This window comes from Frigidibacter sp. ROC022, from assembly GCF_024723735.1.
GTDB lineage: Bacteria > Pseudomonadota > Alphaproteobacteria > Rhodobacterales > Rhodobacteraceae > SLM-1.
On the sequence record NZ_JANQDU010000003.1, the window covers coordinates 444383 to 554531 of the forward strand.

Below are 110149 nucleotides of genomic sequence, written 5' to 3' on the forward strand. Positions count from 1 at the left end.
GACCGCCGATGACGTGGTGTTCGGCAATTTCATTCCCGGCTCGGGTCTGCAACCGGCGGCGGATCAGGCGGCGGATCACGGGCTGGATGCGGTCGATGTGACGGTGCGGTCGCGGTTCCACCCGATCCTTCTGGCGGCGATCCTGTCGGACCGCCAGCTCTGGGTCGTGCAGCACGCGGTGGCGACAAGGCGCGACACCGCGGCCTTCACCCTGCGCAACAGCCTGTTGCGTTTCGACAGCAGCGACTCGGTTCTCGACGCGATTCTCGCTGATGAACTCCAGATGAACGCGAGCCTGCTCAGCTACGAGGGGCTGGCGACGACCTATGTGTCGGCCAGAGAACTGGCCGGCCTGGTCAATTTCGAAACCGGGATCGAGGTCCTGACCTTCTCGGAGCTTCTGGATGCGCAGCTGAGCTATCATCAGCTGCTTGGCGGGCTGGCGCATTTCGGTTTCCTTCCGTTGGGCGCTGTCGGCACAACCCCCTTCGGCACGATGCGGCTGGGCGATATCCTGTCGATCTCGCCGCAGGTGACATCTCTCTATGTCGAGCGCAGCCTGCCCGACCTGCGGGTCTCGGTCTTTGATCTGCTTCTGGCGGCGGCCAACCTGTCGGGCAAGAACACCCATCACCTGCTGAATGTCGGCGCCGGGTTGAACGCTGCGCCGCTGGCGGACCCGGCGCTGGAACTGGATCTGATCGATCCGGGGGTGACGGTCTTTGGCCTGGTCAACGGGACCGATCCGCTGATTGCCGAAGTCGCCCAGATCCGGCTGGACGCTTCGGCGTCATTGGCCGGACTGGCCGAGATCGAGCTCGAGTTCCAGACCGCCGCGGCGACGGCCGAGCTTCTGTCGCTGAATTGCGATGCCTCCAGCCCCGAGGATATCCTGGCCCGGTTCCGGGTCGAGATCGACCCGGCGACGCTCTATCTGCACACGGCACTGCTGTCGGCGGTCGGCGGCGAGACGCATGCGCAACACGCGACGATCCCGATAGCCGGCAGCGAGCAGTTCATCGATCTGCGGCTTGATCAGGTCGGGGTGCCGGTCCCGATCGACAACCAGATCACGCTGTCCGCCGTGGCCACCGCGCTGTCGCAGCTTCTGACCGACACCAAGACCGATGTCGAGGCGCAGCGCAGCGGCCTGGGCGGGTTGCTGAGCCCGCTGCTTGCCGTTTTGCTGGGGCAATTGAATTCGCTGGTCTCGACCCTGGGCAGCACCATTGCCGATTTCCCGCTGATTGACGGCGCCGCGCAGGCCCTTCTGGACCTGCTCGGCCTGCGCGTCGCCCCCGCCGACCTGATCTTCCACGGCTACGGCTGCAGTTCGGCGCTGGTGCAGTAGGGGCGGCGAAGGCCGGAATTGCGACCCCCGCCGTGTTCCGCGATCCTGCGTCATGGGGCCACGTTCTCCGGGGTGTTGGCCTCTGCATCGAACGGGTCTGTCGCACAATACGGAACGAGTTTCGCGCCTTGGTTGTGCGTGCCGGTGGGGCCGTGGCTTTTTGCAAATATTGTTGCAGATTGGCCTTTTCATGGCATGGGTTTTGGATACTGTTGTCTCCACAAGGAAAATCCTGGGGGTGGGATCGGGTTCCGTTTGCCGGGCCCGGTGGTTGCGGTCCGATGTCCGCTTGCCCCCGAAATCGTTCGAGAGCGGATGATTGCCGCTGCCAATGTCTTCAACAGGAGGGACCATGACCTTTTTCGCTAACCTGACACGGGCCGGGACCATCGCCCTGTCGGTCTGGGCGGTAGCGCCCATGCTGACGCAGGCGGTGCAGGCCGAGACACCCCAAGACACGCTGGTGGTCGGCAAATCCGCGGATGCGGACAACCTCGACCCGGCGGTCACGATGACCAACAACAGCTGGACGATCACCTATCCGGCCTACGAGCGGCTGGTCCAGTTCAAGGTCGAGGACGGTCGCGGGCTGACCGAGGTCGAGCCCAGCCTGGCCGCCTCCTGGACGACCAGCGAGGACGGGCTGACCTGGACCTTCAAGCTGGCTCCGGGCCACATGTTCGATGACGGCACCCCGGTGGATGCGGCGGCGGTGAAAGCCAGTTTCGATCGGCTTCTGGCGGTCGGCAAGGGCCCGTCCGAGACGATCGGGCCGGTCGCCGAAATCCAGGCACCCGACGCCGAAACCGTCGTCTTCACCCTCAAGGAGCCTTTCGGGCCCTTCCTCTCGGCGCTGGCCACCAACGGCGCGAGCATCGTCAACCCGAGCTTCGCCGAGCACGAGAAGGACGGCGATCTGGGGCAGGCCTATCTTGCCGAACATACGCTCGGCAGCGGACCCTACCGGCTGGAAAGCTGGGAGAAGGATCAGCAGTTCGTCTTGGTTCCCAACCCGCATTACTCGGGGCCGAAGCCGGCGCTGTCGAAGATCGTCGTGAAGGTGATCAAGGAAGCCACGGCCCGGCGTCTGCAGCTTGAGAACGGCGACATCGACATCGTCGAGGAACTGCCGATCGACCAGCTCGACACGCTCAAGGGCACGGAAGGCGTGACCGTCGTCGACGAGCCGAGCTTCTATGTCACCTATCTCTATCTCAACAACACGCATCCGCCGCTCGACAACCCGAAGGTGCGCCAGGCGCTGTCCTATGCGGTGGACTACCAGGGGATCATCGACGGCATCCTTCTGGGCCGTGGCATCCAGATGCAGGGGCCGGTCCCGGTCGGCATGTGGGCCCATGACGACAATGCAAAGCAGTACAACTACGATCCCGACAAGGCGCGGGCGATGCTGGAAGAGGCCGGGGTCAAGGATCTGTCGCTGACCTTCGTCTATGCCAAGTCCGACCCGAACTGGGATTCCATCGGGCTGGTGCTGCAGCAGTATCTGGCGGATATCGGTGTCGAACTGGTCCTGCGCGAGCACGCCTATCCGACGATGCGCGAGAAGCTGAACACCGGCGATTTCGACATCGCGCCCGGCAACTGGACGCCGGACTATGGCGATCCGTCGATGTTCATGAACTACTGGTTCGACTCGCGGCTGCATGGGCTGGCGGGCAACCGGGCCTTCTACACCAACCCCGCCGTCGACGAGATGATCCGCACCTCGGTCAACCTCACCGACCAGAGCAAGCGGGAAGCGCTCTATCTCGACGCGCAGAAGCTGATCATGGAAGATGCGCCCTATATCCTTCTGTTCCAGAAGAACTACACATTCGCGATGCGCGATAACGTGAAGGGCTTCGTCTACAACCCGATGCTGCTGCAGATGTTCAATTTCGAAAGCATGTCGAAGTAACGAGCAGCCACCATGGACGGTGAAACCCGGCGGGCCGTAGCGCCCGCCGGGACTCGCTTTGCCCTCTCCCGAACCGGATTACCGAATGTCTCTGGCCAATATCATCCGACGCAGGTTGCTGCTGCTGATCCTTGTCGTTTTCGGGGTGACGCTGGTCACCTTCGCCATATCGCACATGATCCCGGGCGATCCGGCGCGGATGATGGCCGGCGAACGCGCGTCGGACGAGATCGTCGAGAAGATGCGCGAGAACCTCGGACTGAACAAACCGGTCGCGGTGCAATATGCGATCTATGTCGGCCAGATCGCGCGGGGCGATTTCGGGACCTCGATCCGGACCCAGCGGCCGGTCATCTCGGACATCAAGAAATTCTTCCCGGCGACGATCGAACTGGCGCTGGCCGCCATGCTGTTCGCGATCATCGTCGGCGTGCCCCTGGGGGTCATATCGGCGGTGTCGAAGGATCGGCTGATCGACCACCTCAGCCGAAGCATCTCGGTGGTCGGCATCTCCACCCCGGCGTTCTGGCTGGGGCTGCTGATGATCCTGGTCTTCTACGGCCAACTCGGCATCCTGCCCGGATCCGGGCGCATCGACGGGGTGATCGGGCCGCCCACGACCATTACCGGTTTCTACACCATTGATGCGGCGCTGACCGGCAACTGGCCCGCATTCAAGAGCGCGGTTCAGCATCTGATCCTGCCCGGCCTGACCCTGGGGTTCCTGCATCTGGGCGTCGTGACCCGGCAGATCCGCTCGGCCATGCTCGAGGTCATGAGCGAGGACTACGTCCGGACCGCGCGCGCCAGCGGCCTGTCCCGCCGCCAGATCATCTATGGACATGCCCTGCGCAACGCGCTGATACCGTCGATCACCATGATCGGGCTGGCCTTCGGCGATCTTCTCTACGGCGCGGTGCTGACCGAGACGGTCTTTGCCTGGCCCGGAATGGGGGCCTATGTGGTGCAGTCGATCTCGTCGCTGGATTTTCCGGCGATCATGGCTTTCACGGTGGTCGCCTCGACCGCCTATGTGCTGATCAATCTCTTTGTCGACCTGATCTACATGGTCCTCGATCCGCAGATCAGGGAAGTGGGCTGAGCATGGCACCAGACGCAAATCCGCATCAGGCAACCGTGGCCGACGGCACGCCCGACCCCGAGACCGAAGCGGCCGGCGGCGGGCTGGTCGACTGGGCCTATGTCCTTCACCAGCTGCGCAGCAGTCCGCTGACGATCGTCGGCCTGTCGCTGATCACCCTGGTGCTGTTCACCATGGCCGCCGCACCCTGGATCGCCCCCTACGATCCCAATAGGATCGACCTGACCAGCAGGCTCGCCCCGCCCAGCCTGAAACACTGGATGGGCACCGACCAGATCGGTCGCGACCTGTTTTCGCGGATCATCTGGGGGTCTCGGGTCAGTGTGAGCATCGGCTTCGCCATCGTCGGAATCTCGATGCTGATCGGCACCGTGACCGGCGCGTTCTCGGGCCTGGTCGGCGGGCGGACCGACAGCATCATCATGCGCTTCATGGACGTGCTTCTGTCGTTTCCGTCCTTCGTCATGGCTATGGCGCTGGCCGCCGCGCTCGGCCCTGACCTGATCAACGCCATGCTGGCCATCGCGGTGGTGCGTATTCCCTTCTACGTGAGGCTGGCGCGAGGCCAGGCGCTGTCGCTGCGCGAGCGGCCCTATGTCAAGGCGGCCGTCACCTTCGGCGCGACGAGAATGCAGATCGTCCGGCGCCATGTCGTGCCCAATGCCATGGCGCCGATCATCGTTCAGAGCACGCTGGACATCGGCAGCGCGATCCTGACCGCGGCGGCGCTCAGCTTCATCGGCCTCGGGGCGCAACCGCCGACGGCGGAATGGGGCGCCATGGTTTCGGCAGGGCGCGACTACCTGCTGGACCAGTGGTGGTACGCGACCTTCCCCGGTCTGGCGATCCTTCTGACGGCGGTCGGTTTCAACCTTCTGGGCGACGGGCTGCGCGATATTCTCGATCCGAAGCTGAGGGCGCGGTGAACATGGAGCAAAACCCGTCTCCGGTGGTCGATATCGACCATCTCAGTCTCAACTTCCAGACCTACCGCGGCGCCGTGCAGGCGCTTGACGACGTGTCGCTGCAAGTCCGGCCCGGCGAGATCGTCGGCCTTGTCGGCGAGTCGGGCTGCGGCAAGTCGGTGCTGGCGATGTCGACGATCCGTCTGTTGCCGCCGCAGGGGGTCGAGGTTCCCTCGGGCCGGATATCGGTGCTTGGCCGCGATATCCTGGCCTCCAGCGAGGCGGAGATGGGCGACTTCCGCGGCCATCAGGCTTCGATGGTCTTTCAGGAACCGATGAACGCGCTGAACCCGACGATCCGCGTCGGGCGGCAGATCGTCCAGGTGATCCGCCGCCACGAATCCGTCAGCCAGGAGCAGGCGACGGCCCGCGCGGTCGAGCTGCTGCGCGAAATGCAGGTGTCCGACGCCGAGCGCATCATGCGGAACTACCCGTTCGAGCTCAGCGGCGGGATGCGGCAGCGGGTGCTGCTTGCCATGGCGTTCTCGTGCAACCCGCGGGTGCTGATTGCCGACGAGCCGACGACGGCGCTGGATGTCACCGTGCAGGCGCAGGTGCTTGCGCTGCTGCGGACCAGGGCCAGCGAGCGGGGCGTCTCGGTCCTGTTCATCACCCATGACCTGGCGGTCGTCGCGCAGCTCTGTGACCGGGTCTATGTCATGTATGCGGGCAAGATGGTCGAGGAGGGCTCGACCCGCGACGTTCTGAAGGCGCCGCGCCACCCCTATACGCGGGCGCTCCTGCGCTCTCTGCCCGAGTTCGCCGAGCCGTTGCACCCGCTGGCCTCGATCCCGGGAACCGTGCCCAACCTGATTGCGCCGCCGGGGGGCTGCCGCTTTCGTCCGCGCTGCGCACATGCCTTTGACAAATGCCTGAAACAACCGCCGCTGGAGCCGGGCCCCGACCACCCGGAGCACAAGGTCGCCTGCTGGCTGCCCGAGGGCACAGCCGATGCGGCGCAGGCCGATACGGCAGAGCCGGAGACCCGGCGCCAGACGGGCGAGACGCTGATGCGGCTGGACCAGGTGTCGGTGCGCTTCGATGTCGGCACCAACTGGCTGGGCAAGCCGCGCGGGCAGGTCCATGCGATGACCGATGTCACACTCGACATCCGGCGCGGCGAGACCATCGGCATCGTCGGGGAATCCGGCTGCGGCAAGAGCACGCTGGCCCAGGTCGCGATGGCGCTGCGCAAGCCCAGTTCCGGCAAGGTCCAGTTCGACGGCCAGGACTTGAGCGCGGTCGAGGCCTCGGCAGAGCGCCAGCTGCGTCAGCGCTTCCAGATCGTGTTTCAGGATCCGCAATCCTCGCTCGATCCCAGGATGCCGGTCTGGTCGCTGATCAGCGAACCGTTGGCGGTGCGCGAGCGGCATCCCAGGTCATGGCTGAAGGCCCGGGCCGGAGAACTGGCCGAAACGGTCGGAATCCGCGCCGATCAGCTCGACCGCTACGCCCATGAATTCTCGGGCGGGCAACGCCAGCGGATCGCGATCGCCCGCGCCCTTGCCCTGTCGCCGGATCTGCTGGTGCTGGACGAACCGACCTCGGCGCTCGACGTCTCGGTGCAGGCCCAGATCCTCAACCTTCTGATGGAGTTGCAGCGCAATCTGGGGCTGACCTATTTGTTCGTCTCACACAATGTCTCGGTCATCCGGCACATCGCGGACCGTGTCGCGGTCATGTATCTGGGCGAAATCGTCGAGCTCGGGACCGCGGCCGAGGTTCTGGACGACCCGGTGCATTACTACACCCGAAGCCTGATCGCCTCGGTCCCCCGGCTGGACGGCGACGCCCGGACCGGGGCCGCCGCCGGGTTCACCGAATTGCCGAGCAACCTTAGCCTGCCCAAGGGCTGCTTCTTTGCCGACCGCTGCCCGGCGCGAACCGGGGGCTGCGAGAAACGGCAGGTCCTGGCGCCGGCCGGGGCGGGCGCCGACCGCCTGGTCCGCTGCCATCTTGCACAGGGCTAGGCGCGCCGGAACGTCGCGTCGAACACTCCGGCCGTTGGAGGCCGAGGTGCGGCGAAGGCCGGCCCGGTCAGGCGCCGTCCTTCAGCAGCCTGGCCAACCGGGCGGCGATGTCGTCGGGTGCCGCTCGGGTCCAGCTCGCGTTGATCTTCAGCGTGACCTTGCCCGAAACCGCCGGGGTCAGTTTCAGGCCGCTGGCCCGGGTCTGCTCCCGCGCGGCCCGGGCCGTGGTCGCGGCCCGTCCTGCCGCCACCCTGAGCGCGTTGGAGTCGTCCGGCAGCCGGCCCGCCTCGATCCCCAACCCGCCAAGCGCCGCCGCCACCGCCTCGCCGGCCGCGCGGGCCGCTAGCCATTCGGCGTCTTGGCGGGGCAGGGCGTCGAGCGCCAGAAGCGCCGCGGGCCACATCTGATACAGCCCGCCCCCGAACCGGCGACGGTCGTGAAAGAGCCCGTCCAGCGCCTCGGCCGGCCCGGCCAGCACCGCGCCGAACGGGGCGGTAAGGTACTTGTAAAGCGAGACATAGACGAAGTCGTAGGGGGCGCCGATCTCGGCCGGGCTGCGGCCGGACCATGCGGATTCGATGAAGATGCGCGCGGCGTCGAGGAACAGCGGAATGCCCTCGGCCCTGGCCAGCGCTTCGACTTCGCCACGCGCTTCGGCGTCGAACATCCGGTTCGCCAGCCTGCGGTTCGGGGTCTCGATGCAAATGCCGCCGAGACGGGACCGGACCCGTGCCGATGCGGTGCGGGCGATCTCGTCCCGGACCTGATCGGCGGTGAAGCTGGCGCCCTCCGACAGCAACGGCACCATCGTCACCCCGGCCTGGGTGATGTTGTCGCCGGCGTCGTTGAACAGATGGCTGTCGCGATGCACTACCACCCGCGCTCCGGTGCCCGGCGCCATCAGCCGCATGGCCAGCATGTTTGCCAGCGTGCCGGTCGGGAACATCACTGCGCGCTCCTTGCCCAGCAACTCGGCAATGCGGGTTTCCAGCTCGGTCACCGGGCCGCCGTCGCCGTAGTAGTCGGCCTCGACATCGCCGGCCGCGGTCAGCCGCGCCAGCGCCGCGCCCATTTCCTGCGGCGAGAGGCCGACACCGTCATCGGCCATGTTGATCATCGGGGCGCTCATCCTGCCGACCTTTCCAAGGCTTCGGGGAAATGGGCGCGGAGGCCGGTAACGATATCGTCCACCAGAGCCGCCACGATCGCCGCGCCTTTCTCCTTCGTTGCCAAGGTAGCATCGCCGCGAATGCCGGTGGCGGTATAGTCGCGGCCGCTCTCCGGATCGCCCGAAAAGACCCCGGGGATGTAGAACTTGCTTGTCGGCTGATCCAGCGCATGGCCGTAGTCGGTCACCAGCCTGTCGGTCCGGACCCGCTTCTCGTCGAGTTCCAGGATCACCGAGGTTTCCCATTCATCGCCATGACCGCCCAGCTTCTGGCCCAATAGGGCCTCGACCTCGCGGGCCATGAAGCGGATATGCGCGACCGCGACCCGCACCCCGGTCCGTTCGAAGAACTCGCGCACGACGTTGGTCACCGTCGCTTCGGTCGAATAGCCGGTGTTGTAGAGCACCATGTTCCGGACCCCCTGGCGGTGAAATCCGGTCAGGATGTCGTCGAGCAGCCGGCCGAAGGTCTCGGGCGACAGGTGCTGGCTGCCGGGATAGTCGCGAAACGCCGGATAGTAGCCGAACTGGACCACCGGCGCGGCGACCACGGGGACTTCCTTCAGCACCCGGTCGGTGACCAGCCGGGCCAGCAGATAGTCGGTGCAGAGCGGCAGGGCGTGGCCATGTTCCTTGGACGCCGCGCCGATCGGGATCATCACCACCGGCTCGCGGTCGAACCAGGTCTTGGCCTCGGGCCAGGTCAGGTCTTCCAGCCATACACCTTGCATCATCTGTCCTTTCGTCGGTCGGGATCGGTCTCCGCGCCCATCGGGCCGGGGTTATGGCAGGCCGCATGATGTCCGGCGGCGCGTTCTGCCAGGTCGGGGCGGCGTTCGCGGCATTGCGGCTGCATGCGCGGGCAGCGCTGGTGAAAGGCGCATCCGGGCGGCGGGTGAATCGGGTTCGGGATTTCGCCGCCGGGCACCTCGATCCGGCCGCGTCCGGCGCCGGGCTCGGGGATCGCGGCCAGAAGGGCCTGCGTATAGGGATGCTGCGGTGACTCGAACAACTGCTCGGCGGTCCCGATCTCGACGATGCGGCCGAGATAGAGCACCGCGATCCGGTGGCAGAGAAACCGCACCACGCCGAGGTTGTGGGAGATGAAGACCAGCGCCACGCCGGTCTCGGCCTGGATCCGGCGCAGCAGGGTCAGGATCTGCGCCTGCACCGAAACATCGAGCGCCGAGACCGCCTCGTCGCAGACAATCAGGCGGGGCTTGGCGGCCAGGGCCCGGGCGATGCCGATCCGCTGACGTTGACCGCCCGAGAAGGCATGTGGAAACCGGGCCCCGTGTTCGGGCGACAGGCCGACGGTCTCCAGCACCTCGGCGACGCGGTCGTTGATCTGACGGCGCGGCATGCCCTGGTTGACCAGCGCCTCGGCGACGATGTCGCGGACCCGCATCCTGGGATCGAGCGAGGAATAGGGGTCCTGGAAGACCATCTGCATCTCGCTCCGCAACCGCCGCAGGTCCCGGCCCTCGACCCCGGTGATGTCCCGGCCGTCGAAGGACACCTGGCCTTCGCTGGCTGTCAGAAGGCGCAGCATGATCCGGCCCAGCGTGCTCTTGCCCGAGCCGCTCTCGCCGACGATTCCCAGGGTTTCACCCGGCGCGACCGACAGCGACACGTCGGCAACCGCCGTCAGATGCGCGGTCGGGCGGCCCAGCATGTCGGAGCCTGCGGCGAAGCGCTTGGTGACGCCATCGAGCGACAGGAGCGCGGTCATGCCGGTTCTCCGGTCAGGCGACCGATCTGGTCCGGGCGGATGCAGCGGGAGAGATGCGCCGGGCCGATCGCGGCCAGCGCCGGCGGGGCGCTGCGGCAGGCCTCGATCGCCAGCGGGCAGCGCGGGGCAAAGCGGCAGCCCCGGGGCAGGCGATTGGGCGGCGGGGCCGAGCCCGCAATCACCGGCAGGTCGGCCTGTGCAGCACGCGCGTTCGGGATCGCCCGCATCAGCAGGCTGGCATAGGGATGGCCGGGGTTGGAGAACAGCCGGTCCACCGGTGCCGTCTCGACGACCTCGCCGGCATACATCACCGCCACCCGGTCGGCATAGCGCGAGACCACTCCCATGTCATGGGTGATCAGCAGGACGGCCATCCCGGTCTCGTCCCGCAGGTCGAGGATCAGGTTCAGGATCTGCGCCTGGATGGTGACATCCAGGGCCGTCGTCGGCTCGTCCGCGATGAGCAGCTTCGGATTGCAGGCAAGCGCCATGGCGATCATGATCCGCTGCTTCATGCCGCCCGACATCTGGTGCGGATAGTCGCGGGCCCTGGATTCGGCGGCCGGAATGCCCACCCGGTCCATCAGCGCCACCGAGCGGCGTCGCGCCTCTTCGGCCGGGATGCCATGTTCGGTCATCGCCTCGGCGATCTGGTTGCCGACCCGGCGCACCGGGTTGAGGCTGGTTCCCGGCTCCTGAAAGATCATCGCCATCTCGGGGCCGCGCAGCGCCCGGAGGGCCTGCGGATCGAGACCGGTCAACTCGCGCCCGGCCAGTCGGACCGAGCCGCGGTCGATCCGCCCCGACGGCCCCAGCAGGCCCATCGAGGCCAGCGAGGTCACCGACTTGCCCGAGCCGCTTTCACCGACCACGCCCAGGATTTCCCCCGGCGCCACCGACAGCGACACGTCGCGCAGCACCTCGGTCCAGCCGCGGGCGCCGCGGAACGAGACATGCAGCCCCTCGATCTCCAGCACCGCGCTCATCGCCGCGCCCTCGGGTCCAGGACATCGCGCAGCCCGTCGCCCAGCAGGTTGAAGCCGATCATCGTGATCCCGAGCGCCAGGCTGGCCGAGAGCGCCAGATGCGGATCGCTGCGCAGATGCGGCAGCCCGTCGCGGATCATTCCGCCCCAGGTCGGTCGCGGCTCCTGCACCCCGATGCCGAGGAAGGACAGCGTCGCCTCGGCCATGATGATCAGCCCGACCCCGAGCGAGGCACGGATCATCAGGGGGGCCGCGATGTTCGGCAGCAGGTGGCGCAGCATGATCCGCCAGGTCGGTGTCGCGCAGGCCAGGGCCGCCTCGACATAGGTCTCGGTCTTCACCTGAAGCACCAGCGAGCGCGCCAGCCGGGCGATGCCGGGCCACCAGACCAGCGACAGGGCGACGATCACGGTGGCGGTGCCGGGCCCCATGACGGCGGCGACGAGGATCGCCACGATCACCTCGGGAAAGGCAAAGATCACGTCGACGGTCCGCATGATCAGCCCGTCGCGCCAGCCGCGATACCAGCCGGCGATCATGCCGGCGGCGACGCCGATGGTCATGGTCATCGCCAGCACCGTCAGGGCGACCAGCATCGAGACCCGGGCGCCGCTCACCAGCCGGCTCAGCACGTCGCGGCCCAGCTCGTCGGTGCCCAGAAGATGCGCGCCGCCGGGCGGGCGCCAGTTGTCGAGGATATTGACCTCGGTCGGGTCGTAGGGTGCCAGCCAGGGCGCGAAGATGGCCACGATCAGCACCGCGCCGACGATGGTTCCGCCGATCATCGTGTTGCGGCTGCGCAGCAGGCGCAGTGCCAGGTCGGACCCTTCCGGCGGGATGTCCTCGACGCTGCTCATGCCGTGTCGCCCGCCAGCCGGATGCGCGGGTCGACGACGCCGTAGAGCAGGTCCACCGCCAGATTGACCAGGGTGAAGATCGCGGTGAAGAGCAGCACGATGGACATGGTCACCGGATAATCCCGCGCCAGGACCGAGTCGATCGCGATCCGGCCCAGCCCGGGGATGTTGAAGATCGTCTCGACCACGAAGGCCCCGGACAGCAGCCCGCCGAAGATGATCCCGATCGAGGTGAGCAGCGGCACCAGGGTGTTGCCCAGGGCATGGCGCCAGATCACCAGCCGCTCGCGCACGCCCTTGGCCCGGGCGGTGCGGATGAAGTCACGCTCCAGTACCTCCAGCATGTAGGTCCGGGTCAGCCGCGCGACCACCGCCATCGGCGGGATCACCAGCACCAGGATCGGCAGCACGAGCTGATCGGGCCGCCCCCAGCCGGCCACCGGCAGCAGCGCCAGCTTGACCGCGAAGAGCCAGACCAGCAGCGAGGCCAGCGCGAAACCCGGGATCGAAATCCCGGTGACCAGGAACAGGATCACCCCGGTATCGGTCCAGCTTCCGGCCCGGGTCGCGGCCAGGATGCCCAGTCCGACGCCCAGCGGCACCGCCAGTGCCAGCGCGATCAGCGCCAGCACCGGGGTGATCCGCAGGCCACCCGAGATGACATCGAAGACGGTGCTGCCGACATAGCGGTAGGACAGGCCGAAACTGCCATCCGCGATGCCGCCCAGATAGGTCAGCAACTGCGTCCACCAGGGTTGGTCCAGCCCGTAGTCCGCCCGCAGCCGCGCCGCCAGTTCGGCATTGCCCGACTGGTCGCCCAGCATCATCATCACCGGGTCGCCGGGCACCAGCCGGACCGCGAAGAACGTGACCAGAACCGCCACCGCCCAGACCAGGCCCAGAGCCGCAAGGCGTCGAAGCGAATAGTTCAGCATTGTGGGTGGCGGTGCAGGGTCATTCGGCCTTGGTCACGCCTTCGAAGGGCAACATGCGGAACGGGGTCAGCCGGATGCCCTCGACTCCGGGCTTCACCAGCAGGACCTGCAGCCGCAGTGGCTTCGGGCACATGCCCCAGTCGTCCAGCAAGAGCTTCTCGGCCGCGTGGTAGATCTCGTAACGCGCCTCGGAATCGGCGGTCTGTTTCGCCTGTTCGATCAGCGCGTCGTAATCCGGATTGCTGTAGCCCTTGTTGTAGGGGCTCTTGGAGTACCAGAGGTCGAGCAGGAAATTCAGCCCGTCCGGGTAATCCGCGCTCCAGCCCCAGGGGAAGAAGGCGATCTGCTGCGAGTTCATCCCCTTCAGCATGGCGCCGCGTTCCAGAACCTCCAGTTCGACCGGGAAGCCGACCGCCTGCCATTTCGAGACCATGTAGAGGTCTTCGGTCTTGTTGTTCGCGGTGTCGTTCAGCTTCAGCGGCGGCAGGCCCGCGCCCTCGGGATAGCCGGCTTCGGCCAGCAGCGCCTTGGCCCGCTCGGGGTCGTACTTGATCTCGGCCACGTCGGGGCTGTAGCCCGCGACGCCGGGGGTGATGGCGCCGTAATGCGCCTCGCCCGCGCCTTCGTAGAGCCCCTCGATCATCTCGTCCTGGTTGTAGCTGATGCAGACCGCCTCGCGCACCTTCACATCCTGGAAGGGGGCGTAGTGATCGGGGTTCATGGCCACATAGCGGACCTGCGCGGTGGGCGAGGTCATGATCTGGTCCTTCAGCCCGGCGTCCGAGAAGATTTGCCGGTTCAGGCTGGAATCGGCGCGCAGCACGTCCAGTTCGCCGGTCTCGTACATCGACAGCGCGGTGCTCATCTCGGGGACGATCATGAAATGCACCCCGTCCAGCTCGGGGGCGCCGCGCCAATAGTCCTCATGCGCCACCAGATGCACTTCCTGACCGCGGCTCCACTCGTCCAGCTTGAACGGGCCGGTGCCGGCCGAAACCGTCGTCAGCCAGTCCGGCCCGGCCTCGGCAGCGACTTCCGAATCGAAGATGTAGAGCGGGTAGAGCGGGAACAGCACGTCCGGCGCATCAAAGCTGATCTCGACCGTGTAGTCGTCGATGATCCTGACCCCGGACAATTCGGTCGTGCTGCCGTCCTTCACCTTGTCGGCGCCGGCCACCAGCTCGGCATAGCCGGCATTCAGGCCGCCCTTGTTTTCGGGGATCAGCAGCTGTTCCAGCGTGGCCTTCACATCCTTCGCGGTGAACTCGCGCCCGGAGTGGAACTTGACCCCTTTGCGCAGGTGAAAGCGGAACCCCATGTTGTCGGCCAGCGGTTCCCAGCTTTCGGCCAGGGCGGGGATGACATTGCCTTCGGCGTCGATGGCCGTGAAGCTCTCGTAAATCTGGGTCAGGACATCGCCGGCGACCAGTTCGGAATAGGTGATCGGGTCGAGCATGGCCGGATCGGCCGGCAGGTTGGTCGTCAGTTCGGCGGCCAGCACCGGGCTGGCAAGCATCAGGCCGGCAATCAGGCCAAGGGTCGTGCTGCTAGGACGCATCTGTCTCTCCTGTCGGTTATGTTCCGCGGTCTTGCGCCGGCGGACTTCGGTCGATGAATATCGGTCTGGCGTCGGGTCATGCCGGCACCGAGAATGATTCCTCGCAAAGTCTAGGCGGCTTGTCGGCGCACGACAATATGCATATGCATTTGTAATCCGCCCAAGTTTTGGGCGCCGGATCGGGGCAGGAGCATGGGCAAGGAAAAAGGCCACAGATGACGGGCGAACGCGCCACCGCAGTTCACACGAGGATCCTGCAGGACTTCGAGGTGAGGATCCTCTCGGGGCAATGGCACAGCGGCTACCGGATCCCGACCGAGCACGAGATCGCCGCGAGCTACGGCTGTTCGCGTCCCACCGTGGCCAAGGCGCTGATGCTGCTGGAGCAGAAAGGCATGATCGAGCGCCGCAAACGCGCGGGCACCTTCGTCAAGCGACCTCCGGCGCAGTCGATCATCCTGCAGATTCTCGATCCGGCCTCGGACATCGAGGCCCGCGGCCAGCGGCACACATTCGAACTCACGGCACGGGAACAGCGCCCGGCCGGACCTGGGGACCGGCGCCAGCTGCACCTGAAGCGCGGGCCCGTGCTGGAGGTCACCACCCTGCACCGCGCCGACGGGGTGCCCTATTGCCTGGACCGGCGGCTGTTCAACCTGTCACTGCTGCCCGAGGCGGCAGAGGTCGATTTCGAGAAGGTCGAGGCGGCTGGCTGGCTGATCGACCGGCTGCCCTGGCGCCGCGGCGACAACCTGATCCGGGCGATGGAGGCGGATGCGCGGCTGGCGCAGGCGCTGGACGTTCCGACCGGGGCGGCGCTGCTGGTGATCGAACGCATGGTCCATGTCGGCGAAGGGCAGGTGGCGCACGGGCTGGCCTGGTATCCGGCGGCGCAGGTGGAGCTGAAGTCGCACTACCGGACCGGCCTGCCGGGCCCCTCGGGTGCGCCGTCCGGCGGGGGCTGAGGTCCGGCCACCTGTGCTGAGGCGGGGAACGCCTGGCCATCGGGAGGGGAGTGCCGACACGGACCGGCAGCGCCTCCATCCATGCCCTCCAGTGTCTTGTCGGGCGGTGAACGATCTGCCGGGCGGCCCGGCCTGCCGCTTCGATCAACTTCGGAACCGTGCCGGAAGAGCTCTGGCCAATGCCCGGCCGCAGGTTCGAAAGGGGGCGCAATGGGTGGCATGTCTCGGTGCCGGCAGCCCATTCGACCCGTCGAGGGTCGGACGGCGGGCATGCCTTTGGCACAGGCGCGGCACCGGCAAATCATGGGGTAAGATGGTGGGCGACCCTGGAATCGAACCAGGCGTGGGTCTCCCCGGCGGAGTTACAGTCCGCTGCCGCACCTTGCAGCTCGTCGCCCTTGGCCGGGGCGGACCCGGCGCGAGCCGGGGAATAACGAAGGGTTCGGGGCGGGTCAATGGGGAACGGTACGAAGACTTCCGGCGATGCGCGACTTGTCCGGGGTGGGCGCCTCCGGCGGGAGTATTTGTTCCCCGAAGATGCGACCGGGCCGCGGGGCGGGCAGGGCCGGGCTTTTCGCGGCGGACGGCAGCGGGTAGAGGAGGGGCGAACAGCGGGGCGTCAGCATGCAGAAACCGAAATGGGTGATCCAGAAGGAACGCGCCGAACGGGCCGAGTCCCGGGCCACGGTCTGGCTCTTCGGCCTGCATGCGGTGCGCGATGCGCTGCTGAATCCACGGCGCGAGAAGCTGCGCCTGATCGTCACCAAGAACGCGCTCGACAAGCTGGGCGAGGCGGTCGCGGCCTCGGGGCTGGACCCGGAACTGGCCGACCCGCGCAAGTTCCCGGCGCCGCTGGACGAAGGTTCGGTTCACCAGGGCGCGGCGCTGGAGGTGCGGCAGCTCAACTGGGGGCCGCTGGACGAGATCGCGGTCAATGCGCAGCTGCTGGTGCTGCTCGACCGGGTCACCGATCCGCATAACGTCGGCGCGGTGCTGCGCTCGGCCGAGGTGTTCGGTGCCGGGGCGGTGATCGCGCCGCTGCGCCATTCCGCCCCCGAGACCGGCGCCCTGGCCAAGACCGCCAGCGGTGCGCTGGAGCGGCAGCCCTATCTCCGGGTCGGCAACCTGGCCGAGGCGATGACCCGGTTGCAACGCATGGGCTATGTGCTGATCGGGCTGGACGGCACCGCCGAGACCGAGCTGGGCGCGGCGCTGGACGGCCTGTCCGACCGGCCGGTCGGGCTGGTGCTGGGCGCCGAGGGGCCGGGGATGCGGGAAAAGACCCTGGCCACCTGCGACCGGCTGGCGCGGATCGGGGCGGCGGGGGGCTTCGGCTCGCTGAACGTCTCGAACGCGGCGGCGGTGGCGCTCTACGCGGCGGCGCGGCGGTAGCGCGGCGTCTCGGCGCTTCACATCCTGGGGAGCGGGGCTATCGGCAGCGCCGCTGCCGGTGCATTGTGCCATCGGGTCGCGGGATATCCGCCTGATGGGAGTGCGAGATGCAGCGCCGAACCTTTCTAGCCGCCGCACTGGCCTGGCCGGCGGGCCGGGCGCTGGCAAAGGCGCCGGCCCTGTTTTCGACCGGCGGCCTGGCGATCCATGGCTATGACCCGGTGGCCTATTTCACCGACTCGCGGCCGGTGCAGGGCGATCCGAAGATCGCGCTGAAATGGGGCGGGGCGATGTGGCTGTTCGCCAGCGTCGGGAACCGCAGCGCCTTTGAGACCGATGCCCGCGCCTATGCCCCGCAATACGGCGGCTACTGCGCCTACGCGATGGCCCAGGGCGCAGTGGCGACGACGGTTCCCGAGGCCTGGACGGTGCATGAGGGCCGGTTGTTCCTCAATTTCTCCACCGGGGTGCGCCGGATCTGGCGGCAGGACATTTCCGGCAATATCCGCAAGGCCGACGGCTTCTGGCCCGAAGCGCTGAACGGCTGAGCAGAATGACGCGAAGTTCACATGTCCTTTACATTCCCTTTTTAATTCTGATTCACCACCTACGTAAGTAGACAGGCGCAGGTCTGGAACATCTGCGCTTCCCTTCACTGTCCCTCGTTCCGCAACTGGCGCCCGGCGAACCGGGCGCCTTTTCTTTTGGAATGGCCGCGGCGTTCCGGTGCTTGCTCCCTTCCGCACAACCTGTAGCCTGAGCGTAACCGTCACCGGAGCTTCCGCCATGCGCAGCCTGCCGATCCTTGCCTCAATCCTTGCCGCCGCCCTGGCCTTGCCCCTGGCGGCAGCCGACACGATCGTGTCGCACGGCATTTCGCCCTTCGGCGATCTCAAATACGGCCCCGGGTTCGACCATTTCGATTATGCCGATCCCGCGGCGCCCAAGGGCGGCACGATGAGCTTTCGCGGCACCGCCGCCGCCGGGACCTTCGACAGCCTCAGGGCCTTTGTGCTGGCCGGCACCCCGGCGCAGGGGCTGGGGCGGGTCTATGACACGCTGCTTGTGCCTTCGGCGGACGAGTCCGGGGCGCTCTACGGCCTGCTGGCGGAAAGCCTGGAATATCCCGAGGACCGCTCCTGGGTGATCTTCACGCTGCGGCCCGAAGCGCGGTTCAACGACGGCGTTCCGGTGACGCCCGAGGATGTGGTCTGGAGCTTCGAGACCCTGCGCGACAAGGGCCATCCCTATTACGGCATCGCCTTCTCCGGGGTCGAGAAGGCCGAGGTGCTGGATGGCAGCCGGGTGAAATTCACCTTCAAGGCCGGGGCCCGGACCCGCGACCTGCCGGGCGAGATCGGCCAGATGGAAGTGCTGCCGAAGCATTTCTACGAGGGCAAGGATATCGCGGCCTCGTCGATGGAACTGCCGTTGGGCTCGGGGCCCTATGTCGTGGACCGGGTCGATCCGGGGCGCCAGATCCGCTATTGCCGGGCGCCGGATTACTGGGGGGCCGACCTGCCGGTGAACCGGGGCCGGAACAACTTCGACTGCTATGTCTATGAATATTTTGCCGATACCACGGCCGCCTTCGAGGCGCTGAAGACCGGCACCTATCTGTTCCACGAGGAATATTCCTCGGCGCTCTGGGCCACGGCCTATGATTTTCCGGCGCTGGCCAAGGGCTGGGTGAAGCGCGAGGAAATCCCCGATGGCCGGCCTTCCGGCACCCAGGGTTTCTGGTTCAACCTGCGGCGCGAGAAGTTCCAGGACATCCGGGTCCGCGAAGCCATGGCGCTGATGTTCAATTTCGAATGGTCGAACGAGACGCTGTTTCACGGGCTCTACAAGCGCACCGACAGTTTCTGGGAAAACGCCGCCGCGCTCGAGGCGACGGGCCTGCCCGAGGGCGTCGAACTGGCGGTGCTGGAGAAATTCCGCGACCAGCTGCCGCCGGAAATCTTCACCGAACCGGCCTATGTGCCCCCGGTCTGGAGCACCCGGCAGGTGGACCGCGAGGCGGCACGGCGCGCGTCCGACCTGCTGACCGCCGCGGGCTGGGTGGTCGGTGCCGACGGGCTGCGGCGCAACGCGGCGGGAGAGACGCTGACCGTCTCGTTCCTCGACGACAACCCGGCGTTCCAGCGCATCGTCGATCCCTACATCCAGAACCTGCGCCAGATAGGAATCGACGCGCGGCTGGAGATGGTCGATGCGGCGCAGATGCAGGAGCGGCAGCAGAATTTCGACTATGACATCACCTCGGCGCGGATTCCGATGTCGCTGAGCCCCTCGGTCGAACTGCGGACCATACTGGGCAGCCAGGGGGCCGCCGCGCCGGGCACGCTGAACGTGGCCGGGATCGCCGATCCGGTGATCGATGCGCTGATCGAGCAGGTGATCGGGGCCGAAACCCGCGAGGAGATGCAGGCCAATGTCCGGGCCATCGACCGAATCCTGCGGGCCCGGCATGTCTGGGTGCCGAACTGGACCCGCGACAGCTACTGGGTCGCCTATTGGGACATTTTCGGCCGCCCCGCCATCCAGCCGCCCTACAAGCGCAACGAGGATTTCTGGTGGGTCGATCCGGTCAAGCTGAAGGCCCTGCAGGACATCGGAGCATTGCGATGAGCGGCTATTCCGACGATCTGCTGCGCCAGGTGCTGCAGCGGACCAGGGTCGTGGCCATCGTCGGGGTCTCGATGAACCCGGTGCGGCCGAGCTATTTCGTCGCCCGCTATCTGGGGCTGAAGGGCATTCGGGTGATCCCGGTCAATCCGGGCCATGCCGGAGAGATGCTGTTCGGCGAGGTCATCCGACCCGATCTGGCCTCGATCCCCGACGCGGAGAAAGTGGACTTTCTCGACATTTTTCGCCGATCCGAGGCCGTTCCGGGCATCGTTGATGACGCTTTGCGACATTTGCCGAATCTCAAGACCATCTGGATGCAGCTGGGGGTCGAACATGCCGAAGCCGCCGCCAAGGCCGAGTCGCGGGGTATCACGGTGATCCAGAACCGCTGTCCCAAGATCGAATATCAGCGGTTGTTCGGCGAGCTGCGCAAGGCCGGGTTCAACACCGGGGTGATCTCGTCGCGGCTCTGATCCGGGCAGGGGGCTAGAACCAGGCCGAGAGGACGTTCAGCGGGAACCGGTTGCTGTTGTAGAGGACCGAGGCCAGAACGAAGACCAACACCCCGCCACCCATGCGCCGAAGCCCGGGACGCCAGACATTCCACCAGCGTGGCGGCTGGTAACCGGCCTTGCGGCGCGTCCGCTGCGGCACCACGAAGGCGGTCTGCGTGTCGCGGACGAAGCGGGCGCCGCCAATTGCGAACAGCACCGTGGCGATGGCGAAGAGGGCCTGCGCGATCCCGGTCTCGATGGCGCGCCGGGGCGAGTCGCGCAGCGCCAGTGGAATCAGTTCCTCGAACAGCATCGAGAACAGAACCGACAGGCCCAGCAGGCTCAGCGATATCCGGATGAACCAGCGCCGCCAGCCATCGCGCATCCCGATCAGCCAGAGGACCAGCCCCATCACTCCGGCAATGCCGACCACCGAGGTGGTCGCGGTCCACCAGACGCTGTCCAGATAGGCGTTGATTGCTTCGAGCAGCGGCTTTCCTCCGGTCCCCGTGCCAGACTGTCGGATTTGCCGCCGCGGAACAAGGTGGAGAGACGCCCGGAAAGCAGAAAGGCCGCCCGGGGGCGGCCTCTGTCTGGTCAACCGTGGGGTCCGGTTGGTTTTGGAGCGGGCGATGAGATTCGAACTCACGACCCTAACCTTGGCAAGGTTATGCTCTACCCCTGAGCTACGCCCGCATCCGAGAGTGAGCGGTGAAATAATGAACCCTGCCGCCGCCCGCAAGAGGAAAATTGCAGGCCGGGGCGAGAAAGCTGCATTCCCGCGATGTCAGTCCGGTTTTCGGCCGATCTTGTCGTGCTTTTTCTGGCGCCAGAGGTTCAGCGCCTCGACCCCGCCGGCGAACACCATGGCGGCATAGATGAAGCCGCGCTCGATATGGTTGTGCAGCCCGTCCGCCACCAGCGCCATGCCGACCATCACCAGGAAGGCCAGGGCCAGCATCTTGGTTGACGGATGATCGGCCACGAAGCGGGCAATCGGTTCGGCCGCAACCATCATCACCGCGATGGCGACCATCACCGCCGCGATCATCACCGCGACCTCGTCGGCGATGCCGACGGCGGTGATCACCGAATCGAGCGAGAACACCAGGTCCAGCAGCATGATCTGCACGATCACCGCGCTCAGGGTGGCCTTGGCCTTGGCCGAGCCGGGGTCATGGCTGGCGCCCTCGACCTCGGCGAAAATCTCGGTCGTGGCCTTCCACAGCAGGAACAGCCCGCCGCCCAGCAGGATCAGGTCGCGCCAGGACAGGCCCAGGCCGAACAGCGTGAACAGCGGCTGCGACAGGGTGACGATCCAGGTGATCGAGAACAGGAGCAGCACCCGCAGCACCAGGGCGCCGGTCAGCCCGATCATCCGTGCCCTTCGGCGTTTTTCCGGCGGCAGGCGATCGGCCGCGATCGAGATGAAGATGACGTTGTCGACGCCAAGCACGATTTCCAGAACCGTGAGGGTCAGGAAGCTTGCCCAGATGGCGGGATCGGTCAGCAGGTCCAGCATGTGCCCCTCGGGTATGGTTCGGGCGCATATAGGTATGCGGGCGCCGCTTTGCTATGCCATGTCGTAGCCCGACAGCGCCGAGCCGGTCGCCAGAACATCCTCGGAATGGACGATGACCTGCCCCGGCCCCAGCAGCACCACGCCATAGGCGCCGGGCTCGTCCACCGAGAGGGTGGAATCGTCGCTGACCAGCTCGAGCGGCCCCTGATGGCAGGTGCCCTTCAGCACCGTGAAGGGCAGACCGCGCATGGTGCCCGAGACGGTGCGATGCAGATGGCCGAGGATCAGATGCGCCGGGGCGTCATGCGCCAGCAGCCGATCGACCAGCGCGGCGCCGTCCTCGAGCAGGATCGAATCCATCGCCGGCAGGCCGGTCGGCATCGGCGGATGATGGGCGCAGACCAGGACCTGGCGGTCCCGCGCCCCGGCCAGGGCCGAGTCGAGCCAGGCCAGCCGCTCCGGCCCCAGCCGGCCCAGGTGGGTCCAGCCGAAGGGCGGACCGATCAAGGTGTCGAGCGTGATCAGCCAGGTCTCGCCGATGTCCCGCACGTCCTGCACATGGCCTTCGGGCGTTGCCGGCGCCTCGGGGAACACCGTGCGGAAGGCGTCGCGGTTGTCGTGATTGCCCAGCATCGGGATCACCGGCAGCGGGCAATCCGCGAGAACCGCGCGCAGGCGCTGATATTCGGCCGGTTCCCCGGCATGGGTCAGGTCGCCGCAGAGCACCAGCGCCTCGGCATCGCCGTGTCGGGCCAGCGCATGGGCCAGCGCCTCGGCCAGACGTGCGCCGGGGTCGAGACCGATGATCCGCTGTCCCTCTGCGCGGATGTGCAGATCGGTCATCACCAGCAGTTTGCGCATCGGTCCCTCCGGGCTATGCGCACAGGCAATCCGCGAATTGCAGAAGTTGCAATGCCTCCGGCGAGGATAATCGCCAGGCGCAGGGCTGGGGCCTGTTCCGGCCGTCGCCACCACCCGTCGCCGGTGGACTCTGACCCGGCCTCGGCCCTATCTTCGGAAACCGCCTGACCCCGAGTCTGTCCATGTCGCTTCCACCCGGCTTCCTTGACGAATTGCGCAACCGCACCTCGCTGGCCCGTGTGGTCGGGCGCAAGGTATCCTGGGACATGCGCAAGTCGAACCAGGGCAAGGGCGACTTCTGGGCGCCCTGTCCGTTCCACCAGGAAAAGAGCGCCAGCTTCCACGTCGATGACAAGAAGGGCTTCTATTACTGCTTCGGCTGCCAGGCGAAGGGGGATGCGATTTCCTTCGTCCGAGAGACCGAGAATGCCAGTTTCATAGAAGCGATCGAGATTCTGGCGCGCGAGGCGGGGATGACCGTGCCCGCCGCCGATCCCCGGGCGCAGGAGACCGCCGACCGGCGGACCCGGATGGCCGAGGTGATGGAACTGGCGGTGCAGCACTACCGGCTGCAACTGAAGACCGCCGCGGCGGCGCAGGCGCGCGACTACCTGGCCGGGCGGGGCCTGGGCGAGGCGGCGCAGGAGCGGTTCGAGATCGGCTTTGCCCATGACAGCCGCCAGGGCCTGACCGCGGCGCTGAAGGCCAAGGGCGTGGCGCCGGAACTGATCCTCGCCTGCGGGCTGGCGGCAGAACCCGAAGGCGGCGGTGCGCCCTATGACCGGATGCGGGGAAGGATCATCTATCCGATCCGCGACGCGCGGGGCCGATGCATCGGTTTCGGCGGCCGGTCGATGGACCCGAATGCGCGGGCAAAATACCTGAACTCGCCGGAAACCGAGCTCTTCGACAAGGGCCGCAGCCTCTACAACCTCGCCCCGGCGCGGGCGGCCGCCGGCAAGGGCAAGCCGTTGATCGTGGCCGAGGGCTACATGGACGTGATCGCGCTGGTCATGGCCGGGTTCGAGGCGGCGGTGGCGCCGCTGGGCACTGCCGTGACCGAAGAGCAGCTGCGGCTGATGTGGCGGATCTCGGACGAGCCGGTGATCGCTCTGGATGGCGACGCGGCGGGGATGCGGGCGGCGCTGCGCGTCATCGACCGGGCGCTGCCGCTGCTCGAGGCCGGCAAGGGGCTGCGCTTTGCCATCCTGCCGCAGGGCCAGGACCCCGACGATCTGATCCGCGCCGGCGGGCCGGCGGCGATGCAGGCGGTGCTGGACGCGGCGCAGCCGATGGTGGCGTTGCTCTGGCAGCGCGAGACCGAGGGCCGGAATTTCGACAGTCCCGAGCGCAAGGCGGCGCTGGACCGCGACCTGCGCGAGGCGCTGAAGAAGATTGCCGATCCGTCGATCCGGCGGCACTACGGCGACGAGATCAACCGCTTGCGCCAGGCCCTGTTCCGCCCCGCGCCGCCGCCGGGCCGCAGCTTTCCGAAACCCGCGTCGGTCGGGGGCAAGGGCGGCCGCTGGCGGCCCAACCATGTCGAGCCGGTGCTGGCCTCGACCCGGATGTCGACGCTGGCGGCGCTGCCGGAAGGTGCCGAGGACCGGCTGCGCGAGGCTCTGGTCCTGGCGGCGCTGCTGCGGCACCCCGACCAGATCGCCGAGTTCGAGGACCGGCTCGCGCGGCTCGACATGATGGACCCGGATCACGAGGCGCTGCGCGTGGCGCTTCTGCGGCATGCGCATCGGGCGGAGGGGCTGCGCGAGGCGGTCACCGGGGAGCTTGGCGCCGAGCCCCTTGAACGGCTGTTCGCCGACCGCCATATCCGCATTGCTCCGGTGCTGCGGCCAGATGCGGATCAGGAATTGGTGCGCAATTGTCTGGCCGAAGAACTGGCAAAACTGGCCGCCCGCCGCGCCATGATCCGTGAACTTGGAGATGCCGTGCAGGATATTGACGCGCTGCCCGATGAGGGGCTGACCTGGCGCCTGACCCAGGCGGCCGAGGCCCGCAACAGGGCATTGCGGGCCGAGGCCGAGGACCGGACCGTCTACGACACCGGGGAAAACGGGGCCCCGGTGAGCCGCGACGAGAAGGCCGCATTCGAGCTGCTTCTGAAGCAGATCGCGGGCACCAGGGAACGCCCGCCCGAGGATTGACTTCGGGGGTTTCAGACGCAGGTAAGTAGGGCCGGGTTAACTGAGTGCGAATCACTGATTCGCGTAGTATGATTCGGAGAAGAGTGATTCGGTGCGTGATTCGCCAAGGCGGTGCGCCCCGGGCCGACGCCGACCGAAGACTGCCTGCGACCGAGACCAGACCGACCGAACCGACGCCGACCGAAACGACACGCGACCCCGCCCCAGACCGACCCCGCCAAGGAGTGCCGCATGGCCAAGGACATCGACGAGCAGAAGCCGGACGAAAACGACGCCGAGCCGATGCTGGACATGAGCCAGACCCAGGTCAAGAAGATGATCGCCGACGCCCGCGAGCGTGGCTACATCACCTACGACCAGCTCAATCAGGTTCTTCCGCCCGAACAGGTCTCGTCCGAGCAGATCGAGGACGTGATGTCGATGCTGTCGGAGATGGGCATCAACGTGATCGAGGATGACGAGGCCGAGGAAGAGGAAAAGCCCTCGACCGAAGTCGTCGAAGCCTCGACCTCGCGCGAGGTCGCGGTGGCCACCACGACCACCGAGACGCTGGACCGGACCGACGATCCGGTGCGGATGTATCTGCGCGAGATGGGCAGCGTCGAACTGCTCAGCCGCGAGGGCGAGATCGCCATCGCCAAGCGGATCGAGGCCGGCCGCAACACGATGATCCTCGGGCTCTGCGAAAGCCCGCTGACCTTCCAGGCGATCACGATCTGGCGCGACGAGCTTCTGTCGGAAGACATCCTGCTGCGTGACGTGATCGACCTCGAGACCACTTTCGGCCGGAGCATGGATGGCGACGAGATCGAGGAATCGCCCGTCGGCTCCACCCCGGACTCTCCGGCGGGAAGCCCGCCCGCGGCCAAACCTGCGCCCAAGCCCGAGGCCAAGGCCGAGACCGGCGAGGACAAGCGCGAGCTGGATGCCGACGGCAATCCGCTGGGCAATGACGATGACGACGATGACGACGAACAGGCCAACATGTCGCTGGCCGCGATGGAAGCGGCGCTGAAGCCGCAGGTTCTGGAAACCCTGGCCCGCATCGCCGCCGACTATTCCAGCCTCGCCGAGATGCAGGACAACCGGATGTCCGCGACGCTGAACGAGGATGGCAGCTTCACCAAGGTGGACGAGGCCGCCTATCAGAAGCTGCGCTCGGAAATCGTTCTGCTGGTCAATGAACTGCACCTGCACAACAACCGGATCGAGGCGCTGATCGACCAGCTCTACGGGATCAACCGCAAGATCATGTCGATCGACTCGGGCATGGTGAAACTGGCCGACCAGGCCAGGATCAACCGCCGCGAATTCATCGAGGAATACCGGGGCTACGAGCTGGACCCGACCTGGATGGAGCGGATGGCCCAGAAATCGGGCCGTGGCTGGAAGGCACTGATGGAGCGTTCGGCCGACAAGGTCGAGCAACTGCGCGCCGAAATGGCCCAGGTCGGGCAATATGTCGGCGTTGACATCCAGGAGTTCCGCCGGATCGTCAACCAGGTCCAGAAGGGCGAGAAGGAGGCCCGGCAGGCCAAGAAGGAAATGGTCGAGGCCAACCTGCGGCTGGTGATCTCGATCGCCAAGAAATACACCAACCGCGGGCTGCAATTCCTTGATCTCATTCAGGAAGGCAATATCGGCCTGATGAAGGCGGTGGACAAGTTCGAGTATCGCCGCGGCTACAAGTTCTCGACCTACGCGACCTGGTGGATCCGTCAGGCGATCACCCGCTCGATCGCCGACCAGGCCCGCACGATCCGGATTCCGGTGCACATGATCGAGACCATCAACAAGCTGGTCCGCACCGGCCGTCAGATGCTGCACGAGATCGGCCGCGAGCCGACGCCGGAAGAACTGGCCGAAAAGCTGCAGATGCCGCTGGAGAAGGTTCGCAAGGTGATGAAGATCGCCAAGGAGCCGATCTCGCTGGAGACCCCGATCGGCGACGAGGAGGACAGCCAGCTTGGCGATTTCATCGAGGACAAGAACGCGATCCTGCCGCTCGACAGCGCCATTCAGGAGAACCTGAAGGAAACCACGACCCGGGTGCTGGCCAGCCTGACCCCGCGCGAGGAGCGGGTCCTGCGGATGCGCTTCGGCATCGGCATGAACACCGACCACACGCTGGAAGAGGTCGGCCAGCAGTTCTCGGTCACGCGGGAACGGATCCGGCAGATCGAGGCCAAGGCCCTGCGCAAGCTGAAGCACCCGAGCCGGAGCCGGAAGCTGCGGAGCTTCCTGGATCAATAGAAGGGCAGTGAAGTCATTCACTCTCGATTGGAATTGCGCACTTGCCGTTGAGGCTGGTGAGGAGCAAGGGGCGTTCGTCAGGCGATTGGTGGAACTTCATAGGCGCGGCTTGGCAGACGTCGCTATTACGACTGTGTCTGCTTCTGAATCGCTGAAGGGCTCAAAGAAATTTCCCGCGAGCGCCGCTCAGTTTCGCAAGCGGATTACCAACCTAGGATGGGATGATTTGCGCCTATTGCTTGGCCCGGCTGTAGTTGGCCTAACCTATTTGAATATGTGCAAAAATGTTGGCGAAACCTTTGATAGTGAGCGCCAAGCAATATGGCAGGCACTTGCCCCGTCTGTCGATCGTAGGCTTCCGGATGGCATTGAAGATCAAGAGCTATGGTCTCCCAAGCTCAGGAAATGGCGGAATGTCTGGTGTGATACTCATACACTCTGGACGCATATCGACAGCGGTCGCGACGTATTCGTGACAACGAACACCAAAGATTTTCATGCGAACCATGAGAAGTTGAAACTACTTGGTTTGCGAGACGTCGCGACACCTGAAGTCGCAGTTGATCTGGTTTAAGGGTATGGTCTTGGGCAACGCGCAGTAGAGTGCGTGATTGCGTACGGGGGCTTCGACTACTCCGCCTTCTCCCGCAACCACTCCGCCAAATCCCCGTCCTCCATCACCCCCCCCGCGCGCAGCGGATGATGATCTGGCCGACCTCTTCGGTGTCCCAGGGTATCGAAATCCCGTTCAGGTCCAGACAGACATCCATCACCCGGAAGGCTGTCCGCTTGTGGGCGTCGTTGAAGCAATGCCCGCGCGCAATCGCCACCGCATAGGCCGCCGCCAGGTCGAAGGCATCCTCGACCATGCCATAGGCGATGCGGTTGTCGATATGGGCGAGGATAACAGCCAGCGACTTGTACCTTGCCCGGCCCGCCAACTCGCCGGGGTTCAGGACCGCGTCGTGGATCACCTCCACAAAATCGGGCGTCAGCAGACGCAGGGTCATTTGTCTTTCAGGTAGTCCAGCACCGGCTGGGCCGCATCCCGGGTCCGCTCCAGGCTCTCCTTCACCTCGTCCAGCGTCGGCGCCCGATGCTCGACCTGATTCACGGCCTCGTTCGGCACCAGGTAGCCCACCACCGCCGAATTCTTCAGGATCGCCACCGGCTTGCCGCCGGAGCGGGCCAGAACCTTGTGCGGTACGCGCAACTCGGTGATCGTGGCGATATGGGGGGGCAGCAGGCGTGCCATGGAGTCTCTCCGGTAATGCGTAACAAAATACGCATTCGGATATACATTCGTGCAAGCTCTCCTTCGTGCCCTTTTCATCGGGTTCGGAATCGTCGATCTTCCGACAGGCAAACAGGAGACCGTTCATGTCCATTCTCTCGCGCCTGTTCGGTGGCGGCAGCGCCCGGAAATCCGCGCCGGACCCCGAAACCTACAACGGGTTCACCATCACGCCGACGCCGGTTCGCGAGGGCAGCCGGTTTCGCCTCTCGGCCCGGATCGAGGCGCAGGTCGGCGAAGAGACCCGCACCCATACCTTGATTCGCGCCGATATGCTGGACAGCGAGGAGGCGGCGGTCGAGGCCAGCCTGCGCAAGGCGCGCCAGGTGATCGACGAGCAGGGCCAGGCGCTGTTCGACTGACACCGCCCGCGACCCGGCTTGACGCGCGGCGGCCAATCCCCCACACCCGGCCGATGAGCCAGAAATCCATCTCGCCCCTGACCCGCGCCCGCGCCGTCGAGACGATCCGCCTTCTCGCGCAGGCGGTGCAGGCGGGCGAAACCGCCGTCACCTATTCCGATTTCGCCACCCGGCTCGGCCTGTCGCGGGTCAATCCGCAGGGGCTGGCCAGCTATCTGAAGGAGGCGGCGGCGATCTGCGAGCGCCACGGCCTGCCGAACATCGCCACGCTTGTGGCCACCAAGGCCAGCATAGATGCCGGCGCGCCGATGCCTTCCGAGGGCAAGTTGACCGACAGTTTCTATGAAGCGACCGGTCTCACTGCGCAGACGGTGCCCGCCGAACAGGCCCGGGCCCGGGCATTCGACTGGGCGGCGGCGGATCTCTCCGGGCTCGAGGCCGAGCGCGACCGGGGCGCGGGTCCCGACACTGCGGCGGCTGGCGACGGGGGCTGAAACCTGCGCCCCGCGGACCCTTTCGACAGTTTGATTGGCAATCGGCTCTGCCGCCCCCTAGATTCAGGTCAAGCCGAAGGAGTATCCACCGATGTCATTCCCCCGCACCGCCGCCCGCTTGCTTGCGCCGCTCTGCCTGAGCCTGGCCGCCGCCCTGCCTGCCGCCGCCTTCACCGCCGAGAATGGTCTTGTCGTTTCGAGCAACGGCGGGGTGATCTCGGTTCCCTTTCGCGGCAAGTCCGGCGCCACGGATTTCTGGTGCGCCGCCGGGGATTATGTGATCCGCGGTCTCCACATGGCGCCGACCACGCGGGTCTGGCGGCTCAGCGAGCCGCCGCGCGGCAGCGGCGAGGGCATCGATTTCGCGCTGTCGCCCGACGGGGCCGCATCCTCGACCGGACTGGCCAAGCTGGGCGGCGACCCGGCCAGCCTGACCGCCGCCCATGCCCAGTCGTTCTGCAAGCGCGGGCGGATCCTCTGGGACTGGGACTGAGCGTTCAGGCCAGATAGCGCCCGAACCATTCCAGCGTCCGGTCCCAGGCCAGTTCCGCCGCCGCCTCGTCATAGCGCGGGGTGGAATCGTTGTGGAAGCCGTGATTCACGCCGGGATAGACATGACCTTCATAGGTCACGCCCGCCGCCTTCAGCGCGGCTTCCCAGGCCGGCCAGCCCGCGGTGATCCGCTCGTCCAGCTCGGCATAGTGCAGCAGCAGCGCCGCCTTGATCTTCGACGCCTCCGCCGCATCCGGCTGGCGCCCGTAGAATGGCACCGCGCAGGCCAGTTCGGGATAGGCCACGGCCGCGGCATTGCAGACCCCGCCGCCATAGCAGAAGCCGACGATCCCGGTCTTCCCGTTGCCCTCGGGATGCGCCATCAGGAACTCGACCGCCGCGAAGAAGTCGTTCATCAGCCTGGTGCCGTCCACCGTGCGCTGCAGCTCCCGCCCCTTGTCGTCATTGCCCGGATAGCCGCCGACGCTCGACAGCCCGTCCGGCGCCAGCGCGATGTAGCCCGCCTTGGCGACGCGGCGCGCGACATCTTCGATATAGGGGTTCAGGCCCCGGTTCTCGTGCACCACCACAACCGTTCCCGGCCTGGCGGCCGTTTCGGCGGGACGGACCAGATAGCCACGCACCTCGCCATGGCCGTTCGGTGACGGGTAGGTGATGTATTCGGCATTGATCGAGGGATCGGTGAAACTGACCTGCTCGGCGAGAGCGTAGTTCGGCGACATCATCGACAGGATCGCCGCCGCGGTCAGCCCGCCGACCGCGAACTTGCCGGCCCGGTCGAGAAACTCGCGCTTGGTGATCCGGCCATGGGCGTAATAGTCGTAGAGTTCGAGCAGTTCCTGGTCGAAGTCCTTCGCAGTCATACGTGTCATGGCAGCCTCCCTGGGGTGTCGTAGGGTAAGGCTAACCCGGGCGGAGCGATCCGCGACATGACATTCTTGTGTCCGCGCGGATCGGCGGGCACTCTGCCGCCGATGCACGGAACCCTGATGATCCCCACCCAAGGCCCCGGCCTGCACGAATTCACCGACCGCGTCGCCGACTGGCTGGCGGGGCAGGGCGACGGGCTGCTGACCGCCATGGTCCGCCATACCTCCTGCTCGCTGCTGATCCAGGAGAATGCCGATCCGGATGTGCAGGGCGATCTTCTGGCCTGGCTGGAGCGGATCGCGCCGCCGGCCGACGCGCCGTCGATGCGCTGGATCCGGCATCGCTCGGAAGGGCCCGACGACATGCCGGCCCATCTCAAGGCCGCGGTGCTGCCGGTCAGCCTTTCGGTCCCGGTCCAGGCCGGGCGGATGCGGCTGGGGACATGGCAGGGGCTGTATCTGGTCGAGCATCGCGCCCGCCCGCATCGCCGCGAGGTGGCGCTGCACTTCCGCCCCGATTGAGCCTCGCGCGGGGCGCGGCTGTGACTCGGATGACACCAAAATGGCCCAACATCTTGGGCGCGCGGTGCCCCCTACCCAAATCCTAGCGGCGGCCCTATAGTCGCAGTAGATATCATGCCTTCAGGCACGAGGGAGAGGTTATGCGCTGCCCGTTTTGCGGAAACGTCGATACGCAGGTCAAGGATTCCCGCCCCGCCGAGGATCATGTCTCGATCCGCAGGCGGCGGTTCTGCCCGGCATGCGGCGGTCGTTTCACCACCTATGAACGGGTGCAGCTGCGCGACCTCGTGGTGATCAAGTCGAACGGCCGGCGCGAGGATTTCGATCGCGACAAGCTGGAACGTTCGGTGCGGATCGCCCTTCAGAAACGGCCGGTCGATCCGGAACGGATCGACCAGATGATCTCCGGCATCGTCCGGCGGCTCGAAAGCATGGGCGAGACCGACATTCCCTCGAAGACCATCGGCGAGATCGTGATGGAAAGCCTGGCCCGGATCGACACCGTGGCCTATGTCCGCTTCGCCTCGGTCTATCGCAACTTCCAGGCCGCCGATGACTTCGACAAGTTCATCGACGAGCTGCGCCCGGGCGGCTCGCTGGACGAGTGACCGGGGCCGCAGACGCCCGCCACATGGCCCATGCCCTGACGCTGGGGCGGCGGGGGCTGGGAAACTGCTGGCCCAATCCCGCGGTCGGCTGCGTCATCACCCGCGACGGGCGCATCGTCGGCCGCGGCTGGACCCAGCCCGGCGGCCGGCCGCATGCCGAGGTGGTGGCCCTGGCCCAGGCCGGAGAGGCGGCGCGCGGCGCCACCGCCCATGTCACGCTCGAACCCTGTTCGCATACCGGAAAGACCGGCCCCTGCGCCCTGGCCCTGGCCGAAGCCGGGGTGGCCCGCGTGGTCATCGCCACCGCCGATCCGGACACCAGGGTGAACGGGCAGGGCCTGGCGCTGCTGCGCCGCGCCGGGGTTGCGGTCACCAACGGGGTGCTCGAAGCCGAGGCGTTGGAGGCCAACCGGGGGTTCTTCCTGCGGATCACCGAGAACCGGCCGCTGCTGACGCTGAAACTGGCCACCAGTTTCGACGGGCGGATCGCCACGGCCTCTGGCGAAAGCCGCTGGATCACCGGGCCCGAGGCGCGCCATGCGGTGCACGGGCTGCGGCATTGCCATGACGCGGTGCTGGTCGGCGGCGGCACGGCGCGGGCCGATGACCCCGGTCTGAACGTGCGCGGCTATGGAGCGGTGCGTCAGCCGGTGCGGGTGGTCCTGTCACGCGGGCTCAATCTCGACGAGACCGGCAAGCTGTCCCGCACGGCCGGCGAGCAGCCGCTCTGGCTGATCCACGGCCCGCATGCCGACCCCGACCGTATCGCCCGCTGGACCGATCGCGGCGCCCGCTGCCTGGCCTCGGGGCTCGGCCCCGACGGCCAGCTCGATCCGCGCGCGGCGCTGGAAACCCTGGCCGGGGAGGGGCTCACCCGGGTCTTCTGCGAGGGCGGCGGCAGCCTCGCCGCCAGCCTGCTCGGTGCCGGTCTGGTCGATGAACTGGTCGGCTTCACCGCCGGCCTGGCCCTGGGCGCCGAGGCGGTGCCCGCCATTGCCGCGATGCGCTTCGAACATCTGGCCGATGCGCCACGCTTCCGGCTGGTCGAGTCGCGGCGCTGCGGGCCCGACGTTCTGCACCGCTGGCGCCCGCTCTGACCCCGAGAGTCCGGCCGCTCGGCTTTACCTTGGAAATATCCCGGGGGTGAGGCCGCAGGCCGAGGGGGCAGCGCCCCCTTGCATCTCCTGTCTCCCGGGGCGCGCCACAGCCATCCTCACCGCCAGAGCCAGGCGTATCCGGCCAGCCAGCCCTGAAGTCTGGCCAGCAGCCGCAGCCCGGGCCCGCCGCGCGTCAGGTCGGGGTCGGCCAGCCGCTCGGCCGCGACCTCGGGCGGGCAGGGCTGGCCGGTGACCGGGTCGTGGTAGCGCGGATAGTCGATCAGCACCGCATGGATCAGCCCCTGCAGCACCGGCCGGGCCCGGCGGCGCGCCGTGGCGGGCAGCAGCCCCGTGGTCAGATCGGTGGTCAGCCCCCATCCGGCATAGAAGGGCATCCCGAGACAGGTCACCGGCCTGGCGCGGATCAGTGCCTCGAACCCCAGCAGCGAGGTCATGGTCCAGACCTCGTCCGCCGCCTCGATCAGGGCCAGTGGATCGGCGTGGTCCAGCACCAGATCGGCGAATTGCAGCGCCTCCTCGGGGCGGAGCTTGCCGGGCCGCAGCCCGGCCTCGACATCGGGATGCGGCTTGTAGAGGATCACCGCCTCGGGATGCGCCGCGCGGGCCGCCTGCAACAGGCCGATATTGCTGCGCACCGTGCCGCCGCCGTGCAGGACCGAGGCGTCATCCTCGACCTGGCCCGGCACCAGCAGGCGGTGGCCTTCGGGCAGTGCCGGCAGGTCCGTTGTCGCGAGGTTGTATTTCGACACCCGTGCCGCAATCAGCCGGCGCCGCAGCGCATCGGCCCGGGCCAGAGCCACATGCGGCAGATCCACCGAGGCGGCGATCAGCCGTTCCAGCCGGCTTTCGCGGGCCGGGTCGTAGTAGATGCCGAGATCGTCCAGCACCAGGCTGAGCGGCGGCACCAGATCGGCGCCCAGCCCGCGCGAGCGCAGGAAGCCGTCCTCGACCCGGATCGCTCCCTCGGGCGCCTGATCGGCCTTGCCGGCCCAGACCAGCGCCTTCCGATCGGGAACCGGCGCGGGTGTCCGCGGAAAGACCATCGGCACCTCGCGACCCAGCATCTTCTGCAGCGGCGCCCGTTTCCAGGCCCGCATGCCATAGGCGGCATAGCCCTGATGATCCTCGCGCCAGCCGCGGGCCAGTGCTTCCAACGTGTCCACCGCGGTCTCGAAACTGCACAGCCGGTCGCGGTAGGGGTCGTACCAGGTCGGGTAGAGCAGCATCGCCCCGGCAAAGAGCTGCGCCCGGGTCAGCTTGCGTTCGCGCCGCGGCACAGGGTTCTCGTCCTGGGTCAGGCCCCAGCCGGAATAGAAGGGCTGGCCGAAGACCCTCGGCTTGTGGCCGGCCAGGATCGCCTCGAACCCCAGCTGCGACGAGACGGTATAGACCGCCAGGGCACCCTCCATCAGCGCCCAGGGGCTGACCGGATCGGTCAGCAGGCTGATATGGCCGCCGGCATCCTCGGGGCCGAAATGTCCGGGGCGCTGCCCGGCCGCGGTCTCGGGATGGGTCTTGATGACGATCTGGGCACCGGGATGCTCTTCCTGCGCGAAGACCAGCATCTCGTGAAAGGTGCCGGCATCGGCGGCGCCGCGGCTGATCGAGGCATCACCGCGGGTCTGGTCGATCACCAGCACATAGGGCGCCTCGGGCAGGGCGGCCGAGGTGTCGAAGGCGTTGTATTTCGACAGCTGCGCGGTCTTGAGGCGGAGGATGCCGTCCCGGGCCCGACCCAGCAGCGCGGCGTCGTCCAGCGGTGTCTTGACCAGCAGGGTCTCCAGGTCCGAGGGGCGGGAGGAATCGAAATGGACGCCGCTCCGGTCCAGCACCAGGCCCAGAGGCGGCTCGCCGCCGTCACGGCCGGGCCGGATCGAGCGCAGGAAGGCGTCCTCGACCCGCAGCACCGGCGCTTCGGTCCAGCCGGCCACCGTCTCGCCTCGCGGTGCGGTCGGCGAGTGACCCCAGACCCCGACCCAGTCGCCCTCCTTCGGTGCGCCCAGGCGGATGTCCCAGCCCGCGAGTTCCAGGATGCGCCGCACCCGTTTCTGGGTCAGGAAGCCGCCGTTGTAGACGTAAAGACGCCGGGGAGTTTCCTCCCCGGCGCCGGATCGCCCCCGATCAGGGGGCGACATCAGTTCCCCGCAAGCGTGTTGACGGTATTCGCGGTGCTCAGGGTGCCGGTCAGGGCGTTCAGCACCTTGGACCACTGCACGAAGGGCGCTTCGGTCACATAGACGGTGTCGCCGTCGCGGATCACGAAATCGCGGGCCATGAACACGCCATTCGGTTTGGTCAGGTCGAGCACATAGATCATCCGCTGGTCGCCGATCAGGTCGTCGCGGCCCAGTACCGCACGGGCGATTTCCTGCGGCTCGTTGCGGAACACGAAGACCCCGGTCGGATCGGCGGTGCCCGATTGCAGCCCGCCGACCTGGGCGATCGCCTCGATGGCGCTCAGCGTCTGGGTCGTGAACGGCACCCGGTTCTGTGCGCCGGTGGCGCCGAGGGCGGTGAAGGCGCGGGTGTCTTCTTCGACCAGAATCCGGTCGCCGCTGCGCAGGGCGATGTCGAAACGGGGATTGTTGTAGAGATCCTTGTACCAGATCTTGCCGACCTTGTTGCCGCGAATCACCGAGACCTGGGCGATTTCCGGCGGGATCGTCACGCCGCCGGCCCGGGCGATCATCGCGCTCAGGGTCCGGGTCGGGCGTTCGATGGCAAAGACGCCCTGGCCGCCGACCGCGCCGGTGATCGACACGGTGGCGCCGTCTCCGGCAACCCGCCGCACCTGCACCTGCGGGTCCGGGGTCTGGGCATCCAGCTTCTCGGTGATGATCCGCCGCACCGTCTCGGGCGAGTTGCCGGCGGCATGGATGCGGCCGGCATAGGGCACGAAGATGTTGCCCGAGCCATCCACCTGGATTTCCTCGAGCACGGTCGCATTGGCGCCCTGCGGGGCCAGAAGCCCGTCATCGACGTTTTCCCAGACCGTCAGCGACAGCGTGTCGCCGGGGCTGATCGTGTCCGAGCCGAGCTCACCGGCGCCGGTGAAGTCCGAGGAGAAGCCGAGCGCCGGGATCACCGCCGTGGCGCGCGTCACACGGTCGTCCACCGCGACGACGAAACTGTCGCCCTTGCGCTGCACCGAGCCTGCAAAGATTTCGCGCTTGTTGGGGCCGGATCGCGGCAGGCCACAGGCCGCCAGGGACGCGACAAGGACCAAAAGGGCAGCATAGCGCGCCCTCCGAGAGGTCAAACTTTTCACTGCTCGGTCTCCTCGACCTGTTATTCTGCCTCAAGTTTTTTCCAGAAACCTACCGAAACAATGGAGCTTTTGCCAGTCCGGCCGTTGTCGGGCCATGGTGGCGGTTCGGCGGTGTTGCGGTGATGACGCGGTGTCAGGGCGTGATTCCAGGGCTCTGGACCTGGTGATTTGCGACCCCGGGGGCCGATGCGGTGGGCAGTGGCGCAGGCCCCACGACATCGGCAAAGGGGCCGCTCTGCGTTCCCCGCTGCCGGTCGCGGGCGGCCCGGCGGGTGCGCTTCGGCGGCATCCTGCCTGCCCCGTCATGCATCGCGCCGCAGCGTCGCACCGCAAACCGCTTCAATTATTGACGAATTCATGACAGAGTGCGTCCACGCGAGAGCGACGAATCGCTCCGCATGGACAAGTTATGAAAACCGAAGGAACGATCTGGGCCGAGTGGCCCACACTGCTTTTGCTGGCCTGCTGTTATGTGCTCTGGATGCTGGGCACGACCTGGCTAGCGGCGCTCTGGCTTCCATTGGGGATGGTCGTGACCATCGCCGCGACGGCGCTGCACTCGTCGCTGAGCCACGAGATGATCCATGGCCACCCGTTCAAGCGGGCAGGGTGGAACGAGGCGTTGGTGTTTCCGGCGCTGACCCTGGTGATCCCCTATCGCCGGTTCCGCGATACCCATCTGGAGCATCACCTCGACGCCAATCTGACCGACCCCTATGACGACCCCGAGTCGAACTACCTGGACCCCGGCGTCTGGGAACGGACCCCGCCAGCCCTGCGCGCCCTGCTGCGGTTCAACAACCGACTGCTGGGACGGCTGCTGGTCGGGCCGCTGGTCGGCACCGTGGCCTTCATCCTTTCGGATATCCGCAAGCATCGCGCCGGAGACCCGCGGGTGGTTCAGGGCTGGCTCTGGCATATCCCGGCGCTGTTGATCGTGCTGCTGTGGCTGGGGTTCGTGGCGCAGATGCCGGTCTGGGCCTATCTCTTGTCGGCCTACGCGGCGCTGTCGGTGCTGAAGATCCGCACCTTCCTCGAGCATCAGGCGCATGAGCGGGTGCGTGGCCGCACGGTGATCATCGAGGATCGCGGGCCGCTGGCGCTGATCTTTCTGAACAACAACCTGCATGTGGTGCATCACATGCATCCCAGGGTCGCCTGGTTCCGGCTGCCGGGGCTCTATTTCTCGAATCGCGACCGTTATCTGGCCCGCAACAACGGCTACATGTACCGCAGCTACGGCGAGGTTTTCCGCCGTTATCTGCTGCAACCGAAGGATCCGGTGCCGCATCCGCTCTGGCGTCGCCGCTGAGGGTATGAAATAGCGGCGCCGTCATGGCGTTGTGGATTCCCATTTCCCTGGCGGCGGCGCTGGTGCAGACCCTGCGCTTCCTGCTGCAACGGCGGCTCAAGGCTCTGGGGCTTTCGACCGGCGGCGCCACCTTTTCCCGCTTTGTCTTCGCCGCGCCGCTGGCCTGGGCGCTGGTCCTGCTGATGATCGCTCAGGGCCGCGACTGGCCGGTGCCGGGGCCGGCCTTCTGGACCTGGGCGGTGATCGGCGGATTGGGCCAGATCCTCGGCACCTATTGCACCGTGTCGCTGTTCTCGATGCGCAATTTCGCGGTCGGCATCGCCTTCACCAAGACCGAGACGGTGCAGGTGGCGCTGTTCTCGGCCCTGTTCCTGGGCGAGGCGGTCTCGGCCGGCGGTTTCCTGGCGATCCTGATCGGTGTCGTCGGGGTGGTGCTGCTGTCCTGGCCGAGAGGGGCGAAGGTCCGCGGCGTGATCTGGAACCGGACCCTGGCCCTGGGGCTGGTCGCGGGGGCCAGTTTCGCGCTGGCGGCGATCGGCTATCGCGGTGCGGCGCTGACCCTCGGGGCGGATGACTATTTCTTCCGGGCCGCCTTCACCCTGGCCTGCGTCACCACGACCCAGACCGCGATCATGCTGGTGGTCCTGCGCCTGGCCGAGCCCGGGACCCTGGGCAAGGTTGCCCGCTCCTGGCGGGCGACAGCGCTGGTCGGCCTGACCGGGATGCTGGGCAGCCTGGGCTGGTTCACCGCCTTCACGCTGCAGAATGCCGCCTATGTCCGGGCCTTCGGCCAGGTGGAACTGGTCTTCGGCCTGGCGGCGGGTGTGCTGTTCCTGGGCGAGAAGGTGACCCGGCGCGAGCTGGCGGGCATGGCCTTTCTGGGGATCTCGCTGCTGGCGATCGTGCTGGCCAGCTAGCGATTTCGCCCCGGGCTGCGCCCGGGCCGACCGCCGGGCGGGGCGCTGCCCCTCCCGGACCCTCCCCGGAGTATTTTCGAGGCAAAGAGATGCGGGTCAGAGCGCCCGGCCGCCGAGACGCAGGAACAGGCTTTCCTCGTCGTCGTTGCGGAAGAAGGGCACCGTCTTGGGCGGGGCCAAGGAGGGCAGGGCGGCCGCGACCTCGGCCAGCACCACCTCGGTGATGAAGGGCAGGTTGAAGCGGCGGGCCTCGGATAACGGCACCCATTGCAGGGCCGAGAGCTCGTCGGACGCGCGCGAGAAATCATCCGGGTCGCCGGCCAGCTGCGCCGCGTCGGTCAGGAAGAACCGGGCGTCGAAGCGGCGCGACCGGCCCGGCGGGGTGATGGCGCGGAAGACGAAGCGCAGGCTTTCGGCCGAGGGGCGCAGGCCGAGGCGGGCGAAGTCGCGCCAGTCGGGGGGCGGATCGGGCCAGTGGCCGGGCCGGCCGAGCGCCAGGCCGGCCTCTTCCCACAATTCGCGGATCGCCGCCGCGGCCAGGGCGTCGGCCAGCCCTGCGGGCGCCCTGTCGGTCAGGGCGGCGGCGCAGGTCGCGGGCAGCGGGGCGCTCAGGGGCACCTCGGCATCGCCCGGATCGACGGCGCCGCCGGGAAAGACGAACTTGTCGGGCATGAAGGCCGCCGCCTTGCCGCGCTGGCCCATCAGGACGCTGGGCGCCGGGCCCGCCGGGTCGCGGATCGCGATGATCGTCGCGGCATTGCGGACCGGCACCGGATCGGCGGCGGGCGAAGTCTCGGAACGGACGGGCAAGCGGATCCTCCGGCGTCAGGCCGGGGAACCGCCGAATCCATGCATGCGCTTGGCCCATTGCACGGCGACGATCAGCCCCTTCAACCTTGGCAGAAGGTAAAGCGAAAGTCCGACGCAGCCAATGAGGAACAGCGAGGCCAGCACCAGCGGATCGGGCCGGAACTTGATGAAGGCGATCAGCAGCGCCGGCGACATGATATGGCCGACGATCAGGATCGTCAGATAGGCCGGGCCGTCATCGGCGCGGTGATGGTGCAGATCCTCGCCGCAGGCCGGGCAGGAACTCCGCACCGACAGATACCCCTTGAGCATCGGTCCGGCCCCGCATTTCGGGCAGCGGCGGGCCCAGCCGCGCAGCAGCGCCGGGCGAAGGGGACGATTTGTGGAGTCAGATTGCATCGGAAAGGGTCCAGCTAAAGGTCAAAGGCAAAGATGGGGCCGGGGCCCCGGGATGTCACCGTGCCAGAATGTCGCAAAATCATGAAGCCCTGACGAAACCGTGATGATCGGGAAATGACTTCCGGCGACGGAATCCGGGATCCGGCGCGTTTTCACCTCAGATCGCGCAGAGAACTGCGGATTTTGGGTAAACGAAACTGGAGAGCAATGACATGACGAAAACGAAACTCGTATCCGCACTGGCGGTCTTTGCCGTTCTGGGAACCGCCTTGGCCTCGACGGCACAGGAAGCCGGTCCGAAGGGCCCGGGCATGGGCGGCCGCGACGGTGGCCCGATGGCCGGCATGGTCTGGGAGCAGCTCGACGCGAATGCCGATGGTGTGGTGACCTCCGATGAGCTCGCCGCGGCCGCCAAGGCCCGCTTCGATGCGGCCGACACCGATGGTGACGGGTTCATCTCGCAGGACGAGATGGTCGCCGCCGCCGAGGCCCGTGAAGCCGAGCGCCGCGCCGCGCGTCGCGCCGAGATGGCGCAGCGGATGTTCGATCGCCAGGACGACAATGCCGATGGCAAGCTCTCCGCGGACGAGATGCGGGTGGCGCGGGCCGGTGAAGGCTTCCTGAAGCGCTTTGATGCCGATGGCGACGGTTCGGTCAGCAAGGCCGAATACGATGACGGCCTCGCCAAGATGGCCGGCAAGATGGGCAAGCGCGGCAGCAAGGGCGGACATGGCGGCAAGGGCGGACATGGTGAGCGCCGCGGCGGCTGACGCCGGGCTCTGGCCGGCGACGGAGTTACTGTCCCGCAAGGACGGTCGCCGTCGGCCAGGGTTCGCAACCGAAACGGGGCGGGGCATTTGCGCCCCGCCCCGCAACCGGGTAGCAGCCTCGGATATGAGCGTACCGGATTCTGCCGAGATTGCCGCCGAGGCGGAAGCCAGCGACGAAGTGTTGCTGGTGGCCTTCGGCAATGGCGATGTCTCGGCGGCCCGATTGCTGACGGCCCGACTGGCGCCGAAGGTGCTGCGCTATGCGACGCGGCTCCTGGGCGGTGACCGGGCCGAGGCCGAGGATGTGACCCAGGAAGCGATGCTGCGGCTGTGGAAACTGGCGCCGGACTGGCGCCAGGGCGAGGCCAAGGTGACAAGCTGGCTTTATCGCGTGACGGCCAATCTCTGCACCGACCGGCTTCGCAAGCGGCGCTGGCAGGGGCCGGGGCTGGACCAGATCGCCGAGCCCGAGGACGATGCCGTTTCGGCGGCGGAAATGATGGATGACCGGGCCCGTGTCGAGGCGCTGGACCAGGCCCTCGCCGCCTTGCCCGAACGGCAGAGGCAGGCCGTGGTCTTGCGCCACATCGAGGGATTTGCCAATCCCGAGATCGCGGCGATCATGGACATCGGTGTCGAGGCGGTCGAAAGTCTGACGGCGCGGGGAAAACGTGCGCTGGCCCGGGCTCTGGCCGGACGGCGCGAGGAGTTGGGTTATGGCTACTGAACAACGGAATGGTGTGACCGACGACCAGCTTGACGCGTTCTTCCGTGTCGGGCGGGAGGATGGTGCCGCATTGCCCGAAGGGCTGTTCGCCCGGATCATGGCGGATGCCGAGGCCGAGGCAACCCGGCCCGGATCGGTGGCGCTGGCCTCTGCCGCTCCGGCAGCAGAGACGGCGCCACGCGTCGGTCTTCTGGCCGGTCTGCTCGCGGCGATCGGCGGCTGGCCCGCGATGGCCGGGATGGCGAGCGCCGCGATGGCCGGGCTCTGGCTCGGCTTTGCCAGCCCGAGCACGCTGGACGGGGTGATCGGCTTCGGTTCGGAATACACGGTTGGTGATTTCATGCCTTCGCTTGATCTGGCCGAGGACGGCTGAAGATGACCCAGACGCAACAAGATACAGCGGCCCGGACCCCGCCGGCCGGTCGCGGCCTCCGGATCGCGCTGGCGGTGTCGCTGGCGCTGAACCTGCTGGTGGTCGGGCTGGTTGCCGGTGCCTGGCTGGGCCGCGACCGCGACCGGCGCCCCGATACCGCGATGGCGGACATCGGCCTTGGTCCCTTCATCCAGGCCCTGCCCGGCGATGAGCGGCGGGCCTTCGGCAAGGCGCTGATCGAGCGCGCGGGCAATCTGCGGCAGAACCGCGAGGAGCTGCGCCAGCAGTTCGACGTGTTGCTGGACGCGCTGCGTGCCGAACCCTTCGAGATCGACGCGGTTCGGAAGGCGATCGACGCCCAGAAGGCGCGGCTGGACGAGCGGCTGAAGATCGGTGAAGAGCTGTTGTACGAGCGGCTCGAGACGATGAGCCCCGAAGAGCGCGCCGGATTCGCCGATGCCCTGGCGCGCGGCCTGAAACGCAAGCCGCGGTTCCGCCCGGACCCGCCACCGCAGCCCAAGGGCTGAGCCGGCGCTCAGGCCGCCGGCCGACCCACGGTCACCGTGTTCCGACCACCCGCCTTGGCGACGTAGAGTGCCCGGTCGGCCCGGTCATAGGCGGCCCCGACGGTTTCTTCCGTGCCGCTGCACAGGCAGAGCCCGACCGACAGTGTCACATAGACCCGGACCCCGGATTGCAGCGTCACCGGCCTGGCCTCGATGATCCGGCGCAGCCGCTCTGCGGCCTTCCTCGCGGGGGCGAGGGCGCAATCGGGCAGGGCAACGAGGAATTCCTCTCCGCCGATCCGGCCCAGCAGGTCGCCGTCGCGCATGTTTCGGGTCAACCGCCGCGCCACTTCGCACAGCACGATATCGCCACCGGCATGGCCATGCGTGTCGTTGATCCGCTTGAACCGGTCGATGTCCAGGATCATCAGCCCGTAGGGACGATTCCGCAGCTTTGCATCGCGGGCCATCGCGGCCAGCCGGGCAAAGGTGGCGCGTCGGTTCAGCAGGCCGGTGAGCCCGTCGGTGGCGGCCAGCCGCAGGCCCTCGGCCAGGGTGCGCCGCCGCCGTTCTCCGGCGCGCTTCTGCCGCAGCCGGGCGCGCAGCCGCAGCACCAGCTCATCGGCGTCGAAACCGCCCGAGAGCACGTCCCCCGCGCCGAGGTCCAGCGCCATGATGTCGAATTCCGGTTCCTGCCCGCCGCCGACCACCAGCACCGGGGAAGACCGGGTGTCCTGCCGGACCCGGAGCTCGGCAATCAGCCGCAGATCGGTCAACCGGGCCTGTTCCGCCCCGATCACGAAGATGTCCGGCTTCGGCTCCTGCCGCAGCCGGTCGAACAGGGTCTCTGGCCGGTAGATGGCGATCCGGTCGCGAATACGGCCGTCCAGCGCGGCTTTCCAGCGCAGCGCGGCGGTGCGATCCGTGTTGACGATCCCGATCAGCCCCGGCGGCTGCGGGCGCAGGGCGACATGCGCCTCGATCGCCAGGGATTCGACATCCACCGGCAGCTCGCGCGGCAGGTCGCGCAGCAGCGAACGGACGCGCGCCAGCAGGGCGGCGTCATCCAGCGGCCGGGCCAGGTAATCCGCCGCCCCGGCCGCCAGAAACTTCAGCCGCGCTTTCTGGCTGGGTCTGGAGCCGACGACGATGATCGGCAGATCGGCGCGGGCCGGATCGCCTGCAAGGCTGCGGCAGAACCGCCTGGCCCCGCCGGGTCCGTCGATCCGGTCCGAAAGGATCAGCAGTCGCGTCTTGCCCTCGGCCAGCGCGATCCGCGCCGCGGCCGGACCCGGGGCCAGCGCAACCTCGTAGCAGGCCGCGGTCAGCTTGGTCTTCAGGTTGATCCTGTCGGTCGCATCGTTGTCGACGATGAGCAATCGATCCGGCATAAGGCTCCAGGGGGTAAGCATGTGAATGTGTGACTATTCCCCGCGAGAGGTTAACAAAGCGTTTAGCTTGGTTAGGGAGTTCTGAAGATGCGGCGGGAAGATGCCGAAGTGGTCGCGCTTCAGGTCCTGGCATGGCTGGCCGGAAACGACGAATTGTGGCCGGTGTTCCTGGGCTCGACCGGTGCGACGGGCGATCTGCGGACGGCGGCGCAGGATCCCACGTTCCTGGCGGCCCTGCTGGACTTTCTGACCCAGGACGACGCCTGGGTCATGGCGTTCTGCGATGCCGAAGGGCTGAGTTACGAGACCCCGATGGCCGCACGTCAGGCGCTGCCGGGCGGCGGCATGGTTCACTGGACCTGAACCGGGCCGAGGATAAGGCTTCCTTCAACTGTCCTAAGAAGAGGTGAAATTCCGCCTCGCGACTCGCCCGTTCCGGGCGGGACGGTCCTAGAGACCCTGCATCGCGTCGCCGCCGCGTGCTTTGGCCAGCAGCCGTTCCAGCTCGCGATGTTCGTCGGGGGTCAGCCGGGCCGCCATCACCCGGTTGTTGGCGATCGCCAGCGGCGTGCCCTCGTCCAGCCGCTGCCGGCCCTTTGCGGTCAGCCCGACCCGGGTGGTGCGCCGATCCGCGGTGCCGTTCTGCCGCGACACCAGCCCCGCGGCCTCCATCTGCCGCAGCGCGCGCGAGGTTGCGGTCCGGTCGATGCCGACGAATTCGGCGATGTCCGAGGGCTGGGTCAGCGCCTCGTTTCCGACCGCCAGCAGGATGCACCAGCTGATCCGGGTCAGGCCGAGCTTCTTCAGCCCCTCGTCCAGGCGCCGCTCCTGAATCCGGCTGGTGACGGAAAGCTGGTAGCCCAGGGATTGATGCAGGCGATAGGGCGGCAGTCTGTTCATGCGCCGATCCTGTAAGGCGCGCCGGGGGCTGTCAACTCTGCTCGACCTGTGCCAAACAGCAAAAAAACATCGAAGATGCGGCGGGTTAGCGGCCGGTTCGATGGGATACCGGGAGGCGGAGGATGACATTGCACGGGCTGCTGTTCGACAAGGACGGGACCTTGTTCGATTTTGAGGCGACCTGGGGCGCCTGGACCGCCAAGCTTCTGGCCGATCTGTTCCCCGGCCCGGTGGGCGCCGAGGTTGCCGAGGTGCTGGGCTTCGATCCCGGGACGCTGCGCTTTGCCGCGCACAGCCCGGTGATCGCCGAGACGTCCGAGCAGGTGGCCAGCCTGATCCTGCCGTTCCTGCCGGGCTGGGAGAAACCGGCCCTGATCCGGCACATGAAGACCGAGGCGGCCGGAACGGCGCTGGTGGCGCCGGTGGACCTGCAACCGCTGATCGCCGATTTCAGGGCTCGCGGGCTGGTGCTGGGGCTGGCGACCAACGACGACGAAAGCTCGGCCCGGGCGCATCTCGAGACCGCCGGGATCGCCGGGAGTTTCGGCTTCGTCGCTGGCTATGACAGCGGCTGGGGCGGCAAACCTGCGCCGGGGCAGGTGCAGGCCTTTCTCGACTGGTCGGGGCTGGCGCCGGGCAGCGTGGCGATGGTCGGGGACAGCCTGCACGACCTGCACGCCGGGCGCGCCGCCGGTTGTCGCACGGTGGGCGTGCTGACCGGCCCGGCCACCGCCGAGGCGCTGGCGGGGGAGGCCGACGTGGTGCTGCCCGACATCGGCCATCTGCCGGGCTGGCTCGACAGCATCGCCGCCGAGGGTTGAGGCTCAGGCCGCGGTGCCCGCCGGGGCGCGGTGCTGCTCGGCCTCGCTGCGCCATTGCGTTTCGGGCAGGCGGGTATAGATGCCTGCGTCGCGCGTCATCATCCGGTAGCCGATGAACTCGCGCCGCAGGGTGGCGGTGTCGGGATGGACCTCGGCCAGACGGGCGTTCAATTCCTTCTCCGGCAGCACCTCGCCATCGGCGAAATTCCGGGCGATCTGGGCCAGGACCACCCGCCGCTTGCGCCGCGAGGCGGGCAGTTCTGTCAGTTTGCCATCGCGCAGATAGGTCGCCAGGACCTTTTCTTCCCAGGCGGCTTCGGCGCTTTCGGGCGCGCTGTCCGCTGCGGCGACGCTGGCGAAGAGGTCGCGGCTGAGCCGGCGCAGCGCTTCTGCATCCAGCGCATAGAGATGCCTTGTCCCGTCCTGCGTCATGCTCACCAGTCCGGCGGACTTGAGCCGCGCCAGATGGTGCGAGACGGTCGGCTCCTTCAACGCCAGCGCCGCCGCCAGCGCCTCGACCGAGGTCGGAGCCTGGGCCAGCAGGCCCAGCAGCCGCAGGCGGCTTTCGTCGGCCAGCACCTTCAGCAGTGCCAGCAACTCGGCAAGTCGGCTGTCATCGGTCATGAAGAACTCCTTCGGCAGCAATCTAATTAGACGTGTATCGAAATTAAATGTGGCCGGCAAGCCCCACCCGATCGGCGACGGGGCCGCCGGATGAGCCCACAGGTCGGAAAGCGACCATTCACGTCGCCTTCCGTCAGGCGAGCGGCCCGTCGTCACACCATTGTCGGGGGACGACAGCCCAAGGAGAGCCGCATATGATCGAGGACCAACCGCGCCGCAGACGCCATGGCGGACGCTCTGGCAATGCCCGCCGGTCCAGCAGCTTCCAACTCGACCAGATGCCCTGGCGCATCCCGGTCAATACAGACCGCCCGACCGAACCGCTGGATGAAGAGGGCGTGGCGCGGATCCACGATGCCGCGATGCGCATCCTCGAAGAGATCGGTGTCGAGTTCTACCACGACGAAGCGCTCGCTCTGTTCAAGAAGGCCGGCTGCACCGTCGAGGGCACCAATGTCCGGATGGGCCGCGACTGGGTGATGGAGATGGTCGGCAAGGCGCCGCCAAGCTTTACCCTCACCCCGCGCAATCCCGACCGCGCCGTGACCATCGGCGGCAAGCACATGGTCTTCGTCAATGTCTCCTCGCCGCCGAACTATTTCGACCTCGAAACCGGCAAGACCCCGGGCACCCGCGAGCAATGCGCCAACCTGTTGAAACTGACGCAGTATTTCAATTGCATCCATATCGCCGGCGGCTATCCGGTCGAGCCGGTGGACGTGCATGCCTCGGTCCGGCATCTCGACGTGCTGTTCGACAAGCTGACCCTGACCGACAAGGTCTGCCACGCCTATTCGCTGGGCAAGGAGCGGGTCGAGGACGTGTTCGAGATGGTCCGGATCGCCGGCGGCCTCAGCCATGAGGAATTCGAGGCGACGCCGCGGATGTACACCAACATCAACTCGACCTCGCCGCTCAAGCATGACACGCCGATGATCGACGGCTACCTGCGCTGCGTGCGGCGCGGGCAGGCGGCGGTGGTGACGCCCTTCACCCTGGCCGGGGCGATGGCGCCGGTGACGATGGCGGGGGCGGTGGCGCAGTCGATCGCGGAGGGGCTCTGCATCATCGCGCTGGCCCAATATGTCCGCCCCGGCGCCCCCTGCGGCTTCGGCACCTTCACCTCGAATGTGGACATGAAGTCCGGCGCTCCGGCCTTTGGCACGCCGGAATACATGCGCGCCACCCAGATGACCGGGCAGCTGGCGCGGTTCTACGGGCTGCCGCTGCGCTCGTCGGGGTCCTGTGCCGCCAATGTGCCGGACGGGCAGGCGATGTGGGAAACCTCGAACTCGCTCTGGGCGGCGGTGCAATCGGGGACCAACATGGTCTATCACGCCGCCGGCTGGCTGGAAGGCGGGCTGATCGCCAGCCCGGAGAAATTCATCATGGACTGCGAGGTGCTACAGCAGATCGAGCGCTACTTCGAGCCGGCAACCTATGCCTCGACCCCCGAGGACCTGGCGGTGGACGCGATCCGCGAGGTCGGCCCGGCGGGGCATTTCTTTGGCACCAGGCATACCGAGGAACGCTACGAGAAGGCCTTCTATCAGCCCTTCCTGTCGGATTGGCGCAACTATGAAGGCTGGCGGCTCTCGGGCGCGGTCTGGACCGCCGAGCGGGCGCACAAGATGTTCAAGGACATCATCGGCAGCTTCCAGCCGCCTCCGATGGACCCGGGAATCCGGGAAGAGCTGGAGGCCTTCGTTGCCCGCCGCAAGGCCGAGGGCGGCGCCCCGACGGATTTCTAGCCGCGGGTCGCGCGGGGCCGTCATCGCCCGCCGAATTTGCTGTCGCGCCGTCACGGGCGTGGTAATCTGCACCCGGGCCGGCGGGCCGGGCGTCCTGTGACGCCGGGCCGATCCGCTGCGCGGGCCCGGTCCGGCCATGGTTGCCGGACCTTCCTGCGGACAGGACGTTCATCATGGCTGATCGCCAGCAACGCGGTAACAAGGAAGCCAAGAAACCGAAGAAGGAAAAGGCCAAGCCGCCGGCAAGCGGCTCGGCTCCGACCGACGGGTTGAGCATTTCGAAGATGCAGGGCAAGGGCAAGAAATAGCCTCGACCCGACACATGGGCCGGAGCGGTCGCGCTCGGCCCGTGTGTCAAACCGATTTCCCCGACTCCATATCCTCTGTCGCGCCCCGATCCGTCCGGTCGGTGCCGCGCCGTTTCGCCTGACCGAAGACCCCCTGTTCGCGGCGCCATTCCCTCTCCGGCCCCGCATCCCGCTGTGGATTCCTGCCGCGATCCCAGCTATGCCCTCGGCCGAAGTCCAGGGGCAGGAGGCCACTATGGCGGTCGGCATATTCGATTCGGGTCTTGGCGGGCTGACGGTTCTCGAGGCCGTGGAAAAGCGGTTGCCGGAGGTGCCCTTCGTCTATTTCGGCGACAACGCCCATACGCCCTACGGGGTGCGCACCGCCGACGACATCTACGAGCTGACCACCCGGGGCGTGCAGCGGCTCTTCGATGCCGGTTGCGATCTGGTGATCCTGGCCTGCAACACCGCCAGCGCCGCGGCCCTGCGCCGAATGCAGGAACGCTGGGTGCCGGAGGACAAGCGGGTGCTGGGCGTCTTTGTCCCGCTGATCGAGGCGTTGACCGAACGGCAATGGGGCGACAATTCCCCGCCGCGCGAGGTGGCGGTGAAGCATGTCGCGCTGTTTGCCACCCCGGCCACGGTGCGCAGCCGCGCCTTCCAGCGCGAGCTGGCCTTCCGTGCCATCGGCGTCGATGTCGAGGCACAGGCCTGCGGCGGCGTGGTGGATGCGATCGAGGAAGGCGACATGATCCTGGCCGATGCGCTGGTGCGCAGCCATGTCGAGGCGCTGATGCGCAAGATGCCGGAACCCGACGCGGCGGTGCTGGGCTGCACCCATTACCCGATCATGGCCCAGAGCTTTCAGGAGGCCCTGGGGCCGGATGTGCGGGTCTTCAGCCAGGCCAGCCTGGTGGCCGACAGTCTGGCCGACTATCTGTCGCGCCGCCCGGCCATGGTCGGCCCGGGGCAGGAGCGGGCCTACCTGACCACCGGCGATCCCGACCGGGTCGGCCGTCAGGCGACCCGGTTCCTGCGGCGAAAGGTCGAGTTCCGCGCAGCGTGATTTGTGATAGGCAGGCCGCGGCCCTAAATTGGGCAGAGGAGGCCGCATGACCCAGACCGAGATCAATCCCGCACCAAAGCCCCGCCTGCCGGGAAGCCGCGGGATGCTGGGCCTGAAGAAGCGCCGTCGGGTGCAGATCATCCTGCTGGCCGTGGTCGCGCTGGCCCTGTCCACGGCGCTGATCGGCTATGCCATGCGCGACGGGATCAACTTCTTCCGCTCGCCGACCCAGGTGCTGGAAGCCCCGCCCGGCCCGGCAGAGGTGTTCCGGATCGGCGGTCTGGTCGAGGAGGGCTCGCTGGTGCGCGGCGAGGGCACCGAGGTGAGCTTCCGGGTCACCGACATGAATGCCTCGGTCCCGGTGCGCTATTCCGGCGTGCTGCCGGACCTGTTCGGCGAAGGCGAAGGCGTGGTGGCGATGGGCCGCTATGACGGCAGCAGCTTCATCGCGACCGAAATCCTCGCCAAGCATGACGAAAGCTACATGCCCAAGGAAGTGGTGGATGCGCTGAAGGATCAGGGCGTCTATGTTGAGCCCGAGAAGTAGCAAGGGGCAGGGGATCGGTGCAGGGTGCGTGAGATCTCGCATCCTGCGGTCCCTGTAGGGTGCATGTTCGCAGGCACCACCTTCCCCGTCTTTCCCCCGTCTTCCGCCGCAGCGCACGTTCCCTTGCCGGCCTGTTAACCACACCGGCGCAGTCTGGACCCCGTTTCAGGACGAATGGAGGTCCGGATGCTCTCGGTGGAGCGGATTGCCGATCAGATCATCGCCCGCGAAGGCGGCTATGTGGATGACCCCGACGACCCCGGCGGGGCGACGAAATACGGCGTCACCATCGGGACGCTGCAACGGCTCGGCCGCGACCTGGACGGCGACGGGCGGGTCACCCTTGCCGATCTGCGGCGGCTGGGCCGGGCCGATGCCCGGGAGATATTCCTGCGAGACTACTACCGCCGCCCCGGCATTGACCGGTTGCCCGAGGTGCTGCGGCCGCCGGTCTTCGACATGTATGTCAACGCCGGCGCCAATGCGGTGAAGATCCTGCAGGCATTGCTGAACGACATGGGCCAACGGCTGGCGGTGGACGGGCTGATCGGGCCGCAGACCATCGCCGCGGCCGATCTGGCCTATCGCATCGCGCCCGGGCATCTGGCCGATGCCTACGGCATCGCCCGGCGGAACTGGTACTACGCGCTGGCCGATGCCCGCCCGGCGTCGCGCAAATACGTCCGGCGCCGCGACGGCGGCAAGGGCGGCTGGATCCGCCGCGCCGAGGCGTTCATCAGCCCGCGTTACCGGCTCAGCGAGGCGGAACATGCAAGGAGGGTCGCGGCATGGGGCTGATCCGGGACCTGTTCGCGCTGCTCTTCGGCTCGGGGCGCAATCTGGTGGCGGAAACCGCCGAGGTCTTCCGGCCCAATGCCGAGGCCCAGGCGGGCCGTGACGCGGCGCAGGCGCAGGCGGCGCTGGCCCAGTTCGGGGCCGAGTTCCTGGCGCCGCCGCGCCCCGGCCGCTTCGACCGGATGATGGACGCCCTGAACCGGCTGCCCAGGCCGATGCTGGCACTGGGCACCGTCGGCCTCTTCGTCAGCGCCATGACCAACCCGGTCTGGTTCGCCAGCCGGATGCAGGGCATCGCCCTGGTGCCCGAGCCGCTCTGGTGGCTGATGGGGGCCATCGTCAGCTTCTATTTCGGTGCGCGCCATCAGGCCAAGGGGCAGGAGTTCCAGCGCTCGATCGCCGAGACCCTCAGCCGGACCCGCGAGGTCGGCGCCAATCTGGCGGCGCTGTCGGCCTTGCAGGCGGGGTTCGGACTGCCGCCGGGCAGCCTGGGCGACCCCGAGGCCGATCCTGCCGCCGCTGCCGCCGAACGCGCGGTACGGGCCGGGGGCACCAATGCGGCGCTGGACGACTGGCGCCAAGGCCTGGCGGGGGGCGTGGATGCCCGATAGCCTGTGGCTGCCGCTGCTCACCGAACACGGGCCCTGGGCGCTGATGGTCTTCTACCTTCTCTGGCGCGATCAGCAGAAAGAGGCGGCCACCCGCGAGGTGCTGAACCGGAACTCGGTCGTTCTGGCCGAGATCACCACACTTCTGCGCGAGCGTCTGCCGCGTGGCGCCGGTTGAGGAGGCCGTGATGCGCAAGAGATTTAAGACCGTCTGGATGGGTCGCCGGTTGCGGCAGGCCTTTGCCCGCAACGCCCGGATGGTGGCCGAACTGGACCGGCTGCTGCGGCACCGGGGCCTGCCCGGGCCCTGACCCCAACGGCGCTGCGACCATTTGTGTAGCGCCCCGGAACCACCGGGCCTTTCGCCGTGGCGGGCGGCAGCGTAGACTGCCGCCATGATAGCTGAATACGGACATTTCGCGCTGGTGCTGGCCTTTGCCGTGGCGCTGGTTCAGACCGTGGTGCCGATGATCGGGGCGCAGAAGCGCTGGACCGGCTGGATGGCGGTGGCGGAACCGGCGGCGCTGATCCAGTTCGTCGCCGTCGTGGTGTCCTTCGGCGCGTTGATGCATGCCTTCGTGACCTCGGATTTCTCGGTCGCTCTGGTCGCCAACAATTCGAATTCGCTGAAGCCGATGCTCTACAAGGTCACCGGCGTCTGGGGCAATCACGAGGGGTCGATGCTGCTCTGGGTGCTGATCCTGACCCTGTTCGGCGCCGCCGCGGCGCTGTTCGGCGGCAATCTTCCGGCGCCGCTGCGGGCGCGGGTGCTGGCGGTGCAGGGCTCGATCTCGGTGGCCTTCCTGGCCTTCCTGCTGCTGACCTCGAACCCGTTCCTGCGGCTGGCCAACCCGCCGCTTGACGGTGCCGACCTGAACCCGCTGCTGCAGGATCCGGGCCTCGCCTTTCACCCGCCGTTTCTCTACCTCGGCTATGTCGGTCTCAGCATGGCCTTCAGTTTCGCCATCGCGGCGCTGATCGAGGGCCGGATCGACGCCGCCTGGGGCCGCTGGGTCCGGCCCTGGACCCTGGCCGCCTGGATGTTCCTGACCGTCGGCATCGCGCTTGGCTCCTGGTGGGCTTATTACGAGCTTGGCTGGGGCGGGTTCTGGTTCTGGGACCCGGTCGAGAACGCCAGCTTCATGCCCTGGCTGATCGCCGGTGCGCTGCTGCATTCGGCCATCGTGGTGGAAAAGCGCGAATCGCTGAAGGCCTGGACGGTGCTGCTGGCGATCATCGCCTTCGGTTTCTCGCTGACCGGCACCTTCATCGTCCGTTCGGGCGTCATCACCAGCGTGCATGCCTTTGCCAATGACCCCGAGCGCGGGGTCTTCATCCTGGCGATCCTGGCCTTCTTCCTGGGCGGCGGGCTGCTGCTTTTCGCGGCGCGGGCCGGGGCGATGGAGGCCAAGGGCGTCTTTGCCCTGGTCAGCCGCGAGTCGGCACTGGTGCTGAACAACATCCTGCTGGTCGTCTCGGCCTTCGTGGTGTTCACCGGCACGCTCTGGCCGCTGTTCGCGGAGTTCGCCTGGGGCCGGAAACTCTCGGTCGGCGCGCCGTTCTTCGAGGCTGCCTTCACACCCTTCTTCGTCGTTCTCGCATTGGTTCTGCCGGTCGGCGCCCTGCTGCCGTGGAAGCGTGGCCGGCTGGGCCGGGCGTTGTGGCAGCTGCGCGGGGTTCTGGCGCTGGCGCTGGCGGCGGCCCTGGCGGCCTGGGTCTGGGGCACCGGACGTTCGGCCCTGGCGCCGGTCGGGGCCGGGCTGGGCGTCTGGCTGATCGGCGGGGCGCTGCGCGATCTCTGGCTGCGCTGCGGGACCGGGGGGCTGTCGCGGCTGACCCGGCTGCCGCGTGCCGATTTCGGCCGGGCGCTGGCGCATGGCGGGCTCGGCATCACCATCTTCGGTGTTGCCGCGATCACCGCTTGGTCGGTCGAGGATATCCGCGTCGTGCAGGAGGGAGAGAGCTTCACCCTGGGCGGCTATGAGCTGACGCTGGTCGATGTGAGCCAGGGGCAGGGGCCGAACTACGTGACGACCAAGGCCGATGTGCTGGTCAGCCGGGACGGGACCGAAATCGCGCATCTCTATCCCGAGAAGCGGGTCTATCCGGTGGCCGGGATGCCGACCACCGAGGCCGCGATCCGGAGCCGTCCCTTTGGCGATCTCTATGTCGTCATCGGCGATGCGCAGGCCGATGGCGGCTGGGCGGTGCGGACCCATATCAAGCCCTTCGCGATGTGGATCTGGGGCGGCGCGATCCTGATGGCCCTGGGCGGGCTGGTCTCGCTTCTGGATCGCCGCTACCGGGTGGCCGCCGGGGCGCGCAAGCCGGTTCCCGGCGGGGTGCCCGCCGAATGAGGCGGCTTGTCCTGATCCTGGCGCTGCTCTGGCCCCTGGCCGCCGCGGCGGTGACGCCGGACGAAATGCTGCCCGATCCGGCGCAGGAGGCGCGGGCGCGCGAGATTTCCCGCCTGCTCCGCTGCCCGGTCTGCCAGGGCGAGACCATCGACGATTCCGGCGCCGATATCGCCGCCGACCTGCGGGTGCTGGTGCGCGAGCGGATTCTGGCCGGCGACAGCAATGAAGAGGTGATCAAGTATATCGTCGATCGCTATGGCGAATATGTGCTGTTCCTGCCGCCGGCCAGGGGCGTGAACCTGGTGCTCTGGATCGCCGGCCCGGTGATGCTGTTGCTGGCGCTGATGCTGGCCTGGATGGCCGCCCGGCGTCGCAGGGCCAGCGCCACGCCCTCGGAGCTGAATGCCGAGGAACAGGCCCGGCTGGAGCAGATTCTGAAGAACTGACGGGCCGTTTCGCTTTCCTTCCCGGGCGCCGTGCCTATCGTGGCGACACCAGAAGGGGACGACAATGCAGTATCAGACCATCCAGACCAGCCTGGCCGACGGCGTGGCCACGATCACCCTGAACCGGCCCGAGGTGATGAACGCGCTCAACACCCAGATGCGGGCCGAGCTGCTCCATGCCGTCAGGGAACTCGGCGCGGCTGCGCGGGTGCTGGTGCTGACCGGCGCGGGCCGGGCCTTCTGCTCGGGGCAGGACCTGGGAGACCGGGTGACCGCCGCGGACATCGACATGGAACGGACGCTGCGCGACGAATACGAGCCGCTGATCCGGGCGATTACCGATTGTCCCGTGCCGACGATCTCGGCGGTGAACGGTGCCGCGGCGGGGGCGGGGGCCAATCTGGCGCTGGCGGCCGATGTGGTGATCGCCGCCGAAAGCGCGGTCTTCCTTCAGGCCTTCACCCGGATCGGCCTGATCCCCGACGCCGGCGGCACCTATTGGCTGCCGCGGCAGGTCGGCTTTGCCCGCGCAATGGGCGCGGCCCTGTTTGCCGAGCCGGTTTCGGCGCGCGACGCGCAGGCCTGGGGGATGATCTGGGAAGCCGTGCCGGATGCTTCGTTCGAGGCCCATGTCGCCGCGCGGGCCGGCAAGCTGGCCAAGGGGCCGACACTGGCCTACCGCCATCTGAAGGAAACCCTGCGGGCCAGCCTTGGCAACGATCTGGAAACCCAGCTGACGGTCGAGGCCCATGCCCAGGGCGCCTGCGGCCGCAGCCGCGACTTCAAGGAGGGCGTTCTGGCCTTTCTGGAAAAGCGCCCGGCGAAATACGAAGGGCGCTGATCCGGGCCGGCCTATCTCGGGCTGCGCACCCCGTAGCCGACGCTTCCTGAATCGGATTCGTAGTGATACTCGACCCCGCCATCGTCGCGGCTGACCACATCGGTCACCGTCGCGTTGAAATAGTCGTTGGGTCGGCAGTTCACCGAATAGTCGGACTCGCAGATCTGCGACGAGAACCGGCTGCCGTCGAACTCGATGAAGCCCAGCGTGCCGCAGAGATAGCCCCCGACCTCGAAATTGCTGCCGCCGACGCCGTAGAAGGAATACCAGTTCCAGACCGCTTCGGCCGGCCGCTCGCCCCTGTCGTAGGCCGCGCAGGGATGCGTCGCCACCTTGTCCGATGTGCCCGGCTCGAACCCGGTGCCTTCGCCGGCGATGACGTCGGGGTCATCCAGCCCGCCGCCACCCGAGCCGCCATTCCCGCCCGCGGCTCCGGCATTCCCGCCCGCCGGCACCGGGCCGCGGGTGCTGCGCGGCGGTGGCGGGGGCGGCGAGACCAGATTTGCCCCGCAGACCGGCAGCCCGGCATATTGCCCGATGGTGAAGTCGTAGTTCCGGAAATTCGTGTCGATGTGGTAGTCCATCGCGTCGAAGAACAGGTCGTAATACTCGAAGTCCTGGGTCCGGTTCCGCACCAGCGCATAGGCGTTGTCGCATTTCATGCACTCGTGCTGCCAGTCGTGATTGTTGTCGAAGAAATCGTCGATGTAGAGCATCGCATGGCTCATCACCCCGACGATCCTGAAGCAGTCGTTCCAGTTGCTGATGCAATCCTCTCCGGCGTCATCCATCGCGGAGAGCTCGGTCCGAACGTCGAAGAGCATCTTGTCGGCCCAGTCCAGCCGGTCCGGTATCTCGCATCCCGGAGCCGAGACCTGGGCGGTAACGCTGTGGCTCACAAGGCAGAAGCTCAGGGCGAGGGCGGCGGGGCGCAGCTTGGGCATGGCGTCTCTTCCGGCAACGGGGATGACCGCCCCCCATGTGCCGTCCGGCGATGCCCGGACCGTCAGACGCGATCGTTGATTGACGCAGCGTAACCCGTAAGCCCGCCCCTGCCAAGAAAATCGCGCTGGCCGATCCGCGCAACGCAAAAGGCCCGGAGCGATGCTCCGGGCCCTTGTGTTCGTCAGGCTGTCGCGGCTCAGCGCCGTTCGACATCCACGTAATCGCGCCGTCCCGGGCCGGTGTAGAGCTGCCGCGGCCGGCCGATCTTCATCTGCGGGTCCGAGATCATCTCCTGCCACTGGCTGATCCAGCCCACGGTCCGCGCCACGGCGAAGATCGGGGTGAACATCGAGGTCGGGAAGCCCATCGCCTCCAGGATGATGCCGGAATAGAAATCGACGTTCGGATAGAGCTTCTTCGAGATGAAATACTCGTCTTCCAGCGCGATCCGTTCCAGTTCCTTGGCGACCTGCAGCGTCGGGTTGTTGTGGATGCCCAGAAGCTCCAGCACCTCGTCCGCCGATTGCTTCATCACCTTGGCGCGGGGGTCGAAGTTCTTGTAGACCCGGTGGCCGAAGCCCATCAGACGCTTGCCCGAGGTCTTGTCCTTGGTCTGTTCGATATAGTCCGGGATATTCTCGACCGTGCCGATCTCGCGCAGCATTTCCAGCGCCGCCTGGTTGGCGCCGCCATGCGCGGGCCCCCAGAGACAGGCGATCCCCGCCGCGATGCAGGCAAAGGGGTTGGCGCCCGAGGACGAAGCCAGCCGCACCGTCGAGGTCGAGGCATTCTGCTCATGGTCGGCATGCAGCATGAAGATCCGGTCCATGGCGCGTTCCAGCACCGGATTGACGACGTAATCCTCGGCCGGCACGGCAAAGCACATGCGCAGGAAATTGGCGGCATAGCTCAGCGAATTGGCCGGATAGACGAAGGGCTGGCCGATCGAATACTTGTAGGCCATGGCGGCGATGGTCGGCATCTTGGCGATCAGCCGGAAGCTGGCGATCTCGCGCTGGCGCGGGTCCGAGATGTCGGTCGAGTCATGGTAGAAGGCGCTCATCGCGCCGACGACGCCGACCATGGTGGCCATCGGATGCGCATCCCGCCGGAAGCCCCGGAAGAACATGTGCATCTGCTCGTGGATCATCGTGTGCCGGGTCACGGTGGTCTCGAAATGCTCGAGCTGCGCCGCGTCGGGCAGATCGCCGTAGAGCAGCAGATAGCACATTTCGAGGAAATGCGATTTCTCGGCCAGCTGGTCGATCGGATAGCCGCGGTGCCACAGCTCTCCGGCATCGCCGTCGATATAGGTGATCGCCGAGTCGCAGGCGGCGGTCGAAGTGAAACCCGGGTCGTAGGTAAAGACATTGCCCTGGCTGTAGAGCTTGCGGATGTCGATCACATCCGGGCCTTCGCTGCCTGACAGGATGGGCAGCTCGACCTGCTTGTTGTCAAAGGTCAATGTCGCGCTCTTGTCCGTCATTCCTGTCTCCTTCACCATCAACCGGATCGGTCAGCCCGCCGAGTCTTGCAGCCGGGCGAGTGTTTCGTCGCGGCCTAGAACCAGCATCATGTCGAAAACGCTCGGGGTCGCGGTGCGACCGGCCAATGCGGCCCGTAACGGGCCCGCAAGGACGGCGAATTTGAGGCCCCTGGCGTCGTTGAAGCGGGCAATTTCCGCCTCAAGCGTGTCTCGCATCCAGCTAGCAGTTTGCAGGTGCGGCGTCAATTCGGCCAGCAGCGCGCGGGCCTCGTCGGTCAGAAGTGCGGCCGCCTTCTCGTCCGGCTGCACCGGCCGCTCGACCAGACAAAACCGCGCTTTCTCAATGAGGTCGATATAGGTCTTCGCCCGATCCTTCAGGCAGTACATGGCCCGGCCCAGCCGCTCGACCTGGCCGTCGTCCAGCGGGTCGCGGCCGGTCGCGGCCAGGAATTCCTGCACCTGCGCAACCAGCGCGGCATCCTCTGTGGCGGCGATATGCTTGCCCGACAGGTTGTCGAGCTTCTTCGGGTCGAGCCGCGCCGGCGCCCGGTTGATTCCGCTCAGGTCGAACCAGTCGCGGGCCTGCGCATCGGTAAAGAATTCGTCATCGCCATGGCTCCAGCCCAGCCGCACCAGGTAGTTGCGCAGCGCGGCGGCGGGATAGCCCATCGCCTGCCAGTCCTCGACCCCCAGGGCGCCGTGCCGTTTCGACAGTTTCTTGCCGTCCGGCCCGTGGATCAGCGGGATATGGGCCCAGACCGGCACCTGCCAGCCCATGGCATCGTAGACCAGCATCTGGCGGGCGGCGTTGTTCAGGTGGTCATCGCCGCGGATCACATGGGTCACGCCCATGTCATGGTCATCGACCACCACGGCGAGCATGTAGGTCGGGCTTCCGTCCGAGCGCAACACGATCATGTCGTCGAGTTCCGAGTTCCGGATCGTCACCTCGCCCTGCACCTGATCGCGGATCACCGTCACGCCGTCCTGCGGCGCCTTGATCCGGATCGCATAGGGCGCGTCGGGATGGGTTGCCGGATCGGCATCGCGCCAGGGCGAACGGAACAGGGTCGAGCGGCCCTCGGCCCGTGCCGCCGCGCGGAAGGCCTCGATCTCGTCCTGCGTGGCAAAGCACTTGTAGGCAGAGCCACGGGCCAGCATCTCGCGCGCCACGGCGGCATGCCGCTCGCGCATCGCCCATTGGCTGACCGGCTCGCCATCCCAGTCGAGTCCCAGCCAGCGCATCCCGCGGACGATCGCCTCGGCGGCTTCCGGGGTCGAGCGGACCCGGTCGGTATCCTCGATCCGGAGCAGGAACCGGCCGTTCCGGCCGCGCGCGTAGAGCCAGTTGAACAGCGCCGTGCGGGCGGTGCCGATATGCATGAATCCGGTGGGCGACGGCGCGATCCGTGTCACCACCGGGGCGTCGGGCGGGGTCTGGGAAGCTTGGGACACGGGCGGCATTAACCTTTCAGTAACCTTGGCAGGCGCAGGTTGTGGCCCGGGTCTAGTCAATGATGTGAGGGGTGACAAGGGTGCGGGCCGCCGGCTGGCTTCGGGCGGGGATCGAGGCGCAGAGGGGCATGCTCCTGCCCTGGGTGCCGGTCTGGCTCGGTGCCGGGATCGGATGGTATTTCCATTTGATGTCAGAGCCTTCCGCGGCAGAGTTGATCCTTGCCGCAGGGGCGGCCTGCCTGCTGGCCCTGGGGGGGGCGCACGGGCGCCGTGGCCCGGGGATACTGCTCCTGGCTCCGGCCCTGGCCTGTGCCGGGCTGGCCCTGGCCGGGGCCCGGGCGCATGGCGTCGCCGCCCCGGTGCTGGGCTTTCGCTATTACGGCCCGATCGAGGGACGGGTGATCGCCATCGACCGCTCGGCCTCGCAGGCGCTGCGCCTGACGCTGGACCGGGTGGTGCTGGCGCGGATGGCGCCCGGGCGTACCCCCGAACGGGTCCGGGTCAGCCTGCACGGCCCGCAGGGCTACGTCACGCCGGTTCCGGGCATGCTGGTGATCGTCACCGGCCATCTGTCTCCGCCGGAAGGGCCGGTCGCGCCACGGGCCTATGATTTCCGACGTCAGGCCTGGTTCGACCGGCTGGGCGCCGTGGGCTATACCCGCACCCCGCTGCTGATGCTCGCCCCGCCCGAGCCGGGGCCCGATCTCTGGTTCGGGCGGCTCCGGATGCGGCTCTCGGCGCAGATCCGGGCCGGGCTGCCGGGCCAGGCCGGGGCCTTTGCGGCGGCGATCATGACCGGGGACCGTTCGGCGCTGAACCGGCAGACCTCCGAGACCCTGCGGGGCGCCAACCTGTCGCATCTGCTGGCGATTTCGGGGCTGCATATGGTGCTGCTCTGCGGCACGGTCTTTGCCGCCCTGCGCTTCGGGCTGGCGCTGATCCCGGCCCTGGCGCTGCGCTGGCCGCTGCGCAAGCTGGCGGCGGCCGTCGCGCTGGCGGCGGGGCTGTTCTATGACCTGCTCTCGGGCCGCGCGATCCCGGCCGAGCGGGCCTGGGTCATGGTCGCGGTGATGTTCGGCGCGGTGCTGGTGGACCGGCGGGCGATCTCGCTGCGCTCGGTCGCCCTGGCGGCGCTGGTGGTGCTGGTGACGCGGCCCGAAAGCCTGACCGAGCCGGGGTTCCAGATGTCCTTCGCCGCCACCGTGGCGCTGGTCGCGGCCTTCGCCGGGCTGCGGGCCTGGCGCGGCTGGCGCCCGCCGCGCTGGAGCCGGCCCGCCGTCACCGTGCTGATCGCCTCGGCCGTCGCCGGGTTGGCCACGGCGCCTTTCGCGGCGGCGCATTTCAACCGGATCGCCGATTACGGCCTGTTGGCGAACCTGCTTTCGGTGCCGCCGATGGGGGCGGCGGTGATGCCGTTGGCGGTGCTCTGGGCGGTGCTGGCGCCGCTTGGCCTGGGCGGGCCGGTGCTCTGGCTGATGGGCTGGCCGGTGCGCTGGATCCTCGGGGTCGCGGCCTGGGTCGCCGGGCTGGAGGGGGCGGTGACCCCGGTTCCGGCGCCGCCCGGGGCGGTGCTGCCACTGATCGCCGCCGGCGGGCTGATCCTGGCCTTGTGGCAGGGCCGCGGGCGGCTGGCCGGTCTGGCGCCGCTGGCCCTGGGGCTGCTGCTCTGGACCCAGGTCGAGCGACCGGCGCTGCTGGTCGCGGGCGAGGGCGCGCTGCTGGGGCTGATGACCGAGGAGGGGCGGGCGCTGTCGAAAGCCCGCGGCCAGGGGTTCGCGGCGAAGAGCTGGCTGGAAGACGATGGCGACCGGGCGACGCAGGACGCTGCGGCGCGGCGGCCGGGGATGCGGCGCCTCGATGGCGAGGTCGCGCTGCAGGTCGCCGGGCTGCGGCTGCGCCAGTTCTCGGGACGCGGCGGGGCCGAACGCGCCGCCGCCGCCTGCGGCAGCGCCGATATCCTGATGCTCACCGGCCCGGCCCCCGAAAGACCCGCCTGCCTGATCTGGGACCGCGCCCTGATGCGCGCCACCGGACCGCTGGCGATCTGGGTCACGCCGGACGGGCCGCGGATCGAGACCGTCGCCGGGACCGCCGGGCGGCGGCTCTGGACCCCGCCGGCGAACCGGCTGCCCAGGCTCCTGATGCCGGCCGGGATGGCGGCCCGGGCCCGGGTGCCGACCGGGGAGAGGATGCCCTGACCTCGCGCCTGCGGCAGGCCGGGGCCTCCGGCGGGGATATTTGAAAGATGAAGCCGGCGGGGTGCGCGAGACAGGCGCGGCCGGTTGCCCGATGGCGGCCGGCGCGCCGTGCCTAGTAGCTGCGGATCAGCCCGACCAGGCGACCCTGCACCTTGACCTGATCGTCACGGTAGACCCGTGTCTCATAGGCCGGGTTGGCGGCCTCCAGCGCGATCATCCCCTGGCGGCGGCGGAACCGCTTCAGCGTCGCTTCCTGATCCTCGACCAGCGCCACCACGATATCGCCGTTGTCGGCGGTCTGGGTCTCGCGGATCACCACGATATCGCCGTCGTTGATCCCGGCCTCGATCATCGAATCGCCCCGGACCTCCAGCGCGTAGTGCTGGCCCTGGCCCGAGAGCATCGAGCCGGGCACCGCGACATGATGCGAGACCTCGCTGATCGCCTCGATCGGCACCCCGGCGGCGATCCGGCCCAAGACCGGCAGTTCCATCGCCGCCGCAGCCTCGACCGCCATGGCGCCGCGCGGCGGGCCCGCGGCGGGGCGGTCGCCCTCGATCACCTTGGGCGAGAAGCCGGATTGCGCCGCCGTCGCCGAGAACCCGGGCCGCAGCATCGCGTCGGGCAGCTTGACGATCTCGATCGCCCGGGCCCGATGCGCCAGCCGCCGGATGAAGCCACGCTCTTCCAGGGCGGTGATCAGCCGGTGAATGCCGGATTTCGAGCGCAGGTCGAGCGCATCCTTCATCTCGTCGAAGGAGGGCGGAACCCCGTCGCGATCCATGCGTTTCTGGATGAAATCCAGCAGTTCCAGTTGCTTGCGGGTCAGCATGCGGGGCCTCCGACAGGGCGTGTTCGGGCTATGTTCTACACCCGTTCCCGTTGTGTGTCAACGGCGTCGGTCGGCTCAGAAATCGATGTACTCGACCAGATCGCCCGCGGCGGCGGCGGGGGCATTCGGGGGCCGGACGATCAGCGCCTCGGCCCGGGACAGGATCGACAGCAGCGAACTGTCCTGGCGGTCGAAGGCGGCGATTCCGTCGCCGTCGCGGCGGGCCCGCATGTAGTGCTCGCGCGGGCCGTTGGCGGCCAGCGATGCGGTCAGCCTGGCCTTGCGGCGCGGCACCGGCCGGGCCGGCAGACCCTGCATCACGGCCAGCAGAGGCTGCACGAAGATCACCCCGCAAACCATTGCCGAAACGGGATTTCCCGGAAGACCGACCAGGACCGATCCGGACATCCGCCCGGCCATCAGCGGTTTGCCGGGGCGCATCGCGACCTTGTAGAAGGCGGTCTCCATGCCCAGGCTCTGGGCCACCGGGCCGACCAGGTCGTAATCGCCGACCGATGCGCCGCCGATGGTGATGACCAGATCGGCGCCGCGGGCCAGCTCGAAGGCCTTGGCGAGCGCGGCTTCGGTATCGCGGGCGATCGGCAGCAGCCGCACCTGCGCCCCGGCCCGCTGGAACAGCGCCGCCAGCCCGTAGCTGTTGGAAGCGATGATCTGGCCGGGGCCGGGCGTTTCGCCGGGCTGCACCAGTTCGTCTCCGGTGGCGATCAGGGCCACCTCGGGGCGGCGCCGGACCGGCAACACGGGGTGGTTCATCGCGGCCAGCAGCGCCACGTCGGCGGGGCTGAGACGGCGCGGCGCGTCGAGCGTGTCGCCGGTCGAGAAATCGGCACCGGCCGGGCGGATGTTGCTGTCATCTCCGATGCTGTCGCCGAGGGTGATCTCGTCTGAAGTTCGGCTCGTATCTTCCTGGATTACAACGAAATCTGAATCCTGCGGCACCGGTGCGCCGGTGAAGATGCGGACCGCTTCGCCGGGGTTCAGCCGGCCGCTCCAGACCGCGCCGGCCGCAGCCTCTCCGACCACCTTGAACCTGGCACCGGGCGCCACCTCGGCGCGGCGCAGGGCGTAGCCGTCCATGGCCGAGGCGGCGAAGGGCGGCTGGTCGCGGCGTGCGGCGAGCGGCCGGGCCAGCACCCGCCCGGCGGCCTGCAGCAGTGGCACCTCTTCCACCCCGGTCGGTTCGGCCAGTGCGAACAGCTTGTCGAGAGCTTCGGAAACCGTGATCATTTCGCTTCGTAACGTCCTGATTTTCCGCCGTCTTTCAGGATCAGGCCGATCTCTCCGATGACCATGCCCTTTTCGACCGCCTTCAGCATGTCATAGACCGTCAGGCAGGCCACCGAGACCGCGGTCAGCGCCTCCATCTCGACCCCGGTCTGGCCCGAGGTCTTGACCGTCGCCTCGACGGTGACGCCATCTTCGTCGGTGCCGAGGTCCAGCGCCACCTTGGTGATCGGCAGCGGGTGGCAGAGCGGGATCAGCTCGGAGGTGCGTTTCGCCGCCATGATCCCGGCCAGCCGCGCCACGGCCAGAACATCGCCCTTTTTCGCGCTTCCTTGTTTCACGATTTCAAGGGTTTCCGGCGACATCTTCACGTGGCCGCGGGCCACGGCCAGCCGGTCGGTGACCGGCTTGCCGGAGACATCGACCATATGCGCCTGACCGTCGCCGTCGAAATGGGTGAGCCCGCTCATGCCGGCACCGGGGCGGCGAGCAGGGCGCGGGTCGCGGCGGCGACATCGGCCTGCCGCATCAGGCTTTCACCGATCAGGAAGCGGCGGGCGCCGACCCGGGCCATCCGGGCCAGATCGGCGGGGGTGGAAAGACCGCTTTCCGCGACAAGGCTGCGATCCGGTGGCAGATGCGGCGCCAGCGTCTCGGTGGTGGCGAGGTCGGTGGTGAAGCTGTGCAGGTCGCGGTTGTTGATCCCGATCAGCGGCGAGGCCAGGCGCAGGGCGCGGTCGAGCTCGGCGCGGTCATGCACCTCGATCAGCGCATCCATCTGCCAGTCGCGGGCCGCGGCCTCGAGTTCGGCGGCCTGGGCATCCGAGACCGAGGCCATGATGATCAGGATTGCATCGGCGTGCAGCGCCCGCGATTCGACGACCTGCCAGGGGTCGTAGAGGAAATCCTTGCGGATCGCCGGCAGGGCACAGGCGTTGCGGGCGGCGGCGAGAAAGGCATCGTCGCCCTGGAATGACGGCGCGTCGGTCAGCACCGAGAGGCAGGTTGCGCCGCCGGCGGCATAGGCGGCGGCCAGCGCCGGCGGGTCGAAATCGGGGCGGATCAGACCCTTCGATGGCGAGGCTTTCTTGATCTCGGCGATCAGCCCGTAGCCCTTGGCGGCGGCATCGTCCAGCGCCCGGGCAAAGCCCCGGACCGGCGGCGCGGCGCGGGCTTCGGCCTCGATCGCGGCCAGCGGCCGGGCGGCCTTGCGGGTGGCGATCTCCTCGAGCTTGTAGGCTTTGATCTTGTCGAGAATGGTTGGCATCGGCTCGGTCCCAGGCATCTGCGTCCTGTCTAGCCCCGGTGGCCGGGGATGGGAAGGGAATCGGGGCCGAGGCCCGGACAATGCATTGGCCAGGGGGGAAGCCGTCCTGGTGGAGGGGTGGCGCGTGAAATCGCGCGCCCTGCGTGGGCCGCTCCGCAGGGCGCCGGTCAGGCCGACCAGTCGATCGGCGCCTCGCCCCGGGCCTCCAGCCAGGCGTTGACCCGCGAGAAGGGGCGCGAACCGAAGAAGGGATCGGGCCCGGCACGGGCGCCCAGCGGCGAGGGGTGCGAGGAGGTGATCCGCAGATGTTCGTGGCCGCTGATCGCCGCGCCGGTCTTCTGGGCCTTGCGTCCCCACAGCAGGAAGGCCCGGGGGTGCGCCGAGAGGCTTTGCAGGATGTCCCGGGTGAGCGCCTGCCAGCCCAGTCGCCTGTGCCCGTCGGCGGCGCCTTCCGGCACGGTCAGGACGGTGTTCAGCAGCAGCACGCCCTGCGCCGCCCAGCCGCGCAGGTCGCCGTCATCGCGGACGATCCCGAGATCGTCCCGCAACTCGCGAAAGATGTTCTTCAGCGACTTCGGCAGCGGGGTTCCGGGCGCGACGGAGAAGGCGAAGCCATGCGCATGGCCGGGGGTCGGGTAGGGGTCCTGTCCCAGCAGGACCACCCGGACCGACCCGGGCGGGGTGGCTTCGAGCGCCGCGAAGACCTGTGCGGCAGGCGGCAGGACCGGGCGGGGATCGGCGGCGAGCCCGGCCTCGACCTGTGCCAGCCCGTCCCGGAAGAACGGCAGTTCGGCCCAGGCGCCCAGGCGGGAGAGGTCGAACATGCGCGGTCAGTCGGCGGCGGCCGAGGTGATCCGTGCCAGCGCCGCGACCTTTTCGCCGGCCCGGCCCGAATCGATCGCGGCGATTGCCTGCTCGACACCGGCCTTCAGGTCCGGCGCCACCCCGGCCACCACCAGCGCGGCGGCGGCATTCAGCAGCACCGCATCGCGATAGGCGCCCGGCGCGCCGCCCATCAGGGCGCGGAAGGCGGCGGCATTGTCCTCGGGCGTGCCGCCGACGATGGTCTCGAAGGGATGCACCGGCAGGCCGGCCTCTTCGGGATGCAGTTCGCGGTCGGTGACGGCGCCGTTCTTCAGTTCCGACAGATAGGTGACGCCGGTGATCGAGATCTCGTCGGTGCCATCGCCGCCATGCACCAGCCAGGCGGATTCGGAGCCGAGCGCCAGCAGGGTTTCCGCCATCGGCCGGATCACGGCGCGCGAGAAGGCGCCGGTCAGCTGACGCCGGACCCCGGCCGGGTTGGTCAGCGGACCGAGGACATTGAACAGGGTGCGGGTGCCCAGCTCGACCCGGGTCGGGCCGACATGGGCCATCGCCGGATGATGCATCGGCGCCATCATGAAGCCGATCCCGGCCTCGGCCAGCGCCCGCTCGACCACATCGGGGCCGACCATGACATTGATGCCCAGCTGGGTCTGCACGTCGGCGGTGCCGCTCTTGGACGACAGGTTGCGGTTGCCGTGCTTTGCCACCACCACCCCGGCGCCGGCCACGACGAAGGCGGCGGCGGTCGAGATGTTCAGCGTGTGCTTGCCGTCGCCCCCGGTGCCGACAATGTCCATCGCCCCCTCGGGGGCATGCACGGCCCGGCACTTGGCGCGCATGACGCGGGCGGCGGCGGCGATTTCGGTCACGGTCTCGCCACGGGTCCGCAGCGCCATCAGGAAGCCGCCGATCTGGCTGGGCGTCGCCTCGCCCGACATCAGCGCATCAAAGGCGCGGGTGGCTTCGGCATCGGTCAGCGGCCGGTCGGCGGCGGCGCCGATCAGGGGTTTGAGGGACTCGCTCATGCCGGGACCGGCACGCGGTCGAGGAAATTGCGCAGCAGGTGATGTCCATGCTCCGAGGCGATGCTTTCCGGGTGGAATTGAACGCCTTCGATCGGCAGCGTCCGGTGGGCCAGACCCATGATCGTTCCGTCCTCCAGTTCGGCGGTGATTTCCAGGCAGTCGGGCAGCGACTCGCGCTCGACCACCAGCGAGTGGTAGCGGGTGGCGTGGAACGGCGAGGGCAGCCCGGCAAAGACGCCCTTGCCGCCGTGGGTGATGGTTCCGGCCTTGCCGTGGACGATTTCATGGCAGCGCACCACCTTGCCGCCGAAGGCCTGACCGATGGCCTGATGGCCCAGGCAGACGCCCAGCATCGGGGTTCCGGTCTCGGCCGCCGCCAGTACCAGCGGCAGGCAGATGCCTGCCTGATCCGGGGTGCACGGTCCGGGTGACAGGACGATCCCGGCGGGCTTCAGCGCCATCGCCGCCTGCACGTCCAGCGCGTCGTTGCGCCTGACCACCACATCGGCGCCGAGTTCGCCAAGGTAGTGAACCAGGTTGAAAGTGAAGCTGTCATAGTTATCGATCAGCAGAAGCACGCCCGTCTCCGTTCTTATGGGGTGAAGAGCGCCCCGTGTCGGGCTATACATGCGGGAAGCGCCACCCGGGGGTCAAGCCCGGGCAAGACGCGCAATGATGAGGGAAAGGGCATTCGGGCCATGGGACGCGAGATCATCAAGGGCGTGGCCTGGGGGATTATCGTCATCGGATTGATGATCACCGTGGTTTCGCTGATCGCGCCGCAGCCGCTGACACAGGATGATGTCGCCGCGCTGACCGGCGCCCCGGTGACATCTGACGAAACGCCGCAGGACGCCGCGCCGCCGGTGGCCGCAGCCCCTCCGGCCGGGCCCGAACCCGACTCTCCGGTCCTGCCCGAAGCCGCGCCCGAGCCGCCGGCCGCCGCGATCGCGGAAGCTGACGCGCCTGTGCCGGATCAGCCGGAGGCGGAGCAGCCCGTGGCTCCGGTCGCGCCCGTGACACCGGGCCCGCAGGCCGAAGACGATCCGGCCGAGGCCCCCGCCGCCGAGACGCCGGCCGGGCAAACCCCGGCACCCGAGGCACCTTCGCCCGTGGTGGCGCCGGAACCGCCGGCCGGCGAGTCCCCCGATGCCGCCGAGAGGCCCGAGGGGCCTGCGACCGAAATCGCGGCGCTGGAGCCCCCGGTCGCGGAAACACCCGCTCCGGTGGTCCCGGCGCCCGAAACTCCGGCGCCGAAGGCGGTGGTTCCCGGGATGGCGGGCCGGGAGAGCCCGGAGGCCGAAACCTCTGCCGAAGCCCCGGCGGCCGATCTGCCCGCCGCGGAAGCGCCTGCCCCGGAGATGCCGGCTGCCGATCCGCCTGCGGCCGAAGAACCGGCTGCCGAAGCACCCGCGACCGAAGAACCGGTTGCCGAGGCACCCGCCGATGAGGCCCCTGTGCCCGAAGTTGCCGATGCGGCCGAAGCCCCGGGCGCGCCGGGACCGACGGTGGCCGATCAGGTCGAACTGCCGCCAGGGGCCGAGGCGCCGGGCGATGCGGTGGCCGATCTGCCGGGGGGCGATCCGGCCGCGGGGCCGCGCGACCGGCCGGTCAAGCCCTATGCCGCCACGACAAGGGACCCCGAGCTTGCCGATGCCACGCCGGCGGGCCGGCCCGCGATCGGTGCGGGTATGCCCGAGGGGCCGGATCTGGCCGCGGCGCCCGAGGTTGCGGCTCTGCCCGGTGCCATGCCGCCCGTCGCGCCGCCGGTGATGCCGCAGGCCCAGGTTCCCGCGCTCCCGCAGACCGCCGAAGCCGAGATCGACCCGATGCCCGCCGAAGCACCGCCCGCCGCGCCGCCCGCGGCTCAGCCGGTGGCCGAGGCGCCCGACCTGGCCGCGCCCGATCCGGGGACCGGCGCACCGGCGATGCCCGGCGGCGACCTGGCCGCCCTGGCGCCCGGTGCCGCACCGCCGGCCCCCGCCGCCCCGGCGCCGGATCGCGTGGCCAGTGCCGACTCGGCCCCCGACCCCCTGCCGCAGCCGCCTGCCGATGCGCCGGTGATCGCCTCGGAGCCCGTCGATCCGCCCGTCGCGCCGGCCGAGGTCGCCGATGCCGGGCCGCAGCCGGGCGCCGAAACGGCGCCGCCGCAGGCCGGAACCGCCCCGAAAGCCGACACCCCGGCCATGGCGCCGGAACCGGCGCCCGAGACCGCCGAACCGCCTGCCGCTCCGCCGCCGCCGGGCGTCTCGCCCGAACCCGGCCCGGCCCCGCAGCCGCTGCTGCCGCCCGGGACGGCGCCGGTCGGGAATGACAGCCCGCCCGAGCCGGGCGCGGCCCCGGCCGTGGTGGCGACCCCGGGCATCGATCCCGCCCCGGTGGCGCCGGAACCGGCGCTGGTCGAACCGCGGGAGCCGACCCCGGTCCTGCCGCTGCAGAGCGAAGGCGCCGGGCCGGTGACGCCGGGCAGCCGGATGCCGGGCAAGCGGGTGGGCCGTCTGCCGACCCTCGGCGAGACCCCGGCCGAGCCGGCGCCGGAACCGGATGCGGCCGCTGTCGTGGCAGAGGACGCGGGGCAGGGCCCGGCGCTCGACCGCTTTGCGCGGCCCTTCGACGGCACCGATTCCCGGCCCCGGCTGGCGGTGGTGCTGATCGACGATGGCGCCTCTCCGATGGATCCCGCGACGCTGCAGGCGCTGCCCTTCCCGGTGTCGATCGCCATTGACGCGACCCGCGCCGATGCGGCCGATCTGATGCGCGCCTATCGTGCCGCGGGGCAGGAAGTGCTGGCCATGGCGCCGCTGCCTGCCGGGGCCGAACCGACGGATGTGGCGGTGGCGATCGACGGCTACCTGACCGCGCTGCCCGAGACCGTCGCGGTGATCGAGGCGGTGCCGGGCGGGCTGCAGCCGGGCCGTCCGCAGATCGAGCAGCTCGTCGCCAGCCTGGGCCGGTCCGGCCACGGTCTGGTCAGCTATCAATCCGGGCTGAACTCGGCCAGCAAGATCGCCGCCAGAGAGGGGCTGCCCGCCGCCGAGGTCTATCGGGTGATCGACGACAAGAGCCAGTCCGAGGCCGCGATCCGGCGCCTTGCCGATCAGGCGGCGTTCCGGGCCGGGCAGACGGGGGGCGTGGTGCTTGTCGGGCATCTGCGGCCCGAGACCCTTGCGGCCCTTGCGGCGTGGAGCACCTCGCCGCGTGCCGCAACGATCGTCCTGACGCCGGTATCGGTGGTGCTGAAAGGGGAGTAGCCAGGCCAGACGGGCCGCCGAACGGCAGCCCGTCGCATGGCGTGCGGATCAGTCGTCGCGCCGATGGCCCGGCGCCGTGCGGCCGGGCCCGGCTGCGGTCAGTTCTTCTTCATCGGGCAGGTCGAAATGCCCATCAGCGAATAGAGCGGGCAGGTCCCGAGCAGCCCGGTCAGCAGCGGCACCACGCCGATCAGCAGCAGCCAGCTCATCGACCAGGCCGGGCCGAAGAAATAGAGACCCAGCATCACCAGCCCCACCAGAACCCGCAGGATCCGGTCGGTGCTTCCTTCATTGATCTTGAACATCTCGCACTCCTCATGATGGCCGATCCCCGAGGGACGGCACTTGATGAGGGTAATCTACCCCATCCGGTCCGCCGCCGACGGTGACTAGGTCACCAAGGCGGCAAGAAGGCCGGGGCTAGGAGTCGCGCCCGCGCGACTCGAACCTTGGCAGCATGGCCGAGAAATCCCGGCCGCTGCCGTCCTCGTCCTCGACGAAGCGGCGGTAGAGTTCGCGCGCCTGGGTGCCCAGTGGCGTGTCGGCATCGGCAGCCTCGGCCGCCATCTGTGCCAGGGTCAGGTCCTTCAGCATCAGGTCGGCGGCGAAACCGGGCTTGTAGCCGTTGTCGGCGGGTGAATGCGGGCCGATCCCCGGCGCCGGGCAATAGGCATTCATCGACCAGGACGAGCCCGAGGAGGTCGAGACCACGTCGAACATCTTGTCACGGGCCAGGCCAAGCTTGTCGGCCAGGGCAAAGGCTTCGCAGGTGGCGATCATCGTCACCCCCAGGATCATGTTGTTGCAGATCTTCGCCGCCTGTCCGGCTCCCGCCTCGCCGCAATGCACGGCCTTGCGGCCCATCACATCGAACAGCGGCGCGACCCGGGCGAAATCCCTGTCCGAGCCGCCGACCATGAAGGTCAGCGTCCCCGCTGCGGCGCCGCCCGTGCCGCCCGAGACCGGCGCGTCGAGCCAGCCGAGCCCGGCCTCGGCAGCCTGCGCCGCCACCGCCCGCGCCGAATCCACATCGACGGTCGAGCAATCGCAGAGCACCGCGCCCGGCTCCATGGCCGGGATCACCTGCGCCGCGACCTTCCGCAGGATCTCGCCATTGGGCAGCATGCAGATCACCACCTCGGCACCTTTCGCCGCCTCTGCCGCCGAGCCCGCGGCCGAGACATCCTCGGGGCAGGGCGCCAGCGTGTCATAGCCCATCACCTGATGCCCGGCCTCGGCCAGGTTGGCCGCCATCGGCGCGCCCATGTTGCCCAGGCCGATAAATCCGATCTTCATCTCATGTCCTCCCGAATGCCGCTCACAATTCCAGTTCCTGTTTCCCCAGGGGCGCCAGCATCGCCGCCACCTCGGCCTCGGTCACGCCGCCCGGCGCGTGCTGCCAGCGTGGATTGCGGTCGCGGTCGATGATCTGGGCGCGGATGCCTTCGGGGAAGTCCGGCCCCTCGGCGGCGCGATAGGTAAAGCGATACTCCTGCTTCAGCGCAAAGCCGATGTCGTCCGCATCCCTTGCGTTGCGGATCATCTGCAAGGCCGAGGCCAGCGACAGCGGCGCGGCGCGGGCGATGGCCTTGAGCGCCGAAGCCGGCAGCTCGCCATCCCATTTGCCCAGCCCTTCGACGATCTCGGGGACCGTCGCGGCAGAGAAGACCAGGTCGATCAGGTCCTGGCTCAGCGCCATGGAGGACAGCGGCGGAGGCACCGCGGCGCGGTCGATCTCGCCCGGGTCGCCGGTCTCTTCCAGCCGGGCAATCAGCGCCGGCCAGGCGCTTTCGTCCAGCAGGTAATCGGCGAAGCCGGCGTGGATCGCGTCGCCGGCGCCCATCCGCGCCCCGGTCAGGCCCAGGTATTCGCCGAGCCGCCCCGGCGCCCGGGCCAGCAGCAGGCTGCCGCCGACATCGGGGACCAGCCCGATGCCGCATTCCGGCATCGCGATCCGGCTGCTTTCGCCCACGATCCGGTGCGAGCCGTGGCAGCCGATCCCGACCCCGCCGCCCATGGTGAAGCCCTGCAGGAAGGCGGCGACGGGTTTCGGATAGTGAAAGAGGTAGTGGTTCAGCCGGTATTCGTCGGCCCAGAACCGGCGCGGCTCTTCCGGGCGCCCGTCGCGCATCGCGTGGTAGATGCCCTCGATATCGCCGCCGGAACAGAAGGCCCGCTCGCCCTCGGCGTCGAACACCAGCATCGCGACCGAGTCATCCCCGGCCCAGTCGCGCACCGCCGCGTCGATCTGCCGCGTCATCTCGTGGGTCAGCGCGTTCAGCGCCTCGGGCCGGGTCAGGGTGATCCGGCCGACCGCGCCGCGCCGTGCAATCCGGACTCCGCTCATGTGTCCGCCAACAGATGCCGGGCGACGATCACCCGCATGATCTCGTTCGTCCCTTCCAGTATCTGATGCACCCGCAGGTCGCGCACCAGCTTCTCGATCCCGTAATCGGCCAGATAGCCATAGCCGCCGTGCAGCTGCAGGCATTGATCGACCACCCGGCTGCCGGCCTCGGTGACGAATTTCTTCGCCATCGCGCAATGCTTGGAGGCATCGGGCGCCTGCTGGTCCAGCTTCCACGCCGCCTGGTAGAGAAACACCCGCGCCGCCTGCAGCTCGATCTCCATGTCGGCCAGCCGGAATTGCAGCGCCTGGAATTCGTCGAGCCGCTGCCCGAAGGCCTTGCGTTCGGCCATATAGGCCAGCGTCGCCTCCAGCGCCCCCTGCGCCGCGCCCAGCGAACAGGCGGCGATGTTCAGCCGCCCGCCGTCGAGCCCGGCCATGGCATAGCTGAAGCCGCGCCCTTCCTCGCCCAGAAGATCGCCCGCCGGAACAATGCAGCCGTCCATCTGCACCGCCCGGGTCGGCTGTGCCCGCCAGCCCATCTTGTCTTCCAGCCCGCCGAAACTCAGCCCTTCGGTGCCATCGGCCAGCAGGAAGGCCGAGATGCCCCTGGGGCCGGCGCCGCCCGAGCGGGCCATCACCAGATAGGCGTCGGAATAGCCGCCGCCGGATATGAACGCCTTGCTGCCGCTCAGCGCCCAGCCGTCACCGGTCCGCTCGGCCCGCGTGGTCAGCGCCGCCGCGTCCGACCCCGATCCCGGCTCGGTCAGGCAGTAGGACAGCACCTTGGCCATCGGGACTGCCTCGGGCAGCCAGCGGGCCTTCAACTCGTCGCTGCCATAGCGGTCGATCATCGCCGCGCACATGTTGTGGATCGAGAGGAAGGCCGCCACCGCCGGGCAGGCATGCGAGAGCGACTCGAAGACCAGCACCGCATCCATGCGCGACAGGCCCGCACCGCCCGAATCTTCCGAGACGTAGAGCCCGCCAAAGCCGAGGGCGCCGACCTCGGGCCAGAAGTCCTTGGGTATCTCGCCCTTCTGTTCCCAGTCGCGGGCATGCGGCGCGATCCGTTCGGCGCCGAAATCCCGCGCCATGTCGCGGATCGCCTCCTGCTCTGCCGATAGCGCGAAATCCATCCTGGCCTCCCCGTGCCGGCCTACATCCGAAGCCGAGTGTAGAGCTTCACCGGCTGGCGGCAAGCGTCCAGCGGGTCGCAGGGCCGGGCGAAGCGCCGAGCGGGGCGCACTATTTCAGATGTTTCCCGGCTTCCTTGCGGGCAAAGCCCTTCATGCCGGCACCGTGGCGGTCGAGAAAGGCCCGGACCCGGTCGGGCGCATGTTTGGACAGGTCGCGCAGCCACCAGGCCACGGCCTTCTGGATGAACCAGTTGCGGTCCGCGACCAGCCCGGCGGCCCAGCCGAGAATACGCTCGCGGGCGTCCAGTTCGGCGGGCTTGGGATTGGGCAGCTTGGCCCAGGGCAGGGTCATCACCAATGCCGCCCGCCGCGACCAGAGGTGATCGCGGGCCAGCCAGGTCTCGACCTCGTCAAGCCGCGTCGGATCGGCCAGCAGCCGCCGCCCGCCGGCGCTTGCGGTGTGGTCGGCGATCGCCCAGCTGTCGAACTCGGCCACCCAATCGGCAATCTGCCGCCAGACCTCGATATCCGGCGTCATCCTGGCCTGGGTCAGCAGCTTCGCCGCTCCGACCCGGGCCTCGAACACATTGGTGCTCCAGAGCCCCCGGGCCAGGGCCACCCGGTCCGGCACCGTCATCTCGCGCCGCCAGCCCTGGGTCAGCGCGTTGAGATCGGGCATCGCGATCCCCAGATAGGGGCGGGCAACCTTGTGATAGGCCTCCATTCCGCGGGCCCGTTCGGTGTCGCCCAGGGCGGCCATCTGGTCGAGCGCCTCTTCCGGGGTCAGGACCAGTCCGGCCACGGTCATTCCACCGTGACCGATTTGGCTAGGTTGCGCGGCTGATCGACATCCGTGCCCTTGGCGACGGCGGCGTGATAGGCCAGCAACTGCGCCGGGATCGCATAGAGGATCGGCGCCAGGAAGGCGGGGACATCGGGCATGACGATGGTCTGCCAGACGCCCTCGCCGGCGATCTCCGCGCCTTCGGCATCGGTGATCAGCAGCAGCTTGCCGCCGCGGGCCATCACCTCCTGCATGTTCGAGACGGTCTTTTCGAACAAGGCGTCGCGCGGTGCCAGAACCACCACCGGCGTCACCTTGTCGACCAGGGCAATGGGACCGTGCTTCAGCTCTCCGGATGCATAACCTTCGGCGTGGATGTAGCTGATTTCCTTGAGTTTCAACGCGCCTTCCAGGGCCAGAGGATAGATCGCGCCACGGCCCAGGAACAGCACGTCGCGGGCCTCGGACAATTGCCGCGCCACGGCCCGGATCGTCGGCTGCGCGTCCAGCGCCAGGTTGATCAGCCCGGGCAGCGCCCGCAGGTCGGACAGCCGGTCGGCCAGGGTCGGGGCGTCGAGCCGGCCGAGGTCACGGCCCGCCTTGAGCGCCAGCAGCACCAATACGGTCAGCTGACAGGTGAAGGCCTTGGTCGAGGCGACCCCGATCTCGGCCCCGGCATGGATCGGCAGCACCAGGTCGCTTTCGCGCCCGATCGAGCTTTCCGGGACATTCACCACGGCGGCGATCTTCGCGGCCTTTCCGGTCATGTAGCGCAGGGCGGCCAGGGTGTCGGCGGTTTCACCCGACTGGCTGACGAAAATCGCCAGGGTGCGCGGGGTGACAGGTGGCTCGCGATAGCGGAACTCGCTGGCCACATCGACCTCGACCGGCAGGCCGGCGATCTGTTCGAACCAGTATTTCGCCGTCAGGCAGGCGTAGTAGGCGGTTCCGCAGGCGACCATGGTGATCCGGTCAAAGTCCTGAAAGTTCAATCCGGTATCAGGCAAAGTTACAGCAGTCCCGGCAGCATCCAGATAGGCCGTCATCGCCTGGCCGATGACCACCGGCTGCTCCATGATCTCCTTGGCCATGAAATGCTTGTGCCCGGCCTTCTCGACCCGGGCAGTGTCGATCTGGATGGTCCGCACGGCCCGATTGGCCAGTTGCCCCTGAGCGTCGTGAATCTCGACCGAGTTGCGGGTCAGCACCGCCCGGTCGCCGTCTTCCAGATAGGTGATCTTGTCGGTCATCGGCGCCAGCGCGATGGCGTCGGAGCCCACGAAGACCTCGCCCTCGCCATGGCCGATGGCCAGCGGCGCCCCCTTGCGGGCGGCGATCAGAAGGTCGTCCTCGCCCGCGAAGAGGAAGCAGAGCGCAAAGGCGCCGGTCAGTCGGGCGATGGTCTGTTCGGCGGCATCGCGCGGGGCAAGACCTTGATCCATAAAGCTTTGGCAGAGCAGGGCGACGGTCTCGGTGTCGGTCTCGGTCTGCGTCGCATAGCCCCTGGACGCCAGATCGGCGCGCAGTTCGCGGAAGTTCTCGACGATCCCGTTATGCACCAGAGCGACCGGCCCGGCGCGATGCGGATGGGCATTGGATTCGGTCGGGGCGCCGTGGGTGGCCCAGCGGGTGTGGCCGATCCCGGCCCGGCCCTGCAACGGCTCGTGCACCAGAAGGTCCGAGAGGTTGACCAGCTTGCCCACCGCCCGACGCCGGTCCAGCGCGCCGGCATCGTCCAGCGTCGCGATCCCGGCGCTGTCATAGCCGCGATATTCCAGCCGCTTCAGCGCCTCGACCAGCAGCGGCGCAGCCTCGTGATTTCCGAGAACCCCAACAATTCCGCACATTTACCTAACCCTCTTCACGTGCCTTTCGGGCCGCCTTCAGACGATCCATCAGCCTGCGCGCCAGCCCAGGCTTGGCCTCCTGGCGGGCCCGGCCGATCGCCATGTCGCCCGGCGCGATGTCCTGCGTCACCACGGTGCCGGTGGCGGTCATCGCCTCGTCGCCCATGGTCACCGGCGCCACGAACATGGTGTTCGAGCCGACAAAGGCCCGGGCGCCGATCGTGGTGCGATGCTTGAAGACCCCGTCGTAGTTGCAGGTGATCGTCCCGGCGCCGATGTTCGTCGCCTCGCCGACGGCCGCGTCGCCGATGTAGCTGAGATGATTGACCTTGGCGCCGGTGCCGAGCGTGGCGTTCTTGATCTCGACGAAATTGCCGACATGGGCCTTGTCCCCGACCTCGGCCCCCGGCCGCAGGCGGGCATAGGGGCCGATCACCGCCCCGGCGCCGACATGGGCGTTTTCCAGATGCGAAAAACTGCGGATATGGGCGCCGGATTCGACCGTAACCGCGGGACCGAAGACCACGAAGGGGTCGATCACCGCGTCGCGGCCGATCACCGTATCCCGGGCGAAATGCACTGTCTCGGGGGAAATCAGCGTCACCCCGTTCTCGATCGCCGCGGCCCTGGCACGGGCCTGGAACAGCCCTTCGGCGCGGGCCAGTTCGGCGCGGGTGTTGATCCCCAGAACCTCGGCCTCGTCGCAGGCGACGGCGGTGCAGGCCAGACCCCGGGCATTGGCGATCCCGACGATGTCGGTGAGATAGTATTCCCCGGCCGCGTTCTGGTTGCCGACCTCGGAGAGCAGGTCGAACATGACCGATGCCTTGGCCATCTTCATGCCGGAATTACAGAAGGTTACAAGGCGTTCTTCATCCGTTGCATCCTTCCATTCGACGATCCGTTCCAGCCGCTCTCCATCCATCATCAACCGCCCGTAACGGGCCGAGTCCGGCGCCTCGAAGCCCAGCACCACCACATCGCTCTGGGTCCGGGCCGCGACCATCCGGTCGAGCGTTTCGGGCGTCACGAAGGGGGTGTCGGCATAGAGCACCACGACATCGCCCTCGAACCCGGCCAGCGCGGCGCGGGCCTGCAGGACGGCATGGCCGGTGCCCAGCTGCTCGTCCTGGCGGACCAGCACGATGTCGGGGTCGATCCGGAGCGCGGCATCCTCGACCGCTTCGGCGCCATGGCCGGTGACGAGCACGGTGTGTTCGGGCTGCAGCGCCTGGCCGGCGGCCAGCGCATGGACGAACAGCGGCACGCCGCCGAGCGGGTGCAGGACCTTGGGCAGATCCGAATTCATCCGGCTGCCTTGGCCTGCGGCAAGAACGATGAGGGCGAGGGACATGGCTGCTCTTTTGCTTTTCTTCTGGTTTCGTGCGTTCTATCGGCTTCGGACGGGGCCGCCTAGCCGGGGCGGGATCAAGAAAGCTTACGTCAGATTACAGGCCGGCAACCTACAGGGGCAGGATGGGTTACACCATATGACGCTACGAAAGACGGTGATATTCGATCTCGACGGCACGCTGGTCGATACGTCGCGCGACCTGATCGCCGGGGCCAATGCCTGTTTCGAGGCCCTCGGTCTGGGGGCGGTCCTGGATGCCGAGGCCGATGCGGCCACGGCGCTGCGCGGCGGCCGGGCGATGCTGCGCGAAGGGCTGGGCCGGGCCGATCTGGACTGGGACGAGTCGACGGTGGACCGGGAGTTCCCGAACTTCATTCGCCACTACGAAGCGGTGATCGACGCCACCTCGCGGCCTTTCGACGGGGCGGAAGCGGCGGTTCGGAGGCTGCGCCACGCGGGCTATGCGACCGGCATCTGCACCAACAAGCCCGAGCGGCTGTCGGAGCTGCTGCTGACCCGGCTGGGCCTGCGGGATCTGTTCGACAGCCATATCGGCGCCGATACGCTGCCGGTCAGAAAGCCCGATCCCGAACCCCTGCGGCAGGCGGTGCTGCGGGCCGGGGGCGATCCGGGGCGGGCGGTGATCATCGGCGACACCGATACCGACCGCAACACGGCGGCGGCGGCGGGGATTGCGGCGGTGCTGGTGACCTTCGGGCCGCTGGGCGAGTCGGTGGCCGAGCTGCGGCCCGAGGCGCTGCTGCACCGTTTCGAGGATCTGGGGGCTGTCGTGGCCGGGCTGATCGGGTGAGTTGACGGCGCCGACACGCCGCCGCAGCATAGGGCAGGAGAACCGCGATGCAGGACCGTTTCACCGGCAATTTCACCCAGCAGGAACCGATCCCCGAGGCGGCGATCGAGGCCGCGGTGGCGGTGCTGCGCTCGGGCCGGCTGCATCGCTACAACCTGGTGCCGGGCGAGGCCGGCGAGGTCGCGCTTCTGGAGCAGGAGTTCGCCGCGAAGCTGGGTGCGAAATACTGCCTGGCGGTGGCCTCGGGCGGCTATGCCCTGGGCGCGGCGCTGCGGGCCTGCGGGGTCGGGCCGGGCGACCGGGTGCTGACCAATGCCTTCACCCTGGCGCCGGTGCCGGGCGCCATCGCGGCGCTCGGGGCCGAGCCGGTGCTGGTCGGGGTGACGCCGGGGCTGGTGATCGACCTGGATGACCTGGCGCGGAAGATCGACGCCTCGGGCGCGCGTTGCCTGCTGCTGAGCCACATGCGCGGGCATCTGGCCGACATGCGGGCGCTGATGGCGCTCTGCGATGCCGCGGGGGTGACGGTGATCGAGGATTGCGCCCACACGATGGGGGCCAGCTGGGACGGGGTTCCCTCGGGCCGGTTCGGACGCTTCGGCTGTTTCTCGACCCAGACCTACAAGCATCTGAACTCGGGCGAGGGCGGGTTGCTGATCTCGGACGATGCCGAGGCCTTCGCCCGGGCGGTGATCCTGTCGGGAAGCTACATGCTCTATGGCAGCCATCTGGCGGCACCGGGGCCCGAGGTCTTCGAGCGGGTGAAATACACCACACCGAATGTCTCGGGCCGGATGGACCATCTGCGGGCCGCGATCCTGCGCCCTCAGCTGGCCGACCTGCAGCGCCAGTGCGACCGCTGGAACGAGCGTTACAGGGTTGTCGAGGAGGTCCTGCGCGGCACGCCGGGGCTGACCGTGATCGAGCGGCCGCCGGCCGAGGCCTTTGTCGGCTCGTCGATCCAGGCCCTGCTGCCGGGATGGCGTGCCGAGGATGTGCAGGCGGTGCTGGCGCGCTGCGCGGCGCGGGGGGTCGAGCTGAAATGGTTCGGCGCCCCGGAACCGGCGGGCTTCACCTCGACCTATGCCAGCTGGCGCTATGCCGAGTTTCCGCCGATGCCCGAAAGCGATGCGGTGCTGGCCGGGCTGATCGACATGCGGCTGCCGTTGACCTTCAGCCTGGAGGACTGCGCCCAGATCGGGGCCATCATCCGCGCCGAGGTCTCGGCGGTGTACCAGAGGCAGGCGGCCGAGTGAGGCCGCGCCGACCGTCCGGCCCGGCCCTGACCGATGCGAAATCCCGCGCGGAGGGGCTGGTCTTTTTCCGCCGTTTCGGGTCCTCTTGACGGCCATATGCGCGCCGGTTGAAAAGGGGGCACAAAGCCCCCGGATCCGTCGCGCGAACGTCCGGGGCAGGTGGCGGAAGCCATCGCTTATCAACACGACAGGGAGCACGAAATGACTATCCGATCCATTTTCTTCGCCGGTTGCGCGGTTGCGGCATTGTCCGCGGGCGCTGCCAGCGCCGACGGCACGCTCGTCTATTGCTCGGAAGGCTCGCCGGAAGGGTTCGACCCCGGCCTGTTCACCGCCGGCACCACCTTCGACGCCTCGTCGCAGCCGGTCTATGACCAGCTGGCGATGTTCAAGACCGGCACCACCGAGACGGTGCCCGGGCTTGCCGAAAGCTGGGAGGCAAGCGACGACGGGCTGGAATACACCTTCCACCTGCGCCCGGGGGTCAAGTTCCATTCCAGCGACATCTTCACGCCGACGCGCGACTTCAACGCCGACGACGTGGTCTTCACCTTCGAGCGTCAGCTGAAGGCCGACAATCCCTATCACTCGCTGAACGGAGCGACCTGGGAATATTTCGAATCGATGTCGATGCCCGACCTGATCAAGTCGATCGACAAGATCGACGACATGACTGTGAAGTTCGTGCTGAACCGGCCCGACGCCGCCTTCGTCGCCGATCTGGCGATGGATTTCGCCTCGATCGTGTCCAAGGAATACGCCGACGCGATGCTGGCCGCCGGCACGCCCGAGATGCTCAACCAGGCGCCGATCGGCACCGGCCCGTTCAAGTTCGTGGCCTATCAGAAGGACGCGGTGATCCGTTACACCAAGAACCAGGATTACTGGCAGGAAGGGCTGCCGAAGCTCGACAACCTGATCTTCGCGATCACCACCGACGCCTCGGTCCGCTATCAGAAGCTGAAGGCGAACGAATGCCAGGTGATGCCCTATCCGAACCCGGCCGATGTCGAGGCGATGAAGGCCGATCCCGACATCAACCTGCTTCAGCAGGAAGGGCTGAACGTCGGCTACATGGCCTATAACACCACCGTCGCGCCCTTCGACAATCCGAAGGTCCGCAAGGCGCTGAACATGGCGATGGACAAGCAGGCGATCATCGACGTGGTGTTCCAGGGGTCGGGCCAGGTCGCCAAGAACCTGATCCCGCCGACGATGTGGTCCTACAACGACGCTGTCGTGGATGACCCCTATGATCCGGAAGCCGCCAAGAAGATGCTGGAGGAAGCCGGGGTCAGCGATCTGTCGATGAAGATCTGGGCGATGCCGGTGCAGCGGCCCTACAACCCGAACGCCCGCCGCATGGCCGAGCTGATCCAGGAAGATTTCGCCAAGATCGGCGTCAATGTCGAGATCGTCTCCTACGAATGGGGCGAATACCTGTCGCGCTCGCGCGAGTTGGATCGCGACGGCGCGGTGCTGCTGGGCTGGACCGGCGACAACGGCGACCCGGACAACTTCCTGGCGGTGCTGGCCGGTTGTGACGCGGTCGGCAACTCGAACCGGGCGCAGTGGTGCTACCAGCCCTTCGAGGACCTGATCCAGAAGGCCAAGCTGGAAACCGACCAGGCCGAGCGGACCAAGCTCTATGAAGAGGCCCAGGTCATCATGAAGGAGCAGGCGCCCTTTGCCACGATCGCGCATTCGGTGGTCTACATGCCGGTCCGCAAGGAGGTTCAGGGCTACAAGGTGCACCCGCTGGGCGGGCATATCTTCACCGAAGTCAGCCTGTCCGAGTGACGATGCCGGCGGGGCCTTCGGGCCCCGCCAAACTTTCCGGAGTCCGCAATGGATCGCTATACCGAATACCGCGAGGTCGCGCGGCAACTTGGGCTGGACGCGGTCGCCCTGGTTCCGGGGCCGAATTTCGCGCGGATGCTGGGCAAGAATTTCCACGTCAACGAACGGCCGCTGGTGGTCGTGGTTCCGGTCGAGGGGCCGCCTGCCGCGGTGGTGCCCAATCTGGAGCTGCGCTCCTGGGACCTCGTGAACTTCGATGGCGAGACCTTCGACTGGATGGACCAGACCGGCTATTCCGGCGCTTTCGAGGCGCTGGCCCGCCACATGACGCTGCGCCGGATCGGCGTCGAGGGGCAGGTGATGCGGGTCTTCATCCATCACGCCCTTGCTGCCGCCTGGCCCGGGATCGAGATCATCGACGCGGAACGCGAGATTTCGCTGCTGCGCGCCCGCAAGACCGAGGCAGAGATCGCGGCGATGTCGGAAGCGATCCGGATTTCCGAAGCCGCGCTGGCCGAGGTCTTCGAGAAGGTCCGGGTCGGCCTGACGGAAAAGGAGGTCGAGCGGATGCTGGTCCAGGCGCTCTACGCCAACGGGGCGGAAGAGCAGGCCTTCGGACCGATCGTCGCGGCCGGAGAGAATTCGGCCCGGCCGCATGCCTCGGCCCGCGACGATTACGCGATCCGGCCCGGCGACGCGCTGCTGTTCGACTTCGGCGCCCAATGGGGCGGGTTCTGCGCCGACATCACCCGGACGGTCTTTGTCGGCCATGCCTCGGACGAGGCGCGCGAGGTCTATGCCACGGTGCTGGCCGCCAATGAGAAGGGCATCGAACTGGCCCGGCCGGGCGCCACCGCGCATGAGATCGACGATGCGGTGATCGGGGTTCTGGAAGCGTCGCCCTTTGCCGACCGGATTCGCACCAAGACCGGCCACGGGCTGGGCCGGGCGGTGCACGAGACCCCCTATATCATGCGCGGCAACCATCAGGTTCTGGAGCCGGGCATGGTCTTTACGGACGAGCCGGGGCTGTACCACATCGGCAGTTTCGGGGTCCGGATCGAGGATGACGTGCTGATCACCGAGACCGGCTGCCGGGTGCTGACCGCGTTTCCCAAGACGCTGACCGTCCTCTGATGCTGCGCCTGATCCTCTTCCGGCTGGCGACCTTCATCCCGACCTTCTTCGGGGTGACGCTGGTGACCTTCGCCTTCATCCGGGTGCTGCCGGGCGATCCGATCGTCGTCATGGCGGGCGAGCGCGGGCTGTCGGCCGAACGCTATGCCGAGCTGATGCACCAGTTCGGTTTCGACCAGTCGCTGCCGGTGCAGTACTGGGATTACCTCTGGGGCGTTCTGCATGGTGATCTCGGGCTGAGCCTGGTGACCCGCAAGCCGGTCTCGACCGAGTTCTTCGCGCTGTTCCCGGCGACGCTGGAACTGTCGATCTGCGCGATGATCTTTGCCGTGCTGATGGGGATCCCGGCCGGCGTGATCGCCGCCGTCTACCGGGGCCGGCTGTTCGACCGGGCGCTGATGTCCTCGGCGCTGGTGGGCTATTCGATGCCGATCTTCTGGTGGGCGCTGCTGCTGATCATCGTCTTCTCGGGCAATCTGAACTGGACGCCGGTCTCGGGCCGGATCGACCTGCTGTACTACTTCCCCGCCGTCACCGGCTTCATGCTGATCGACTCGCTGCTCTCGGGGCAGTCCGGTGCCTTCGGCTCGGCCGTGCAGCATCTGATCCTGCCGACCATCGTGCTGGGCACGATCCCGCTGGCGGTGATCGCCCGGCAGACCCGCTCGTCGATGCTCGAGGTGCTGTCGGAGGATTACATCCGCACCGCCCGCGCCAAGGGCCTGTCGCCCTGGCGGATCAACGGCGTGCATGCGCTGCGCAACGGGATGATCCCGGTGGTGACGGTGATCGGCCTGTCGGTCGGCACCCTGCTGGGCGGGGCGATCCTGACCGAGACGATCTTCTCCTGGCCGGGCATCGGCAAGTGGATGGTCGATTCGATCTTCCGCCGCGATTACCCGGTGGTGCAGGGCGGGCTGCTGATGATCGCCCTGATGGTCATGGTGGTGAACCTGGTGGTCGATCTTCTCTATGGTTTCATCAACCCCAAGATCCGGAAGCGCTGATGACCGATACCGCTGCTCCCGTCCGTCCCTCTCCGCTGGCCGAGTTCTGGCGCTATTTCAGCGAGAACCGGGGCGCCGTCATCGGCTTCTGGGTCGTGGTGACGCTGCTGGCCATCGCGGTGCTGGCGCCGCTGATCGCGCCCTATGACCCGGCATTGCAGATGCGCGACAAGACCCTGCTGCCGCCGGGCTGGGTCAGCGGCGGAGACTGGTCGCATCTGCTGGGCACCGATCCGCTGGGCCGCGACATCCTTTCGCGGCTGATCCACGGGGCGCGGTTCTCGTTCTTCATCGGTTTCATCGTGGTCGGGATCGCGGCCAGCGGCGGCATCCTGATCGGGCTGATCGCCGGTTTCGCGCCGCGCTGGCTCGATACGGTGATCATGCGGATCATGGATATCATCCTGGCCTTCCCCTCGCTGCTGCTGGCGCTGGTGCTGGTGGCGATCCTGGGGCCGTCGCTGATCAACGCGATGATCGCCATCGCCCTGGTCCTGCAACCGCATTACGTCCGGCTGACCCGGGCGGCGGTGATGAACGAACTGCCCAAGGACTATGTCACCTCGGCCCGGGTCGCGGGGGCGGGGCTGATCCGGCTGATGTTCGTCACCGTGCTGCCGAACTGCCTGGCGCCGCTGATCGTGCAATCGGCGCTGGCCTTCTCGAACGCCATTCTCGATGCCGCCGCCCTGGGCTTTCTGGGCATGGGGGCGCAGCCGCCGACGCCGGAATGGGGCACGATGCTGGCCGAGGCGCGCGAGTTCATCCTGCGCGCCTGGTGGGTCGTCACCTTCCCCGGCCTGGCGATCCTGATCACGGTCCTGGCGATCAACCTGATGGGCGACGGGCTGCGCGACGCGCTTGACCCGCGCCTGAAGCGGAGCTGAGCCATGGCGCTACTGACGCTGCGCAATCTCACCGTGGAATTCGCCACCGCCGCCGGGGCCTTCCGGGCCGTGGACGGGGTCGATCTGGATGTCTCGGAAGGCGAGGTTCTGGCCATCGTCGGGGAATCCGGGTCGGGCAAATCGGTGTCGATGCTGGCGGTGATGGGGCTGCTGCCCTGGACCGCGACGATCACCGCCGACGAACTGTCCTTTGACGGCCGCGACCTGCGGACGCTCTCTGCGCCGGCCCGGCGCCGGGTGATCGGCAAGGACATGGCGATGATCTTCCAGGAGCCGATGTCCTCGCTGAACCCCTGTTTCACGGTCGGCTTCCAGATCAAGGAGACCCTGCGCCAGCACACCGATCTGGACCGGCGCGGGAGGCACCGGCGGGCGGTGGAACTGCTTGACCTGGTCGGCATCCCGTCACCCGAGAAACGGCTTTCGGCCTTTCCGCACCTGATGTCGGGCGGGATGAACCAGCGGGTGATGATCGCGATGGCGATTGCCTGCAACCCGCGCCTGCTGATCGCGGACGAGCCGACGACCGCGCTGGACGTGACCATTCAGGCGCAGATACTCGATCTGCTGGCGCAGCTTCAGACCGATACCGGCATGGCGCTGGTGCTGATCACCCATGACATGGGCGTGGTGGCCGAGACGGCGCGCCGGGTCGCGGTGCAATATGCCGGCCAGAAGGTCGAGGATCAGCCGGTCGAGGGCCTGTTCGAGCATCCGCATCATCCCTATACCGCGGCGCTTCTGGCGGCGCTGCCGGAACGTGCCACGGGGCGGCGGCTGCCGACCATTCCCGGCGTGGTGCCGGGCCAGTTCGACCGGCCGACGGGCTGCCTCTTCTCGCCGCGCTGCGCCCTGGCCGATGACCGCTGCCGCTCGACGATGCCGCCGGTCCAGTCGGCGCAGCTCGGCCTGGCGCGTTGCCACTATCCGCTCGAGGCGGCGATGGCGGAGAGCGAGACATGAGCACCCCAATCGTCGAAGCCGTCGATCTGACCCAGACCTATCATGTCGGGGGCGGCCTGTTCCGGGCCAAGCAGCCGCTGCACGCCGTTTCGGAACTGTCGTTCTCGATCGCGGCGGGGCGCACCCTGGCGGTGGTGGGCGAGTCCGGCTCGGGCAAATCGACCCTGGCCCGCATGGTCACGATGATCGAAGAACCGACCTCGGGGCGTCTGACCATCGACGGGATCGGGGCCGGCCGCGAGAACTGGGCGACGCTGCGCGACCGGGTGCAGATCGTGTTTCAGGACCCCTATGGCTCGCTGAACCTGCGCCACAAGGTGTCGAAGATCCTGGCCGAGCCGCTGATCATCAACCGGCCCAACCTGTCCGCCGCGGACCGCGAGGCGAAGGTGCGTGAGGTCATGGCGCTGGTCGGGCTGCGCCCGGAACATGCCGACCGCTATCCGCACATGTTCTCGGGCGGCCAGCGGCAGCGCATCGCCGTCGCCCGCGCCCTGGTGCTGGAGCCGAAGCTGCTGGTGCTGGACGAGCCGGTCTCGGCACTGGACCTGTCGATCCAGAGCCAGATCCTGAACCTGCTGGCCGACCTGCAGGAAAGGCTTCAGCTGGCCTATCTCTTCGTCTCGCACGACCTGTCCGTGGTGCGCCATATCGCCGACGAGGTGCTGGTGATGTATCTGGGGCGGCCGGTCGAGTTCGGCCCCAAGGAGCAGGTCTTCGCGGCGCCGCGCCACCCCTATACCAAGGCGCTTCTGTCGGCGACGCCCAGTGCCGACCCGCGCAAGCATCGCAACCGGATCAAGCTGGTCGGAGAGCTGCCTTCGCCGCTCGACGTGCCGCAGGGCTGCGCCTTCGCGCCGCGCTGCTGGAAAGCGCAGGACCGCTGCCGGGCCGCACGGCCCGAACTGGAGGGCGCGGCACACCGGGCCAGCTGCTTCTATCCGCTCGAACAGGACGAAACCGCCGAAGGCCAGCCCGCATGAAGACAGCCAACCCGATGATCCGGAAAATGGAGGCCGGCGCGACGGCGATCGGCATCGGAACCACCCTGCCGGCCGGGGCGCAGGTGGCCATGCTGGCGGCGAAGGCGGGGTTCGACTGGGCCTTCATCGATCTCGAGCACACGCTGATCGGGCCGGAAGACGTCGCGATCATTTCGAACATGATGCGGGCACAGGACATCGCGCCGGTGGCGCGGATTCCGAAACACGCGCTGTTCGACGTGGCGCGGCTGCTCGACAGCGGGGCCTGCGGGATCATCCGGCCGCATGTCGAGACCGCCGAGGAGGCGCGCGAGCTGGTCGAGCTGTGCAAATATGCGCCCGGGGGCGACCGCTCCTGGGGCGGTGCCTCGCCGCAGCTTGGCTATCCGCAGCGCCCGTCGCCGGAGCTGATGCAGGCGGCGAACCGATCCACCCTGGCGATCATCATGATCGAATCCGGCGCAGGGATCGACGCGATCGAAGAGATCGCCGCCGTTCCCGGGCTGGACGGGGTGCTGATCGGCTGCGTCGATCTGTCGATCGACCTGGGCGTGATGGGGCAGGTCGATGCGCCGCCGATGCACGCGGCCATCGCCCGGATCGGCCGCGCCACCAAGGCGGCCGGCAAGTTCTTCGGCATGGCCGGCGTCGCCGCGCCCGAGGCCCTGACACGCATTCCCGGCATCAAGGTCGATTTCACCCTCGCCGGGCTGGATTCCCGGCTGCTGGCGGCGACGCTGGAAGACCGCGCGACGGTCTGGCGGCAGGCCCTGGGCGGGGCCGGCTGAACGGGCAGGGGGTCACTCGGGCGGCGTCTCGGTCAGGGACAGGGCTTCGGCCGAGACGATCACGCAATCGCGGTCGGCATAGACCCAGTCCCCGGCAGAGAATGTGGCGCCGCCGAAACTGACCGGCTCTCCCTCGCTGGCCTCGAACGGGGTATCGCTGCGCCGCGCCGTGGTGCCGAGCGCCCGGACCCCGAGCGCCAGCGGGTCGATCCCGGCGCTGTCGCGGATCGCGCCGTTGATGATGACCCCGCGCCAGCCGTTCTGCACCCCGATCGCCGCCAGCCGGTCGCCCATCAGCCCGACCCGGAGCGAACCGCGCCCGTCCACGACCAGCACCCGGCCCCGGCCTTCGGTCTCCAGCGCCCGCAGGACCGGGCGGTGATCCTCGAAGGTGGCGACGGTCTGGCAGGGGCCGTAGAAGCTCTCGATCTGCCCGAAGCAGCGGAACTGCAGGTCGCAGACCTGAACCCGCTCGTGATGGACATCATAGAGATCGGCGGTGCAGATCGCTGTGTCGGTCATTGCACCAGCGCCTCGACCTTGGCGGTCAGGTCGGCGATGTAGGGTGCCGGATCCAGCCCGCCGCCGGTCACCCGTTGCAGGGTTTCCTTCGGCATCGACGCGCGGCCGTGGCGATAGATGTTCTCGGTCAGCCAGCCATGCAGCGGCGCGTAATTGCCCGAATCCAGCCCGGCCGCGACTTCCGGCACCTGCTGCGCCTTGGCGAAGAATTGCGACGACATGATGTTGCCCAGCGTATAGGTCGGGAAAGAGCCGACATAGCCGTGCGACCAGTGCACGTCCTGCAGCACGCCCAGCGTGTCGTTCGGCACTTCCAGCCCCAGATAGTCGCGCATCATCTTGTTCCAGACGCCGGGCAGATCGGCCACCGGCAGATCGCCCGCCATCAGCGCCGCCTCGATCTCGGAGCGCAGGATGATGTGCATGTCATAGGTCAGCTCGTCGGCTTCGACGCGGATGAAGCCCGGATTGACCCGGTTGACCGCGCGCCAGACATCCTCGGCCGTCGCATCGGCGAGTTGCTCGGGGAAGTGGTCGCGGAACTCGCCGAAATGCAGATCCCAGAACCGGCGCGAGCGGCCGACCCGGTTCTCCCACAGCCGCGATTGCGATTCATGCATGGCAAAGCTTGCGCCGCCGACCGCGTAGAGGTTCACCAGATCGGTGGTGAAGATGCTGCGGGTGAAGTCCGGAGACACGCCCTGTTCGTACATCGCATGGCCGGCCTCGTGCCAGAGCGCGAAGATGCCGCCCGGGGCCCAGGTCTCGCGGAAGCGGCTGGTGATGCGCACGTCGCCGCGGGTGAAGGAAATCTCGAACGGATGCACGGTATCGTCGAGCCGGCCGCGGCTCAGGTCATAGCCCATGCGTTCGGCGATCATCAGGCCGAATTTCTTCTGCGCCGGGATCGGGAACGGCTGGGTCAGGAAGTCGATCCGCGGCTGCGGGCCGCTGGTCGCGCGTTCGATCAGGGGCACGAGCGCCGTCTTCAACTGGTCGTAGATCCCGCGCAGCTCGGCAAGGGTCATGCCCGGTTCGAAGACCCCGACCAGCGGATCATAGGGATGGGCGCCGCCGCCGATGGCCGCCGAAATCTCGCGCTGCATCTCCATCATGCGTTCGAGCAGGGGGGCATAGCCGGTAAAGTCGTTCTCGGCCCGGGCCGCGACCCAGGCGGAATGGGCGCGGGTCTTGAGCCCCGCCATTTCCGAGATGATCCGCGCCGGAATCCGCGACAGGGTGCCGATCTCCTGCTCGGCCTGGGCCAGCGCCCGGTGCCGGATGTCGTCCTTTGCCACGCCTTCCAGTTCCTTGCGCGCCCCGTCCATGGCGCGGCGCATCTCGTCGCCGGTGGCCAGGCCGCGGGCCAGATCGGTCAGGGTCGTCACCTGGTGCCCGCGCGCATCGACGCCACCCGGCGGCATCATGGTGCGGGAATCCCAGGCAAGCAGGTTCACCGTGCAGATGATGTCGTTGATGCGGGCGATCTGGGTCTGGAAGTCGGAATAGCTCAAGTCGTGGTCTCCGGGTTGCCGAATTCGGTCAGGTGGCAGGCAGCCTCGTGGTCGGGACTGCGCGGGGTGAGGGCCGGGCGCTCGGTCCGGCATCTGTCAAGGGCGTGCGGGCAGCGGGTGTGGAAAAGGCAGCCCTGCGGCAGGTTGATCGGGCTGGGCAGCTCGCCGCGTGCCGCGACGGTGCGGCTGCGGCGGGTGGGGTCCAGCTCGGGCGCGGCATCGAGCAGGGCCTTGGTATAGGGATGGCGCGGGGCCGAGAACAGGTCCTCGGTCGGGCCGATCTCGACCACCTTGCCAAGGTACATCACCGCGACCCGGTGCGAGATGTGGCGCACCAGCCGCAGGTCATGCGCGACGAAGACCACGGTCAGATGCAGCTTGTCCTGAAGGTCGAGCAGCAGGTTCACAACCTGCGCCTGCACCGAGACATCCAGCGCCGAGACCAGTTCGTCGGCGACCAGCACCTCTGGCTCGACCGCCAGGGCGCGGGCGATGCCGATGCGCTGGCGCTGGCCGCCCGAGAATTCGTGCGGGTAGCGGTCCGCGGCATCCGGGTTCAGCCGCACCAGGTCCAGAAGCTCGGCGATCCGGGCCGGGATGTCCGCTGCGGGGCGCATCTTGTGGACCGAGAGCGCCTCGCTCAGGATGCTGCGCACCTTCATGCGCGGATTGAGCGATCCGAAGGGGTCCTGAAAGATCATCTGGACCCGGCGGTTGAAGGCCCGGCGGGCAGTGCCGGAGAGCGCCGAGATGTCCTGATCCTCGAACAGAATCCGGCCCTCGTCGCATTCGTGCAGCCGGACCAGGCAGCGTGCCAGGGTGGACTTGCCGCAGCCGGATTCCCCGACGACGCCCAGCGTTTCGCCGCGCCGGAGCTGGAAGCTGACGCCGTTCAGCGCATGAACCGCCGGGGCAGGGCGACCCGACAGCCGGCTGACCACGCCTTGCGGCAGGGGGAAATGCTTGCCGATGTCCTCGGCGGTGATGAGCACATCTTGGGTCATACCGGGGATCCTGCAGCGACGACCGAGTCGCGGTTGAAACAGGCGACGCTGCGGCCGGGCGAGAGGTCCTGCAGCGGCGGCACGGTGGCGCGGCAGGCATCGGTGGCGAATTCGCAGCGCGGGTTGAAGGCGCAGCCGGGAGGGATCCTGTCCAGCGGCGGCGGGGTGCCGTCGATCGAGAGCAGTCTTGAACGTTCGGTGCCGGCATGGGGCACCGATCCCAGCAGGCCACGGGTATAGGCATGATTGGGCTGCGCGAAGACTTCCGAGACGGTGCCGGTCTCGACGATCCGTCCGGCATACATGACCGCCATCCGGTCGCAGGTCGCGGCGACGACGCCGAGATCATGGGTGACCAGCACGACGCTCATCGACAGTTCGTCGCGGAGGTCGAGGATCAGCTTCAGGATCTGGTCCTGAATGGTGACGTCGAGCGCGGTGGTCGGTTCGTCGGCCAGCAGCAGCCGGGGGTTGCTGGCCAGGGCGATGGCGATCATCACCCGCTGCCGCATCCCGCCCGAGAACTGGTGCGGAAACTCCTTGAGCCGCCGCGCCGCGTCGGGGATGCCGACCATGTCCATCAGCTCGCGGGCCCGGGCCCGGCGCCCGTTTCCGTCGAGATCGGTATGCGCCTTCAGGTTCTCCTCGATCTGGGTGAAGACCGGCAGCACCGGGTTCAGTGCCGACATCGGCTCCTGGAAGATCATCGAGATCTGGCCGCCACGGACCCCGCGCAACTCGGCATCCCGCATCGCAAGGATGTTCTGCCCCTGCCAGCGGACCTCGCCCGAGACGTCGCCCGAGGCCGGCACCAGGCGGATGATCGAGCGCAGGGTGACGCTCTTGCCCGAGCCGCTTTCCCCGACCAGGCCCAGGACCTCGCCCGAGCCGACGGTGAAGGAGACATCGTTGACGGCGGTCAACTCGCCATCGCCGAAGGTGGCGGTGAGGTTGCGGACGTCCAGCACCGGTTCGGTCGTCTTGGGGCCGCTCATCGTTTGGTCCTCAGCAGTTCCGCCAGCCCGTCGCCGGTCAGGCTGAAGCCGAGCCCGGTGAGCACGATGGCCACGCCGGGGAAGACGGAAATCCACCAGGCGGTGGCCATGAAGTTCTTTCCGTCGGCGATCTGCACCCCCCATTCGGCGGCGGGCGGCTGTGCGCCCAGGCCGAGATAGCCGAGGCTGGAGCCCAGCAGGATCGCCAGCGCCATGTCGGTCATCCAGTAGACGACCGCCGGGGTGATGGCATTGGGCAGCAGGTGGCGGAAGATGATCCGCATATGGGTATAGCCCATGGCGCGGCCGGCATCGGCATAGTCGAGGCGTTTCTGGACCTTGATCTCGGCGGCGGTGATCCGGGCGTAGAACACCCAGCCGACGACGCCGATGGCGATGTACATGTTCACCAGCCCGGGCCCGAGGACCGAGACGATGGCGATCACCAGGACCAGGAAGGGGAAGGTGATGACGGCATCCACCACGCGCCCGAACAGGGTCTCGGCGATGCCGCCGGCATAGCCGACGAGGGCGCCGATGATGGTGCCGAAGAAGAACGGGAAGATCGTGGCGAAGATCGCGATCTGCATGTCGATCGTATAGGCGTGGATCACCCGGCTCAGCACGTCGCGGCCGAAGTTGTCGGTGCCCATCGGATGCGCCATCGACGGCCCTTGCAGCAGGGCGTTGTAGTCGAAGGCATCCGGTTCGTAGGGGGCGAAGACCGTCGGGAAGGTTGCCACGGCGATGCTGAGCAGCAGGATCGTGCCGCCCAGGATCAGCGGGCGCGGCAGGGCGAGGCGCCGGGGACGCTCGGAAGGGGGTGCCAGATCGGTCATCGCGACACTCTCGGGTCCAGCCAGACCTGCACGAGGTCGGTCAAGAGGAAGGTCACCGACACCAGCACCGCCAGCGCTATGGTCAGGCCCTGCACCACCGGGTAGTCGCGGCCATAGATGCTGTCGACCATCAGCCGGCCGGCGCCGGGGATGGCAAAGACCGTCTCGGTGATGACCGCGCCGCTGAGCAGGGTGCCGATCGACAGGCCGAACAGCGCCACGGTCGAGATCAGCGCATTGCGCAGCACATGCCGGAACAGCACCAGTTTCGGGGCGAGGCCCTTGGAACGGGCGAATTGCACGTATTCGGCGTCGATCACCCCGATGATCGCGCTGCGCAGGTTGCGCATCAGGATCGCCGAGAGGCTGAAGGCCAGTGTCACAGCCGGCAGGAACAGGTGATAGAGGTTGTCCACGAAGCCCTCGCCATAGCCGCCGACCGGGAACCAGCGCAGCTTGGCGCCGAAGACGGTGAGCAGGATCAGGCCGAGGTAGAAGACCGGCATCGAAAGCCCCACCTGGAAGGCCCCGCGCACCGTGCTGTCGGCGGCGGTGCCGCGCCGCAGGGCGGCGACGAAGGCCAGCGGCACCGCCATGACCACCGCGATCAGCGCCGCCATGACCGTCAGCATGATGGTGACGGGCAGGCGATCCGCGATCAGCGTGGTGACCGGCAGCTTGAGATGAATGGAATCGCCGAGATCTCCGGTGGCCACCGATTTCACGAAGACACCGAACTGGACCACAAGCGGACGGTCGAGTCCGAGTTCGCGGTTGATCCGTTCGACATCGGCATCGACGGCCCGGTCGCCAAGGATGGCGCTGGCCGGATCACCGGGCAGAAGGCGCACCAGCGCAAAGACCACGATCAGGATGAACAGGACTGTCGGGATCAGTTGCAGCAGGCGGCGTGCGATATAGCTGGCCAATTGCAAGGGGGGAGTCTTTCGGCTGAGGTCTTGGGTGGCAGCGGAGGGGTTTCCCCCTCCGCGCCTTGGTTTTACTGGTCGAGCCAGGTCTCGGTGAAGATGTTGTTGCCGAGCGGGATCTGGTAGAACCCGTTCACCTTCTGGCTCAACGCCACCGGGTAGGGCGTCTCATACAGGGGAATGGTCGGCCCGGTCGCATTGAAGATCTCCTGGATACGGGCAAACTGCTCCGCCCGCTTCACCGGGTCCATCTCTTTCTGCGATTCCTCGAACAGCTTGTCGACCTCGGCGTTCTTCCAGCCGGAATGCAGCGCGTCGATGGTCGGGCTGTAGGCGAAATACGAGGTGATCTGGCTGGGGTCGGAGATGTCGTTGGTCCAGCCGCCGGTCCGCATCTCGAAGGTGCCGGCCCGGTACTGTTCGGTCCGGGAGGCGTTGTCCACCTGGCGGATTTCCAGATCGATGCCGATCGCCTTCCACATCTGCTGCAGGGCGGTGGTGATGCCCAGATCGTCCTGGTTCCCGGCGATGGTCAGGATCGAGATCTTGAAGCCGTCGGGATAGCCGGATTCGGCCATCAGGGCCTTGGCCTTCTCGAGATCGTAGGGGAACAGCGGCTTGTCACCCGAGTGCATCGGGGTGGAGGACGCCATGAACGAGGTCAGCGGGGTGCCGACGCCATAGGTGACGACCTGCACCAGCGCCTCCTTGTTGGCGGCGTAGTTCATCGCCTGGCGCACCTTCTCGTCGGCCAGCGGATTGGGCTTGCCGTTGATCTCGGGGCGGACGTTCATGATGATGTCCCAGACGCGGGTGCCGGGGAACAGTTCCATCTTGATGTTGGGGTCGGCCTTCAGCTCTCCCACGCGGGCGAAGGGAATGAACTCGGCCCCGTCGATGTCACCCGATTGCAGTTTCAGGATCCGGGTGGCGTCGTCCGGGATCACCTCGAAGTTCAGCCCGTCGAGATAGGGCAGCGGCTTTCCGTCGGCGCCCTTGGCCCAGTAGTACTCGTTCCGGGTCATCTTCATGCTCGACCCGCGGTCCCAGCTGGTCAGCACGAAGGGGCCGGTTCCGATCGGGTGCTTGCCGAATTCCTGCGCCTTCTCGGCGTCGGTTTCGCCCGGCATCGCTTCGAAGGCGGCCTTGGGCATGATCGCCGTGTTGAACACGCTGAGCGCGGCCAGGATCGTCGGATCGGGGTATTTCAGTTTGATGACGATGGTGCCCGCATCGGGGGCGGTCACGGTATCGACCGAAGCGAGGATGAAGTTCCAGATGCCGTTGTCCGGGTTCTTTGCCCGGTTCAGCGACCAGATCACGTCCTCGGTGGTCATCGGGGTGCCGTCCGAGAACTTGACCCCTTCGCGCAGTTTCAGCGTGACCTCGTCGCCGGCCTCGTTGACGCTCCATTCGGTGGCCAGGCCCGGCTTCAGCGTCATGCCGTCCGGGCTCGACATGATCAGGGTTTCGTAGAAGTTCGTCATGACCCAGATATCGACGTTCGCGTCGTTCAGGACCGGGTCGAGGAACAGGCTGTCCGTGTAGCGGCCATATGTCATGACACCACCGCGTTCCTGGGCCGAAACGGCGCTAAGGCCCCCCAGCAACGCGGTTACAGACAGCGCGGCAGCGGCGACTATCTTCATTTCAGCATCTCCATGTTGGAACAGTGTGATGTGGACTTAAAACGTTCCACGGTTGTCGTATTGTGTCAACAATACACTTCGCTGGATTTTCGGGCAAGCGCGCCCTAAAGTAAGTCACAATCCGCGAATTTCTGTCGAATCGTATCACTAGTGTAGCACGATTTTTCGAGGCTCAGAATGAAAATCAGGATAGACCGCAGTTCGGACATCTCGATCCGCCAGCAATTGAAGGGCGCCATCGAGAACGACATTTCCTTTGGCGACAAGGCCGTGGGCGATCCGCTGCCGTCGGTGCGCGAGCTGGCCCAGCAGGTCGGAGTGGCGCCGGTCACGGTGAGCAAGGTCTATACCGCGCTGAAGGCCGAGGGGCTGATCGAGGCGCGGTCAGGCTCGGGCACATTCGTTGCCGACAGCGCCCTGGCCCGAATCGGCAGCCATGCCGAGAAACCGAGATTGCAGCGCGAAATCGACGCCGTCTTCGACCTTGCGCTGAAGCTGGGCTGCACGCCGTCGCAGTTCCTGACGCTGGTCAACGGCCGGATCGCCAATCATGTCGCGTCGGGGGATCGCAAGCGAATCATAATGCTGGGCCGGTTCGACGATGCGACGGCCAGCTATGCCCGATGCATCGAACGGCAGGTCGGCCGGCTTGCCACCGTGGATGCCACCACGATGACGGAACTGAAGTCGGCCCCGGAACTGCGTGCCGGACTTCGGGCCGGCGACCTGGTGCTGACCTTCTCTTATCTCGAGGATGAGGCCCGCAGGCTGCTGCCCGAGGCCAAGGTCCTGTCGCTGCATTTCATCCCGTCCGAGGCGACCCGGATGGCGCTGGCCTCGATCGACCCGGATGCGCGGGTCGGCGTGGTGTCGCGGTTCGCCGATTTCCTTCCGATCCTCAGCCTCGGGGTGCGCCGCTTTGCCGCGCATCTGCAATATGTCACGACCCACGCCGCCGACGATCCGTCGATGCCGGAGGCGCTGGCCGATTGCGACGTGGTGATTCTCTCGACCGGGGCCGAGGAGGCCGCCAAATCGGCGCCGCCCGAGGCGGTCAGGATCGAATACCGCCATGTTCCCGACCCCGGCGACATCAACGCGCGGGTCATCCCCCTTCTCACGCAAGAAGCCATGCCCGAAGGCCGTGGCAGAAAGGAAGCATCATGAGAGTATCCGACATGAACTGGAGCCAGGTCGAGGCCTGGCTCGAGCACAGCGATCTGGCCGTCCTGCCGCTGGGCAGCACGGAACAGCACGCCGGGCTGTCCCTGTCGGTGGATTCGATCCTGTCCGAGAAGGTGGCGCTGGATGCCGCCGAGCCTCTGGGAGTACCGGTGTTCCCGGTGGTTCCCTATGGTCTGACGCCGTATTTCCTGGGCTATCCGGGCAGCGTCAGCCTGCGGGTGGACACCTATGTGCGTCTGGTGCGCGACATCCTGGATTCGCTGCGTGGCCAGGGCTTCCGCCGGATCCTGATCGTCAACGGCCATGGCGGCAACGCGCCCGCCGGGGCGCTGGCGATCGAGTGGATGGCCGACAATCCGGACTGCTCGGTGAAATTCCACAACTGGTGGAATTCGCCCAAGACCTTCGCGAAGGTGCAGGAGATCGACAAGGTCGCCTCGCATGCCAGCTGGATGGAGAACTTCGCCTGGACCCGTCTCGACGGGGTCGACATGCCGACGCAGCAGAAGCCGATGATCGACACCGACCGGATGCGGGCGATGAATCCGAAAGAGGTGCGCGACTATCTGGGTGACGGCAATTTCGGCGGCTACTATCAGCGGCCGGACGAAGAGATGCAGGCGATCTGGGATATCGCCGTGGCCGAGACCCGCGCCCTGATGGACGAGGCCTGGAAATGAGCGACACGGAATCCGACCCGATCGTCATCTGGGGCGCCGGGGCCATCGGCGGCTCGCTGGGCGCGGTCTGGCAGAGCAAGGGGCACGAGGTCATCTTCGTGGACAATGTCCCGGAACACGTCGCGGCGATCAACCGCGACGGGCTGAAGATCGTCGGGCCGGTCCTCGAGACGACCGCCCGGGCCCCGGCCTTTCTGCCCGCCGATCTGAAGGGCAGGTATCGCCGCATCTTCCTGTGCGTGAAGGCCCTGCACACCGTCGATGCCGCAAAGGCGCTGGCGCCGCATCTGGCCGAGGACGGCTATGTCGTCTCGGCCCAGAACGGGTTGAACGAGATCGAGATTGCCGGGGTGGTGGGCGAGAAGCGCACCATCGGCTGTTTCGTCAACTTCGGCGCCGATTATCTGGAGCCGGGCGTCGTGACCTATTCCGGTCGGGGCGCCGTGGTCGTGGGCGAACTGGACGGCGTGGAAACCGACCGGATCCGGGCGCTGCACGCGCTGATGCGCGAGTTCGACGACAAGGCGGTGCTCACCTCGAACATCTGGGGCTATCTCTGGGGCAAGCTGGTCTACGGGGCGATGCTGTTTGCCACTGCCCTGACCAATGACAGCATTGCCGATGTGCTCGAAGATACCGAGACGCGCCCGGTGCAGACGGCGCTGGCGCAGGAAGTGGGGCGGATCGCCGAGGCCGAAGGCGTGCGGACCGAGGCTTTCAACGGTTTCGATCCGGCGGCGTTCCGGCCCGGCGCCTCTCAGGCGGCGATCGACAAGAGCTTTGCCGACATGGTGGCGCACAACCGCACCTCGGCCAAGTCGCATTCCGGCATCTGGCGCGACCTGGCGGTGCGCAAGCGCAAGACCGAGGCCCGGCCGCAACTGGGACCGATCGTCGAGACCGGCCGAAAGCGCGGCGTTCCGGCGCCGCTGACCGAACGGCTGATCGAGATGATCGAGGAAATCGAAAGCGGCAAGCGGCCGCTTTCGCGCGACAATCTGACGGAACTGGCAGGAGTCATGTCATGAATATCGGTTTTGAGGGGAAGCGGGTCATCGTGACCGGCGCCGCACATGGCTTTGGCCGCGCCATCGCGCATGCGTTTTCGGCACGCGGGGCCGAGGTCCATGCGCTGGACGTGAATGCCGAGGGACTGGCCGAGACGGTCGCCACCGCGCCCGGCAAATGCGAAAGCGCGCTCTGCGACGTGGGCGACCGCGACGCGGTGCAGGCCGTTGTGAAGGGGATCGAGGCCAAGGGCGGCGCCATAGACGTTCTGGTGAACAATGCCGGTGGCGTGCGCGGTCAGGTCGGGCGCCCGATCGAGGAGATCAGTGCCGAGGACTGGCAGACCATCTTCGACGTCAACCTGTCCGGGGCGTTCTTCATGACCCAGGCGGTGGCGCCGGGGATGAAGGCCGCCGGCAAGGGCCGGGTGGTGATGATCTCCAGCGGCGCCGGCCGCGGGGTCAGCCTGACCGGCATCCAGGCCTATGCCAGCGCCAAGGCCGGGCAGATCGGCCTGACCCGGCAACTGGCGCATGAGCTGGGGCAGTTCGGGATCACCGTGAACAATGTCGCGCCGGGCTTCGTGCTGTCGAACCCGACGACCGAGAAGCAGTTCGCGGCCATGGGCGAAGAGGGGCAGAAGCGGCTTCTGTCCAACATCGCGATGCGCAGGCTGGGCAGCCCGGATGACATCGCCCATGCGGTGCTGTTCTTCGCCTCGGATTACGCGGGCTGGGTCACCGGCGAGACGCTGGGCGTGGACGGTGGCAAATGAGCGAAGTCGAGGACTGGCTTGCCGCCCATGAAGCCGAGTCGCTGGAAACGCTGAAGGCCTTCTGCCGGATTCCCAGCGTCTCGACCGACCCGGCCTTTGCCGAGGGGATCAGGGACGCCTCGGCCTTTGTCGCCGACCGGCTGCGCGAGGCCGGGTTTCCGACGGTCGAGGTCATCCCGACCGGCGGCCACCCCGTAGTGCTGGCCGAATGGTGCGACAGCCCCGGCGCGCCGACGGTTCTGGTCTATGGCCACTATGACGTGCAGCCGCCCGATCCGCTGGACAAATGGCGCTCGGCGCCGTTTGAACCGGAGATCCGGGAGGACCGGCTCTATGCGCGTGGCGTGTCCGACGACAAGGGGCCGCTGCTGATCCCGCTGCTGGTGGCGCGGGCGTTCGATGCGACCCGCGGCCGCCTGCCGGTGAACCTGAAGGTGATCGTCGAGGGCGAGGAGGAATCCGGCAGCCCGCATCTGGATCAGACCGTCGAGCGGCTGAAGGACCGGCTGGCCTGCGATTTCGTGCTGTCGGCCGATGGCGCGATGTGGCGCGCCGACCTGCCGTCGATGACGGTGGCCAGCCGCGGCATGACCGCCCTGGAAGTCTTCGTCGAAGGTGCCGGCAAGGATCTGCATTCGGGCCGCCATGGCGGCACCGGGCCGAACCCGATCCGGGCGCTGGTGCATATGCTGGCCTCGCTGCACGACGAGGCGGGCAACGTGACCGTGCCGGGTTTCGCCGACAGCGCCTTGCCTGCCGATCCGGCGATCCGCGAGGCGATCCGGAGCGTCGGTTTCGATGTCGGGGCCTATTTCGACAGCATCGGCGCCGAGCGGCCCGATCCGCTGCCCGGCGGCGAGGAGTTCCTGACCCGGCAATGGCTGATCCCGACGCTGGAGTTCAACGGCATCTCCGGCGGTTATCAGGGCGCGGGCACCAAGACGGTGATCCCGTCGAGTGCCTCGGCCAAGATCACCTGCCGGCTGGTCGCGGGACAGGACCCGGCCAAGGTGGCCGATGCCATCACCCGGCAGCTGGAAAGCGTTCTGCCCACGGGCTTCAGGCTGAAGGTGACGCGCCACGGACCTGGCAGTTCGGCCTTCGCGCTCGACCCCGAATTGCCGGCGCTGAAGCTGGCCGAGGAGATTCTCGGGGAATTGCTGGGCGCGCATCCGCTGCGGGTGGCGATGGGCGCGACGATTCCGATCGGCGACGTGTTCGCGAAACATCTCGGCGCCAGCATCGTGTTCTTCTCCTTCTCGACATCGGATGAGGACTATCACGCCCCGAACGAGTTCTTCCGCCTGTCCAGCTTCCGCACCGGGCAGATTGCCTGGGCGCGGATACTCGAACGGTTGGGCGCTTCCGCGGCCGGGGGGGGCTGAGATGGGACCGTTTCCGGGGATCGCCGATCTGGGTGCGCGTTATCGCGATGGGTCGCTGACGCCCTCGGAAGCGGTCGAAGAAGCGCTGGCGCGGATCGAGGCGCTGGAGCCGTCGCTGAACGCCTTTGCCCTGCCGATGGCCGAGGCGGCACGGGCCGAGGCGGCGCGGCGCGATGCCGAACTGCGCGCGGGGCGCGACCTTGGACCGCTGCACGGCATTCCGGTGGTGATCAAGGACCTGATCGAGGTCGAGGGCGTGCCGACGGGCTATGGCTCCAAGGTCAGGCCGCCGCAGGTTGCCCCCCGAGACGCCGAGCTCGTCGCCCGGCTGCGGGCGGCTGGCGCGGTGATCCTGGGCAAGACGAACCTGCTGGAATACGCCTATGGGATCGCGCATCCCGAGATCGGCCAGACCAACAACCCGCATGATCCGACCCGGACGGCGGGCGGTTCCAGCGGCGGTTCGGCGGCGGCGGTGGCTTCGGGGATCGCGGCTCTGGGGATCGGCACCGACACCGGCGGTTCGATCCGTATCCCTGCGGCCTATTGCGGGGTGGTCGGGGTGAAGCCCAGCTTTGGGCTGGTACCGCTGGACGGGGTGTTTCCGCTATCCTGGTCTCTCGACCATGCCGGGCCGCTGGTGCGGAGCGTGGCCGACGCGGCCATTGCGCTGGAATGCCTGGCGGACAGGCCGATGCGGCTGGCCTCCCTGCGGCTGTCCGATCTGCGGATCGGGGTGCTGCGCCGCCATGTCTCGGGCACCGAAATCGGCCGCCCCGTGACCGAACGGTTCTCGCAGGTGGTCGCGCAACTGCGCGGCGCGGGGGCGCGGGTGGACGAGATCGACGTCGAGGGGCTGGACCGGGCCAACGAGACTCTGGTGACGATCCTGCTGCCCGAGGCTTCGGTGATCCACGAAGAGCTGATCGCCCTGAACCCCGATGGCTATGCCCCCAAGACCCGCGCCCAGATCCTGGCCGGCCGGGAGGTGCCCGCGACCGCCTGTGTGGCTGCGCGGCGGTTTCAGGACGAACTGCGCGACAGGGTCGAGGCCGCTTTTGAGACGGTCGATGTGATGATCTCGCCTTCGGTCCCCTTCGTGGCGCCCGAGGAAGACCCGGAGATCGCCGATGGCGAGGACAGCGAAATGCTGGCCAGCGGCTTTGCCAATCTGACCGGGCATCCCTCGTTGAGCCTGCCTTGCGGCATGGCCGATGGTCTGCCGGTCGGTATGCAGCTGACCGGTCGGCTGGGCGGCGATGCCCGGCTGCTGTCGGCGGCGGCGGCAATCGAGGCGGAACTGGGCAGGGACATGGGCGCAAAGGCCGGCTAGGCCGCGGCGGTCAGGCCAGTTCCGGCATCGCGGCGGCATAGGGGGACGAGAGCCATTCGGCGCCGGTCTCGCGGATCACGATGTCTTCCTCATGCACCAGGATGCGCCCGGCGCCGAGGTCGATCACCGGCTCCAGGGTCAGGACCATGCCCGGTTCCAGCGGGGTGCGGTCCGAAGGGAGCAGCGAGGGCGGTTCGGTCAGTTGCAGGCCCAGCCCGTGGCCCAGACGGCCGGCCTGCTTGATGCTGCGGCCGCCGGTCAGCACCCTGTCCATCGCGGTGAAGAGATCGGCTGCGGTGGCGCCCGGTCGGGCGCGGTCGAACCCGGCCGCCGTGGCCTCGATCAGCCGGGCATGGGCGCCGCGCAGCGCGGGTCCGGCAGGGCCGAGCGAGACATTGCGGTTGAAGTCGCAGAAATAGCCCTCCCGGACCAGCCCGGTGTCGAGCATCAGCACGTCACCTGCCGCCAGCGGCCTCTCGGTCGCGGGGGAGATCACGTCGGCATAGCCGTCCGGCCCCGCGGCCCCGGCCAGATAGGGCACCCAGTCCGCGCCCTCGTCGAGGCAGAGCATCTGGAAGCGGCGGAACACATCGGACAGCGGAGCCCCGGGCCGGGCGATTTCGGGCAGCCGGGCAAAGGTGCGGTCGGCCACGGAGCAGGCCGCTGCGATCCTGGCGATTTCCGCTGCGGACTTGATCATCCGCAGCCGGCGCATCACCCCGCCGCCGCCGATGAACCTGTGCCGGGGCAGACGCTCGCGCAGCCTTTGCCAATCCCGCAAGGGCATATGCAGCCGGGTTTCCGGCCCGCCGGGAACCCCGATGGCCCCGCCACCCGGCACCAGCTCGGCCAGTGTATCGGCCAGCAGCGAAACCCCGTCATCCTCGGGGTCGGGCGCGTTCCAGGTCCGGATGTCGCGAAGCCAGCTCTGCCGCATTAGCGCCGCCCCGATACGCGGGATGACCGCGACCGGCAGACCAGAGGCGGGCAGGACTAGGTACCAGGGTCGGGTCGGGCTTTCCCAGAACCGGGTCAGGAAGCCGCTGAGGTATTGGATATCGGCGGCGGTGGTCAGCAGCAGCGCATCGAGTCCCGCCGCCTGCATCGCGCCCTGTGCCCTGGCGGTCCGGCTGCGATAGTCCGCCTCCGGGAAACCGCGCCCGGTCACGGGGTCGGCGCTTCGGTCAGGATCGCCAGCACCCGGGACCGGGCGTCGAGTTCCAGCGCCGCCCGTTCTTCCGGCCCGGCGGCCAGCAAGGCCGCGATCCCGGCAGCACCGGATGGTGTCGAGGCCAGCCCGTTGGCTTCGGCGCGGCGGGTGCCGTGCGCGGCCTCATCCTCGGTGATCGTCACGAAGGCGTCGGCGTCGCGGGCCAGCCCCTTGAGGGCGATCAGCGAAGGCTCCTTGCAGTCGAGACGGCCCATGATCGAGACCGGGCCGGGGGCGGTCACCGGCCCCGCGGCGCGGATCGAGGCCTGCAATGCCGGTGCGGCCGCCGGCTCGACCACGACGATCCGGGGTCCGTCGCCCCAGACCGCCCGCATAAAGGCCGCCGCCGCACCCGCCAGCCCGCCGACCCCGGCCTGAACGACGACATGGGTCGGCGGCGGACCGATCTGCGCGGCGAGTTCGGCGAAGAGGATCAGATAACCTTCCATCAGCACGAGAGGGCGGCTGGTGTAGCCGGGCCAGGAACTGTCCGAGAGCAGTTCCAGCCCCTCGGTCCGGGCTGCCTGCAGGGCGGCCTGCATCGAGTCCTCATAGCTGGCTCCGGCACGGCGAACCTCGGCTCCAGCGTCCTGCAGCCGGGCGGCAAAGCTCTCGGGCACGGTTTCGGCAAGGTAGATACGGGCGCGGGCGCCAAAGGCCGCGGCCCCGGCTGCGACCGACAGGCCGTGATTGCCGGCGCTGGCGGTGACATAGGTGCTTCCGCGCGCCCGGCCTTCGGCGGCATCGCGGGCGATGACATGCGCGGCGCCGAGCGCCTTGAAACTGCCCAGCCCCATCCGGCCCCGCTCATCCTTCACGAGCAGGGTGCCGATCCCGGCCTCGGTCGCCAGACCCGGCGCCCCGGTCAGCGGCGTCTCGGCAGCCTTCGGGCATTGCGCATAAAGTGCCCTTGCCGCCGAAGGATCGGCCAGGGGCCAGGGCACCTCTGCCAGATCGGGATGGGACAGGCCGCGTCCGCGGCAGGGGTTCGACAGGTATTCCATGGCCCGAGTGCGGCATGGTTCGCGGTGGCTGTCAATGTTTCGGCAGCGGGGAAGGGGAGGTCCGTCGCCTGCTGTGGCTGTCCCGGGGCGGCGGCTAGGATCGCGCCAGCAGGGCGGCGTGGGTATTGGCGGCAAAGCCCGCGACCGCGACGCTCAGCCCGGCCGGCCAGGCGATGGCGCCATACACCGGATTGCCCAGGGCCCGACCCGCGTCGAGAAGAAGCTGCGGCGTGCCCATGAAGGAAAGCAGGATGCACCCCGTGGTGGACAGCGCCAGCAGTATCGTGAAGGCCGCCGCCGCGCGATCGGGATCGCAGGGCGCCATCAATCGGAAACCGGCTCGCAATGCGGCGGCGGTCTCTTCGACGCAGCGATTGGGAATCAGGGCCAGCAGAAGAGCGGCGAGAATATCAATGCAGCAAAGAGTTAAGGGGGCGCTGATCGTGTGAGTCCCCGCATGGTCCAGGAACCTTGCCGGGGTGAATTGGATTCCACCATAACGTGCAATGAGTGCTATGTTATATACCGTAACGCCGAGCGCCTGAACTCCCCCGATGATTATTCCGGCTCGAAGAAAACGAAACAATGGGCGCCTCTATGCCACTTCGCCGTCCATCGCCGATTGATGCACGAGCGCCTGAAGCCCCTGAAGCAGCTGAATCGGGTTCGGCGGGCAACCGGAAATATGCAGATCGACCTTCAGAACCGCCTCGACACCACCAGCGACGGCATAGCTGCCGGCAAAGCATCCGCCGTCGCGGGCGCAGTCACCGATCGCGACGACCCATTTCGGCTCGGGCATTGCGTCATGGGTGCGTTTCAGGGCTTCGACCATGTTCCGTGTCACGGGCCCCGAGACCATCAGCACATCGGCATGGCGCGGCGAGGCGACAAAGTGCAGGCCAAAGCGTTCAAGATCGTAATACGGATTGGAAAGCGCATTCACTTCCATTTCGCAGCCATTGCAGGACCCTGCGTCGACCATCCGGATCGACAGGCTGCGGCCCAGGTGGCGATAAAGCGTGTCCTCGAACAGCTTTCCCAATTGCGCGATGTCTTCGTCGGCCACCTTTGGTGCCGATTCCGTCAGGGGCCGTCGCAGCAGCCCTTCCAGCAAGAAATTCCGAATGGCGACCCCCTAACGATCCTGTCCTGAATAGGAACAATTAAACGATTTGTTGCACAGTGGGAAGTCCGCAATGATATTTCCCTCAATTGCGGCTTCCAGGAGTGGCCATTGGAACCAGGACGGATCGCGCATGTGGCAGTTCGCCAATCGGCCTTTTGCATCCAGAGACACAAAGATCAGAATGTCGCCCCGGAATCCTTCCACCAGTCCCAGACCTTCGCGCGGTTCCCCGGCGACGGGCAGTTCGGCCAGCAGGTCGCCTTCGGGCAGCTGGCGCAGGATCTGGGTGATCAGCGACAGGCTCTGTTCGACCTCGGCCATCCGGATCAGGATGCGGGCGTTCACGTCGCCCTCGGCGTGGCAGGGGACCTCGAACCTCAGCTGGTCATAGGGCGCATAGGGCAGGTCGCGCCGGGCGTCGAAATCGCGGCCCGAGGCGCGCCCGACAAAGCCGCCGGCACCGAACCTTGCGGCCAGGGCCGGGGTCACGATGCCGGTGCCGGTGGTGCGGTCCAATAGCGATGCGGTCTGGTCGTAGAGCGCGACCAGCGACGGGAAGGTGCCGCGGATATCCGCGACGAGGTCGAGAAGCATCTGCCTGCCGGTGCCGTCCAGATCGCGGGCGACTCCGCCCGGGGTCACGCAGTCGCGCATCATCCGGTGGCCGAAGCTGCCGTCGCAGGCCCGCAGCACCCGTTCGCGCAGCACCGAGCATTGCGCCAGCATCATCGCGAAGGCGGCGTCGTTGCAGATCGCCCCGATGTCGCCGAGGTGGTTGGCCAGCCGTTCCAGTTCGGCCATCAGCGCCCGCAGCCAGAGCGCCCGGACCGGCACCGTCGCGCCGAGGGCCGCCTCGACCGCCTGCGCGAAGGCCCAGGCATAGGCGACGGTGCTGTCGCCCGAGGTGCGTCCGGCCAGTTTCGCGCCGCGTTCGACGGGGGCGTTGGTCATCAGGCTGTCGGTCCCCTTGTGGGTATAGCCGAAGCGCTGTTCCAACCGGACCACGGTCTCGCCCTGCACGGTAAAGCGGAAATGTCCCGGTTCGATCACCCCGGCATGGACCGGGCCGACCGCCACCTGATGCAGGCTTTCGCCCTCGACCGGCAGGAAGTCGTAGCTGGCCGTTTCGCCCGCCTTCTCGGCCTTGCCCAGCGGATGGGAGACCTCCCACGCTCCGTGATCCAGCCAGGGCCGGGCGTCGGTCGCGCCCTCGGGGACATGGCCGTAGAGGTCCTGCACGCTGCGCTCCAGCCTCTGTGCCGGGGCATGCAGGGCGCCCACCGAGGGAAAGGCCCCGCGCCGCGCGTTGGTGCGCAGCACGCCGACCTTGCCGGTGGTGGAATTGAACAACGCCATGCGGACGCTGCCGCGATCGGCCCAGAGGCCGAGCAGGGTCAGCTGGCCGCGCGCCAGGTCCCCCGCTGCCTGCTGCCAGAGCTTCGGCGAAACGGGGCTGACGGGCATCGGCCCGCTGCGGAACTCTTCAGCACCGACGCTGACCATTTCGAGGATGTCCGGCATTCTGCCCCCTTACCCCAGCAGCCTGGCGACGGCCTGGAACCAGGCGACCATGGCCCCAGGCAGATAGATGCCCGCCATCAGGACCAGACCCATATGCGCGAAGAGCGGCACATAGGAGGCTTCCGACGGCTTCAGTTCCCCGGTGGGTTCGCCGAAGATGAACCCGGTCAGCCGCAGCAGCAGGGCGCCGAAGGCCAGAAGGATGCCAAGGACCAGCAGCAGGGCCAGCACCGGTTCGCGGCTGAAGGTCGAAGTGACCACCAGGAATTCGCTCATGAAGACGCCGAAGGGCGGCAGCCCGGCAATGGCCAGCACGCCGGCGGCCAGCCCCCAGCCCAGCAGCGGATGGCTCTGCGTCAGGCCGCGGATTTCGGCGATCTTCTGGGTGCCCTTGATCTGCGCGACATGGCCGACCGAGAAGAAGATCGCCGATTTGGTCAGGCTGTGCATGACCATGTGCAGCAGGCCGGCGAAATTGGCCAGCGGGCCGCCCATGCCGAAGGCAAAGACGATGATCCCCATGTGCTCGATCGAGGAATAGGCGAAGAGCCGTTTGATGTCGCGCCGGCGATAGAGCATCAGCGCGGCGAAGATCAGCGAGACCAGCCCCATGGTGATCATCAGCGGGCCGGGGTCCAGCGCCATGTCGTTGGCCGCCATGATCATCTTGAAGCGCAGCACCGCATAGAGCGCCACGTTCAGCAGCAGGCCCGACAGCACCGCCGAGATCGGCGTCGGGCCTTCGGCATGGGCATCGGGCAGCCAGGCATGCAGCGGAGCCAGGCCGACCTTCGTGCCGTAGCCCAGCAGCAGGAACACGAAGGCCAGGTTCAGCAGCGCCGGGTCGATGTCATTGGCGTGCAGCAGCAGGTTGGTCCAGATCATCGCCGGCTGACCCTCGCCCAGTACCGGCTGCGCGGCGAGATAGACCAGGATGGTCCCGAACAGGGCCAGCGCGATGCCGACGCTGCCGAGGATGAAGTATTTCCACGCCGCCTCCAGCGCCTCGTGGGTGCGGTAGATCCCGACCATCAGGACGGTGGACAGGGTGGCGATCTCGACCGCGACCCACATCAGCCCGATGTTGTTGCTGAGCAGCGCCAGGTTCATCCCGAACATCATCACCTGATACATCGCGTGGTAGAACCGCAGATAGGCCGGGGTCAGGCGGCCGATCTCGAGCTCATGCGCGATGTAGCTGGCCGAGAATGTCGCCGCGGTGAAGCCGACGAAGGTGTTGAGCACGATGAAGACGATGTTCAGCTCGTCGACCAGGAAATAGGTGCCGGGGGCCGGGCGTTCGACGAAGAACAGCGCGAAGGCGGCCAGGAAGGTGATCAGGCAGGCGAGGATGTTGATCCGCGACGACAGCCGGTAGCCCGGCAGCACCGCCAGCAGCGCCGCCGAGGCCAGAGGCAGGCCCAGGATGATGTGAACGGGATCGGAAAGAAACGCCATTACCTCTGATCTCCGCGATGCTGATCCATGACGCTGACATCGACCGAGTCGAACCGCTCTCGAATCCGGAACAGGAAGACGCCGATCACGATGAAGGCGACCATGACCGAGAAGGCGACGCTGATCTCGACCACCAGCGGCATTCCCTTGGCCCCGGCCGCGGCCAGGATCATGCCGTTTTCCAGCGACATGAAGCCGACGATCTGGCTGACCGCGTTGCGCCGCGTCACCATCATCAGAAGCCCCAGCAACACGACCGACAGGGCAAAGGCCAGGTCCTCGCGGGCATAGGGGTCGGCGCCCTGGGTCACGTCCAGCATCAGCACGATGGACAGCGCCGACAGGCCGATTCCGGCCAGCATGGTTACGCCGATGCCGACGACGGTCTCGACCTCGCGGTGAATGCCCAGCTGCACCACGATCCGGCGCAGCGCCGAGGGGATGATGATCGCCTTGAAGATCAGCGCGATGGCGGCGGTGACATAGAGATGCGGGGCGCCCTGGATATAGGCCTGCCAGGCCACCGACAGCGACAGGACGACGGCATGGAGGGCGAAAATCCGCAGCAGCGAGAACATCCGGTCCTGGTAGATCATCATGAAGCTGACCAGCAGCAGTCCGCCGGACAGCAGATGGGCGGTATCGAAGGCGATGCCGGGCATCAGACACTCCTCGTGACGAACAGGAGCAGGGCACCGAGCAGTGCCAGCATCAGGGCGGTGCCGATGAAGTTCGGCACCCGGAAGACCCGCATCTTGGCGATCGAGGTCTCGAACAGCGCCAGCAGGGTTCCGGCCACCGCCAGCTTGGCGACATAGAGCAGCAGCGCCAGCCCGTGCCGGGCCAGACCGTCCCCGGGCTGGGCGATGCCCCAGGGAAAGAAGATGCAGCCGATCAGCGAGACATAGAGCAGCAGCTTCAGCGCCGAGGCCAGTTCGATCATCGCCAGGTGGCGGCCGGAGTATTCCAGCACCATCGCCTCGTGCACCATGGTCAGTTCCAGGTGGGTGCTGGGGTTGTCCACCGGAATCCGGGCGTTCTCTGCCAGCGCCACGATCACCAGCGCGATCAGCCCCATGCCCAGTGTCACCCGCAGCCCGACCTCGGGGCTGGCCAGATAGGCCGAGACATGGGACAGCTGCGTCGATCCGGCGACCAGCGCCAGCGAGAAGACGGTCAGCAGCATCGCCGGTTCGGCCAGCGTCGCGATCATCATCTCGCGCGACGATCCGATGCCGCCGAAACTGGTGCCGACATCCATCCCAGCCAGTGCCAGGAAGAAGCGGGCGCTGCCCAGAAGTGCGACAATCGCGATCAGGTCGGCGGTCCAGCTGAACTGGAGCCCGGTGGAGAAGGTCGGCACCAGCGCCGCCGCGACCCAGGTGCCGGCAAAGACCATGTAGGGCGTCACCCGGAACAGCCACGAGGCGTTTTCGGCCAGCACCACCTCCTTGCGCATCAGCCGCAGGATGTCGCGATAGGGCTGGATCAGCGGGGCGCCGCGATGCCGGGTCAGCCGCGCCTTGACCCGGCGCACGATGCCCACCAGCAGCGGCGCCAGCGCCACCACCAGCAGCATCTGGATGCCCTGAACGAAGAGTTGAAGGATCATCTCCACAGCATCAGCCCCACCAGCAGCACGATCAGAGACATGAAGACCAGGGTCAGGTAGCGCCGGATCGTCAGGAACTGCAGCCGGTTCATCCGTGTCGTGACATAGGTCACGGCCAGGGCCAGCCGCAGGTAGATGCCGTTCCAGCTCGGATCGCCGACCAGCAGCTCATGCCGCGCCGGGCCTGTATCGCCCGGGGGCGGCATGGTCACCGTTTCGCGGGCGCCCAGAAGATCGGTGCCATAGACGCGCCGGATCGGCTGGGCAAAGCCACCGGCGCTGTATTGGGTCAGCGGGCTGGCGTCGGGGAAGCCGCAGTCCCAGGCCGGGGCGCGGCGCAGCCGGTCCGAGGCAAAGCGGTGCACCGCCCAGGCGGCGGCCGAGGCCGAGAGGGCGACGAAGACGAAGACCAGCATGCCGCTGTAGGAACTGCGTGACTCGGCGATCGGGATGATGGTGAACCAGGTCTCGTCGGCCTGCACCGGCAGCCGCCCGGACAGCATCGCATCGACGACAGGGGCCATCGCGTCGATCACGGTGCCGGGGAAGATGCCGGCCAGCAGGCAGGTGGCCGCCAGCAGTGCCATCGCCGTCAGCGAGACCCGATCGACCTCCTGCGCATTCGCCGCCGCTTCGCTGTGCGGCCGGCCGAGGAAGCCGACCCCGTAAATCCGCACGAAACAGGCCGCCGCCAGCGCCGCCGCCAGCGCCAGCAGCCCGCCGGCCGCCGGGATGATCATCTGCACGGCCGCTTGCGGCGCGTCGGGGCTGAGCAGCACGGCCTGGAATATCAGCCATTCCGAGGCGAAGCCGTTCAGCGGCGGCAGGGCCGAGATCGCCATCGCGCCGACCAGCACCAGGAAGCTGGTCACCGGCATCCGGTGGATCAGCCCGCCCAGGCCGTCCAGATCGCGCAGACCGGTGGCGTTCAGCACCGATCCGGCGCCCATGAACAGCAGGCTCTTGAAAGCCATGTGGTTGAAGATGTGGAACAATGCCGCGGTGAAGGCCAGGGCGGCGGCGGCCGTCATCCCGTTGGCGCGGAACGCCATGGCCAGGCCGAGGGCGGCGAAGATCACCCCGATGTTCTCGATCGTGCTGTAGGCCAGCGCACGCTTCAGGTCGCGCTCCATCATCGCCAGCAGGATGCCGAGAACCGCGGTTCCGGCACCCAGCAGGATCACCACCGGGCTGGCCCACCAGGCGACCGGGCCGAGCAGGTCGAAGACCACCCGGATGAACCCGTAGAGCGCCACCTTGGTCATCACCCCGCTCATCAGGGCCGAGACATGGCTGGGGGCGGCGGGGTGCGCCAGCGGCAGCCAGACATGCAGCGGCGCCAGGCCCGCCTTCGATCCGGCGCCCAGCAGCATCAGCCCGAGGATCGCCACCGCCATCAGCGGCGGGTGCGCGGTGCCGCGCATCGCGTCGAACTGATAGGCGCCGTCCGGGCCGGCCAGCAGACCGAAGGCCAGCAGCAGCGACATGGTGCCGAAGCCGGCCATGACCAGATAGACATAGCCGGCCTTGCGGGCGTCCTCCTCCTGATGATGGGTCAACACCAGCGCCCAGGACAGGAGCGACATCACCTCCCAGGACAGCAGGAAGCTGAAGGCATCGGCGGCCAGCAGAACCAGCGCCATGGCGCCGAGGAAGGCCGGGTAGAAGGGCAGCACCCGCATCGGGGCATGTTCATGCCGGCCATAGCCGATGGCGTAGAGGCTGATGATGCCGCCGCCGAAGCCGAGCACCACCAGAAAGAATGCCGTGAGCGCATCAAAGGCGAAATGGGCACCCATCCAGGGCAGGCCCAGCGGCAGGACCCGGCTCGTCCCGATCCCCAGCCCGCCGAGCCCGGCCAGCCCGCTCAGCGCAAGAACTGCGCAGAGCAGGCCAGAGGCGCTGTAGACGACGGCGGACGACCGGCCCCGGCCCTGACCCAGCAGCGCGAGAGGCCCCAGCCCGAGCAGCAGTCCGGCCGTCAGCAGACAGAGATCAACCGCCGACATTCTTTGCCTCTTCCTGCTTGTCCGGGGCGGGGGTGTCGGGGCTCTTCAATCGGACGCCGCGGCCGCCGGTGCTGCTGACCATCCCTTCCGAGATGATCTCGACTCCGGCACGGTCCAGCGCCTCGATGATCCGGGTCAGGCTTTCGACGATGCCGCGCACATTGCCCTGGCTGGCCTCCATGCGCTGCACGGTGGGCACCGAGACGCCGGCAAGGCTGGCCAGCGTCTTCTGGTCGATTCCCAGAAGCGCCCGCGCGGCCCGAAGCTGGGCGGCCGTGATCATGTCGAGGTTCCAAACACGCTGTTCCTACCCTTGTCGGTTGGCCCCGGTCGGATCCGCCGGGCGCCGCCGCCGTGCCGCTCTTCGGGGCGCCGTCCCGGCCCCGGCCGGCCGCATGGGGCAGGTTCTGCCGGGGCAGGGGCGCAGGTGCCGGGAAAGCGCGACATCGGCCATGGTCTGTTCGCTATGCCGGGCCCGTCAATAGACGCGCTTCTTCGGCAGGATGCGCTTCGGGTCGATCCCGCCCTCGGCCTTGGTGGTCAGCGGCGACTCGTGAACGTTGCGATAGCCGAGCTTGACCTTGCCCTTGGGGTCGATCCACGCCAGC

The 110149-nt window shown here is 67.8% G+C and carries 110 protein-coding genes and 2 tRNA genes (2 of these 112 cut by a window edge); 55 read left to right on the forward strand and 57 right to left on the reverse strand.

The window, feature by feature from the left end; translation table 11 throughout:
- The 5 genes from NUW50_RS13950 to NUW50_RS13970 form a co-directional block, all read left to right on the forward strand.
- Window positions 1-1351, forward strand: partial view of a pilus assembly protein TadG-related protein gene (locus NUW50_RS13950; RefSeq protein ID WP_258289745.1) — the 3' portion only. The gene continues 296 nt to the left of window position 1, outside the view; 1351 of the gene's 1647 nt are visible here — the last part of the coding sequence; its start codon lies off the left edge, out of view; it ends in the stop codon at window positions 1349-1351.
- A 352-nt stretch (window positions 1352-1703) separates the two neighbouring features.
- A complete protein-coding gene (locus tag NUW50_RS13955) occupies window positions 1704-3272 on the forward strand; it encodes an ABC transporter substrate-binding protein (protein WP_258289746.1) in 1569 nt (522 codons plus the stop codon).
- Between the two features lie 85 nt (window positions 3273-3357).
- On the forward strand, window positions 3358-4374 hold the full coding sequence (locus tag NUW50_RS13960) for an ABC transporter permease (protein WP_258289747.1): 1017 nt from the start codon (window positions 3358-3360) through the stop codon (window positions 4372-4374).
- A 2-nt stretch (window positions 4375-4376) separates the two neighbouring features.
- Window positions 4377-5300 (forward strand): D,D-dipeptide ABC transporter permease, encoded by a 924-nt coding sequence (ddpC, locus tag NUW50_RS13965; RefSeq protein WP_258289748.1) that lies wholly within the window; start codon window positions 4377-4379, stop codon window positions 5298-5300.
- Between the two features lie 2 nt (window positions 5301-5302).
- Window positions 5303-7309: an ABC transporter ATP-binding protein gene (locus NUW50_RS13970; RefSeq protein ID WP_258289749.1), complete on the forward strand. Its 2007-nt coding sequence runs from the start codon at window positions 5303-5305 to the stop codon at window positions 7307-7309.
- A 67-nt stretch (window positions 7310-7376) separates the two neighbouring features.
- On the opposite strand, the gene NUW50_RS13975 is transcribed toward NUW50_RS13970, so the two are convergent.
- The 7 genes from NUW50_RS13975 to NUW50_RS14005 are packed head-to-tail and all read right to left on the reverse strand — an operon-like array spanning window position 7377 to window position 14545.
- Window positions 7377-8438: a threonine aldolase family protein gene (locus tag NUW50_RS13975; protein ID WP_258289750.1), complete on the reverse strand. Its 1062-nt coding sequence runs from the start codon at window positions 8436-8438 to the stop codon at window positions 7377-7379.
- Entirely contained in the window at window positions 8435-9208 is a 774-nt protein-coding gene (locus NUW50_RS13980; RefSeq protein WP_258289751.1) for a creatininase family protein, read from the reverse strand. The genes NUW50_RS13975 and NUW50_RS13980 overlap by 4 nt, the downstream gene beginning before the upstream one ends.
- Entirely contained in the window at window positions 9208-10209 is a 1002-nt protein-coding gene (locus tag NUW50_RS13985) for an ABC transporter ATP-binding protein (RefSeq protein ID WP_258289752.1), read from the reverse strand. The genes NUW50_RS13980 and NUW50_RS13985 overlap by 1 nt, the downstream gene beginning before the upstream one ends.
- Window positions 10206-11195 (reverse strand): ABC transporter ATP-binding protein, encoded by a 990-nt coding sequence (locus tag NUW50_RS13990; protein WP_258289753.1) that lies wholly within the window; start codon window positions 11193-11195, stop codon window positions 10206-10208. The genes NUW50_RS13985 and NUW50_RS13990 overlap by 4 nt, the downstream gene beginning before the upstream one ends.
- Window positions 11192-12052, reverse strand: a complete 861-nt coding sequence (locus NUW50_RS13995) for an ABC transporter permease (RefSeq protein ID WP_258289754.1) — start codon at window positions 12050-12052, stop codon at window positions 11192-11194. Before NUW50_RS13995 ends, NUW50_RS13990 begins: the two co-directional genes overlap by 4 nt.
- Window positions 12049-12987 carry an ABC transporter permease gene (locus NUW50_RS14000; protein ID WP_258289755.1) on the reverse strand — a complete coding sequence of 313 codons (939 nt, stop codon included), beginning with the start codon at window positions 12985-12987 and terminating at the stop codon, window positions 12049-12051. The genes NUW50_RS13995 and NUW50_RS14000 overlap by 4 nt, the downstream gene beginning before the upstream one ends.
- Window positions 12988-13006: 19 nt before the next feature.
- Window positions 13007-14545 (reverse strand): ABC transporter substrate-binding protein, encoded by a 1539-nt coding sequence (locus tag NUW50_RS14005; protein WP_258289756.1) that lies wholly within the window; start codon window positions 14543-14545, stop codon window positions 13007-13009.
- A gap of 215 nt (window positions 14546-14760) precedes the next feature.
- Between NUW50_RS14005 and NUW50_RS14010 the strand changes: the two genes are divergently transcribed.
- Window positions 14761-15510 carry a UTRA domain-containing protein gene (locus NUW50_RS14010; RefSeq protein WP_258289757.1) on the forward strand — a complete coding sequence of 250 codons (750 nt, stop codon included), beginning with the start codon at window positions 14761-14763 and terminating at the stop codon, window positions 15508-15510.
- Between the two features lie 314 nt (window positions 15511-15824).
- Here the strand turns inward: NUW50_RS14010 and NUW50_RS14015 are convergent.
- Window positions 15825-15908 (reverse strand) — tRNA-Tyr (locus tag NUW50_RS14015).
- 226 nt (window positions 15909-16134) lie between these two features.
- Between NUW50_RS14015 and rlmB the strand changes: the two genes are divergently transcribed.
- The 4 genes from rlmB (at window position 16135) to NUW50_RS14035 (ending at window position 20006) form a co-directional block, all read left to right on the forward strand.
- A complete protein-coding gene (rlmB, locus tag NUW50_RS14020) occupies window positions 16135-16902 on the forward strand; it encodes a 23S rRNA (guanosine(2251)-2'-O)-methyltransferase RlmB (protein ID WP_258289758.1) in 768 nt (255 codons plus the stop codon).
- A gap of 107 nt (window positions 16903-17009) precedes the next feature.
- Window positions 17010-17450 carry a YHS domain-containing (seleno)protein gene (locus NUW50_RS14025; RefSeq protein WP_258289759.1) on the forward strand — a complete coding sequence of 147 codons (441 nt, stop codon included), beginning with the start codon at window positions 17010-17012 and terminating at the stop codon, window positions 17448-17450.
- Window positions 17451-17688: 238 nt separating this feature from the next.
- Window positions 17689-19533, forward strand: a complete 1845-nt coding sequence (locus tag NUW50_RS14030) for an extracellular solute-binding protein (protein WP_258289760.1) — start codon at window positions 17689-17691, stop codon at window positions 19531-19533.
- A complete protein-coding gene (locus NUW50_RS14035; protein WP_258289761.1) occupies window positions 19530-20006 on the forward strand; it encodes a CoA-binding protein in 477 nt (158 codons plus the stop codon). The genes NUW50_RS14030 and NUW50_RS14035 overlap by 4 nt, the downstream gene beginning before the upstream one ends.
- Window positions 20007-20019: 13 nt before the next feature.
- Here the strand turns inward: NUW50_RS14035 and NUW50_RS14040 are convergent, their stop codons facing one another.
- The 4 genes from NUW50_RS14040 to NUW50_RS14055 form a co-directional block, all read right to left on the reverse strand.
- The gene (locus tag NUW50_RS14040) at window positions 20020-20628 is read right to left on the reverse strand and encodes a hypothetical protein (RefSeq protein ID WP_258289762.1); all 609 of its coding nucleotides are present in this window, start codon (window positions 20626-20628) and stop codon (window positions 20020-20022) included.
- 20 nt (window positions 20629-20648) lie between these two features.
- A tRNA-Gly gene (locus NUW50_RS14045) sits at window positions 20649-20723 on the reverse strand.
- A 91-nt stretch (window positions 20724-20814) separates the two neighbouring features.
- Complete coding sequence (locus NUW50_RS14050) at window positions 20815-21549, reverse strand: TerC family protein (RefSeq protein ID WP_258289763.1); 735 nt, start codon at window positions 21547-21549, stop codon at window positions 20815-20817.
- Window positions 21550-21600: 51 nt separating this feature from the next.
- Window positions 21601-22410 (reverse strand): metallophosphoesterase, encoded by an 810-nt coding sequence (locus tag NUW50_RS14055; protein WP_258289764.1) that lies wholly within the window; start codon window positions 22408-22410, stop codon window positions 21601-21603.
- A 182-nt stretch (window positions 22411-22592) separates the two neighbouring features.
- On the opposite strand from NUW50_RS14055, the gene dnaG reads away from it, so the two are divergent.
- From dnaG to NUW50_RS14070, 3 genes are all read left to right on the forward strand, one after another.
- Window positions 22593-24572: a DNA primase gene (gene dnaG, locus NUW50_RS14060; protein ID WP_258289765.1), complete on the forward strand. Its 1980-nt coding sequence runs from the start codon at window positions 22593-22595 to the stop codon at window positions 24570-24572.
- A gap of 231 nt (window positions 24573-24803) precedes the next feature.
- Entirely contained in the window at window positions 24804-26825 is a 2022-nt protein-coding gene (gene rpoD, locus NUW50_RS14065; RefSeq protein ID WP_258289766.1) for an RNA polymerase sigma factor RpoD, read from the forward strand.
- A gap of 7 nt (window positions 26826-26832) precedes the next feature.
- Complete coding sequence (locus NUW50_RS14070) at window positions 26833-27399, forward strand: hypothetical protein (protein WP_258289767.1); 567 nt, start codon at window positions 26833-26835, stop codon at window positions 27397-27399.
- A gap of 103 nt (window positions 27400-27502) precedes the next feature.
- On the opposite strand, the gene NUW50_RS14075 is transcribed toward NUW50_RS14070, so the two are convergent.
- Together NUW50_RS14075 and NUW50_RS14080 are read right to left on the reverse strand one after the other, a co-directional pair.
- Window positions 27503-27835 carry a type II toxin-antitoxin system death-on-curing family toxin gene (locus tag NUW50_RS14075; RefSeq protein WP_258289768.1) on the reverse strand — a complete coding sequence of 111 codons (333 nt, stop codon included), beginning with the start codon at window positions 27833-27835 and terminating at the stop codon, window positions 27503-27505.
- Complete coding sequence (locus tag NUW50_RS14080; RefSeq protein ID WP_258289769.1) at window positions 27832-28080, reverse strand: hypothetical protein; 249 nt, start codon at window positions 28078-28080, stop codon at window positions 27832-27834. Before NUW50_RS14080 ends, NUW50_RS14075 begins: the two co-directional genes overlap by 4 nt.
- 125 nt (window positions 28081-28205) lie before the next feature.
- Between NUW50_RS14080 and NUW50_RS14085 the strand changes: the two genes are divergently transcribed.
- The 3 genes from NUW50_RS14085 to NUW50_RS14095 all read left to right on the forward strand — a co-directional run bounded on the left by NUW50_RS14085 (window position 28206) and on the right by NUW50_RS14095 (window position 29468).
- A complete protein-coding gene (locus NUW50_RS14085; protein WP_258289770.1) occupies window positions 28206-28481 on the forward strand; it encodes an HlyU family transcriptional regulator in 276 nt (91 codons plus the stop codon).
- 53 nt (window positions 28482-28534) lie between these two features.
- The gene (locus NUW50_RS14090) at window positions 28535-28975 is read left to right on the forward strand and encodes a hypothetical protein (RefSeq protein WP_258289771.1); all 441 of its coding nucleotides are present in this window, start codon (window positions 28535-28537) and stop codon (window positions 28973-28975) included.
- 91 nt (window positions 28976-29066) lie between these two features.
- The gene (locus NUW50_RS14095; protein ID WP_258289772.1) at window positions 29067-29468 is read left to right on the forward strand and encodes a hypothetical protein; all 402 of its coding nucleotides are present in this window, start codon (window positions 29067-29069) and stop codon (window positions 29466-29468) included.
- Window positions 29469-29472: 4 nt separating this feature from the next.
- Here the strand turns inward: NUW50_RS14095 and yghX are convergent, their stop codons facing one another.
- A complete protein-coding gene (gene yghX / locus NUW50_RS14100) occupies window positions 29473-30360 on the reverse strand; it encodes a YghX family hydrolase (protein WP_258289773.1) in 888 nt (295 codons plus the stop codon).
- A gap of 117 nt (window positions 30361-30477) precedes the next feature.
- On the opposite strand from yghX, the gene NUW50_RS14105 reads away from it, so the two are divergent.
- From NUW50_RS14105 to ribD, 3 genes are all read left to right on the forward strand, one after another.
- On the forward strand, window positions 30478-30879 hold the full coding sequence (locus NUW50_RS14105; protein ID WP_258289774.1) for a secondary thiamine-phosphate synthase enzyme YjbQ: 402 nt from the start codon (window positions 30478-30480) through the stop codon (window positions 30877-30879).
- A 140-nt stretch (window positions 30880-31019) separates the two neighbouring features.
- A complete protein-coding gene (nrdR, locus tag NUW50_RS14110; RefSeq protein ID WP_258289775.1) occupies window positions 31020-31487 on the forward strand; it encodes a transcriptional regulator NrdR in 468 nt (155 codons plus the stop codon).
- 23 nt (window positions 31488-31510) lie between these two features.
- Window positions 31511-32584 carry a bifunctional diaminohydroxyphosphoribosylaminopyrimidine deaminase/5-amino-6-(5-phosphoribosylamino)uracil reductase RibD gene (gene ribD, locus NUW50_RS14115; protein ID WP_258290154.1) on the forward strand — a complete coding sequence of 358 codons (1074 nt, stop codon included), beginning with the start codon at window positions 31511-31513 and terminating at the stop codon, window positions 32582-32584.
- A 116-nt stretch (window positions 32585-32700) separates the two neighbouring features.
- On the opposite strand, the gene NUW50_RS14120 is transcribed toward ribD, so the two are convergent.
- Window positions 32701-34740 carry a capsular polysaccharide biosynthesis protein gene (locus NUW50_RS14120; RefSeq protein ID WP_258289776.1) on the reverse strand — a complete coding sequence of 680 codons (2040 nt, stop codon included), beginning with the start codon at window positions 34738-34740 and terminating at the stop codon, window positions 32701-32703.
- Window positions 34740-35864, reverse strand: coding sequence for a polysaccharide biosynthesis/export family protein (locus tag NUW50_RS14125; protein ID WP_275982167.1), 1125 nt, complete (start codon window positions 35862-35864; stop codon window positions 34740-34742). The genes NUW50_RS14120 and NUW50_RS14125 overlap by 1 nt, the downstream gene beginning before the upstream one ends.
- Before the next feature lie 418 nt (window positions 35865-36282).
- Between NUW50_RS14125 and NUW50_RS14130 the strand changes: the two genes are divergently transcribed.
- Window positions 36283-37185 (forward strand): fatty acid desaturase, encoded by a 903-nt coding sequence (locus tag NUW50_RS14130; protein ID WP_258289778.1) that lies wholly within the window; start codon window positions 36283-36285, stop codon window positions 37183-37185.
- A 23-nt stretch (window positions 37186-37208) separates the two neighbouring features.
- Window positions 37209-38102 (forward strand): DMT family transporter, encoded by an 894-nt coding sequence (locus tag NUW50_RS14135; protein ID WP_258289779.1) that lies wholly within the window; start codon window positions 37209-37211, stop codon window positions 38100-38102.
- Window positions 38103-38198: 96 nt separating this feature from the next.
- On the opposite strand, the gene NUW50_RS14140 is transcribed toward NUW50_RS14135, so the two are convergent.
- Together NUW50_RS14140 and NUW50_RS14145 are read right to left on the reverse strand one after the other, a co-directional pair.
- The gene (locus tag NUW50_RS14140; protein WP_258289780.1) at window positions 38199-38912 is read right to left on the reverse strand and encodes an NUDIX hydrolase; all 714 of its coding nucleotides are present in this window, start codon (window positions 38910-38912) and stop codon (window positions 38199-38201) included.
- Between the two features lie 15 nt (window positions 38913-38927).
- Window positions 38928-39311, reverse strand: a complete 384-nt coding sequence (locus tag NUW50_RS14145; protein ID WP_258289781.1) for a DUF983 domain-containing protein — start codon at window positions 39309-39311, stop codon at window positions 38928-38930.
- Window positions 39312-39523: 212 nt separating this feature from the next.
- Between NUW50_RS14145 and NUW50_RS14150 the strand changes: the two genes are divergently transcribed.
- The 4 genes from NUW50_RS14150 (at window position 39524) to NUW50_RS14165 (ending at window position 41708) form a co-directional block, all read left to right on the forward strand.
- Complete coding sequence (locus NUW50_RS14150) at window positions 39524-40081, forward strand: EF-hand domain-containing protein (protein ID WP_258289782.1); 558 nt, start codon at window positions 39524-39526, stop codon at window positions 40079-40081.
- 124 nt (window positions 40082-40205) lie between these two features.
- Window positions 40206-40808 (forward strand): RNA polymerase sigma factor, encoded by a 603-nt coding sequence (locus NUW50_RS14155; protein WP_258289783.1) that lies wholly within the window; start codon window positions 40206-40208, stop codon window positions 40806-40808.
- Complete coding sequence (locus NUW50_RS14160) at window positions 40798-41181, forward strand: hypothetical protein (protein WP_258289784.1); 384 nt, start codon at window positions 40798-40800, stop codon at window positions 41179-41181. The genes NUW50_RS14155 and NUW50_RS14160 overlap by 11 nt, the downstream gene beginning before the upstream one ends.
- A 2-nt stretch (window positions 41182-41183) precedes the next feature.
- A complete protein-coding gene (locus NUW50_RS14165; protein ID WP_258289785.1) occupies window positions 41184-41708 on the forward strand; it encodes a periplasmic heavy metal sensor in 525 nt (174 codons plus the stop codon).
- A gap of 8 nt (window positions 41709-41716) precedes the next feature.
- Here NUW50_RS14165 and NUW50_RS14170 read toward each other — a convergent pair whose 3' ends face one another.
- Window positions 41717-43078 carry a diguanylate cyclase domain-containing protein gene (locus NUW50_RS14170; protein ID WP_258289786.1) on the reverse strand — a complete coding sequence of 454 codons (1362 nt, stop codon included), beginning with the start codon at window positions 43076-43078 and terminating at the stop codon, window positions 41717-41719.
- 87 nt (window positions 43079-43165) lie between these two features.
- On the opposite strand from NUW50_RS14170, the gene NUW50_RS14175 reads away from it, so the two are divergent.
- Window positions 43166-43441: a DUF3572 domain-containing protein gene (locus NUW50_RS14175; protein WP_258289787.1), complete on the forward strand. Its 276-nt coding sequence runs from the start codon at window positions 43166-43168 to the stop codon at window positions 43439-43441.
- 87 nt (window positions 43442-43528) lie between these two features.
- Here NUW50_RS14175 and NUW50_RS14180 read toward each other — a convergent pair whose 3' ends face one another.
- On the reverse strand, window positions 43529-43978 hold the full coding sequence (locus NUW50_RS14180) for a MarR family winged helix-turn-helix transcriptional regulator (RefSeq protein ID WP_258289788.1): 450 nt from the start codon (window positions 43976-43978) through the stop codon (window positions 43529-43531).
- A gap of 122 nt (window positions 43979-44100) precedes the next feature.
- Between NUW50_RS14180 and NUW50_RS14185 the strand changes: the two genes are divergently transcribed.
- Window positions 44101-44799, forward strand: a complete 699-nt coding sequence (locus tag NUW50_RS14185) for an HAD family hydrolase (protein WP_258289789.1) — start codon at window positions 44101-44103, stop codon at window positions 44797-44799.
- A 3-nt stretch (window positions 44800-44802) separates the two neighbouring features.
- Here the strand turns inward: NUW50_RS14185 and NUW50_RS14190 are convergent, their stop codons facing one another.
- The gene (locus NUW50_RS14190; RefSeq protein ID WP_258289790.1) at window positions 44803-45423 is read right to left on the reverse strand and encodes a DUF2087 domain-containing protein; all 621 of its coding nucleotides are present in this window, start codon (window positions 45421-45423) and stop codon (window positions 44803-44805) included.
- A gap of 194 nt (window positions 45424-45617) precedes the next feature.
- On the opposite strand from NUW50_RS14190, the gene NUW50_RS14195 reads away from it, so the two are divergent.
- The 11 genes from NUW50_RS14195 (at window position 45618) to NUW50_RS14245 (ending at window position 54124) form a co-directional block, all read left to right on the forward strand.
- A complete protein-coding gene (locus NUW50_RS14195; RefSeq protein ID WP_258289791.1) occupies window positions 45618-47174 on the forward strand; it encodes a trimethylamine methyltransferase family protein in 1557 nt (518 codons plus the stop codon).
- 173 nt (window positions 47175-47347) lie between these two features.
- Window positions 47348-47482, forward strand: a complete 135-nt coding sequence (locus NUW50_RS14200; protein ID WP_258289792.1) for a hypothetical protein — start codon at window positions 47348-47350, stop codon at window positions 47480-47482.
- A gap of 235 nt (window positions 47483-47717) precedes the next feature.
- A complete protein-coding gene (locus tag NUW50_RS14205) occupies window positions 47718-48530 on the forward strand; it encodes a glutamate racemase (protein ID WP_258289793.1) in 813 nt (270 codons plus the stop codon).
- A 103-nt stretch (window positions 48531-48633) separates the two neighbouring features.
- Window positions 48634-49077 (forward strand): cytochrome c maturation protein CcmE, encoded by a 444-nt coding sequence (gene ccmE / locus NUW50_RS14210; protein WP_258290155.1) that lies wholly within the window; start codon window positions 48634-48636, stop codon window positions 49075-49077.
- A 186-nt stretch (window positions 49078-49263) separates the two neighbouring features.
- Window positions 49264-49875, forward strand: coding sequence for a holin-associated N-acetylmuramidase (locus tag NUW50_RS14215; RefSeq protein WP_258289794.1), 612 nt, complete (start codon window positions 49264-49266; stop codon window positions 49873-49875).
- The gene (locus tag NUW50_RS14220; protein ID WP_258289795.1) at window positions 49866-50483 is read left to right on the forward strand and encodes a holin family protein; all 618 of its coding nucleotides are present in this window, start codon (window positions 49866-49868) and stop codon (window positions 50481-50483) included. Before NUW50_RS14215 ends, NUW50_RS14220 begins: the two co-directional genes overlap by 10 nt.
- Window positions 50473-50658 (forward strand): hypothetical protein, encoded by a 186-nt coding sequence (locus NUW50_RS14225; RefSeq protein WP_258289796.1) that lies wholly within the window; start codon window positions 50473-50475, stop codon window positions 50656-50658. The genes NUW50_RS14220 and NUW50_RS14225 overlap by 11 nt, the downstream gene beginning before the upstream one ends.
- Before the next feature lie 10 nt (window positions 50659-50668).
- Window positions 50669-50791, forward strand: a complete 123-nt coding sequence (locus tag NUW50_RS14230) for a hypothetical protein (protein WP_258289797.1) — start codon at window positions 50669-50671, stop codon at window positions 50789-50791.
- Window positions 50792-50875: 84 nt separating this feature from the next.
- Window positions 50876-52837 (forward strand): heme lyase CcmF/NrfE family subunit, encoded by a 1962-nt coding sequence (locus NUW50_RS14235; protein WP_258289798.1) that lies wholly within the window; start codon window positions 50876-50878, stop codon window positions 52835-52837.
- Window positions 52834-53283 (forward strand): cytochrome c-type biogenesis protein, encoded by a 450-nt coding sequence (locus tag NUW50_RS14240; protein ID WP_258289799.1) that lies wholly within the window; start codon window positions 52834-52836, stop codon window positions 53281-53283. The genes NUW50_RS14235 and NUW50_RS14240 overlap by 4 nt, the downstream gene beginning before the upstream one ends.
- Before the next feature lie 64 nt (window positions 53284-53347).
- A complete protein-coding gene (locus NUW50_RS14245) occupies window positions 53348-54124 on the forward strand; it encodes an enoyl-CoA hydratase-related protein (RefSeq protein ID WP_258289800.1) in 777 nt (258 codons plus the stop codon).
- Between the two features lie 11 nt (window positions 54125-54135).
- On the opposite strand, the gene NUW50_RS14250 is transcribed toward NUW50_RS14245, so the two are convergent.
- From NUW50_RS14250 to gltX, 3 genes are all read right to left on the reverse strand, one after another.
- The gene (locus NUW50_RS14250) at window positions 54136-55068 is read right to left on the reverse strand and encodes a hypothetical protein (protein ID WP_258289801.1); all 933 of its coding nucleotides are present in this window, start codon (window positions 55066-55068) and stop codon (window positions 54136-54138) included.
- Window positions 55069-55265: 197 nt separating this feature from the next.
- Window positions 55266-56555, reverse strand: a complete 1290-nt coding sequence (gene gltA / locus NUW50_RS14255; protein ID WP_258289802.1) for a citrate synthase — start codon at window positions 56553-56555, stop codon at window positions 55266-55268.
- 30 nt (window positions 56556-56585) lie between these two features.
- A complete protein-coding gene (gltX, locus tag NUW50_RS14260) occupies window positions 56586-58010 on the reverse strand; it encodes a glutamate--tRNA ligase (RefSeq protein ID WP_258289803.1) in 1425 nt (474 codons plus the stop codon).
- Window positions 58011-58081: 71 nt separating this feature from the next.
- On the opposite strand from gltX, the gene NUW50_RS14265 reads away from it, so the two are divergent.
- Complete coding sequence (locus tag NUW50_RS14265) at window positions 58082-60208, forward strand: ComEC/Rec2 family competence protein (protein WP_258289804.1); 2127 nt, start codon at window positions 58082-58084, stop codon at window positions 60206-60208.
- Window positions 60209-60320: 112 nt separating this feature from the next.
- Here NUW50_RS14265 and lexA read toward each other — a convergent pair whose 3' ends face one another.
- The 7 genes from lexA to NUW50_RS14300 all read right to left on the reverse strand — a co-directional run bounded on the left by lexA (window position 60321) and on the right by NUW50_RS14300 (window position 65983).
- A complete protein-coding gene (gene lexA, locus NUW50_RS14270) occupies window positions 60321-61040 on the reverse strand; it encodes a transcriptional repressor LexA (RefSeq protein WP_258289805.1) in 720 nt (239 codons plus the stop codon).
- 75 nt (window positions 61041-61115) lie between these two features.
- Entirely contained in the window at window positions 61116-62288 is a 1173-nt protein-coding gene (locus tag NUW50_RS14275) for a molybdopterin molybdotransferase MoeA (protein ID WP_258289806.1), read from the reverse strand.
- Window positions 62285-62755: a cyclic pyranopterin monophosphate synthase MoaC gene (moaC, locus tag NUW50_RS14280; RefSeq protein WP_258289807.1), complete on the reverse strand. Its 471-nt coding sequence runs from the start codon at window positions 62753-62755 to the stop codon at window positions 62285-62287. The genes NUW50_RS14275 and moaC overlap by 4 nt, the downstream gene beginning before the upstream one ends.
- Window positions 62752-63552, reverse strand: a complete 801-nt coding sequence (gene trpC, locus NUW50_RS14285) for an indole-3-glycerol phosphate synthase TrpC (RefSeq protein WP_258289808.1) — start codon at window positions 63550-63552, stop codon at window positions 62752-62754. The genes moaC and trpC overlap by 4 nt, the downstream gene beginning before the upstream one ends.
- Window positions 63553-63719: 167 nt before the next feature.
- Entirely contained in the window at window positions 63720-64376 is a 657-nt protein-coding gene (locus NUW50_RS14290; RefSeq protein WP_258289809.1) for a uracil-DNA glycosylase, read from the reverse strand.
- Window positions 64377-64382: 6 nt separating this feature from the next.
- Window positions 64383-65405, reverse strand: coding sequence for an anthranilate phosphoribosyltransferase (gene trpD, locus NUW50_RS14295; RefSeq protein ID WP_258289810.1), 1023 nt, complete (start codon window positions 65403-65405; stop codon window positions 64383-64385).
- Window positions 65402-65983: an anthranilate synthase component II gene (locus NUW50_RS14300; protein ID WP_258289811.1), complete on the reverse strand. Its 582-nt coding sequence runs from the start codon at window positions 65981-65983 to the stop codon at window positions 65402-65404. The genes trpD and NUW50_RS14300 overlap by 4 nt, the downstream gene beginning before the upstream one ends.
- A gap of 120 nt (window positions 65984-66103) precedes the next feature.
- On the opposite strand from NUW50_RS14300, the gene NUW50_RS21395 reads away from it, so the two are divergent.
- The gene (locus tag NUW50_RS21395) at window positions 66104-68656 is read left to right on the forward strand and encodes a divergent polysaccharide deacteylase family protein (RefSeq protein WP_275982127.1); all 2553 of its coding nucleotides are present in this window, start codon (window positions 66104-66106) and stop codon (window positions 68654-68656) included.
- 98 nt (window positions 68657-68754) lie between these two features.
- On the opposite strand, the gene NUW50_RS14310 is transcribed toward NUW50_RS21395, so the two are convergent.
- From NUW50_RS14310 to glmU, 7 genes are all read right to left on the reverse strand, one after another.
- Window positions 68755-68961 carry a YgaP family membrane protein gene (locus NUW50_RS14310; protein WP_258289812.1) on the reverse strand — a complete coding sequence of 69 codons (207 nt, stop codon included), beginning with the start codon at window positions 68959-68961 and terminating at the stop codon, window positions 68755-68757.
- Between the two features lie 115 nt (window positions 68962-69076).
- Window positions 69077-69952: a 3-hydroxyisobutyrate dehydrogenase gene (mmsB, locus tag NUW50_RS14315; protein ID WP_338001365.1), complete on the reverse strand. Its 876-nt coding sequence runs from the start codon at window positions 69950-69952 to the stop codon at window positions 69077-69079.
- Between the two features lie 22 nt (window positions 69953-69974).
- Window positions 69975-71003, reverse strand: a complete 1029-nt coding sequence (locus NUW50_RS14320) for an enoyl-CoA hydratase/isomerase family protein (protein ID WP_258289813.1) — start codon at window positions 71001-71003, stop codon at window positions 69975-69977.
- Entirely contained in the window at window positions 71000-72142 is a 1143-nt protein-coding gene (locus NUW50_RS14325) for an acyl-CoA dehydrogenase family protein (protein ID WP_258289814.1), read from the reverse strand. The genes NUW50_RS14320 and NUW50_RS14325 overlap by 4 nt, the downstream gene beginning before the upstream one ends.
- 109 nt (window positions 72143-72251) lie before the next feature.
- On the reverse strand, window positions 72252-72950 hold the full coding sequence (locus NUW50_RS14330) for a DNA alkylation repair protein (protein WP_258289815.1): 699 nt from the start codon (window positions 72948-72950) through the stop codon (window positions 72252-72254).
- On the reverse strand, window positions 72947-74773 hold the full coding sequence (gene glmS / locus NUW50_RS14335) for a glutamine--fructose-6-phosphate transaminase (isomerizing) (RefSeq protein WP_258289816.1): 1827 nt from the start codon (window positions 74771-74773) through the stop codon (window positions 72947-72949). The genes NUW50_RS14330 and glmS overlap by 4 nt, the downstream gene beginning before the upstream one ends.
- Before the next feature lie 4 nt (window positions 74774-74777).
- Window positions 74778-76127 (reverse strand): bifunctional UDP-N-acetylglucosamine diphosphorylase/glucosamine-1-phosphate N-acetyltransferase GlmU, encoded by a 1350-nt coding sequence (gene glmU / locus NUW50_RS14340; RefSeq protein ID WP_258289817.1) that lies wholly within the window; start codon window positions 76125-76127, stop codon window positions 74778-74780.
- A gap of 136 nt (window positions 76128-76263) precedes the next feature.
- Here glmU and NUW50_RS14345 point away from each other — a divergent pair, with 136 nt between their 5' ends.
- From NUW50_RS14345 to NUW50_RS14385, 9 genes are all read left to right on the forward strand, one after another.
- The gene (locus tag NUW50_RS14345) at window positions 76264-76938 is read left to right on the forward strand and encodes an HAD-IA family hydrolase (protein ID WP_258289818.1); all 675 of its coding nucleotides are present in this window, start codon (window positions 76264-76266) and stop codon (window positions 76936-76938) included.
- Between the two features lie 47 nt (window positions 76939-76985).
- Window positions 76986-78194: a DegT/DnrJ/EryC1/StrS family aminotransferase gene (locus NUW50_RS14350; RefSeq protein ID WP_258289819.1), complete on the forward strand. Its 1209-nt coding sequence runs from the start codon at window positions 76986-76988 to the stop codon at window positions 78192-78194.
- Between the two features lie 201 nt (window positions 78195-78395).
- Window positions 78396-79994: an ABC transporter substrate-binding protein gene (locus NUW50_RS14355; protein ID WP_258289820.1), complete on the forward strand. Its 1599-nt coding sequence runs from the start codon at window positions 78396-78398 to the stop codon at window positions 79992-79994.
- 48 nt (window positions 79995-80042) lie between these two features.
- Entirely contained in the window at window positions 80043-81131 is a 1089-nt protein-coding gene (locus NUW50_RS14360) for a M24 family metallopeptidase (protein ID WP_258289821.1), read from the forward strand.
- Window positions 81131-82138 (forward strand): ABC transporter permease subunit, encoded by a 1008-nt coding sequence (locus tag NUW50_RS14365; RefSeq protein WP_258289822.1) that lies wholly within the window; start codon window positions 81131-81133, stop codon window positions 82136-82138. Before NUW50_RS14360 ends, NUW50_RS14365 begins: the two co-directional genes overlap by 1 nt.
- Entirely contained in the window at window positions 82138-83025 is an 888-nt protein-coding gene (locus tag NUW50_RS14370; RefSeq protein ID WP_258289823.1) for an ABC transporter permease subunit, read from the forward strand. The genes NUW50_RS14365 and NUW50_RS14370 overlap by 1 nt, the downstream gene beginning before the upstream one ends.
- 3 nt (window positions 83026-83028) lie before the next feature.
- A complete protein-coding gene (locus NUW50_RS14375; protein ID WP_258289824.1) occupies window positions 83029-84009 on the forward strand; it encodes an ABC transporter ATP-binding protein in 981 nt (326 codons plus the stop codon).
- The gene (locus NUW50_RS14380; protein WP_258289825.1) at window positions 84006-84992 is read left to right on the forward strand and encodes an ABC transporter ATP-binding protein; all 987 of its coding nucleotides are present in this window, start codon (window positions 84006-84008) and stop codon (window positions 84990-84992) included. The genes NUW50_RS14375 and NUW50_RS14380 overlap by 4 nt, the downstream gene beginning before the upstream one ends.
- Entirely contained in the window at window positions 84989-85780 is a 792-nt protein-coding gene (locus NUW50_RS14385; protein ID WP_258289826.1) for an HpcH/HpaI aldolase family protein, read from the forward strand. The genes NUW50_RS14380 and NUW50_RS14385 overlap by 4 nt, the downstream gene beginning before the upstream one ends.
- Before the next feature lie 12 nt (window positions 85781-85792).
- Here the strand turns inward: NUW50_RS14385 and rraA are convergent, their stop codons facing one another.
- The 7 genes from rraA to NUW50_RS14420 form a co-directional block, all read right to left on the reverse strand.
- A complete protein-coding gene (gene rraA / locus NUW50_RS14390) occupies window positions 85793-86302 on the reverse strand; it encodes a ribonuclease E activity regulator RraA (protein WP_258289827.1) in 510 nt (169 codons plus the stop codon).
- Complete coding sequence (locus NUW50_RS14395) at window positions 86299-87816, reverse strand: carboxypeptidase M32 (RefSeq protein ID WP_258289828.1); 1518 nt, start codon at window positions 87814-87816, stop codon at window positions 86299-86301. The genes rraA and NUW50_RS14395 overlap by 4 nt, the downstream gene beginning before the upstream one ends.
- Entirely contained in the window at window positions 87813-88820 is a 1008-nt protein-coding gene (locus NUW50_RS14400) for an ABC transporter ATP-binding protein (RefSeq protein WP_258289829.1), read from the reverse strand. Before NUW50_RS14400 ends, NUW50_RS14395 begins: the two co-directional genes overlap by 4 nt.
- Complete coding sequence (locus NUW50_RS14405) at window positions 88817-89815, reverse strand: ABC transporter ATP-binding protein (protein ID WP_258289830.1); 999 nt, start codon at window positions 89813-89815, stop codon at window positions 88817-88819. The genes NUW50_RS14400 and NUW50_RS14405 overlap by 4 nt, the downstream gene beginning before the upstream one ends.
- The gene (locus tag NUW50_RS14410) at window positions 89812-90654 is read right to left on the reverse strand and encodes an ABC transporter permease (protein ID WP_258289831.1); all 843 of its coding nucleotides are present in this window, start codon (window positions 90652-90654) and stop codon (window positions 89812-89814) included. Before NUW50_RS14410 ends, NUW50_RS14405 begins: the two co-directional genes overlap by 4 nt.
- Window positions 90651-91589: an ABC transporter permease gene (locus NUW50_RS14415; RefSeq protein ID WP_258289832.1), complete on the reverse strand. Its 939-nt coding sequence runs from the start codon at window positions 91587-91589 to the stop codon at window positions 90651-90653. The genes NUW50_RS14410 and NUW50_RS14415 overlap by 4 nt, the downstream gene beginning before the upstream one ends.
- 65 nt (window positions 91590-91654) lie before the next feature.
- Window positions 91655-93232, reverse strand: coding sequence for an ABC transporter substrate-binding protein (locus NUW50_RS14420; protein ID WP_258289833.1), 1578 nt, complete (start codon window positions 93230-93232; stop codon window positions 91655-91657).
- A gap of 177 nt (window positions 93233-93409) precedes the next feature.
- Here NUW50_RS14420 and NUW50_RS14425 point away from each other — a divergent pair, with 177 nt between their 5' ends.
- From NUW50_RS14425 to NUW50_RS14450, 6 genes are read left to right on the forward strand one after another with little or no spacing between them, the layout of a single operon-like run.
- Window positions 93410-94399: a GntR family transcriptional regulator gene (locus NUW50_RS14425; RefSeq protein WP_258289834.1), complete on the forward strand. Its 990-nt coding sequence runs from the start codon at window positions 93410-93412 to the stop codon at window positions 94397-94399.
- Complete coding sequence (locus NUW50_RS14430) at window positions 94396-95097, forward strand: creatininase family protein (protein WP_258289835.1); 702 nt, start codon at window positions 94396-94398, stop codon at window positions 95095-95097. The genes NUW50_RS14425 and NUW50_RS14430 overlap by 4 nt, the downstream gene beginning before the upstream one ends.
- Window positions 95094-96125: a ketopantoate reductase family protein gene (locus NUW50_RS14435; RefSeq protein ID WP_258289836.1), complete on the forward strand. Its 1032-nt coding sequence runs from the start codon at window positions 95094-95096 to the stop codon at window positions 96123-96125. Before NUW50_RS14430 ends, NUW50_RS14435 begins: the two co-directional genes overlap by 4 nt.
- Window positions 96122-96880: an SDR family NAD(P)-dependent oxidoreductase gene (locus tag NUW50_RS14440; RefSeq protein ID WP_258289837.1), complete on the forward strand. Its 759-nt coding sequence runs from the start codon at window positions 96122-96124 to the stop codon at window positions 96878-96880. Before NUW50_RS14435 ends, NUW50_RS14440 begins: the two co-directional genes overlap by 4 nt.
- Window positions 96877-98265 (forward strand): dipeptidase, encoded by a 1389-nt coding sequence (locus NUW50_RS14445; protein ID WP_258289838.1) that lies wholly within the window; start codon window positions 96877-96879, stop codon window positions 98263-98265. Before NUW50_RS14440 ends, NUW50_RS14445 begins: the two co-directional genes overlap by 4 nt.
- 1 nt (window position 98266) lies before the next feature.
- Window positions 98267-99598 carry an amidase gene (locus NUW50_RS14450; protein WP_258289839.1) on the forward strand — a complete coding sequence of 444 codons (1332 nt, stop codon included), beginning with the start codon at window positions 98267-98269 and terminating at the stop codon, window positions 99596-99598.
- A gap of 10 nt (window positions 99599-99608) precedes the next feature.
- Here NUW50_RS14450 and NUW50_RS14455 read toward each other — a convergent pair whose 3' ends face one another.
- The 11 genes from NUW50_RS14455 to sdhA form a co-directional block, all read right to left on the reverse strand.
- Entirely contained in the window at window positions 99609-100766 is a 1158-nt protein-coding gene (locus NUW50_RS14455) for a M24 family metallopeptidase (protein WP_258289840.1), read from the reverse strand.
- Entirely contained in the window at window positions 100763-101812 is a 1050-nt protein-coding gene (locus NUW50_RS14460) for a pyridoxal-phosphate dependent enzyme (protein ID WP_258289841.1), read from the reverse strand. Before NUW50_RS14460 ends, NUW50_RS14455 begins: the two co-directional genes overlap by 4 nt.
- A gap of 94 nt (window positions 101813-101906) precedes the next feature.
- Window positions 101907-102398 carry a hypothetical protein gene (locus NUW50_RS14465; protein WP_258289842.1) on the reverse strand — a complete coding sequence of 164 codons (492 nt, stop codon included), beginning with the start codon at window positions 102396-102398 and terminating at the stop codon, window positions 101907-101909.
- Between the two features lie 9 nt (window positions 102399-102407).
- Window positions 102408-102881 carry an NADH-quinone oxidoreductase subunit B family protein gene (locus tag NUW50_RS14470; RefSeq protein ID WP_258289843.1) on the reverse strand — a complete coding sequence of 158 codons (474 nt, stop codon included), beginning with the start codon at window positions 102879-102881 and terminating at the stop codon, window positions 102408-102410.
- A 69-nt stretch (window positions 102882-102950) separates the two neighbouring features.
- Complete coding sequence (locus NUW50_RS14475; RefSeq protein ID WP_258289844.1) at window positions 102951-104462, reverse strand: hydrogenase large subunit; 1512 nt, start codon at window positions 104460-104462, stop codon at window positions 102951-102953.
- A gap of 9 nt (window positions 104463-104471) precedes the next feature.
- A complete protein-coding gene (locus NUW50_RS14480) occupies window positions 104472-105920 on the reverse strand; it encodes a hydrogenase 4 subunit F (RefSeq protein ID WP_258289845.1) in 1449 nt (482 codons plus the stop codon).
- Window positions 105920-106582, reverse strand: coding sequence for a hydrogenase-4 component E (locus tag NUW50_RS14485; RefSeq protein WP_258289846.1), 663 nt, complete (start codon window positions 106580-106582; stop codon window positions 105920-105922). Before NUW50_RS14485 ends, NUW50_RS14480 begins: the two co-directional genes overlap by 1 nt.
- Complete coding sequence (locus NUW50_RS14490; RefSeq protein ID WP_258289847.1) at window positions 106582-107532, reverse strand: respiratory chain complex I subunit 1 family protein; 951 nt, start codon at window positions 107530-107532, stop codon at window positions 106582-106584. The genes NUW50_RS14485 and NUW50_RS14490 overlap by 1 nt, the downstream gene beginning before the upstream one ends.
- The gene (gene hyfB / locus NUW50_RS14495; RefSeq protein WP_258289848.1) at window positions 107529-109541 is read right to left on the reverse strand and encodes a hydrogenase 4 subunit B; all 2013 of its coding nucleotides are present in this window, start codon (window positions 109539-109541) and stop codon (window positions 107529-107531) included. The genes NUW50_RS14490 and hyfB overlap by 4 nt, the downstream gene beginning before the upstream one ends.
- Entirely contained in the window at window positions 109528-109824 is a 297-nt protein-coding gene (locus NUW50_RS14500; protein WP_258289849.1) for a helix-turn-helix domain-containing protein, read from the reverse strand. The genes hyfB and NUW50_RS14500 overlap by 14 nt, the downstream gene beginning before the upstream one ends.
- A gap of 195 nt (window positions 109825-110019) precedes the next feature.
- Window positions 110020-110149 carry the 3' end of a succinate dehydrogenase flavoprotein subunit gene (gene sdhA / locus NUW50_RS14505; protein ID WP_258289850.1) on the reverse strand. The gene runs 1679 nt beyond the window's last position, so only the last 130 of its 1809 coding nucleotides appear in the window; its start codon lies off the right edge, out of view — the gene reads right to left on this strand; its stop codon occupies window positions 110020-110022.

What these genes read in the sequence shown, in the direction of transcription:
- NUW50_RS13955 (WP_258289746.1), top strand. Translation starts at nt 1,704, where the DNA reads ATGACCTTTTTCGCTAACCTGACACGGGCCGGGACCATCGCCCTGTCG.
- NUW50_RS13960 (WP_258289747.1), top strand. Translation starts at nt 3,358, where the DNA reads ATGTCTCTGGCCAATATCATCCGACGCAGGTTGCTGCTGCTGATCCTT.
- ddpC (WP_258289748.1), top strand. Translation starts at nt 4,377, where the DNA reads ATGGCACCAGACGCAAATCCGCATCAGGCAACCGTGGCCGACGGCACG.
- NUW50_RS13970 (WP_258289749.1), top strand. Translation starts at nt 5,303, where the DNA reads ATGGAGCAAAACCCGTCTCCGGTGGTCGATATCGACCATCTCAGTCTC.
- NUW50_RS13975 (WP_258289750.1), bottom strand. Translation starts at nt 8,438, where the DNA reads ATGAGCGCCCCGATGATCAACATGGCCGATGACGGTGTCGGCCTCTCG.
- NUW50_RS13980 (WP_258289751.1), bottom strand. Translation starts at nt 9,208, where the DNA reads ATGCAAGGTGTATGGCTGGAAGACCTGACCTGGCCCGAGGCCAAGACC.
- NUW50_RS13985 (WP_258289752.1), bottom strand. Translation starts at nt 10,209, where the DNA reads ATGACCGCGCTCCTGTCGCTCGATGGCGTCACCAAGCGCTTCGCCGCA.
- NUW50_RS13990 (WP_258289753.1), bottom strand. Translation starts at nt 11,195, where the DNA reads ATGAGCGCGGTGCTGGAGATCGAGGGGCTGCATGTCTCGTTCCGCGGC.
- NUW50_RS13995 (WP_258289754.1), bottom strand. Translation starts at nt 12,052, where the DNA reads ATGAGCAGCGTCGAGGACATCCCGCCGGAAGGGTCCGACCTGGCACTG.
- NUW50_RS14000 (WP_258289755.1), bottom strand. Translation starts at nt 12,987, where the DNA reads ATGCTGAACTATTCGCTTCGACGCCTTGCGGCTCTGGGCCTGGTCTGG.
- NUW50_RS14005 (WP_258289756.1), bottom strand. Translation starts at nt 14,545, where the DNA reads ATGCGTCCTAGCAGCACGACCCTTGGCCTGATTGCCGGCCTGATGCTT.
- NUW50_RS14010 (WP_258289757.1), top strand. Translation starts at nt 14,761, where the DNA reads ATGACGGGCGAACGCGCCACCGCAGTTCACACGAGGATCCTGCAGGAC.
- rlmB (WP_258289758.1), top strand. Translation starts at nt 16,135, where the DNA reads ATGCAGAAACCGAAATGGGTGATCCAGAAGGAACGCGCCGAACGGGCC.
- NUW50_RS14025 (WP_258289759.1), top strand. Translation starts at nt 17,010, where the DNA reads ATGCAGCGCCGAACCTTTCTAGCCGCCGCACTGGCCTGGCCGGCGGGC.
- NUW50_RS14030 (WP_258289760.1), top strand. Translation starts at nt 17,689, where the DNA reads ATGCGCAGCCTGCCGATCCTTGCCTCAATCCTTGCCGCCGCCCTGGCC.
- NUW50_RS14035 (WP_258289761.1), top strand. Translation starts at nt 19,530, where the DNA reads ATGAGCGGCTATTCCGACGATCTGCTGCGCCAGGTGCTGCAGCGGACC.
- NUW50_RS14050 (WP_258289763.1), bottom strand. Translation starts at nt 21,549, where the DNA reads ATGCTGGACCTGCTGACCGATCCCGCCATCTGGGCAAGCTTCCTGACC.
- NUW50_RS14055 (WP_258289764.1), bottom strand. Translation starts at nt 22,410, where the DNA reads ATGCGCAAACTGCTGGTGATGACCGATCTGCACATCCGCGCAGAGGGA.
- dnaG (WP_258289765.1), top strand. Translation starts at nt 22,593, where the DNA reads ATGTCGCTTCCACCCGGCTTCCTTGACGAATTGCGCAACCGCACCTCG.
- rpoD (WP_258289766.1), top strand. Translation starts at nt 24,804, where the DNA reads ATGGCCAAGGACATCGACGAGCAGAAGCCGGACGAAAACGACGCCGAG.
- NUW50_RS14075 (WP_258289768.1), bottom strand. Translation starts at nt 27,835, where the DNA reads ATGACCCTGCGTCTGCTGACGCCCGATTTTGTGGAGGTGATCCACGAC.
- NUW50_RS14080 (WP_258289769.1), bottom strand. Translation starts at nt 28,080, where the DNA reads ATGGCACGCCTGCTGCCCCCCCATATCGCCACGATCACCGAGTTGCGC.
- NUW50_RS14085 (WP_258289770.1), top strand. Translation starts at nt 28,206, where the DNA reads ATGTCCATTCTCTCGCGCCTGTTCGGTGGCGGCAGCGCCCGGAAATCC.
- NUW50_RS14090 (WP_258289771.1), top strand. Translation starts at nt 28,535, where the DNA reads ATGAGCCAGAAATCCATCTCGCCCCTGACCCGCGCCCGCGCCGTCGAG.
- NUW50_RS14095 (WP_258289772.1), top strand. Translation starts at nt 29,067, where the DNA reads ATGTCATTCCCCCGCACCGCCGCCCGCTTGCTTGCGCCGCTCTGCCTG.
- yghX (WP_258289773.1), bottom strand. Translation starts at nt 30,360, where the DNA reads ATGACACGTATGACTGCGAAGGACTTCGACCAGGAACTGCTCGAACTC.
- NUW50_RS14105 (WP_258289774.1), top strand. Translation starts at nt 30,478, where the DNA reads ATGATCCCCACCCAAGGCCCCGGCCTGCACGAATTCACCGACCGCGTC.
- nrdR (WP_258289775.1), top strand. Translation starts at nt 31,020, where the DNA reads ATGCGCTGCCCGTTTTGCGGAAACGTCGATACGCAGGTCAAGGATTCC.
- ribD (WP_258290154.1), top strand. Translation starts at nt 31,511, where the DNA reads ATGGCCCATGCCCTGACGCTGGGGCGGCGGGGGCTGGGAAACTGCTGG.
- NUW50_RS14120 (WP_258289776.1), bottom strand. Translation starts at nt 34,740, where the DNA reads ATGTCGCCCCCTGATCGGGGGCGATCCGGCGCCGGGGAGGAAACTCCC.
- NUW50_RS14130 (WP_258289778.1), top strand. Translation starts at nt 36,283, where the DNA reads ATGAAAACCGAAGGAACGATCTGGGCCGAGTGGCCCACACTGCTTTTG.
- NUW50_RS14135 (WP_258289779.1), top strand. Translation starts at nt 37,209, where the DNA reads ATGGCGTTGTGGATTCCCATTTCCCTGGCGGCGGCGCTGGTGCAGACC.
- NUW50_RS14145 (WP_258289781.1), bottom strand. Translation starts at nt 39,311, where the DNA reads ATGCAATCTGACTCCACAAATCGTCCCCTTCGCCCGGCGCTGCTGCGC.
- NUW50_RS14150 (WP_258289782.1), top strand. Translation starts at nt 39,524, where the DNA reads ATGACGAAAACGAAACTCGTATCCGCACTGGCGGTCTTTGCCGTTCTG.
- NUW50_RS14155 (WP_258289783.1), top strand. Translation starts at nt 40,206, where the DNA reads ATGAGCGTACCGGATTCTGCCGAGATTGCCGCCGAGGCGGAAGCCAGC.
- NUW50_RS14160 (WP_258289784.1), top strand. Translation starts at nt 40,798, where the DNA reads ATGGCTACTGAACAACGGAATGGTGTGACCGACGACCAGCTTGACGCG.
- NUW50_RS14165 (WP_258289785.1), top strand. Translation starts at nt 41,184, where the DNA reads ATGACCCAGACGCAACAAGATACAGCGGCCCGGACCCCGCCGGCCGGT.
- NUW50_RS14170 (WP_258289786.1), bottom strand. Translation starts at nt 43,078, where the DNA reads ATGCCGGATCGATTGCTCATCGTCGACAACGATGCGACCGACAGGATC.
- NUW50_RS14175 (WP_258289787.1), top strand. Translation starts at nt 43,166, where the DNA reads ATGCGGCGGGAAGATGCCGAAGTGGTCGCGCTTCAGGTCCTGGCATGG.
- NUW50_RS14180 (WP_258289788.1), bottom strand. Translation starts at nt 43,978, where the DNA reads ATGAACAGACTGCCGCCCTATCGCCTGCATCAATCCCTGGGCTACCAG.
- NUW50_RS14185 (WP_258289789.1), top strand. Translation starts at nt 44,101, where the DNA reads ATGACATTGCACGGGCTGCTGTTCGACAAGGACGGGACCTTGTTCGAT.
- NUW50_RS14190 (WP_258289790.1), bottom strand. Translation starts at nt 45,423, where the DNA reads ATGACCGATGACAGCCGACTTGCCGAGTTGCTGGCACTGCTGAAGGTG.
- NUW50_RS14195 (WP_258289791.1), top strand. Translation starts at nt 45,618, where the DNA reads ATGATCGAGGACCAACCGCGCCGCAGACGCCATGGCGGACGCTCTGGC.
- NUW50_RS14200 (WP_258289792.1), top strand. Translation starts at nt 47,348, where the DNA reads ATGGCTGATCGCCAGCAACGCGGTAACAAGGAAGCCAAGAAACCGAAG.
- NUW50_RS14205 (WP_258289793.1), top strand. Translation starts at nt 47,718, where the DNA reads ATGGCGGTCGGCATATTCGATTCGGGTCTTGGCGGGCTGACGGTTCTC.
- ccmE (WP_258290155.1), top strand. Translation starts at nt 48,634, where the DNA reads ATGCTGGGCCTGAAGAAGCGCCGTCGGGTGCAGATCATCCTGCTGGCC.
- NUW50_RS14215 (WP_258289794.1), top strand. Translation starts at nt 49,264, where the DNA reads ATGCTCTCGGTGGAGCGGATTGCCGATCAGATCATCGCCCGCGAAGGC.
- NUW50_RS14220 (WP_258289795.1), top strand. Translation starts at nt 49,866, where the DNA reads ATGGGGCTGATCCGGGACCTGTTCGCGCTGCTCTTCGGCTCGGGGCGC.
- NUW50_RS14225 (WP_258289796.1), top strand. Translation starts at nt 50,473, where the DNA reads ATGCCCGATAGCCTGTGGCTGCCGCTGCTCACCGAACACGGGCCCTGG.
- NUW50_RS14230 (WP_258289797.1), top strand. Translation starts at nt 50,669, where the DNA reads ATGCGCAAGAGATTTAAGACCGTCTGGATGGGTCGCCGGTTGCGGCAG.
- NUW50_RS14235 (WP_258289798.1), top strand. Translation starts at nt 50,876, where the DNA reads ATGATAGCTGAATACGGACATTTCGCGCTGGTGCTGGCCTTTGCCGTG.
- NUW50_RS14240 (WP_258289799.1), top strand. Translation starts at nt 52,834, where the DNA reads ATGAGGCGGCTTGTCCTGATCCTGGCGCTGCTCTGGCCCCTGGCCGCC.
- NUW50_RS14245 (WP_258289800.1), top strand. Translation starts at nt 53,348, where the DNA reads ATGCAGTATCAGACCATCCAGACCAGCCTGGCCGACGGCGTGGCCACG.
- NUW50_RS14250 (WP_258289801.1), bottom strand. Translation starts at nt 55,068, where the DNA reads ATGCCCAAGCTGCGCCCCGCCGCCCTCGCCCTGAGCTTCTGCCTTGTG.
- gltA (WP_258289802.1), bottom strand. Translation starts at nt 56,555, where the DNA reads ATGACGGACAAGAGCGCGACATTGACCTTTGACAACAAGCAGGTCGAG.
- lexA (WP_258289805.1), bottom strand. Translation starts at nt 61,040, where the DNA reads ATGCTGACCCGCAAGCAACTGGAACTGCTGGATTTCATCCAGAAACGC.
- NUW50_RS14275 (WP_258289806.1), bottom strand. Translation starts at nt 62,288, where the DNA reads ATGATCACGGTTTCCGAAGCTCTCGACAAGCTGTTCGCACTGGCCGAA.
- moaC (WP_258289807.1), bottom strand. Translation starts at nt 62,755, where the DNA reads ATGAGCGGGCTCACCCATTTCGACGGCGACGGTCAGGCGCATATGGTC.
- trpC (WP_258289808.1), bottom strand. Translation starts at nt 63,552, where the DNA reads ATGCCAACCATTCTCGACAAGATCAAAGCCTACAAGCTCGAGGAGATC.
- NUW50_RS14290 (WP_258289809.1), bottom strand. Translation starts at nt 64,376, where the DNA reads ATGTTCGACCTCTCCCGCCTGGGCGCCTGGGCCGAACTGCCGTTCTTC.
- trpD (WP_258289810.1), bottom strand. Translation starts at nt 65,405, where the DNA reads ATGAGCGAGTCCCTCAAACCCCTGATCGGCGCCGCCGCCGACCGGCCG.
- NUW50_RS21395 (WP_275982127.1), top strand. Translation starts at nt 66,104, where the DNA reads ATGGGACGCGAGATCATCAAGGGCGTGGCCTGGGGGATTATCGTCATC.
- NUW50_RS14310 (WP_258289812.1), bottom strand. Translation starts at nt 68,961, where the DNA reads ATGTTCAAGATCAATGAAGGAAGCACCGACCGGATCCTGCGGGTTCTG.
- mmsB (WP_338001365.1), bottom strand. Translation starts at nt 69,952, where the DNA reads ATGAAGATCGGATTTATCGGCCTGGGCAACATGGGCGCGCCGATGGCG.
- NUW50_RS14320 (WP_258289813.1), bottom strand. Translation starts at nt 71,003, where the DNA reads ATGAGCGGAGTCCGGATTGCACGGCGCGGCGCGGTCGGCCGGATCACC.
- NUW50_RS14325 (WP_258289814.1), bottom strand. Translation starts at nt 72,142, where the DNA reads ATGGATTTCGCGCTATCGGCAGAGCAGGAGGCGATCCGCGACATGGCG.
- NUW50_RS14330 (WP_258289815.1), bottom strand. Translation starts at nt 72,950, where the DNA reads ATGACCGTGGCCGGACTGGTCCTGACCCCGGAAGAGGCGCTCGACCAG.
- glmS (WP_258289816.1), bottom strand. Translation starts at nt 74,773, where the DNA reads ATGTGCGGAATTGTTGGGGTTCTCGGAAATCACGAGGCTGCGCCGCTG.
- glmU (WP_258289817.1), bottom strand. Translation starts at nt 76,127, where the DNA reads ATGTCCCTCGCCCTCATCGTTCTTGCCGCAGGCCAAGGCAGCCGGATG.
- NUW50_RS14345 (WP_258289818.1), top strand. Translation starts at nt 76,264, where the DNA reads ATGACGCTACGAAAGACGGTGATATTCGATCTCGACGGCACGCTGGTC.
- NUW50_RS14350 (WP_258289819.1), top strand. Translation starts at nt 76,986, where the DNA reads ATGCAGGACCGTTTCACCGGCAATTTCACCCAGCAGGAACCGATCCCC.
- NUW50_RS14355 (WP_258289820.1), top strand. Translation starts at nt 78,396, where the DNA reads ATGACTATCCGATCCATTTTCTTCGCCGGTTGCGCGGTTGCGGCATTG.
- NUW50_RS14360 (WP_258289821.1), top strand. Translation starts at nt 80,043, where the DNA reads ATGGATCGCTATACCGAATACCGCGAGGTCGCGCGGCAACTTGGGCTG.
- NUW50_RS14365 (WP_258289822.1), top strand. Translation starts at nt 81,131, where the DNA reads ATGCTGCGCCTGATCCTCTTCCGGCTGGCGACCTTCATCCCGACCTTC.
- NUW50_RS14370 (WP_258289823.1), top strand. Translation starts at nt 82,138, where the DNA reads ATGACCGATACCGCTGCTCCCGTCCGTCCCTCTCCGCTGGCCGAGTTC.
- NUW50_RS14375 (WP_258289824.1), top strand. Translation starts at nt 83,029, where the DNA reads ATGGCGCTACTGACGCTGCGCAATCTCACCGTGGAATTCGCCACCGCC.
- NUW50_RS14380 (WP_258289825.1), top strand. Translation starts at nt 84,006, where the DNA reads ATGAGCACCCCAATCGTCGAAGCCGTCGATCTGACCCAGACCTATCAT.
- NUW50_RS14385 (WP_258289826.1), top strand. Translation starts at nt 84,989, where the DNA reads ATGAAGACAGCCAACCCGATGATCCGGAAAATGGAGGCCGGCGCGACG.
- rraA (WP_258289827.1), bottom strand. Translation starts at nt 86,302, where the DNA reads ATGACCGACACAGCGATCTGCACCGCCGATCTCTATGATGTCCATCAC.
- NUW50_RS14400 (WP_258289829.1), bottom strand. Translation starts at nt 88,820, where the DNA reads ATGACCCAAGATGTGCTCATCACCGCCGAGGACATCGGCAAGCATTTC.
- NUW50_RS14405 (WP_258289830.1), bottom strand. Translation starts at nt 89,815, where the DNA reads ATGAGCGGCCCCAAGACGACCGAACCGGTGCTGGACGTCCGCAACCTC.
- NUW50_RS14410 (WP_258289831.1), bottom strand. Translation starts at nt 90,654, where the DNA reads ATGACCGATCTGGCACCCCCTTCCGAGCGTCCCCGGCGCCTCGCCCTG.
- NUW50_RS14420 (WP_258289833.1), bottom strand. Translation starts at nt 93,232, where the DNA reads ATGAAGATAGTCGCCGCTGCCGCGCTGTCTGTAACCGCGTTGCTGGGG.
- NUW50_RS14425 (WP_258289834.1), top strand. Translation starts at nt 93,410, where the DNA reads ATGAAAATCAGGATAGACCGCAGTTCGGACATCTCGATCCGCCAGCAA.
- NUW50_RS14430 (WP_258289835.1), top strand. Translation starts at nt 94,396, where the DNA reads ATGAGAGTATCCGACATGAACTGGAGCCAGGTCGAGGCCTGGCTCGAG.
- NUW50_RS14435 (WP_258289836.1), top strand. Translation starts at nt 95,094, where the DNA reads ATGAGCGACACGGAATCCGACCCGATCGTCATCTGGGGCGCCGGGGCC.
- NUW50_RS14440 (WP_258289837.1), top strand. Translation starts at nt 96,122, where the DNA reads ATGAATATCGGTTTTGAGGGGAAGCGGGTCATCGTGACCGGCGCCGCA.
- NUW50_RS14445 (WP_258289838.1), top strand. Translation starts at nt 96,877, where the DNA reads ATGAGCGAAGTCGAGGACTGGCTTGCCGCCCATGAAGCCGAGTCGCTG.
- NUW50_RS14450 (WP_258289839.1), top strand. Translation starts at nt 98,267, where the DNA reads ATGGGACCGTTTCCGGGGATCGCCGATCTGGGTGCGCGTTATCGCGAT.
- NUW50_RS14460 (WP_258289841.1), bottom strand. Translation starts at nt 101,812, where the DNA reads ATGGAATACCTGTCGAACCCCTGCCGCGGACGCGGCCTGTCCCATCCC.
- NUW50_RS14475 (WP_258289844.1), bottom strand. Translation starts at nt 104,462, where the DNA reads ATGCCGGACATCCTCGAAATGGTCAGCGTCGGTGCTGAAGAGTTCCGC.
- NUW50_RS14480 (WP_258289845.1), bottom strand. Translation starts at nt 105,920, where the DNA reads ATGGCGTTTCTTTCCGATCCCGTTCACATCATCCTGGGCCTGCCTCTG.
- NUW50_RS14485 (WP_258289846.1), bottom strand. Translation starts at nt 106,582, where the DNA reads ATGCCCGGCATCGCCTTCGATACCGCCCATCTGCTGTCCGGCGGACTG.
- NUW50_RS14490 (WP_258289847.1), bottom strand. Translation starts at nt 107,532, where the DNA reads ATGATCCTTCAACTCTTCGTTCAGGGCATCCAGATGCTGCTGGTGGTG.
- hyfB (WP_258289848.1), bottom strand. Translation starts at nt 109,541, where the DNA reads ATGTCGGCGGTTGATCTCTGTCTGCTGACGGCCGGACTGCTGCTCGGG.
- NUW50_RS14500 (WP_258289849.1), bottom strand. Translation starts at nt 109,824, where the DNA reads ATGATCACGGCCGCCCAGCTTCGGGCCGCGCGGGCGCTTCTGGGAATC.